The sequence below is a fragment of the Actinocrispum sp. NPDC049592 genome, assembly GCF_040675465.1.
In the GTDB taxonomy this organism is placed as follows: domain Bacteria; phylum Actinomycetota; class Actinomycetes; order Mycobacteriales; family Pseudonocardiaceae; genus Kibdelosporangium.
This window is the reverse complement of sequence record NZ_JBFAPA010000014.1, coordinates 115344-230686: the sequence shown is the minus strand read 5'-3', so window position 1 is coordinate 230686 and position 115343 is coordinate 115344. Positions and strand designations below refer to the sequence as shown.

At 67.0% G+C, this 115343-nt stretch carries 79 protein-coding genes and 5 pseudogenes (2 of these 84 cut by a window edge); 39 read left to right on the top strand and 45 right to left on the bottom strand.

All coding sequences use genetic code 11. The features are described 5' to 3' along the window. The 4 genes from AB0J95_RS31735 to AB0J95_RS31720 all read right to left on the bottom strand — a co-directional run. Positions 1–312: the beginning of an SPFH domain-containing protein gene (locus AB0J95_RS31735; protein ID WP_364765990.1), read on the bottom strand. 798 nt of this gene lie to the left of the window's left edge; the window shows 312 of its 1110 coding nt (coding positions 1–312); its start codon is at positions 310–312; the stop codon falls past the left edge of the window. A gap of 10 nt (positions 313–322) precedes the next feature. Then, positions 323–550 (bottom strand): hypothetical protein, encoded by a 228-nt coding sequence (locus AB0J95_RS31730; RefSeq protein ID WP_364765987.1) that lies wholly within the window; start codon positions 548–550, stop codon positions 323–325. Positions 551–635: 85 nt separating this feature from the next. Beyond that, on the bottom strand, positions 636–1940 hold the full coding sequence (locus tag AB0J95_RS31725) for a cytochrome P450 (RefSeq protein ID WP_364765984.1): 1305 nt from the start codon (positions 1938–1940) through the stop codon (positions 636–638). Beyond that, a complete protein-coding gene (locus AB0J95_RS31720; protein WP_364765981.1) occupies positions 1937–2755 on the bottom strand; it encodes an SAM-dependent methyltransferase in 819 nt (272 codons plus the stop codon). Before AB0J95_RS31720 ends, AB0J95_RS31725 begins: the two co-directional genes overlap by 4 nt. 183 nt (positions 2756–2938) lie before the next feature. On the opposite strand from AB0J95_RS31720, the gene AB0J95_RS31715 reads away from it, so the two are divergent. The 3 genes from AB0J95_RS31715 to AB0J95_RS31705 all read left to right on the top strand — a co-directional run bounded on the left by AB0J95_RS31715 (position 2939) and on the right by AB0J95_RS31705 (position 6787). Next, positions 2939–3946 carry an alpha/beta fold hydrolase gene (locus AB0J95_RS31715; protein WP_364765978.1) on the top strand — a complete coding sequence of 336 codons (1008 nt, stop codon included), beginning with the start codon at positions 2939–2941 and terminating at the stop codon, positions 3944–3946. 8 nt (positions 3947–3954) lie between these two features. Next, positions 3955–5790, top strand: coding sequence for a diguanylate cyclase (locus tag AB0J95_RS31710; RefSeq protein ID WP_364765975.1), 1836 nt, complete (start codon positions 3955–3957; stop codon positions 5788–5790). 166 nt (positions 5791–5956) lie between these two features. After that, on the top strand, positions 5957–6787 hold the full coding sequence (locus AB0J95_RS31705; RefSeq protein WP_364765972.1) for a cyclase family protein: 831 nt from the start codon (positions 5957–5959) through the stop codon (positions 6785–6787). On the opposite strand, the gene AB0J95_RS31700 is transcribed toward AB0J95_RS31705, so the two are convergent. After that, complete coding sequence (locus AB0J95_RS31700; protein ID WP_364765969.1) at positions 6759–9074, bottom strand: EAL domain-containing protein; 2316 nt, start codon at positions 9072–9074, stop codon at positions 6759–6761. The genes AB0J95_RS31705 and AB0J95_RS31700 overlap by 29 nt on opposite strands. A 474-nt stretch (positions 9075–9548) precedes the next feature. On the opposite strand from AB0J95_RS31700, the gene fxsA reads away from it, so the two are divergent. From fxsA to AB0J95_RS31685, 3 genes are read left to right on the top strand one after another with little or no spacing between them, the layout of a single operon-like run. Next, complete coding sequence (gene fxsA, locus AB0J95_RS31695) at positions 9549–9902, top strand: FxSxx-COOH cyclophane-containing RiPP peptide (protein ID WP_364765966.1); 354 nt, start codon at positions 9549–9551, stop codon at positions 9900–9902. Between the two features lie 36 nt (positions 9903–9938). Beyond that, positions 9939–11144, top strand: coding sequence for an FxsB family cyclophane-forming radical SAM/SPASM peptide maturase (locus tag AB0J95_RS31690; protein WP_364765963.1), 1206 nt, complete (start codon positions 9939–9941; stop codon positions 11142–11144). A gap of 14 nt (positions 11145–11158) precedes the next feature. After that, positions 11159–12814 (top strand): HEXXH motif domain-containing protein, encoded by a 1656-nt coding sequence (locus AB0J95_RS31685; RefSeq protein WP_364765960.1) that lies wholly within the window; start codon positions 11159–11161, stop codon positions 12812–12814. Here the strand turns inward: AB0J95_RS31685 and fxsT are convergent. The 3 genes from fxsT to AB0J95_RS31670 are packed head-to-tail and all read right to left on the bottom strand — an operon-like array spanning position 12803 to position 19507. Next, entirely contained in the window at positions 12803–17026 is a 4224-nt protein-coding gene (fxsT, locus tag AB0J95_RS31680) for an FxSxx-COOH system tetratricopeptide repeat protein (protein WP_364765957.1), read from the bottom strand. The genes AB0J95_RS31685 and fxsT overlap by 12 nt on opposite strands. Then, on the bottom strand, positions 17023–18036 hold the full coding sequence (locus AB0J95_RS31675) for a MoxR family ATPase (RefSeq protein WP_364765954.1): 1014 nt from the start codon (positions 18034–18036) through the stop codon (positions 17023–17025). The genes fxsT and AB0J95_RS31675 overlap by 4 nt, the downstream gene beginning before the upstream one ends. 10 nt (positions 18037–18046) lie before the next feature. After that, a complete protein-coding gene (locus AB0J95_RS31670; RefSeq protein WP_364765951.1) occupies positions 18047–19507 on the bottom strand; it encodes a hypothetical protein in 1461 nt (486 codons plus the stop codon). A 135-nt stretch (positions 19508–19642) separates the two neighbouring features. Here AB0J95_RS31670 and AB0J95_RS31665 point away from each other — a divergent pair, with 135 nt between their 5' ends. The 3 genes from AB0J95_RS31665 to AB0J95_RS31655 all read left to right on the top strand — a co-directional run bounded on the left by AB0J95_RS31665 (position 19643) and on the right by AB0J95_RS31655 (position 22452). Further along, the gene (locus tag AB0J95_RS31665) at positions 19643–20707 is read left to right on the top strand and encodes a hypothetical protein (protein WP_364765948.1); all 1065 of its coding nucleotides are present in this window, start codon (positions 19643–19645) and stop codon (positions 20705–20707) included. Between the two features lie 56 nt (positions 20708–20763). Continuing rightward, complete coding sequence (locus tag AB0J95_RS31660; RefSeq protein WP_364765945.1) at positions 20764–21720, top strand: endonuclease/exonuclease/phosphatase family protein; 957 nt, start codon at positions 20764–20766, stop codon at positions 21718–21720. A gap of 117 nt (positions 21721–21837) precedes the next feature. After that, complete coding sequence (locus AB0J95_RS31655; RefSeq protein ID WP_364765942.1) at positions 21838–22452, top strand: dihydrofolate reductase family protein; 615 nt, start codon at positions 21838–21840, stop codon at positions 22450–22452. Here AB0J95_RS31655 and AB0J95_RS31650 read toward each other — a convergent pair. After that, positions 22449–23087 carry an enoyl-CoA hydratase/isomerase family protein gene (locus tag AB0J95_RS31650; RefSeq protein ID WP_364766259.1) on the bottom strand — a complete coding sequence of 213 codons (639 nt, stop codon included), beginning with the start codon at positions 23085–23087 and terminating at the stop codon, positions 22449–22451. The two genes, AB0J95_RS31655 and AB0J95_RS31650, sit on opposite strands and share 4 nt — an antisense overlap. A gap of 18 nt (positions 23088–23105) precedes the next feature. Next, positions 23106–23699: pseudogene (locus AB0J95_RS31645) on the bottom strand (helix-turn-helix domain-containing protein); the annotation flags it as partial. Between the two features lie 106 nt (positions 23700–23805). Between AB0J95_RS31645 and AB0J95_RS31640 the strand changes: the two are divergent. Then, positions 23806–24591 carry a DUF1684 domain-containing protein gene (locus AB0J95_RS31640; protein ID WP_364765939.1) on the top strand — a complete coding sequence of 262 codons (786 nt, stop codon included), beginning with the start codon at positions 23806–23808 and terminating at the stop codon, positions 24589–24591. Positions 24592–24608: 17 nt separating this feature from the next. Next, positions 24609–27278 carry a BTAD domain-containing putative transcriptional regulator gene (locus AB0J95_RS31635; RefSeq protein ID WP_364765936.1) on the top strand — a complete coding sequence of 890 codons (2670 nt, stop codon included), beginning with the start codon at positions 24609–24611 and terminating at the stop codon, positions 27276–27278. Here the strand turns inward: AB0J95_RS31635 and AB0J95_RS31630 are convergent. From AB0J95_RS31630 to AB0J95_RS31620, 3 genes are all read right to left on the bottom strand, one after another. Beyond that, positions 27245–28342: a family 2 encapsulin nanocompartment cargo protein terpene cyclase gene (locus tag AB0J95_RS31630; RefSeq protein ID WP_364765933.1), complete on the bottom strand. Its 1098-nt coding sequence runs from the start codon at positions 28340–28342 to the stop codon at positions 27245–27247. The genes AB0J95_RS31635 and AB0J95_RS31630 overlap by 34 nt on opposite strands. Positions 28343–28347: 5 nt before the next feature. After that, a complete protein-coding gene (locus AB0J95_RS31625; protein WP_364765930.1) occupies positions 28348–29184 on the bottom strand; it encodes a geranyl diphosphate 2-C-methyltransferase in 837 nt (278 codons plus the stop codon). 281 nt (positions 29185–29465) lie between these two features. Then, entirely contained in the window at positions 29466–29636 is a 171-nt protein-coding gene (locus AB0J95_RS31620; protein ID WP_364765927.1) for a hypothetical protein, read from the bottom strand. 151 nt (positions 29637–29787) lie between these two features. On the opposite strand from AB0J95_RS31620, the gene AB0J95_RS31615 reads away from it, so the two are divergent. Then, complete coding sequence (locus AB0J95_RS31615; RefSeq protein ID WP_364765924.1) at positions 29788–30762, top strand: small ribosomal subunit Rsm22 family protein; 975 nt, start codon at positions 29788–29790, stop codon at positions 30760–30762. 33 nt (positions 30763–30795) lie between these two features. Here the strand turns inward: AB0J95_RS31615 and AB0J95_RS31610 are convergent, their stop codons facing one another. After that, complete coding sequence (locus AB0J95_RS31610) at positions 30796–32082, bottom strand: MFS transporter (RefSeq protein WP_364765921.1); 1287 nt, start codon at positions 32080–32082, stop codon at positions 30796–30798. A gap of 182 nt (positions 32083–32264) precedes the next feature. On the opposite strand from AB0J95_RS31610, the gene AB0J95_RS31605 reads away from it, so the two are divergent. Then, positions 32265–32678, top strand: coding sequence for a RidA family protein (locus AB0J95_RS31605; RefSeq protein ID WP_364765918.1), 414 nt, complete (start codon positions 32265–32267; stop codon positions 32676–32678). Continuing rightward, on the top strand, positions 32675–33673 hold the full coding sequence (locus AB0J95_RS31600) for an amidohydrolase family protein (protein ID WP_364765915.1): 999 nt from the start codon (positions 32675–32677) through the stop codon (positions 33671–33673). The genes AB0J95_RS31605 and AB0J95_RS31600 overlap by 4 nt, the downstream gene beginning before the upstream one ends. 8 nt (positions 33674–33681) lie before the next feature. Here the strand turns inward: AB0J95_RS31600 and AB0J95_RS31595 are convergent, their stop codons facing one another. Further along, positions 33682–34605, bottom strand: a complete 924-nt coding sequence (locus AB0J95_RS31595; RefSeq protein WP_364765912.1) for a LysR substrate-binding domain-containing protein — start codon at positions 34603–34605, stop codon at positions 33682–33684. A 35-nt stretch (positions 34606–34640) separates the two neighbouring features. On the opposite strand from AB0J95_RS31595, the gene AB0J95_RS31590 reads away from it, so the two are divergent. Further along, the gene (locus tag AB0J95_RS31590; RefSeq protein WP_364765909.1) at positions 34641–35777 is read left to right on the top strand and encodes a carboxylesterase family protein; all 1137 of its coding nucleotides are present in this window, start codon (positions 34641–34643) and stop codon (positions 35775–35777) included. 9 nt (positions 35778–35786) lie between these two features. On the opposite strand, the gene AB0J95_RS31585 is transcribed toward AB0J95_RS31590, so the two are convergent. Continuing rightward, the gene (locus tag AB0J95_RS31585) at positions 35787–36275 is read right to left on the bottom strand and encodes a GNAT family N-acetyltransferase (protein ID WP_364765906.1); all 489 of its coding nucleotides are present in this window, start codon (positions 36273–36275) and stop codon (positions 35787–35789) included. Between the two features lie 198 nt (positions 36276–36473). Here AB0J95_RS31585 and cmk point away from each other — a divergent pair, with 198 nt between their 5' ends. From cmk to der, 3 genes are read left to right on the top strand one after another with little or no spacing between them, the layout of a single operon-like run. After that, positions 36474–37178: a (d)CMP kinase gene (gene cmk / locus AB0J95_RS31580; RefSeq protein ID WP_364766256.1), complete on the top strand. Its 705-nt coding sequence runs from the start codon at positions 36474–36476 to the stop codon at positions 37176–37178. After that, entirely contained in the window at positions 37175–37813 is a 639-nt protein-coding gene (locus tag AB0J95_RS31575; RefSeq protein WP_364765903.1) for a lysophospholipid acyltransferase family protein, read from the top strand. Before cmk ends, AB0J95_RS31575 begins: the two co-directional genes overlap by 4 nt. Continuing rightward, positions 37810–39210, top strand: a complete 1401-nt coding sequence (gene der / locus AB0J95_RS31570; protein WP_364765900.1) for a ribosome biogenesis GTPase Der — start codon at positions 37810–37812, stop codon at positions 39208–39210. Before AB0J95_RS31575 ends, der begins: the two co-directional genes overlap by 4 nt. 17 nt (positions 39211–39227) lie before the next feature. On the opposite strand, the gene AB0J95_RS31565 is transcribed toward der, so the two are convergent. Both AB0J95_RS31565 and AB0J95_RS31560 read right to left on the bottom strand, forming a co-directional pair. Continuing rightward, positions 39228–39533, bottom strand: coding sequence for a hypothetical protein (locus AB0J95_RS31565; RefSeq protein WP_364766272.1), 306 nt, complete (start codon positions 39531–39533; stop codon positions 39228–39230). A 29-nt stretch (positions 39534–39562) separates the two neighbouring features. Further along, positions 39563–39986 (bottom strand): annotated as a pseudogene (locus AB0J95_RS31560) (ATP-binding cassette domain-containing protein); the annotation flags it as partial. A 160-nt stretch (positions 39987–40146) separates the two neighbouring features. Between AB0J95_RS31560 and AB0J95_RS31555 the strand changes: the two are divergent. Next, on the top strand, positions 40147–40884 hold the full coding sequence (locus AB0J95_RS31555; protein ID WP_364766253.1) for a TioE family transcriptional regulator: 738 nt from the start codon (positions 40147–40149) through the stop codon (positions 40882–40884). A gap of 218 nt (positions 40885–41102) precedes the next feature. Here the strand turns inward: AB0J95_RS31555 and AB0J95_RS31550 are convergent, their stop codons facing one another. Beyond that, positions 41103–42137, bottom strand: a complete 1035-nt coding sequence (locus tag AB0J95_RS31550) for a hypothetical protein (RefSeq protein WP_364765897.1) — start codon at positions 42135–42137, stop codon at positions 41103–41105. Between the two features lie 456 nt (positions 42138–42593). Between AB0J95_RS31550 and AB0J95_RS31545 the strand changes: the two genes are divergently transcribed. Together AB0J95_RS31545 and AB0J95_RS31540 are read left to right on the top strand one after the other, a co-directional pair. Then, positions 42594–46115: a LamG domain-containing protein gene (locus AB0J95_RS31545; protein WP_364765894.1), complete on the top strand. Its 3522-nt coding sequence runs from the start codon at positions 42594–42596 to the stop codon at positions 46113–46115. Between the two features lie 10 nt (positions 46116–46125). After that, positions 46126–51927: an RHS repeat-associated core domain-containing protein gene (locus AB0J95_RS31540; protein ID WP_364765891.1), complete on the top strand. Its 5802-nt coding sequence runs from the start codon at positions 46126–46128 to the stop codon at positions 51925–51927. Positions 51928–51978: 51 nt separating this feature from the next. Here AB0J95_RS31540 and AB0J95_RS31535 read toward each other — a convergent pair whose 3' ends face one another. Then, positions 51979–52977: a winged helix-turn-helix domain-containing protein gene (locus AB0J95_RS31535; protein WP_364765888.1), complete on the bottom strand. Its 999-nt coding sequence runs from the start codon at positions 52975–52977 to the stop codon at positions 51979–51981. Between the two features lie 167 nt (positions 52978–53144). On the opposite strand from AB0J95_RS31535, the gene AB0J95_RS31530 reads away from it, so the two are divergent. The 3 genes from AB0J95_RS31530 to AB0J95_RS31520 all read left to right on the top strand — a co-directional run bounded on the left by AB0J95_RS31530 (position 53145) and on the right by AB0J95_RS31520 (position 59162). Continuing rightward, complete coding sequence (locus tag AB0J95_RS31530; RefSeq protein WP_364765885.1) at positions 53145–56798, top strand: helix-turn-helix domain-containing protein; 3654 nt, start codon at positions 53145–53147, stop codon at positions 56796–56798. A 428-nt stretch (positions 56799–57226) separates the two neighbouring features. Further along, entirely contained in the window at positions 57227–57916 is a 690-nt protein-coding gene (locus tag AB0J95_RS31525; RefSeq protein ID WP_364765882.1) for a hypothetical protein, read from the top strand. Positions 57917–58283: 367 nt separating this feature from the next. Next, positions 58284–59162: a serine hydrolase gene (locus AB0J95_RS31520; RefSeq protein ID WP_364765879.1), complete on the top strand. Its 879-nt coding sequence runs from the start codon at positions 58284–58286 to the stop codon at positions 59160–59162. Here the strand turns inward: AB0J95_RS31520 and AB0J95_RS31515 are convergent. The 5 genes from AB0J95_RS31515 to AB0J95_RS31495 all read right to left on the bottom strand — a co-directional run bounded on the left by AB0J95_RS31515 (position 59148) and on the right by AB0J95_RS31495 (position 64364). After that, complete coding sequence (locus AB0J95_RS31515) at positions 59148–60131, bottom strand: LysR substrate-binding domain-containing protein (protein ID WP_364765876.1); 984 nt, start codon at positions 60129–60131, stop codon at positions 59148–59150. The two genes, AB0J95_RS31520 and AB0J95_RS31515, sit on opposite strands and share 15 nt — an antisense overlap. 18 nt (positions 60132–60149) lie before the next feature. Further along, positions 60150–61256: an MFS transporter gene (locus AB0J95_RS31510; protein ID WP_364765873.1), complete on the bottom strand. Its 1107-nt coding sequence runs from the start codon at positions 61254–61256 to the stop codon at positions 60150–60152. A 58-nt stretch (positions 61257–61314) separates the two neighbouring features. Continuing rightward, positions 61315–62136, bottom strand: coding sequence for an MBL fold metallo-hydrolase (locus AB0J95_RS31505; protein WP_364765870.1), 822 nt, complete (start codon positions 62134–62136; stop codon positions 61315–61317). A 624-nt stretch (positions 62137–62760) separates the two neighbouring features. After that, positions 62761–63555, bottom strand: coding sequence for an SDR family oxidoreductase (locus tag AB0J95_RS31500; RefSeq protein ID WP_364765867.1), 795 nt, complete (start codon positions 63553–63555; stop codon positions 62761–62763). 8 nt (positions 63556–63563) lie between these two features. After that, a complete protein-coding gene (locus tag AB0J95_RS31495) occupies positions 63564–64364 on the bottom strand; it encodes an alpha/beta fold hydrolase (RefSeq protein ID WP_364765864.1) in 801 nt (266 codons plus the stop codon). 141 nt (positions 64365–64505) lie between these two features. Between AB0J95_RS31495 and AB0J95_RS31490 the strand changes: the two genes are divergently transcribed. Together AB0J95_RS31490 and AB0J95_RS31485 are read left to right on the top strand one after the other, a co-directional pair. After that, positions 64506–65480 carry a LysR family transcriptional regulator gene (locus tag AB0J95_RS31490; RefSeq protein WP_364765861.1) on the top strand — a complete coding sequence of 325 codons (975 nt, stop codon included), beginning with the start codon at positions 64506–64508 and terminating at the stop codon, positions 65478–65480. A 147-nt stretch (positions 65481–65627) separates the two neighbouring features. Next, positions 65628–66356 carry an ATP-binding cassette domain-containing protein gene (locus AB0J95_RS31485; RefSeq protein ID WP_364765858.1) on the top strand — a complete coding sequence of 243 codons (729 nt, stop codon included), beginning with the start codon at positions 65628–65630 and terminating at the stop codon, positions 66354–66356. A gap of 154 nt (positions 66357–66510) precedes the next feature. Here the strand turns inward: AB0J95_RS31485 and AB0J95_RS31480 are convergent, their stop codons facing one another. Both AB0J95_RS31480 and AB0J95_RS31475 read right to left on the bottom strand, forming a co-directional pair. Further along, positions 66511–66894 (bottom strand): integrase core domain-containing protein, encoded by a 384-nt coding sequence (locus tag AB0J95_RS31480; protein WP_364765855.1) that lies wholly within the window; start codon positions 66892–66894, stop codon positions 66511–66513. Between the two features lie 574 nt (positions 66895–67468). Further along, positions 67469–68626 (bottom strand): AI-2E family transporter, encoded by a 1158-nt coding sequence (locus AB0J95_RS31475; protein ID WP_364765852.1) that lies wholly within the window; start codon positions 68624–68626, stop codon positions 67469–67471. A 1310-nt stretch (positions 68627–69936) separates the two neighbouring features. Between AB0J95_RS31475 and AB0J95_RS31470 the strand changes: the two genes are divergently transcribed. Then, on the top strand, positions 69937–70299 hold the full coding sequence (locus tag AB0J95_RS31470) for a VOC family protein (protein ID WP_364765849.1): 363 nt from the start codon (positions 69937–69939) through the stop codon (positions 70297–70299). 43 nt (positions 70300–70342) lie between these two features. Here the strand turns inward: AB0J95_RS31470 and AB0J95_RS31465 are convergent, their stop codons facing one another. The 4 genes from AB0J95_RS31465 to AB0J95_RS31450 all read right to left on the bottom strand — a co-directional run bounded on the left by AB0J95_RS31465 (position 70343) and on the right by AB0J95_RS31450 (position 72160). Beyond that, positions 70343–70531 carry a UTRA domain-containing protein gene (locus tag AB0J95_RS31465; RefSeq protein ID WP_364766251.1) on the bottom strand — a complete coding sequence of 63 codons (189 nt, stop codon included), beginning with the start codon at positions 70529–70531 and terminating at the stop codon, positions 70343–70345. Then, entirely contained in the window at positions 70465–70965 is a 501-nt protein-coding gene (locus tag AB0J95_RS31460; protein WP_364765846.1) for a winged helix-turn-helix domain-containing protein, read from the bottom strand. The genes AB0J95_RS31465 and AB0J95_RS31460 overlap by 67 nt, the downstream gene beginning before the upstream one ends. A gap of 92 nt (positions 70966–71057) precedes the next feature. After that, a complete protein-coding gene (locus AB0J95_RS31455; protein ID WP_364765843.1) occupies positions 71058–71315 on the bottom strand; it encodes a hypothetical protein in 258 nt (85 codons plus the stop codon). 563 nt (positions 71316–71878) lie between these two features. After that, positions 71879–72160, bottom strand: a complete 282-nt coding sequence (locus tag AB0J95_RS31450; RefSeq protein ID WP_364765840.1) for a DUF6191 domain-containing protein — start codon at positions 72158–72160, stop codon at positions 71879–71881. A gap of 161 nt (positions 72161–72321) precedes the next feature. Here AB0J95_RS31450 and AB0J95_RS31445 point away from each other — a divergent pair, with 161 nt between their 5' ends. Further along, positions 72322–72573, top strand: a complete 252-nt coding sequence (locus AB0J95_RS31445; RefSeq protein WP_364765837.1) for an RNA-binding S4 domain-containing protein — start codon at positions 72322–72324, stop codon at positions 72571–72573. A 387-nt stretch (positions 72574–72960) separates the two neighbouring features. Then, the gene (locus tag AB0J95_RS31440) at positions 72961–75612 is read left to right on the top strand and encodes a LuxR C-terminal-related transcriptional regulator (RefSeq protein WP_364765834.1); all 2652 of its coding nucleotides are present in this window, start codon (positions 72961–72963) and stop codon (positions 75610–75612) included. A gap of 56 nt (positions 75613–75668) precedes the next feature. Here the strand turns inward: AB0J95_RS31440 and AB0J95_RS31435 are convergent, their stop codons facing one another. Beyond that, positions 75669–77039, bottom strand: coding sequence for a trypsin-like serine protease (locus AB0J95_RS31435; RefSeq protein ID WP_364765831.1), 1371 nt, complete (start codon positions 77037–77039; stop codon positions 75669–75671). Between the two features lie 146 nt (positions 77040–77185). Next, a complete protein-coding gene (locus tag AB0J95_RS31430) occupies positions 77186–77443 on the bottom strand; it encodes a hypothetical protein (protein ID WP_364765828.1) in 258 nt (85 codons plus the stop codon). A gap of 29 nt (positions 77444–77472) precedes the next feature. Between AB0J95_RS31430 and AB0J95_RS31425 the strand changes: the two are divergent. The 3 genes and pseudogenes from AB0J95_RS31425 to AB0J95_RS31415 form a co-directional block, all read left to right on the top strand. Continuing rightward, positions 77473–77670: pseudogene (locus tag AB0J95_RS31425) on the top strand (hypothetical protein); the annotation flags it as partial. A 723-nt stretch (positions 77671–78393) separates the two neighbouring features. Next, positions 78394–78891 (top strand): hypothetical protein, encoded by a 498-nt coding sequence (locus tag AB0J95_RS31420; RefSeq protein WP_364765825.1) that lies wholly within the window; start codon positions 78394–78396, stop codon positions 78889–78891. A 190-nt stretch (positions 78892–79081) separates the two neighbouring features. Further along, positions 79082–79300 (top strand): hypothetical protein, encoded by a 219-nt coding sequence (locus AB0J95_RS31415; protein WP_364765823.1) that lies wholly within the window; start codon positions 79082–79084, stop codon positions 79298–79300. Positions 79301–79609: 309 nt separating this feature from the next. Here AB0J95_RS31415 and AB0J95_RS31410 read toward each other — a convergent pair whose 3' ends face one another. Beyond that, positions 79610–79918: a hypothetical protein gene (locus tag AB0J95_RS31410; RefSeq protein ID WP_364765820.1), complete on the bottom strand. Its 309-nt coding sequence runs from the start codon at positions 79916–79918 to the stop codon at positions 79610–79612. Between the two features lie 361 nt (positions 79919–80279). On the opposite strand from AB0J95_RS31410, the gene AB0J95_RS31405 reads away from it, so the two are divergent. Continuing rightward, positions 80280–80903: a TetR/AcrR family transcriptional regulator gene (locus AB0J95_RS31405; RefSeq protein WP_364765818.1), complete on the top strand. Its 624-nt coding sequence runs from the start codon at positions 80280–80282 to the stop codon at positions 80901–80903. Positions 80904–81692: 789 nt separating this feature from the next. On the opposite strand, the gene AB0J95_RS31400 is transcribed toward AB0J95_RS31405, so the two are convergent. The 5 genes from AB0J95_RS31400 to AB0J95_RS31380 form a co-directional block, all read right to left on the bottom strand. Further along, complete coding sequence (locus tag AB0J95_RS31400; protein WP_364765815.1) at positions 81693–82247, bottom strand: response regulator; 555 nt, start codon at positions 82245–82247, stop codon at positions 81693–81695. A gap of 8 nt (positions 82248–82255) precedes the next feature. Beyond that, positions 82256–82819, bottom strand: a complete 564-nt coding sequence (locus AB0J95_RS31395) for a hypothetical protein (protein ID WP_364765812.1) — start codon at positions 82817–82819, stop codon at positions 82256–82258. 35 nt (positions 82820–82854) lie between these two features. Next, the gene (locus tag AB0J95_RS31390; protein WP_364765809.1) at positions 82855–83916 is read right to left on the bottom strand and encodes an adenylate/guanylate cyclase domain-containing protein; all 1062 of its coding nucleotides are present in this window, start codon (positions 83914–83916) and stop codon (positions 82855–82857) included. A gap of 157 nt (positions 83917–84073) precedes the next feature. Then, positions 84074–86296: an ATP-binding protein gene (locus tag AB0J95_RS31385; RefSeq protein ID WP_364765807.1), complete on the bottom strand. Its 2223-nt coding sequence runs from the start codon at positions 86294–86296 to the stop codon at positions 84074–84076. Continuing rightward, positions 86293–86946, bottom strand: a complete 654-nt coding sequence (locus AB0J95_RS31380) for a response regulator transcription factor (protein ID WP_364765805.1) — start codon at positions 86944–86946, stop codon at positions 86293–86295. The genes AB0J95_RS31385 and AB0J95_RS31380 overlap by 4 nt, the downstream gene beginning before the upstream one ends. A 459-nt stretch (positions 86947–87405) precedes the next feature. Between AB0J95_RS31380 and AB0J95_RS31375 the strand changes: the two genes are divergently transcribed. After that, on the top strand, positions 87406–88809 hold the full coding sequence (locus tag AB0J95_RS31375) for an ISNCY family transposase (RefSeq protein ID WP_364765803.1): 1404 nt from the start codon (positions 87406–87408) through the stop codon (positions 88807–88809). A gap of 651 nt (positions 88810–89460) precedes the next feature. Then, positions 89461–90239: pseudogene (locus AB0J95_RS31370) on the top strand (DEAD/DEAH box helicase). On the opposite strand, the gene AB0J95_RS31365 reads toward AB0J95_RS31370, so the two are convergent. Continuing rightward, positions 90192–91529: an IS3 family transposase gene (locus AB0J95_RS31365; protein WP_364765801.1), complete on the bottom strand. Its 1338-nt coding sequence runs from the start codon at positions 91527–91529 to the stop codon at positions 90192–90194. The pseudogene AB0J95_RS31370 and the gene AB0J95_RS31365 overlap by 48 nt on opposite strands. Beyond that, positions 91526–91837: a transposase gene (locus tag AB0J95_RS31360; RefSeq protein ID WP_090053759.1), complete on the bottom strand. Its 312-nt coding sequence runs from the start codon at positions 91835–91837 to the stop codon at positions 91526–91528. Before AB0J95_RS31360 ends, AB0J95_RS31365 begins: the two co-directional genes overlap by 4 nt. A gap of 968 nt (positions 91838–92805) precedes the next feature. Between AB0J95_RS31360 and AB0J95_RS31355 the strand changes: the two genes are divergently transcribed. The 4 genes and pseudogenes from AB0J95_RS31355 to AB0J95_RS31340 form a co-directional block, all read left to right on the top strand. Further along, the gene (locus AB0J95_RS31355; RefSeq protein ID WP_364765799.1) at positions 92806–101889 is read left to right on the top strand and encodes a LamG-like jellyroll fold domain-containing protein; all 9084 of its coding nucleotides are present in this window, start codon (positions 92806–92808) and stop codon (positions 101887–101889) included. Positions 101890–101900: 11 nt separating this feature from the next. Continuing rightward, positions 101901–102329, top strand: a complete 429-nt coding sequence (locus tag AB0J95_RS31350) for a hypothetical protein (protein WP_364765797.1) — start codon at positions 101901–101903, stop codon at positions 102327–102329. Between the two features lie 180 nt (positions 102330–102509). Continuing rightward, positions 102510–106772, top strand: coding sequence for a S8 family serine peptidase (locus AB0J95_RS31345; RefSeq protein ID WP_364765795.1), 4263 nt, complete (start codon positions 102510–102512; stop codon positions 106770–106772). A gap of 130 nt (positions 106773–106902) precedes the next feature. Next, positions 106903–107121, top strand: a pseudogene (locus tag AB0J95_RS31340) (IS3 family transposase); the annotation flags it as partial. Between the two features lie 473 nt (positions 107122–107594). On the opposite strand, the gene AB0J95_RS31335 reads toward AB0J95_RS31340, so the two are convergent. From AB0J95_RS31335 to AB0J95_RS31320, 4 genes are all read right to left on the bottom strand, one after another. Then, a complete protein-coding gene (locus AB0J95_RS31335) occupies positions 107595–108107 on the bottom strand; it encodes a hypothetical protein (RefSeq protein ID WP_364765793.1) in 513 nt (170 codons plus the stop codon). Then, positions 108104–108280: a sigma factor-like helix-turn-helix DNA-binding protein gene (locus AB0J95_RS31330; protein ID WP_364765791.1), complete on the bottom strand. Its 177-nt coding sequence runs from the start codon at positions 108278–108280 to the stop codon at positions 108104–108106. The genes AB0J95_RS31335 and AB0J95_RS31330 overlap by 4 nt, the downstream gene beginning before the upstream one ends. 736 nt (positions 108281–109016) lie before the next feature. Beyond that, positions 109017–112871 carry a helix-turn-helix domain-containing protein gene (locus AB0J95_RS31325; protein ID WP_364765789.1) on the bottom strand — a complete coding sequence of 1285 codons (3855 nt, stop codon included), beginning with the start codon at positions 112869–112871 and terminating at the stop codon, positions 109017–109019. A gap of 33 nt (positions 112872–112904) precedes the next feature. Then, on the bottom strand, positions 112905–115343 hold the 3' portion of the coding sequence (locus tag AB0J95_RS31320) for an NACHT domain-containing protein (RefSeq protein WP_364765787.1). The gene runs 111 nt beyond the window's last position; 2439 of the gene's 2550 nt are visible here — the last part of the coding sequence; the start codon falls outside the window, past its right edge; it ends in the stop codon at positions 112905–112907.

Sequence of the window (115343 nt, the reverse complement as noted above, 5' to 3'; positions counted from 1 at the left end):
GGTCAGCACCGACATCTGGTCCTGGTCGGAGAGGAACCGCTGACCCGCGTTGATGATGCTCTCGGTGTCGTTGCCGACCTTGAACGCGATCACCGCGCGCACGTTGAGCGCGATGGCCTGCTTGGTCACACAGGTCTCGCTGATCTCGGCCTCCACCATGCTCAGCGAGAGGAACCGGACCTTCCGGAAGAACGGCATGATGAACGCGCCGTGCCCGGTGACCACCCGGAACGGCGCCTCGCGGTCGCCCCGCATCTTGCCCCCGGAGATCAGCATCGCCTGATCCGGCGCGGGGACGCGGTATCCGAACATCGTTTTGCTCCTATGTGGACTCGAAGGGATCGGACCAGGCGGTGACCTCGACCGACCGGGACCCGCGAGTGTGCACCACCAACACCGTCGCCCCTTTCGGCAGCGGGTCGTCCGAGTAGGCGAGGTAGGTCTCGGACCCGCCGCGGATCCGCACCAGCACCTCGCCGGGGCCGTCGGCACCCCGGGTGGCGATCAGCAACACGCCGATCCGCCCCAAAGGCGACAAATCAGCCGACATCGCCACCGACCTCGTACCCCGCTACACCGTCACTTCCCACGCTAGACCACCGGCGACCATGCGCGTGGCAGGACAGGCCAATTGATCAGCGGGCGACCGGGATCATGGGCAGTGAGCTGGGTCGCAGGAACGCACGTGCGACCTCGCGGACCGGCCGGCCTGGCCGCGGCCGCAGGTGCCAGCGGGTGCAGATACCGGCGACGACGACGGCCATCTCGGCCCACGCGAACCGGTCGCCGACGCACTTGTGCGCGCCCGCGCCGAACGGGATGAAGCTGTCCCGCGCGGCCGGCTCGAGCCAGCGGTCCGGGTCGAACCGCATCGGGCCGGGGAACAGCGCGGGATCGCGGTGCAGGGTGGGCATGCTGACCATCACCTCGCTGCCCGGCGCGAGCGTCACATCGCCGAGCCGGACCTCGGCGGTGGTCTTGCGGGTGACGAGCCAGATCGGGGTGTGCAGCCGGACGGTCTCGGTGAGCACGCGGTTGATGTAAGTGAGCTCGCTCAACCGGTCCGCGTCCACCGGCTGTCCATTCAGGACGGTTTGCAGCTCGGCGACGACCTGCCCGAGAACCACCGGGTTGCGGCCGAGCTCGTGGAAGACCCACGCGAGCGTGGTCGCCGTGGTCTCGGTCCCGGCCATCAACAGGTTCAGCACCTGGGTGCGGATCTCGCCGTCGCTCAGGCCCTCGGTGGCGATCAGCATGGACAACAGATCACCGTGGTCAACACCGTCGGCCCGGTACGCGGTGATCACATCGTCGACAACAGTCGTGAGCCGATGCAGAGCCGTGTCGAATTTGCGGTTTCCGGGGGTCGGCAGCCGTTCCAGCAATTCGACCGGGATCATTGTTCGTTTCGCCAGGCCGTTGAGCACCGGACCGAGTGACCGGCATACTTCGTCCACCGCCGAACGGCCCAGTTCAGCGCTGAAAAGCGCTTTCGCGGTGACCAGCAAGGTCAACCGGGTCAGCTCGTGATCGAGCCTGATCGGGGTGCCGGAGACCCATGATCCGGTGATTTCACCGACCTGCTCGCGCATCACCGCGACATACGACTTGATCCGCTGGGCGTGAAACGCGGGCTGGATCATCCGGCGTTGCCGCATGTGTTCGGGTTCGTCGGCGGTGGCCAGACCGTCGCCGAACAGCTGGCGCGCCTTTGTGAATATCTCGCCGCGCTGAAAGTGGTGCGCCTCGGTGACCAGGACTTTCCGGATCAGGTCCGGCGAGTTGACCAGGTGCACGGGCCGGGTGGCGAGATAGAAGGTGACTATCTCACCGTGGGCCCGCAATTGCTGGAGAAATGCGATCGGGTCACGCGCCAGCGAGAGCACGTGACCCAGCAGCGGGACCCGCCGAGGTGCGACGGGAAGGGCCTGCACCGTCACGGTTTGCGGGCGACCGCGGCCAGCAGGGAGGCGTGCGAGGGCAGCTCGGTGACCAGCCGCAGCCCGCCCTCCGGCCGCCACTGCGAGGTGTAGACCACGCCCGGCTCGATCAGCTCGAGGGTCTCGAACAGGCTGGAGATCCACTCGCGGGAGCGGGCCACGCCCGCCGCCGAGGTCGTCTTCGACAGCTCTACCAGGCCTTTCACCTCGTCCGAGCCCTCGCCCTGGTTGTCGCTGATGTGCGAGAGGACGAGGTAGCTGCCGGACGGCACGGCGTCCAGATAGGACTCGACGGTCCGCCGGGCCTCGCGCGCGTCGAGGATGTAGTGCAGCGACGACGCCATGATCACGGCGACCGGCTCACCGAAGTCGATCATGCTCTTGGTGACGGGGTGGTCGAGCACCGCGTTGACGTCACGCATGTCCGCGGCGACGATTCCGGCGCCGGGCACGGGGCCGAGGATCAGCTCGCTGTGCGCGACCGCGACCGGTTCCTGTTCGACGTACACAACGCGGCTCGCGGGATCGATTTCGCAGGCCATCTCGTGCACGCTCTTGAACGTCGGCATGCCCGAACCGAGATCGAGAAACTGCCGCACCCCCGCTGACGCGCAGAAACGCACCGCGCGGCCGAGAAACTGCCGGTTGTGCCGGGCGAGATCACGAACCCACGGCATCCGGTCGATCGCCTGCTGGGCCATCATCCGGTCGACGTCGAAATTCCAGCTGCCGCCGAGAAGGTAGTCGTAGACCCGGGCCGGGCTGGCCCGGCCGAGATCGATGTCCGAGGGTATCCAGCTGACTTGCCCGCTCATCGCACACGCCTCACCATGGTCGCCAGATCACATCCCGCGAATGCGCGGAAAACGCTACCCGCGACTGCCCGGAAACGGTAGTTGTGTTAGCCCGATCGGATGATTGGCGCCTACTCCAGCCTGCCTCCGCAGTAGCATGCAGCGGCTCGATATCACTTCCCCGATCTGGGAGATGACACACTGGTGCGCCCGCTGAGAACGCTCGCCGGAATCGTGATCACGTTTCTGTTCTTCACCAGTACCCCCGCTTTGTCCGCGACACCGGCTGCCCGGTGCACGCAGATGGATGTGCCGGTCACGTATGGCCTGCTGCTGCCCGGCAGCGTGCACGGCCAGCTCTGCCTGCCCGGCAGCGGCACTCCGCGCACCGTGCAGCTGCTGGTCCACGGCGGCACGTACAACCGTTTCTACTGGGACATCCCGGTGGACGGCTATTCCTACCAACGTGACATGGCCGCGAACGGAATCGCGACCTTCGCAATGGACGCGCTCGGTTCGGGCGGCAGCACCCAGCCGCCCAGCGCGCTGATCACCGGCACCCTCGAGGCTTCCGCGGTGCACCAGGTGATCCAGAAGCTGCGCGGCGGTGGCGTCGGGGGCGCCCGGTTCGACCGGGTGATGCTGGTCGGGCACTCGATGGGCTCGGGCATCACCATCCTGGAAGCCACTTCGTACCACGACATCGACGGGCTGGTCCTGACCGGGATGACGCACTCGATGGACCTGGTCGCGCTGGGCCTGGTGTTCGTCGACGGGGTGCGGCCCGCGGTGCTGGACCCGGTGTTGTCCAGGCGGCTCAGCGATCCCGGCTACGTCACGACGATGCCGGCGACCCGCCATCTGTTCCACGATCCCGGTGTCGTCGACGCCGCCGTGCTCGCCGCGGACGAGGCCACGAAGGACCAGGTCGCCGCCACCGTCGTGCCGGACCTGCTCACCTTGGCGTTCCTGAGTCCGTTGTCCCGCGGCGTGAACGTGCCGGTGCTGATCGCGAACGGCGCCCAGGACTCGTTGTTCTGCACGTACAACTGCGCCAGTGAGGCCTCCCTGCGGGCCGCGGAGGCGCCGTACTTCACCGCGCCGCTGGAGGTCCACCTGACCCCGCAGGCGGGCCATTCCGTCGCGCTGTCGGTGAACGCGGCCGACCACCGGGCGGCGATCCGGGACTGGATGGGCCGGCACACCGGATGATCGTGCCCGTGCCCAGCGAGCCCTTCCCCGCCGGCGCGCCGCGCCGGCGGGACCGGCTTGTCCGCAAGTGGGCCAATGAAGTCACGTCCAGCACGCACGTCGCCATGCAGCCGGCGGACTTCGAGGCGGTGCTGACCGAGCTGGTGGACCTGTTGGTGGACGGCCTGCTGGCCGAGCCGTTCGACGCGGACTTCGCGCTGGAGTGCGGCGCACAGCTGGTCGAGGCGGGCTGCACCGACCCGCGAGCACTACGGTCCACAATGGACGTTCTTGGCTCCGGGCTGCTCGCCCTGCCGGATCTCGTCGGCGTGCCGCGGGTACCGCAGAAGGTCGTGCAGCTGCTCGGCACGATGTCGACCGGATACGCGGAAGCTTTGCGGGAGAGCACGTTCGCCCACCAGGAGACGCTGAGCCGGACGCTGCGGCAGGCGCTCGACGACGTGCGCCGGGACCTGCGGATGATCACCGCCCAGTTCGAGCTGGTGGTGAAGGCGACCTCGAACGGGGTCGCGATCTGCGACCGGGACGGCGCTTTCGTCTACGCCAACAACATCTTCCTCAACGTGCTCTACTACACGGCGGCCGAGCTGCGCGAGCTGACCCTGTTCGACGTCATGCCCGACCTGAGGCTGACGCCGGACGGCGTATCCGTCCAAAAGCGACAGAAGCTGCTCGGCAAGGACGAGGAGGTCACCTGGGCGTCGGTCACCGTGTCCTCGACCGAGGAGCACCTGATCGCCGTCGTGGCGGACCGCACCGAGCTGGACCTGCTGCAGGGGCAGCTGAACCACCAGGCCCTGCACGACATGGTCACCAGGTTGCCCAACCGCCAGTTTTTCACCACCAGGCTGGAACGCGCGCTGCGGCATGGCGCGGTCACCGTGTACCACCTCGATCTGGACGCGTTCTCGCACGTCACGCACGGTCTCGGCCGGGCGGCGGGCGACCTCGTGCTCACCACCGCCGGGCAGCGGCTGGAAGCCGTTGTTGCGCAGGAGAAGGCGATGGTCGCCCGGGTGGGCGCGGACGAGTTCGCCGTCCTGGTCGAGAACCCATCAACGGATGTCAGCACGACCATGGCCCGGTTCCAGGCCGCGCTGGCCGAGCCCGGCGGTCACGTGACGTCGGCGTGCGCCGGGGTGGTCGACCGTCCACAAGGGATGACCGCGGCCGAGGTGCTGGACGCCACCGAGCTCGCGCTGTTCCGGGCCAAGCGCTCGGGCACCGGGCAGTGGTCGTCCTACCATCCCGCGCAGGACGTGCGCGACCGGGAAGCCTTCCGCCGCACCATGTCCCCGCCCAGCCAGGTGCTGCTCACGCACACTCCCGTGGTCCGCCTGCACGACCGCAAGACCATCGGCCTTGACGCCGTGCTGAACGTGCCCGGCATGCCCGCGCGCCTGCTCAAGCTGGCCGCCGAACGCGCCTGGCAGCACCCGGGCCTGCGGATCCACATCGGACTCGAAGCGCACGCCACCGGCGAGGTGCTGGCCGCGCTGGACGAGACACACCTTGCCCCGCAACGACTGTGGCTCGGTCTGCCGGCGGCCGCATTGAGCACGGAGACCGTGCAGCCGCTGACCGACGCCGGAGTGCGAGTCGAGGCTCGTGATTTCACCGCCGAGCACCTGCCGCAGCTGGCCGACATGCCCATCGACGCGGTCCGGATCGGTCACCGCCCGGCCCGCAACTTCCTTGTCACCCAAGCGATGCGCTCACTCACCGCGATGGTCCACATGACCGAGGCCGAGGTGATCGTGGAGGGTGTGCCGGACGAGCAGCAGGCGCTGTGGTGGCAGGAAGTGGGCGCCGACGCGGCCACCGGAGCCTTTCACCGTCCGTGATCCCTTGCGTCCCACCGGTTACCGCGCGGAGCCGAACATGCGCGCCCCGTGATCTGTGAATGTGCCGGGGTTTGGCGCGAGTGGATGCGGGTGATATTACCGTGCCGACGAATGCGGCCGCGGGGTTTCGTTGAGCCGGCGTCGAACGCGAGTGGAAGGCGAACGGATGGCAGTGAAGAGAAGGGCTTTGGCCGCGGGCATCGCCGGGCTGTTCGGAAGCCTGACCGCGGGCCGGGTGGCGGCCGCGGAGACGGCGGCCACGCCGCCGATGCGACTGGACCAGCTGACCCTGGTGAACCTGTCGCACGTGAACGACCCGGCGACCACCAACGTGTTCCCCGGCGACCCGGCGTTCACGTTGGAGACCATCGCGACCATCCCCAATGACGGGTACTACCTGCAGTTCGTCCGCGAAGGCGAGCACACCGGCACGCACTGGGGCGCACCCGGTCACTTCAACACCGGCGAGCCGCTGGCCGACCAGATGGAGCCGGGCGACCTGTTCCTGCCCGCGGTGAAGATCGACGTGCGGGACAAGTGCCGCAACAACCCCGACTACGCCGTCACGATCGACGACATCAAGGCGTGGGAGCGCTGCTACGGCCGGATCCCGAACCAGTCGATGGTGATCATCTGGACCGGCTGGGAGTCCAAATGGGGCACTCCGGCGTTCCCGAACCAGGACGCCGACGGGGTGCTGCACCAGCCAGGGTTCGCGATCCCGACGGTGCGCTGGCTGATCGACACCGGCCGGATCGGGCGGCGCGGCGGTACCGGGACCGACACGTTCAGCCCGGACGTGGGCACGGATGAGACCTACACAGTGTCCAAACTGGTCTATCAGCGGCACCGGATCAGCCTGGAAATCCTGGCCAACCTGAAGGCTTTGCCGGCCACCGGGGCATGGATCCTCGCCGGTGGCCCGATCAACCGCAACGGCGCGGGCTCGACCGCGACGATCTTCGGGGTCATCCCTCCGGGTGTACAAGCGGGTTGACGTGCCGGCGTGACGCGGACAGCGGCCCGGGGCGGCCGAAGCGGTAGCCCTGGGCCAGCGCGCAGCCGGCCGCGATGATCCGTTCGGCCTGCTCGGCGGTCTCGATCCCCTCGGCGACCACGGCCAGGCCGAGCGAGGCGCACAGGCCGACGAGCGAGCGGCACAGCGCCGCGTCCCGTTCCGGCTGGCCGCCGATGGTCAGCGAGCGGTCCAGCTTGATCAGGTCGACCGGCAGGGCGTGCAGGTAGGTCAGCGAGCTGTAGCCCGCGCCGAAGTCGTCCAGCGCCACCCGAACGCCCAGCGCCTGCAGCCGCCGGATCGCCTTGGCGCCCTCGTTGAGGTCCAGCACCGGCACGGTCTCGGTGATCTCCACGACGAGCTGGCCCGGTGCCAGCCGGTAGCGCTGCACGGCCAGCCGGATACTGTCCTCGAGGGCGGTCGTGCCCAGGCGGCTCGCGCCGACGTTGACGTGCACGGCGAGGCCCAGTTCGGCCTTGGTGATCTCGCGGCAGGCCAGGTCCAGCACGAGCATGTCGAGTTCCGCGCCCAGTCCCGCGCCTTCCACCGCGCCGACGAACGCCTCCGGGGAGACCTGGGTGCCGTCCGGGGCGGTCCACCTGGCCAGAGCCTCGACCGCGACCGGCACTTCGTCGTTCAGCCGGACAATGGGCTGGTAGGCCAGGCTGAACCCGACCGGGATACCGCCCTGGGCCTGGCGCAGCGCGGTCGGGAAGTCCGGCGGCCCGTCGTGGGACGGCCGGTAGACCACCGCGGTGTCCTTGCCGAGGCGCTTGCCCGCGTACATCGAGGTGTCCGCGCGGCCGAGCAGCACGTCCGGGGTGATCAGCGGTTCGGTGAGGTCCGGGACCACCAGGCCGAGGCTGGCACGGACGGTGACCAGCGTGCCGTGCACCGCGAACGGGCGGCGCAGGGCCTCCCGGATCCGGTCCCCAATCGCCTGTGGCGCTTCCTCCTCGCCCTCCAGCAGGATCGCGAACTCGTCGCCGCCGAGCCGGGCCACCATGTCGCCGGAGCGCACGCAGCCGAGCAGCCGCTGGCCGACCGCATGCAGCAGGACGTCCCCGCCCGCGTGCCCGAACCGGTCGTTGACCTCCTTGAAGTCGTCCAGGTCGACGAAGATCAGCACCATCGGCTGGCGGGTCGGTTCGGCAATGGCGTGGTTGAGCCGTTCCGCGAACAATGCCCGGTTCGCCAAGCCAGTGAGAGGGTCGTGGTAGGCCTGGTAGGCCAGTTGCTGCTGACCCTCGTACACGCGGCGCAGGAGCAACCTGTTGTCCAGCAACGAGAGCAGCTGGCGGGCCAGGACCAGGAAGATCACCAGCACGCTGAGCATGACCTCGACCCAGTCCGGACCATCGCCGAACAGCAGCTGGCCCGTGATCAGCAGGACCACTGCCGTCACGGGAATGTAGGGCAGGACGAGTTGGAGCCAGTCGACGCCGCCGGTGCGGGTGTCCTCGCGGCGCTTCTCGCGGGGCATCACCAGCAGCGCGTACGTGATCAGCAGCGGACCGATGACGAAACCGGCGTCGGACCACGGTTTCATGCTCTCCGCGCCGATGCTGACCAGGTACGCGAAGATGCTGTCCGAGCAGGCCAGCGCCACGATGCCGGCCGCCAGCAGGAGCAGGTTGGCGCGGTATGGGCGGTCGACCCGGTCGAACACCACCATCAGCACGGCCACGACCACGATGACCAGGTCGGACAACGGGTACGCGATGGCCACCGACCAGGCGAGCGCGTCCGGCGCGGTGGCCTGCACGAGCGCGGCCAGCGCCGAGGTCCAGACCAGGATGAACAGCGACCCGATGACCACCAGGCCGTCCAGTACCACGGCGACACCGAAGTGCGCCGTCCACTGCATGGGCCGCCAGCGTTGCCGGTCCTCCGGCCGGTGGCGCGCTTTGGCCAGGACGAACAACGCGGGCAGGGCGAACACCGGGAACGACAGGTAGCCCACATCGGCCAGCGACGGCGACGGCAGCCCCTCGTTCTCCACCAGCTGGTGCCAGGACCAGACGAACTGCCCGCACGACCACCCGAACATCCCCACGGCGATCAGCAGCCGCCACCACCGCTGCGGCCCGGTCACCCGCCTGGCCACGACCCATCCGCACACAGCGGCGGACAAACCGGTGCTGAGCTGCAGCGCGTCATCGACCCACTGCGCGAGCGTGTCCCCCCACAAGGCCATGCCGTTGACAACGACGACCACGGCCATGACCACGACCAGCGACACCGCCAACTGGTAGCGCCGAGTTGTCATGGCACCTCACGGAGAAGTCAGTGCGCCGGTCAGACTGATGCACATTACCTCAAACCCATCCCCCGCCACCGAGCCACATGTCCCCCGAATTCCCATTCCCACCCCTTTCCCACACCCCCACCACCAACAGCCGGTGTGTTTCGAGTTTCGGCCCGGTGAATTCCGCCGGCCCCCGGCGAACAGTCGCCACTCCGGCATTTCCACCCCGGTTGGATTCTCACCAACAGTGACGGCGCCGGTCTCCCTCCGCAGCCACCCCACACCTCACCCACACCGGCGACCCCGCCCAGCCCGACGCCCCCGCCCCGCTGCACCCCACCCTGACAACCGTTACCGTTTTGAGTCCCTCGATGGACTCACAGCACCACCCAGCCGTGCCGGTCACTTGAGCTTGACTTAATAGCAGACCACGTGCTTCGCGGGCATAATAGGCATTGGTCATGGGGGACCACATGGCTCGATCACTGTTTGCTGATGCCGCCGTACCTGTTCGTGTCTACTCGGCATCTCAGCTGGTCAGGCTATGCGACACTCGATGAGACGCCGGTCAGGACTGTGCTATATCGTTTGCGCGTCCGAGCCATCCTGGTGCGGCTCAACACCACCCGATGCCGCACCTCGATGGACGGCATGTTAGGAGATTGGGGATACGGCGTGACCGTTCAGCCGCCGTCGGACCGCGACACGCATTTTGTCGACGTGAGCGGAATACCGATGGACCAATTGCTGCGGCTGGGCGACTCGGCGCTGGGACTCGCGATAGACAGGTTGGCGCGGGAGGTCGAGAGCCCGCAGGACGCGGTGGCAGGTTACAGCTCGGCTGTGTGAGGGTCCGGCGGTCTGGTTACGGAGTAGGGTGCGCGGGTGGCCGACGAGTGGCCGATCGGCGGGCTGGATGTCGCCGCACTGACTGTCGGTGGGTGGCGGCCGCACCCGTTCACGCAGTTCGTCCTCAAGGTCCACAGTAGATGCGACCTGGCCTGCGACTATTGTTATATCTACACTCTGGGTGACAGCACGTGGGCGTCACGTCCCAAGGTGATTACCCCGGCGGTGATGCGAGCAGCCGCCGGGCGGATCGCCGATCACTGCTCGAAGCATGAACTCGCTGAGGTCATGGTCGTTCTGCATGGTGGCGAACCGTTGCTGGCAGGGCCATCGGTGATCCGCGAGGTCGCGGCCGTACTGCGATCGGCGCTGCCTGGCCACACCACACTGAACCTGCAGATCCAGACCAACGGCGTGACACTCGATCGGTCGATGCTCGATCTGTTGCTGGGGTTGAACATCAAGGTCGGCGTCAGCCTTGACGGAGCGCAACCACAACACGACAAACATCGTCGCACGGCCCGCGGCACCGGCAGTTATGAACACACGGCGCGGGCATTGAAGTTGCTGAGTTCGCCCGAATATCGGGCGATTTTCGCGGGTTTGCTGTGCGTGATCGATGTCGACGGCGATCCGGTCGAAACGTACGAAACTCTACTGTCTTTCTCCCCTCCCGCGGTGGATTTTTTGCTCCCGCACGGGAATTGGACGACCCCGCCGCCGAATCGGGCCGTTGGGGATCCTCGGACGCCGTACGCGGACTGGCTCGGCGAGGTGTTCGATCGCTGGTACTCGGCGCCACGGCAGGAAACCCGCGTCCGCCTGTTCGAGGAGATCATCAACCTGACGCTCGGCGGCGCCAGCGTCAGCGAGCAGGTCGGCCTGAGTCCGGTGGCCTGCCTCGTGGTCGACACCGACGGTTCACTCGAACAGGTGGATGCGCTGCGCTCAGTCGGCCACGGCGCTGCCGACACCGGGCTTACCGTGTTCGGCAACGACTTCGACGATGTCCTGCGGCATCCGGCGATTGTGGCCCGGCAGATCGGGATGGCCGCACTACCCGAGACATGCATGGACTGCCCGATCAGGCACATTTGCGGTGGCGGTCACTACGCGCATCGGTACCGGCGCGGCAGCGGCTACCGCAACCCATCCGTGTACTGCCCCGACCTGACAAAGTTGATCGGCTACGTGACTGGCAGACTTCGAGCGGACATCTCGGAGCTGCTGGAGACGACTTGATCAACACCTTCCGCGTGACAAACGACTCGCTCGACGCCTTCGCCGCCGGATCGAGTGATGCCGTAGGCCGCAAGCTGTTGCGTTCCATCCAGCTGAGCAAGCATCTGCTTCTGTTCCGCGAGCTGATCACGCAAGTGGACGACAACGACGCCCGTCTCAAGGCCGGTCTCGACCTGTTCCTCAAGGCTGACAACAAGAATCGGGATGCGGCACTGACCGTCATCGGGTATCCGCACACCGGAGCCTGGCTGATGCGATGCCTGCGCACCCACGATGATCCTCAGTGGACAGACTTGGCCCACTTGAACAACGTGGCCGTCGCAGCCGCGATCCGCGCGGGCTTGGACTTCGCGATCCCAGTTCCGGTGCGGGACGGGAAGGTTCATCTGCCCACGATGGGCGCCGCGGACGTGAACCCGCACAGCCAGAACGTCACCGCCAGCGGCAAGGACGGCCGCTACTGGATCGACAGCGTCGAGCTGCCGACAGACCCTCGTCAGGACGGCCCGGGCTGGCACGCGGTGCACGCCTTGGGCCCGGTCCTGCTGGACGATCAGGATCCCTACCGGCCGATCGCGAAACTCGGCTTCGCCCAACGACTTTCCCCGGCGGATGCGGCGAAGTGGCGCGAGACCTTCGATGCGGCCATGGCCGTGATGGCCGACCGGGTGTGGATCGACGAGGTCAACGAGCTGATCATGTCAATCGTTCCGTTGCGGCGCACCGAGACCGGGCACGGTATCAGCGAGACCTCCCGGGATGCGCTGGGCAGCTTCTCGATGACGCTGCCGACCACCGCGGACTCGTTCGCGGCGACCCTGATCCACGAAGCCCAGCACAACAAGCTCTCGGCGCTGCTCACGGCTCTGCCGTTGCTCGACGAGGCACCGGTCCAGCGGTACTACTCGCCGTGGCGTGGCGATCCCCGGCCGCCGTACGGTCTGCTGCACGGCTGCTACGCATTCATGGCTGTCACTGACTTCTGGGGGTCTCGCCGCACGGTCAGCGAGGTGGCCGCGTTCGAGTATCTCCGTGGGGTGCGGCAGGTTCGTACCGGACTGCGCACCCTGATCGACATCCCGAACCTCACCGCGGCGGGCAAGGACTTCGTGTCCGCGATGCTCGAGAAGGCGGAAACCTGGGACACCACCGGGATTTCCGATGAGGTCGTCGCCATCGTGGACGACGCCATCGACGAACACTGGATCACCTGGTGCCTGGCCAACAGGTTGGTCACGCCAGAAGACGTCACCACACTGAAAACCGCCTGGCTCAACGGTTCCGCGCCCGGCCCGTTGCCGCCCGCACGGGTCACGGGACCGGCTCCGGTCGTACTCACCGAGAATCCCCGCCTGCGCCTGGCCAGCCTTCGGCTGGCGTCGGTGGAGCAGTTCGAAACCCTGCGCGACAAGGCACACCAAGCCGAGTACCCCGGCCTGACACCAGGGAACACCGCCTTGGTGGAACGCGACTATCGCACCGCCTGGAACTCCTTCGCCGCAGAGGCAAGCGAGAACGCGACGGCCACCTGGATCGGGCTTGCCCTCGCCGGATACCGCACCGGACAGTCCCCGCTGTGGGCCGAGCGCCCGGAGCTGGTCCGCGCGCTGTGCGAACAGCTCGACGACCCGGCGCCGGACGCGGTCGCGGACTGGTTGTCAGGTCGGTGACACCTCGTAGTCACAGTCCGCGCGGGCACCTTCGGAGATCTTCCTGACCACCGGGTGACTCTCGCCGAGCTGCCTGGACAGCTCGGCGAGCGCGGCCTCGAACGCGGCTCGCCCAGCCTCGGCTTCACCGGTCGCCTGTAGATCAAGCGCCGCGTTTATCGCACACGCCAACGTGTACGGGGCCGTGTCACCGCGGACCATCCGCGACCGCGCCAATGTGTCCATGGACATGGCACGCGCCTGATCGTGCTTGTGCAGCATCGCGAGATCGCTGGCGAGATTGATGGAACAGCACAGGACGATCGGATGGTCCGCGCCGAGCACTGCGATCAGCTCGGGCCGCGTGCGTTGGTTCATCGCCAACGCCGATCGGTACTCGCCGATGTGCCGCAGGACGATCGCGAGGTTCGCGGCGCAGGCCAGCGTGAACGGGTGCGAGGGGCCGAACGTCTGGCCGTACCGCTCGAAGGCATCCGTCAGCGTCTTCCTGGCGAGCGTGAGGTTACCGTTGTCCCGCAAGGCGTTGCCGTAGCTGGTCGTCGCCGCCAAGGTGTGCTCGTGGTTCGGGCCGAGGCGTTGCCTGCAGCGCGTCAGGTGATCCAATGCCGCGGCCTCAGCCCTGGCATACTGTCCGGTCTTGCGCAGCCCGATGACGATGTTCCTTGCTGCCAACAACACGTCGTTGTGGTCGGGCCCGAGCATCTCCACATGCCTTGGCAGCACTTCTTCCTGCATCCGCAGGGCACGTGCGTAGTCGCCCATCTTCATCATGTCGCGAACGTTGTTGCTGAGCGACAGAAGCGTCCGTGGGTGGTAGTCGCCGAAGATGTCGCGGAACCGGCGCAGCGAGTCTCGGTCCAGGTCGGCGGCTCGCTGCCCGTAGCCCAAGAGCCGGAAGTTCACCGCCAGGTTGCTGGCCACTCGTACAGTGGCTTTGTCGTTCTCCCCGAACACCCGGATGTGCCGAGCGTAATTGTCCTCATCGGACTCAAGGGCCTGCCGGAACAGCCCGCGCTTACGCAGATCCGCGGCGAACATGTCGGCCGCCGCGAGGGTGTGCTCGTGGTCGGGGCCGAGGGTCTCGCGCATCCGGGCCAGCGTCTCCTCGTTCAGCTCGAAGGCCCGTTCCGAGTCGCCCAGTGCGCGCAGCGCGTTCGCCAGGTGCCGCCGGGCGATCAGGGTCCACAGTTCGTCCCGGCCCCAAGTGTCCTGCCACACCTGGACGACGACCTCGCCGAGATCCCGGCTGCCTTCGTAGTCGCCGCGCACGAAGCGGTAACGGACCTGGTCGAGGGCGACCTTCCTGGTCTCCTCGTCGCGCGAGTCGATCACCCCGGCCGGCACGATGTGTGGGGAAAGCTGTTCGTGCACGGCCCAGTTCGCCGCGTTGTCCGGCTCGCTGGGGTTGGCCGCCGCCAGGATCCGGCGAGCCGCCCGCCACATCGTCTCCTTCGTCTCCGGCGTCATGTTCGCGCGCAGCACCGCCTGCACGAGGCGGTGCACGACGAACTGATCGGCAACCGGATCCATCCCAGCGAGTGCGTAGCGGCTGATCTCCCGCAGCGCGCGGCGCAGCCGGATGTTGTCGCGGACTATCGCGGCCAGCGCATCCGGCAGGTCGGCGTGCCGGCCCGCCCAGAACAGGTCCACCGGGATGGGTTCCGCGCCAAGGAAAGCGCAGACCTCCAGCAGCTGGACCGCGTCCGGGGACTGCGCACGCAGGCCGTCGAAGGAGAGCTGCCAGGTGGCGCCGAGCGTCGCCGGATAGCCGGCCGGTGGGTTGTCGGTGAGCAGTTGCAGCTTGTCGTCGAACAGCTCCAGATACTCGCGTACCGGCATGCCGGTCTCCGCCTGCCAGGCGGCCGCCTGCCCGAGCGCGAGCGGCAGGTCGCCGAGCCGTTCGGCGAGCTCGTCGGCCTCTTCACGGGTGATCCGCGGCGCGCGGCGCAGCAGCAGCTCGATGCTCTCCTCCCGGTGCAGCACCGGGACCTCCGCGATGCGCGCCACCTCGGTCCAGGCCGCGTTGCGCGAGGTGATCAGCACATGTCCGGTCGGCACGGGAAGGTAGGGCAGCAGAGCGTCCGGCCGGTCGGCGTTGTCGAAGACCAGCAACCATTTCCGGAACGGCTTCTGCACCCGCAGCGCGTCCAGTACGAAGTCGATGGTCTGGGCGATGCCCGCGCTCTCCGGCAGGCGCATGATCTGCCCCAGCCTGGCCAGCGCCGTGCGGACCTGGTCCGGGTTCTCCGCGGAGATCCAGTAGATCAGTTCATAGTCGTTGGCGTAGCGGTACACGTACTCGACCGCGAGCTGTGTTTTGCCCACGCCGCCGAGTCCCTGCAACGTGTGCGGGAGCAGCGCCACGCGTTCGGTGCTCTCCCGTAACATCTGGCGCAACCTCTCGAGCATTTCGGCGCGGCCGGTGAAGTGCGGGTTACGCGGAGGCGCGCCGCGGACGATCGGGGTCTCCATCACGACGGACTCGTTCTCACGCTGGTCGTCGGCCGGCCAGAACGGCCGCACCGCGGCGAACCGGTTCTCGTCGGCAGGGCTGTCGAGGAAATCGTGCGCTCCGAAACTTGGTCTGCTGGTGACTTCGCGCCGCATGCGGCCATCGCTCAGCTGGCTCAGCCGCCGGGCCGCGTCGGCATACCGGCCACCCAATGATCGCAGCACATCGTAGGCGACCCGGGCGAACGGCCGGGACAGGCCCAGTGGCTGCGGCGGGTTCTCCATCGTCAGCAACGCCGGGAAGTCGTTGGGAGAGCCCAGTCGCTGCGACACGAAGGTGGAGACCTTGGACAGCACCTGCAAGGCGTCGCTGCGGGAGAGCTGGCTGAGCAGCTCAGCCCGTACGCCTGGCCGGAAGTCGTACTCGATCTCGTCCTCGTGCGGCCGCCGCGTCCGGCTGGGTGAGCTCAGGCCGTGCAACAGGTCGCTGAGGAACACCTCGGCGAGGTGCGAGGACTTGGACTCCGGCACCATCGCCTGTTGCACCAGCCGCATCACCGGAAGGGTCAGCGGGGCACCGGAAAGGTAGACGGCGAGCTTGTAGGCCTCCGGCGAGGAGCGGGCCCGGAACCGCTTCACCCGGTCCATGGCGCCGAGAGGCGCCACCGGGTCCGCCGGCAGCATGTCCACTTCGGACATCATGCCGGTGAAGATTGCCGTGGCGTCGACCCAGCCGGGTGTCGCGCCCGCGACGAGCGCGGCCCACCGGCCCAGCCAGCGAGGTTCCAGCCGGACAACGGGAATCGGCACACCCGCGGAGGTCAGGTCGGGTTCGAACGGGTCCGCCTCGGCATTGGCACGCACCAGCCATCGCGCGTTCGGCGCGCCGGGATTCTGGTTGTGCATCCGCACCGGCAGGAACTCCGGCACACAGTCGAGCCACAACCGTTGCGGCAGCAGCTGAACGATCGCGACCGGGCCGCTGCTCCCCCACCGGGCCAGAACCGGTGCCAGCGTGCCATTTCCCCATGCCCGGCCGACGCAGTCGGTCACCACCAGGATCATCCGGCGACCGGACGGGTCGACCAGCTCGGCGGGATCCCGCCCGGCCCGGTCAAGGCCCATCTCGCTGTGCAGCAACGCATGCCCGTCGCCCTCGGAGTCGCCGTCGACGAACCAGAGCCGCACGTCCCGGAACATGCCCGCGCGTTCCAGCATCTCGCGGAACTCGGCAACGGTCTGGTCCCACACGACCATCGACGCGCTGCTGTCCACCACCAGCGCGATGTCCAACCAGCGTTCGAGTTCGGGGCGGATGGACGGGATCCACAGGTTGGTGTCCGCGATCCGTTCGGCGGTCCGGTCCTCGTCCGGCACGGTGCGCCTGCGGGACTGGAACTTCCGGCTCAACGGCCGCAGCGACCGGCCGAGCTTCAGCTTGTCGGGTACCGCCGGGATGGCCGGGCTGCCGACCGGGACGCCCTGACGTGAGTTCACATCGGACGGCAGCCGGAAGGACGCGTTCCCGGTCTGCCGTCGGGGATCGGCGGGCGGCCGCACCGGCGGCAGGTCCGGTGGTGGCGCGACCGGTGAACCACCTCGCGCCGGATCGTCCAGCGGCGGCAAGGCATCCGGTTCACCGTCGGCCCCGTCCGCCGCGGTCGAGGGCAGGAACTCCGCGAGCCACAGCACGTCGGCGATGTCCGTGCTGGTGACCTCGGGATCTTGCGCACGGATCGCGGCGACGAGACGTTCGATCACTCCTGCCTCGCCGATGAGTCCAGTGGCTGGAACAGCGCGGTGTACAGGCGTTGCCGGATGTCGTCGGCCGGGCGAGTGCCGGCGCCGGCCAGGTAGAAGGCGTTCAGCAGCTGGTCGGTGGCCAGGTCGCCACGGTCGCGTGTGGACAGGAACCGCTCGATCAGCCGTTCGCTGTCGGTGCTGGCCGCGGGACCGAGGTGGCCGGCCACGATCTTGGCCAGTTTCCCGGCATCCGGCGGCTGGATGGACAACCGCACACACCGGCGAAGGAACGGCGGCGGGAACTCGCGTTCGCCGTTGGAGGTGATGACCACGAACGGGAACGCCGCACACTGGACCCGGCCGCCCACGACCGTCTGCGACACGTCGGCATCCTCGGTCATCACGCTGATCCTGGCCTGGTCGTCGGGCAGCCGGGTCAGCTCGGGGATGTCGAACCTGCCTTCCTCGAAGATGTTCAGCAGATCGTTGGGCAGGTCGATGTCGCTCTTGTCGAGCTCGTCGATCAGCAACACCCGCGGCCGCGGCCACGGCAGCAGCGCGGTTCCCAACGGCCCCAAGCGAATGTACTTGCCGACGTCCGGCGGCTCGGCGGACCGGTGCAGGCTGGCCTCCTGCAGCCGCCCGATGGCGTCGTACTGGTACAGCGCCTCCTTGAGGTTGGAACTGCTGGTGATCGGCCAGTACAGCACCGGGCCCAGCTTCAGCTCCCGGGCGACGTCGTGCGCCAGCGTCGACTTGCCGGTGCCCGGCTTGCCGGTCACCAGCAGCGGACGACGCAGGTACAGAGCCGCGTTCACCAGTTCCACCACATCGCGGTCGGGCAGGTACACCACCGGATGGTTGGCGGGGCCGTGCCCGTCGATGGCCGTGGTATCCGCCCAGACCCGCTCACCCGGTCCGGCGGGCCGGGAGAACGTGCGCCACGGCGGCGGATCCGGCAAAGCGGCGATGCCGTCGTGCGGCTCGGAGTCGCCCCGATAGATGTACCACTGGTCCTGGTCAGTCATATCGTCGTCCTCACTGCGTCTGGGGTGCCTGCAGCCGGGTTGAACGAGTGAAAGACTCCGGAATACGGCTGTAGTCGTCGTAAACCAGGGTGATGTGACTCCCCAAAGTCTGTTCCTCGTCGGATTGCCGCCGCAACCGCAACAGCGCGGTGGGCAGTTCGCCCAGCCCGTGCGCGGCCAGCAGTTTGCGGAGCACCTTCTCGAACACCGAGCCGAACGTCTCGTCGCGGACCCACACGATCACCGGAATCCCGGCGTACAGCGCGGCGGTCAGTTCGTCGGGCCGCAGGTCGGCACTCGACTCGGGCGGGAAGTTCATCGCCAGGGTCACCGTCGAGTCCTCGCTCAACAGGGCGCTGTACAGCGCTTTCGGCGCACGGGCGCCGGGAGTGCTCAGCCACATCACCGATTCCGGCGGCGTGCCCAGATGCCGGATGCCGGCCAGCCAGCGCGACTTCACCTGCCAGGCGCGGTGGGACTTGCGGCGGCGCATCCGGTCGAGGCTGCGGATCACCACCACGTAGTCGACGCCCAGGGCGTGCGGCAGGACCTCGTCGATGACCCATTGGTCGATCGGCAGATCGATCAGCCGCCTGGGCAGAATGAACTCCAGCATCAGCTCGGCATTGTCGCCCGCACCGGCGTGCGCCGCGCCGAGCAGATGCGGCAGCAGGTCCCTGACCTCCTCCAGCCGGAGTGCGTCGTCGTTGCGGTACAACGGTTCCTCGATCGAACCATGCCGCTGCAGCCAGGCCGAGGTGAGATACCGGTCCGGGTCGACACCGTCCGGCACCAATTGCAGCACCAGGTAATACTGGTGAACGGTTTCGAGCTGGGGCCGCGCCGAACAGAGCGCCCGCAGCTGACCCACCGGGACATTCTTGCGGCCGCCGATTTTGTCGATCCACCGATGGTGTTCCGCCTCGCGGTGCGGATCCAGCTGGTGCGCCAGGTAATCGACGAACATCAGCAACGGCGGCGGCCGGTCGAGGCCGCCGATGCAGCCCTCCAGCCTGCGGATCAGGTCGGCCGGATCGGCCACGTCCACCACCATCGTCTGCCAGGACCACGGCCCGGCCCACCGGAACGCCTCCAGCAATTGCCTGCGGTCGATCCCGGCCAGCAGCGCGACCAGTTCCTCGCGTTCGGCCTGGCGCAGGAAATCCTCCGGGAAAAGCGCCTCGACGAGCGCGTCCAGCTCGTACATCGCGCGGCTGCCCTGATGGAACTGGCGGACGATCTCGGTCAGCTTGCGGATGACGCCGTTGAGCATGCAGGTGGTCAGGATCGACCAGATGTCGTGCCGCAGATCGGGATAGCGGGCGAACGACAACCGAGGGCCCGCTTCCGCGTCGAGCACCTCCAGGTAGAGCTCGCGGGCGTGCGGGTCGCGAATCCCCGGGAGGGCCATGAACGCGGTACAGAGCATCTCGAGCTCTCGCACCGATAACGGACGGTCGCCGGACGACACGCCACCTCCCTAATGCCGCGCAGCCGCGGAAATCGCGCCGGTATGTTTTTGTCCCGATCCTCCTTCGGACAGCCTGAGCAACTGTAGCGGGGTCCATGATCCGTTACCACGTAACGTTTTCCCGTTGTGCGTCGGATGACACACAAGCCGCCGACCGGATGGCGCATCCTGGTGGCCGTGGGCAACGCCATGGGAGACGGGGCGCACGGGAATGGGGCGCCGGGGTCGCTTGAGGGGCAGCACGCGTCGATGGTGCTGCTCGACGTGGAGTCGTTCGGGGATCCGGGGCGGACGGCGGCGGACCAGTTGCAGGTCAGGGCGGGGATGTATGGGGCGCTTGGGAAAGCGTTCGGGGCGGTGGGCATTGTGCTGGGGGACTGTGATGTGGAGGACCGCGGGGATGGGGTGATGGTGCTGGTGCCCGCGGTGGTGTCCAAGAACCGGCTGGTGGCGGGGTTTCCGGACGCATTGCGGGAGGCGGTGGCCGAGCACAATGCGGGGCATTCCGCGAATGCGCGGTTCCGGCTTCGGGTCGCGTTGCACGCCGGGGAGGTGCACCGCGATGCGCAGGGGTCGACGAGTGACTCGCTGAACTTCGCATTCCGGTTGCTGGACGCCGCCGTGGCCAAGCAGGTGCTCGGCTCGTCGGCGGCCGAGCTGGTGGTGATCGCCTCGGAGTGGTTCTACAACAACGTGATCAGGCACGATCCGGCCGCACATGCCGGTTCGTACGCCGAAGTCGCGTTCCAGACCAAGGAAACCTCGGCGCCGGCGTGGATCCGGTTGCCGGGTGCGCACCGGGCGGTGACCATCGCGGTCGAACCGGTGAATACCGCTGTGGCGGTTCCGCTGGCGCGTGAGGAGGACCAGTTGGCGAGGGTGCTGCTCACGGCCGAGACGCAGACCCGGTCACAGCAGGCAGGCCTGACCACATTCGTGGACGCGTTGCTGGCCATTCCGACGGTGCGCCAGGAATCGGGGCGGCGGCTGTTGCTGGATCACCTGCGCCCGGAAATGGCCAACGCCGTCCCGTATTTCCCGCAGACCCGGCACCACGTTTTCAGCCTGGTCCGCACGTGCATGAACTATCCGGGTGGACTGGACGAGCTGCTGGCCGCCATCCGGGAACTGGAAGGAGCCTCCATACCGGTCCGAAGGCTGGACGAGACCGTCACCCGATTGCTCGCTGAACAGGCGTAACGGTCGCCCGCGGGGACGCGACCTATGAGGACAATCCGCCGAGCGGGGAGGACCTCATGGGTATCCGGATTGGTACTTTCAACCTCAACAACCTCTTTTCCCGGTTCAATTTCACCGCGGAGATCCCGGACGGTACCGGTATCGAAGCTGTCACCGAGTTCCGTTTCGACGACCCGACGAAGTTCCGGCTGCGCAAGTACCAGGGCCGCCTGGTGAGCGGCAAACCCCAGGCCGGGCGGGACAAACTCGCCGCCCGGATCAAGGCCATGAATCTTGACGTGCTCGCCGTGCAGGAGGTCGAGGACGTCGACACGCTGACCGCGTTCGCCCGCACCGAATTAGCCGACCTCGGCTACAAACACGTCGTACTCGTCGAGGGAAACGACCCGCGCCTGATCGATGTCGGTGTCATGTCACGGTTACCTATCGGCGCGGTCACATCTTGGCGCCATGCGGTGCACGCCCCGGCCGACACCGACCCGGTATTCTCCCGGGATTTATTAGAGGTCGAGATCTACAACGCGAGCCGCACCAAGCACTTGCTCACCTTGTACAACAACCATCTCAAGAGTCACTTCGTGCCGTTCGGCGAGGACCAGGTCGCCGGAGCCAAGGCGGCCAACGAACGACGCAAGCAACAGGCCGAGGTCGTGGCACGGATCGTCGCCGAACGGACCCGCCCGGACGGCAGCTTCGCGATCGTCGGCGACATGAACGACCCGCCCACCTCGGACTGCCTGACCCCGATGATCGCCGGGCTGTCCTTAGTGGACGGTTTGGCCGCGGCCGTGGAGAACCCGCCCGCCCCCAGCGACAACCCGCCCGCGCCGGCCCGGCCGTGGACCCACCGGTTCAAGGAGTCCGGCAAACCCGCGGACTACGAGTTGTTCGACCACATCTGGCTCAGCACCAAGCTGTCGAAACGCCTCGTGCAAGCCGGGATCAACCGCCGCGTACACCTCGGCGGCGACGGCAGCGACCACGACCCCGCCTGGGTCGAACTCGACCTGTGACCGCCCTCCACACCCGGGGAGGCACGGAGCACGCTGATCGACAAGCGGATCGGTTCGCCGTTCCGGCCGGGGACACCACCCGCGATGAGTTTTCCGCGAGCGGCTGGTCTACCCGGCATGAGCAAAGTGATCAGCAACATCGCGATCTCCCTCGACGGCTACGTCGCCGGCCCGGACCAGAGCCTGGAGGCGCCGATCGGCGTGGGCGGTTCCCGCGTGCACGAATGGATGTTCGCGACCTCGACGTGGAGCGGCGAGGGTGAGCGGACCGTCGACGACGACGCCGTCGAGGCGATCGGGCAGGGCGGCGCGTTCATCATGGGCCGCAACATGTTCGGTCCCGGCCGGGGTGAGTGGGACCTGGACTGGAAGGGCTGGTGGGGCGATGAGCCGCCCTACCACGCCCCGGTCTTCGTGCTGACCAACCACCCGCGTGAGCCGTTGGTGATGGAGGGCACGACCTTCACGTTCGTCACCGACGGCATCGACTCGGCGTTGAAGCAGGCGCGGGAGGCCGCTGGCGACCAGAACGTCTCGGTCGCGGGCGGGGCCAGCACGATCCGGCAGTTCCTCCAGGCCGGTCTGCTGGACGAGCTGACCCTGCACATCACCCCGGTGATCATGGGTCGCGGCGAGCGCCTGCTCGACGACATCGGCGACACCACGTTCGAGCAGGTCGCGGTCGTGCCGTCGAAGACGGTCATCCACGCCACCTACCGAGTGGTCCGCTAGCCGCGGAGGGCGGCCGCGGCCTGGGCGAACATCGTCGACTTGATGGCGCCCAGCGTGCCGCGGTCCTTGCCCGCCAACGGACGGACGACGTCCGCGCCCTGCGTCACCAGCTCGGTCTCCGGGGCGGTGGCGTCGACGAGACCGATGGCCTGGGCGTCCGGGCCGCCGAAGCGCCGGCCAGTGGTCATCGACGCGATCGCCGCGGCCGGGGTGAGCTTGCCCTGGATCAGGGCCGCCATGCCTGGGGTGAACGGGATGTTGATGTCCGCCTCCGGGAAGCAGAAGTAGCCCCGGTCGGCGCGCATGACGCGGAAGTCGTGGGCCATCGCGAGCATCGCGCCCGCGCCGAACGCGTGCCCGTTCACCGCCGCGATGGTCGGCACCGGGAAGGTCAGCACGCGGGCGAGCAGCTCCTGAACGTCGGCCACGTACTGCTCGGCCTGGTCGCCGTGGGCCATCAGCCAGTCCAGGTCCAGACCGTTGGAGTAGAACTTGCCGCCGCCGGTGGTCAGCACCGCCACCGGGGCGGGATCGGCCAGGACGGCGTCCAGTTCGGCGTGCACCTTCTTGAGCCAGTCCGGCGAGAACCGGTTCTCATCGTCGCCGAGCGACAGCACGTACACGGAGTCCGGCATCTTCAGTCCTTTGTGGTCGGGGGGGGGGAGGGCGAGCACCGCGCGGACCGCGGCGGCGAGCCTTGTACGGGAGTCCTGGCTGATCGGCGCGCCTTCGGCCAGGGCACGGCGGAAGAACGCGACCGGCAGGTCGACGACGCAGGTGGTGAGCACCTCGACGGCTCGCGCGTCCCGCCGGTCCCACAGTTTCCGGGACAGCAGGACCAGCACGCGCACCACGCGTTTGTCCAGGGCGATCAGGGCGTCGGCCAGTTCGTCCGGCAGCTGCGGGCCGAGCAGGTGGTCCCTCTTCACGGTCAGCAGCATCCGGGCCGCTTCGGGCCTGCGCTCGGCGAACAACGCCGTCGCGTCCGCCACGGCGACGACCGCGTTCACCGGATCGGGTGTTTCGGCGAGCTCCGCCTGCAGGTCGAGGAAGTCGGTCGCTGCCCGCAGCCACACTCGGGCGAGCAGTGCATTGATGGACCCGAAAGCGTGATAGATCGACCCGTTCGACACGCCCGTGGCCGCGGCGAGACCCCGCACCGTGACGCCGGAGGCACCCACATCGGCGACCAGCTGCTCGGCCACATCGAGCAGCCGGTCCAGGTCGTGGACGCGAGGCCGGGGCATTACCGGACAGTAACAGAGCGGCTGCTCCAAAACCACGCCTCCCGCGGAGTGGGATCGGGAATAGCCGGGTGGCACACCCGTTGCCCTGATGCGGAAGGGAGTGGCGATGAGCGCATTCGAAGACGACTGGCAGGCCTGGCACGACCAGCGGGAACGGGACCTGGCCGACCCGTACGGCTGGCTGGCCCTGGTGTCCCTGGACTGGCTGGACGACACGCCGCGCAAGTACGGCGACCTGCCGGGGCTGTGGTGGCAGGACGCGGACGCCGCCTACGTCGACCCGCAAGGCGCCGAGCTGACCCACGACGGCGAGACGCTGACCGGGGTGCGGCGGTTCGAGCTGGTCAACAGCGGCAAGGGCACCCGCGTGGTGGCCGGGGACCTCGAGATCCAGGTGGCGCGGCGGTCCGGGTACCTGATCCGCGTGCACGACCCGAAAGCCAAGACGCTGGCGGACTTCCGTGGCGTGCCCGCGTACGCACCCGGCGAGCAGTGGGTCGTGCAGGGCCGGTACGAGCCGTTCGACTCGCCGCGTGCCACGACGGTCGGCGCGGTCGTCGAAGGCCTGAGCCATGTGTATATCGCGCCTGGGGTGGTGCGGTTCTCGCATGACGGCGCCGAGCACACGCTGACCGCGTTCAACGGGAAGGACGGCGTGGGCCTGGACATCCTGTTCACCGACGGCACCAGCGGAGTCACGACATATGCCGCGAACCGGTCGCTGGCGGTGGCCCAACCGGACGAGGACGGGACGGTGACGCTCGACTTCAACCGGGCGGTGAACCTGCCCTGCGCGTTCACCGACTTCGCCACCTGCCCGCTGCCCCCGGCCGGCAACCGGCTGCCGTTCGCGGTCGAGGCGGGTGAGCTGACGCCGTACGAACGAGCCTGACGCCCTAATATCGCCTGGTGTCCGTTCAGTTCCGGCTCCTGGGGGAGTTCCAGGTCCTCATCGGCGGCGAGCCGGCCGAGATCCGGCGCGGTCAGCACCGCAGTGTGCTGACCGCGCTCCTGGTGGACCTGAACAAACCTGTGCCCCTGGACGTGCTGGCGGACCGCGTCTGGGGCGACGGCCTGCCGAAACGTCCCCGCCCCGCGCTGCACACCTACATCTCGCTGATCCGCACCGCGCTGCCGGGCGTGAGCATCACCCAGCGGTCCGGCGGTTACCTGCTCAGCGCCGACCCGCATTCCGTTGACCTGCACCGGTTCCAGGATCTGATCGCGGGCGCGCAGATCGTGTCCGATGACGTCGAGACGGCCGCACTGCTCGAGCAGGCGCTTGCGTTGTGGACCGGCGAGCCGTTGTCCGGAATGGACACACCGTGGCTGGCGAACCTGCGTGAAACGCTGACGACGCAACGGTATGTTGCTCAGCTCGATCTCGCCGACGCATGGCTGAGCCTGGGCGAGCACGCCAAGGTGATCTCCAGGCTGGATGAACTGGTGGCCCCGCTGGACGAACGCCGAGCCCGCCAGCTGATGCTCGCACACTACCGGGCCGGCCATCGGCAGGAGGCTTTGCTGCAGTACGAACGGATCCGTGACTCCCTGGCCGCGGAGCTGGGCGTCGATCCGGGACCACAGCTGCAGGAACTGCACCAGCAGATCCTGGGTGGGGACAAGACGCCGCTGCCGCGCCAGTTGCTCGGCGGACCAAGGCACTTCGTCGGCCGGACCACCGAGCTGAGCCGGCTGACCAAGGCGGTGGACCAGGACAACTCGGCCGTGGTGATCTCGGCGATCGGCGGCGCGGGCGGGGTCGGCAAGACCTGGCTGGCGTTGCAATGGGCGTATGACCACAGCGACCGGTTCCCCGACGGCCAGCTTTTCGTGAACCTGCGCGGGTTCGATCCGTCCGGCAAGCCGATGCCGACCCACGAAGCCGTCCGCGGGTTCCTGCACGCGCTTGGCGTGGCGGCCAACGACATTCCCGCGGACGTGGACGAGCAGGCCGCGCTGTACCGGAGCCTGGTGGCGGGCAAGCGAATGCTCGTCGTGCTGGACAACGCCGTGGACGCGGCTCAGGTCGGGCCGCTGCTGCCGGGCGGCCGGACCTGTACGGTGCTGATCACCAGCCGCGACCGGCTCGCCGGCCTGGTCACCACGCACAGTGCGCTTCCGTTGCCGCTCGACGTTCTGGACGATGTGGACGCTCGCGCGCTGTTGGCGGCACGGCTGGGTTCGGAGCGGCTTGCCGCCGAGCCTGAGGCGGTGGATGAACTCCTGGCGGTGTGTGCGGGTTTGCCGTTGGCACTGAGCATTGTGGCCGGGCGGGCGCAGACTTATCCCGACTTCCCGTTGTCGTCGTTGGTCGATGGGCTGCGACCTTTGCTGGACAACGAACCGAGCCTTCGCGCGGTGCTGTCCTGGTCGGCCTCGGCGCTGACCGAGGAACAGTCCACCGTGTTCGGTCTGCTCGGGCACGCTCCCGGCCCGGACATCAGCCTCGCCGCGGCCACCGCCCTCACTGGCCTGTCACGACAGCGGACCGCGGCGGTGTTGCGGGCGCTCGAACGCGTTTCCCTGGTGACACAGCACGTTCCCGGCCGCTACCGGATGCACGACCTCACTCGTGTGCACGCGGCGGAACAAGCCAAGGACGTCGAGCCCGCGCTGCGCCGGATCGTGGACTTCTACCTGCACACCGCTTATGCGGGCGAACGTTCGCTGAACCCGCATCGGGCCCGGCTCGAGCTCGAGCCGCCCAGCGTCGAGCCGCTCGCCTTGGCCGATCCGTTGCCCTGGTTCGACAGGGAACATGCTTGCCTGCTGGCAACTCAGCGACTCGCCGCGGCCCAAGGCTGGCACTGGACGGTGATACACCTGGCGTCGACGCTCGTCGCCTACCACACCCGCAGAGGCCACAATGGACACGACGTGGAGACGACCCAGGCAGCGTTGACCGCTTCGGAGCGGCTTGGCGAACCGTTGGCGCGCATGCAGGCGCTTCGGATGGCCGGGCACGCGCTCGGCCGTGCGGGTGACCCCGAACGAGGACGGGAGCTGCTGTACCAGGCGTTGGCGTTGAGCCACCGCGACGAGGACGCTGCGTACATCCACCACACGATTTCGCAGGCGTGGGCACGGGACGGCAACAGCAGGGAGGCCCGGGAGCACGCGCGCCAAGCGCTGAAGCTGTTCGAGAAGCTGAACCTGTGGGTGTGGGGCGCTCGCGCCTACAACATGATCGGCTGGCTGTCCGCGCAGCTGGGTGAGTTCGAGGAGGCGCAGATCGCGTGTGAGGCCGCGCTTGCCTTGCACAGCAACGCCAGGGACCTTGACGGTCAAGCGGCCACAATAGACAGCCTGGGGTTCATCGCGCACCAGATGGGCCGGTACGACGAGGCGCTGCAGCGCTACGAGCAGGCGTTGGCCATTGCCCGCGAGCTGGGTCACGTCGACTACGAGGCGGACTTCCTGACCCGGTTGGCGGAGACCCGCCTCGCGCTCGGCGACCGGGCGGAGGCGGTCTCACTCTGGCGGCATTCCCTGGCGATGCTGGAGGACCAGCAACGAACCAGGGAAGCCGCCCATGTCCGGGATCAATTATCCACTGTGGAGGGTGAACTGCGGTAACGCGGGTTGGTCTCGTGCCATTCGAACCCGCCGCCCATCCAGGACCGGATGCCCCGCATGAACCGTTGCAGCTCCAGCGAGGGGAACGACGCCAGTTCCTGGTGCCGCGCCTCGAAGTCACGGACCAGCTTGTTGTGCAGGTCGACGGTGACCTGGGTCGCCTCCTCGATCGAGCAGTCCCGGTCGGCGGCGATCTGCAGGACCATGTTGCAGACCGGTTTCTCGTCCGCCGCGTCCTTCGCCACCGAGAACAGATCGTTCACCATCACCGACGCGGTTCCGGCCTGCATCAACGCTTCCCGCACCCGCGGCTCGTAGTAGATCTCCGCGGGCAGGTCGTAGCCGCCGACCGCGTCGATCAGCGTCATCGACGTGTAGAAGCTGTCGTGCTGGCGCGCGGCCAGGTACTCCCACGCCGGCGGGTACGACTCGGTGAACCGCCATGCGGCGTAAGCGTTCCACGACACGAACATCGCGAAGGTGGCGTAGCAGACCCGTTGCACCACCGCTGGTGAGCCATGCCGGGCGAGGTGGTTGATGCCCGAGTTGAGCGCGACCAGGATCGGCTCGCCGCGCAGCTTCTCGGTGAGCTGCTCGGTGAACTCGCCCGCGGTCGCGACCGGGTCCATCGCCGCCATCACCAGCGCCAGTCTCGGCGGCAGTTCCGTCGGCGTGGCACCGAGTTCGCTGTCGTCGGCGTACAAGTCGTCCGCCGCCCACCAGGCCGCGTTGAGCTGGGCCGCGATCAGCAGCCGGTCCGGGTCGTCGGTGTCCGGGTGGGCGAGCATCGCCAGCCGCCCGAACCCCCCCTTGCCCATCAGCTCGACCTGGTCGTCCGGGAACCCGCAGTCCGCGGCCCACCCCATCAGCCGCTGGTTGACCTCCTCGGCCAGCGCGTCGTTGATCCGTTCGACAACCGGGACATAAAGGGGCGGACCGGTTCCGTCGCCCCACGACCGTTCGGCGTAGCCCGGGCCGGGCAGCAGCACCCGGGCCGCGGACGTGCCAAGCCCGGACGGCCCCCGCACGCGGGGGGCCGTGCACCGAGTGTCCACTGTGGTCATCGGGATCAGATCCGGTCGGCAGCGATGAGCAGGTAGTGGAAGCTGCCTTCCTTGTACGCGGTCAGGAACGGGTCCTCGATCCCGGTGGCCACCGACGACTGCGCGCGCAGCTCCCAGTACGGGATCGTCGCGGCGGTCAGGTCGACCACGTTGATCGGCACGAACCCGTTGTCCGCCAACGCCTTGAAGTACGCACTGCGCGGGTGGATGTTGCAGATGTAGTGCTGGTCGATCTGGCTGACCGCGCGCGACCGCCCACCCGTCACGTCGTTGTAGCACCCGGTGATGCACACATACCGGCCGCCGATCGGGATCAGCCGCGCGAACTCGGCGTACAGCTGCTGCAGATCCACGTACATCGTGGTCTCGTTGGTCCAGATCGCCCGCTTCGCCCCGGTCTCGAACCCCGTGTCGAGCATGTTGCGGAAGTGGAACCGCACCTTGTCGCTCACACCCCGTTGGCGCGCCTGCTCGTTCGCGAACCCGACCTGCTGCTCGGAGATGCTCACCCCATCCACCTCGCAGCCGAACCGCAGGTTCGCCATGAAGCTGGTGCCGCCCCGGCCCGACCCCGCGTCCATCAGGCTGTTCCCCGGCCGGATGTCACCGAGATGGTCCAGCAGCACCTCCGCCTGCGCGGTCTCCAGGCGGTGCATCTCCGCGATCATCGCCTGGTCGTCACCGAGAACCGAAGCGTCGTAGCCACCGATCCCATAGTGGTGGTGATAAAGCCCGTCGACCTCCCCCAGCCTGATGTTCACCGGGTCCCGCTCGGCGTTCCAGTACGCCGCGATCGAACGCTGATAGTCGTTGCGCAGCACCGGTTCGGCGATCTTGGCCATTCAGCAGACTCCTCACACTCACGCTAGGACCACCACCGAGCCTCCCAGCCATCCGGACCAACGGGGAATCCGCTATCCGGGGGCCCGCACCACCCCAAAAGGGTGGTTCGAACCACCCCCCGTGCTGCCCTCAGTAAAACCCCATTGTTGACAGCCACGGGCCGCACATGCCGACCAGCGCCACATTCCCGTGGCTCCACACGAAAGTCCCCTCCCAGTCAACAGTGGTGACACCATCGACCGGGAGGGGACAGGTGCGTCCTCCCCACGCCGGAGAGCCGTCAGGGCACGGGCACCGGGCGGTCCGGGCCGGGGTCTGGGGGCAGCGGGTCCGGCGGGAACGGGCCCGGGTCCGGCGGGATCGGCTCGGGGTCGGTCGGAATCGGCCGGCCGGGCTCGCCCGGGATCGGATCCGGGGGCGGCGGCGGCACCGGATGGACCAACGTCAGCATGACACCTCCCTGCATCCCCACCCGGCTACCACTCGCCCACCCCTGCGAAACACCCCGCCGGTCACAGCCGGATTCGCGGCCGGCGGGCGCAGGTGCTCGTTCTGGCAGCCTGTGTCCGCCGCGATGGGCCCGGCTGACAGAATGGCCGCTCATGGTGGCCATCCCAGACGACCTTCAGTCCGCCTTGGACGGTGCGTTGCGCCGGTTCGGCCAGGCGGACCTGTCGCGGGCGGTGACCCGGCTGATCGCCCGCTACCGGGAGGGCGGCGCCGCCACCGAGCCGATCATGAAGTCCGACCTCGACGTGGCCGCGTACGCGGGCTACCGGATGCCGGCGACGTTCGCGGCGGTCAGCGCGGTGCTGGCCGAGACGGCCCGGCTGGCCCCCGGTTTCGAGCCGAAGACCATGGCGGACCTCGGCGGCGGCACCGGAACCGCCCTCTGGTCCGCGTGCGAGACCTGGCCGTCGCTCAGCACGGTCACCGTCGTCGAACAGGTCGAGCCGGTGCTGTCCCTGGGCAAGCGGCTGGCCTCGGCTGCCGGGTCGCCCGTGGTCCGCCGAGCGGCGTGGCGGCGTGGCTTGATCGATCCGGCAACACCCGCCCCCGAGGCCGACCTGGTCACCCTTTCCTACGTGCTAGGCGAACTACCGGACCACACCCGGGCCGACGCGGTGCGGTGGCTCGCCAGCTCGGCAGGCATGGTCGTGCTGATCGAGCCGGGCACCCCGGCGGGCTACGAGCGGATCGTGGCCGCCCGGGACGTGCTGCTGGACCTGGGCATGTCGCTGGTCGGCCCGTGCCCGCACACCGAGACGTGCCCGATCCCCCGCGGCCGCGACTGGTGCCATTTCGCGGCCCGGCTCCCCCGCCTCGGCCACCACCAGGTGATCAAGGAAGGCGTGCTCAACTTCGAGGACGAGAAGTTCTCCTACATCGCCGCGTCCGCCGTCCCATACGACCGCGCGGCCAACCGGATCCTGCGGCACCCACAGAAACGCAAAGGCCTGGTCTCGCTGCGGCTGTGCACCGGCGACGGGAAGCTCGAGGACACCCTCGTGACCAAACGCAACCCAGAGCCCTACCGCGCGGCCCGGGACGTCAAGTGGGGTGACGAATGGCCGTGACCCGGACGGTGGACGCTCGGGCCGCCAAGTCCATCAGGCCGGAGCGACCGCTGGTTCGGCAGCAACACCCGACCGCAGCCTAAACAGCCCGACAGCGCTCACCAAACTGACCGCGCACACTAGCGCGATGTACGTGGTGATCCCGCTCGACGTGCCGATCGCCGTCGAGATCAGTGGCGCCAGCCCACCACCCAGCAGCGAACCCAGCTGCAGCAACAACGACGACCCCGAGTACCGGACGTTCGCCGGGAACGTGTCCGCCACAATCGCGCCCTGAACGCTGTGGGTCACCGGCACAATCAGACCCATACCCACCATCGCCAACACCACGACCGCGGTGTTCTTGGTGTCCAGCAACGGAAAGAACACCGCCGCCCACACCAACAGCGCCACCGATCCGACCAGGAACATGGTCCGGCGGCCACTTCGGTCGGCCAGACGCGTCCACAGTGGAATGCCGAAGAACCACAACACCGCCGACCCGGTCACGGTCAACACCAGGAACTGCCGGTCCAGCCCCAGTTTCGTGGTCCCGTAGGACAGGCTGAACACCATGAACAGGTAAGCCACCGCGGAGTTCGCGATCACCGCCAGCAACGTCAGGAGCAACCGGGAAGGCCCCACCTTCAACGCGTCCTTCAACGGGAACCGCACCTTCGTTGCGTGCGCGAACGACGGGGTCTCGGTCACCCGCATCCGGATCACCAGACCGACCACCACGAGGGCGGCGCTGAGCAGGAACGGGATCCGCCAACCCCACACGGTGAAGGCCGCCGCGGGCATGATCGTGCTGGTCGACAGGAACACGGCGTTGGCCAGAACAAGGCCCGCTGGGGTACCCATCTGCGGGAAGCCTGCGTACCGGTTGCGCTGATCATCGGGGGCGTGCTCCATCGCGAGGAGGTTCGCGCCCGCGTTCTCACCGCCAAGACCGACGCCCTGGATGACCCGCAAAAGGACCAGCAGCACGGGCGCCCATACCCCGATCGTGGCATACCCCGGCAACGCACCGATGAGAGTCGAGCCGATGCCCATCAGCAGCAGGGACACGACCAGGGTCATCTTTCGCCCGATCCGGTCACCGAAATGCCCAAATACCAGACCACCCAGCGGCCGCGCGATGAAGCCCACCGCGAACGTGCTGAACGCCGCCAGGGTGCCCGCGGTGGGTGAGAGCGACGGGAAGAACTGTTTGTTGAAGATCAACGCGGAGGCGGTGCCGTACAGGAAGAAGTCGTACCATTCCAGCGTCGCGCCGGTGAGCGTCGCGATGGCGATCTTCCTCGGCGGCACCGGGCCGCGGGCGGTTGGCTCGTCCATGTCTCCTACCCGGGTCGGTGGTCCGATGCCGTAGAACTGTGAAGGCCGGCTCAGCACCCGCACAAATGCCGAACCGCCGCCCAGCCATACCCATTCGGGCATAGGGCGACATAGCCGGGTGGGTATGGCTCGGTGCCGGATTGGTATTTGCCCGGCATGGCGTGCCGGGTGAGAGTGGGACGATGACAGCACGCACGATCGCCGGGCTCGCGCGGCCGCGGGGGCGGTTTCCGCACGTGAAGCTCGCCGGCGACCTGATCTTCGTGTCCGGCACCAGCTCGCGCCGCCCGGACAACACGTTCGCCGGGGTCGACGTCGACGAGCTGGGGACGACCTGGCTGGACATCCGCGAGCAGACCCGCGCCGTCATCGAGAACCTCCGGGCGATCCTCGCGGAGGTCGGCGCCGGGCTGGCCGACGTCGTGCAGATCACGACCTTCCTGGTGTCCATGAACGACTTCGGCGGGTACAACGAGACCTACGCCGAGTACTTCGACGAGGACGGGCCCGCCCGGACCACCGTCGCGGTGCACCAGCTGCCCCACCCGCACCTGCTGATCGAGATCCAGGCCATCGCGCGGAAGGTGACCCCATGACCGAGGGCATCATCGACGTCCACACCCACTACGTGCCGTCCGGCTGGCCGGACCTGACCGACACGGTCGGCCCGGACGCGCCGTGGCTGCGGGTGGAGTCCGAGTCGGACGCCATGATCATGCTCGGTTCCCGGGAGTTCCGCCGGATCCAGGCCAACTGCTGGGACGCGGGCCTGCGGCTGGCCGACATGGACGCCGACGGCGTGGACATCCAGGTCGTCTCCCCCACACCCGCGTTCTTCCACTATGGACTGCCAGGTCCGGAAGCCACTGCCGTGTCCCGGATCTTCAACGACCTCGCGCTGGAGATCGCCGCGCCCGCGGCCGGCCGGCTGCTCCCGTTCTGCCAGGTTCCGCTGCAGGAAACCGATGCCGCCTGCCGCGAGGTGGAACGCTCGGTCGCCAATGGACACAGAGGCGTGGAGATCGGCAACCACGTCGGCGATCTGGACCTCGACAGCGCCGGAGTGGTGACTTTCCTGCAGCACTGCGCTTCCCTGGACGTGCCGGTGTTCGTGCACCCGTGGGACATGCCGAGCTCGCCTCGGGTGAACCGGTGGATGGCCCAGTGGCTGACCGGAATGCCCGCCGAGACGCACCTTTCGATCCTCGCGCTGGTGCTGGGCGGGGTGTTCGACAACATCGACGACCGGCTCAGGATCTGCTTCGCGCACGGCGGCGGCTCGTTCGCGTTCTGGCTGGGCCGGATGGAGAACGCCTGGCACCAACGGCATGACGTGATCGGCACATCGGAGTACCCGCCATCGCACTACATGGGACGGTTCCATGTGGACAGTGTGGTGTTCGACGAGCGCGCGCTGCGGCTGCTGGTCGACACCGTCGGGGTCAACCGCGTGATGGTGGGCAGCGACTACCCGTACCCGCTGGGCGAGCGCCCGGTCGGCGAGGTCGTGCGCAAGAGCGAGTTCCTCTCCCCCGCCGACAGCGCGAAGATCACCCGGGGCAACGCCGAACGCTTCCTCGGATTGTCCTAAGTGGAGCTTCAGTGACCGGTCATCCGGGCGGCGACCGCGGTCAGGCACTCGATGAGCGCCGCCGCGGCGGGGCTTGGCGTGCGTGCGGGCAGGGTCACGCCGACGCTGTGGCTGATCGGGTCGAGCGAGATCGCCAGCCGGGTCAGCCGGGGGTCGTCGCGGGCGATCAGGCTGGGCAGGGCCGCGATGACGTCGTTGCCCAGCACCAGCTCGCGCACGGTGAGGTACGACGTGGTCTCGACCCGGTTGGCGGGCAACGGGATCGCGTTGCGCGCGAAGAACTCCTCCAGCTCCCGCCGCAACACGGTCTCCGCGCCGGGCAGGATCCACGGGTAGCGGCCGAGATCCGCGATGGTGGCCGTCTGCGCCCCGGCGAGCGGATGGGACGGCCGCACCACGAGTTCGACGTGCTCGTCGTAGAGCTTGCGGCGTTCGACCTGCTCGTCCGAGGGCGCGGTGAGCCGGCCGACGATCATGTCCAGCCGGCCCGCGATCAGCTCTACCAGCAACGGTTGCGGCGCGGCCTCGCGCACGATCACCGTGACATAGGGGCGATCTCGCTTGATCGCCGTGATCGCCTTGGGCAGCAGCACATTCGACCCGGCCAGGTGAGTGCCGACGACGACCGTGCCGCGTTCGGCGCCGGCGAGTTCGACCACATGCCGCCCGGCCTCGTTGAGCTGCGCCAGCACCGCGCGGGCGTGTTCGGCGAACGCGGCGCCGAACACGGTCGGCGTGATCCCGCGCGGGCCGCGGTCGAACAGCGGCACGCCGAGGATCTCCTCCAGCTCGTGCAGCCCGCGTGTGGCCACCGGCTGGGTGACGTGCAGCTCCGCCGCGGCGCCGACCACGCTGCCCTGCCGCAGCAACGCGTCCAGCAGCACCAGGTGCCGCAGTTTCAGCCGCCCGTCGAGCAGTCGCGGAGTCCTCATCACCCGACTGTAACCGTCCTCAATGGAGAAATGTGATGCGCACGGCACCGATCAGGTACGCGACCGCGGCCCGGTTCGCCCGCCCGCAACCGGCCGGCGACTCGCCGTCCAGCGGCGAGATCTGCCCGCAGCCACCGTCCCGGCTTGCGGCCCTGTACGGCAAACCCCAGGACACGCGGCCACAGGGCGAGGACTGCCTGAACTTGTCCATCACCACGCCGTCCGCGTCGGGCTCGCGGCCGGTGATGGTGTTCTTGCACGGCGGCGCTTTCCTCAGCGGCGGCGGGATTTTCGACTGGTACGACGGCAGTGCGCTGTCCGGCGAAGGCGATGTCGTCGTGGTGAGCGTGAACTACCGGCTCAACGCGTTCGGGTACCTGTGCCTCGACGGGGTCAGCGAGGGCAATCTGGGGCTGTACGACCAGGTTGAGGCGTTGCGGTGGGTCCAGCGCAACATCGCCCGGTTCGGCGGCGATCCGGCGCGGGTCACGGTGTTCGGGCAGTCCGCGGGGGCGATGTCGATCCGGATGCTGATGGACCTGGCCGAGGCGCGCGGCCTGTTCCACCGGGCCATCCTGCAGAGCCCCGTGCTGGCGGCGATCCCACAGAGCCGCGCGGCCGCCGCCGAGATCGGGTCGAGCTTCGCCGCCAAGGTCGACCCGTTGACCGCACCGGCGCCCGCGATGATCAAGGCCGTGCAGGAGGTGATGGCCGAGAGCGGCCGCTGGCTGGCGCCGCCGTTCCTGCCGGTCGAGGTGGAGTCGGCGTTCGCGGAGAACGTCCACGGGCTGGACGTGCTGCTGGGCTGGAACGCCCAGGAGGACACCGCGTTCCCGGGAACCGACACCGAGGAGCACTTCGCCCAGCCGGTGCGGGACCTCGTGCCCAAGCTGGAGTCCGCCGGCGCGACCGCGTTCACCTACCGGCTGAACTGGGCGCCGACGGGGTCACCGTATGGCGCGACGCACTGCGTTGACCTGCCGTTGCTGCTGGGGTCCTCGTCCGCGTGGTCGACGGCGGAGCTGCTCGGTTCCGAGCCGTGGTCCGTGGTCGAGGGGTATGGCCGGGCCATGCGCCGAGCGTGGGCGACGTTCGCCCACACGGGTACACCTGGCACCGAGACCGGCGATCTGCCGATCGACTGGCTTACTGCCCGTACCGGCGGCCGATGATCTCGCCACTCAGGCGAGTTCTTTGGCCAGCAAACTCACGCGATGGCCGCTGTTGCGGCTGACCTGCTCGCCGACCTCCACGAAGCCGAGCCGCTTGTGGAAACGCAGACTGCCGGGGTTGGGCGGGTCGAGGTTGACCTCGCAGGTCACCCGCGGGATTCCATGTTCTTCGGCGTGCGCGAAGACGATCTTGTACAGCTCGGCGCCGATGCCCCGGTTGCGTGCGGTCTCGGCGACGACGATCCGGTCGACGTAGACGAACTCGTCGTAGTGCTCGCTGAACCACCGGTAGTTGTCGCTGCCGTAGCCGACCCCAGGCGGCAGGGTCAGCACGAAGCCGAGCACCTCGTCGCCCTCGGTCAGGGCGGCGGTCAGGCCGGACATGCCGACCAGCTCGACGAGCTCCTCGGGCGTGGCGTGGTTCACGTTGGGCACGGCCGCGTTGTTCATGTCGAGAACCAGGCCGGCGTCGGCGGGGCTGAGCACCTTCGTCTGCATGACACCGATCTTCACATGGGGCTCACGTCACATTTTGCGGCTGCCGGTGGTTACCCCCGGTAGGTAACCTGGTGGGTGGTGGCTGGCCTGGGGAGTTGCCCTGTTCGGGGCCCGCGCCGACCGTGTGCTGGGCGGGCGCGGCGGACCAGGCAGAATAGACAGTTGGTGGTCACCGAGACACGTACGGAGGGCAAGCAGGTGGAGCAAGGTGATTTGCGTGGGGTGGTCGCGCTCGATGGCCCCTCCGGCACCGGCAAGTCCACCGTGGCGCGCCGGCTGGCCAGTGCCCTGAAGTCCGGTTACCTGGACACCGGGGCGATGTACCGCGCCGTCACGCTTGCCGTGCTGCGGTCCGGCGGCGACCCGGCCGCGGTGGCCGCGAGCACCCGGCTCGAGCTCAGCACCGACCCCGCTGACCAGGTGATTCTCCTGGACGGCCGGGATGTGTCCGCCGAGATCCGCGGCCCGGAGGTCACGCTGGCGGTGTCGGCCGTGTCCGCGGTGCCCGAGGTCCGGCGCATCCTCGTGCAGCAGCAGCGCTCCATCATCGCGTCGGTGATCGCGTCGGTCGGCGGCATCGTCGTCGAGGGCCGGGACATCGGCACCGTCGTGTCCCCGGACGCCGAGCTGAAGATCTACCTGACCGCGTCGGCCGACGCCCGCGCGCAGCGCCGGTCCCGGCAGGACCTGGCCGCCGGGCGGACCGCGACGGTCGAGGCCACCCTGGCGGACGTCGAGCGGCGGGACCGGCTGGACTCGACGCGGGCGACGTCGCCGTTGCGCAAGGCGGACGACGCCGTCGAGGTCGACACGACCGAGCTGGACCTGCCGGGCGTGGTCGCCGAGCTGCTGGCGATCGTGGACAACCGCGGGCTGCGGCCCGGCCGGGCGGTGACCAGGTGAGCGACCTCCCCGACGAGGCGATCCCCTGGCTGCACGAGGTCGGCCGGGTGATCGGCCGTTACCTGTACCGGCCCGCTTTCCGGTTCCGTGTGCAGCACATGGACCGCGTGCCGATGACCGGGCCGGTCGTGGTGGTGGCCAACCACAGCTCGATGATCGAGCCGCAGGTGCTGTTCGGAATACTGCCCCGGCGGGCCGTGTTCCTGGTCAAGGAAGAGATGTTCAAGGGCATCGCCGGGTGGCCGCTGCGGGCCATCGGGCAGATCGCCATCCGCCGCGGGACGGCGGACCGCAAACCTTTGCTCGCCGCCGTTCAGGTGCTCAAGGGCGGCGGGCTGATCGGCGTGTTCCCGGAGGGCACCCGTGGATCGGGTGACGTGCTGAACGCCGAGCAGGGCGCGGCCTGGCTGGTGCGGCAGTCCGGAGCCGTCGTGCAGCCCGTCGCCGTGCGCGGCACCAAACGGCCCGAGGGGTCCGGGCGCCGGTTCCGGCCGGTGCTGGATGTGCTGGTGGGCAAGCCCTTCGAGCTTCAGGTGGGACCGGGACGGTCCGGCCTGGCCGAGGGGACCGAACAGATCAGGTCCGCGCTGGCGGACCTGGTCGGTGAACTGGATCGAATGCGAGACCTGCGATGACCGAGCTGGACGGGACCTGGATCGACGAGTCCGAGTGGACTTCGGTCGAGACGTCGGCCGAGGACGACTTCGGCGCGCCCGCGCCCCAGCCGGTGCTGGCCGTGGTCGGTCGGCCCAACGTGGGCAAGTCGACGCTGGTCAACCGCATCCTGGGCCGCCGCGAGGCGGTCGTGCAGGACGTGCCCGGCGTGACCCGCGACCGCGTGGCCTACGACGCGCTGTGGAACGGCCGGAAGTTCACCGTGCTGGACACCGGCGGCTGGGACCCCGGCGCCACCGGCCTGCAGAAATCCGTTGCCGCGCAAGCGGAGTACGCGATGGCCACGGCCGACGCGATCCTGCTCGTGGTGGACACGACCGTCGGCGCGACCTCCGTCGAGGAGGCCGCGGCCCGCATCCTGCGCCGTTCGAAGCGCCCGGTTCTGGTGGTGGCCAACAAGGTCGACGACGAACGGCTGTACGCGGACGCGACGGCGTTGTGGTCACTGGGTTTGGGCGAGCCGTTCCCGGTGTCGGCGTTGCACGGCCGCAACTCCGGTGACCTGCTGGACAAGATCCTCGAGGTGCTGCCCGAGACCCCGCACGACGACTTCGGCCGCAGCGGCGGACCGCGGCGGGTGGCGTTGGTGGGCAAGCCGAACGTGGGCAAGTCGTCGCTGCTGAACAAGCTCACCGGCCAGGAGCGGTCCGTTGTGGACTCCGTCGCGGGGACCACTGTGGACCCCGTTGACTCCCTTGTGGAGCTGGACGGCGAGGTGTGGCGGTTCGTCGACACCGCGGGCCTGCGCAAACGCGTGAACACCGCCAGCGGCGCCGAGTACTACGCGTCGCTGCGCACCAAGGCCGCGATCGACGCGGCCGAGGTCGCGATCGTCCTGCTCGACGCCAGCACGCCGATCAGCGAGCAGGACCTGCGGGTGCTCACGATGGTCGTCGAGTCCGGGCGCGCCTGCGTGATCGCGATGAACAAGTGGGACCTCGTCGACGAGGACCGCCGGCACGAACTGGTCCGCGAGCTGGAACGCGGCCTGGTCCGCATCCCCTGGGCCGAGCGCATCAACATCTCGGCGCTCACCGGCCGGTCGGTCCACAAACTCGCGGGTCACCTCCGCACCGCCCTCAAGAGCTGGGACACCCGCGTCCCCACCGGCCAGCTCAACAGCTGGCTCACCGACCTCATCGCCGCCACCCCGCCCCCCGTCCGCAGCGGCCGCCAGCCCAAAATCCTGTTCGCCACCCAGGCCCAGGCCCGCCCGCCCACACTCGTGCTGTTCACCACGGGCTTCCTCGAGGCCGGCTACCGCCGTTTCATCGAGCGCAAGTTCCGTGAGGAGTTCGGGTTCGTCGGCAGCCCGGTGCGGGTGTCGGTGCGGGTCCGCGAAAAGCGCAAGAAGTAGCCCGGCACCCGCCGGCGTCAACCGATGAGGTCATGATCGGTCGTACCGTCTTGCGGTTCGACAGGTGTCAACGGGACTGCGACGCGTGCCCGGCCACCACCGATCGCGGGCAGCAGCCCGCCCAGGAACCGGAACCCGATGATCGTGCCGACCACGACCATCACGACCAGCGACACGACAGTGCGCAGGATCTCCGGCACGGTCCGTCCGACGAGCACCGAGGACCGGCTGATCGGCATCGACCGGAACCGGTCCATGATCCGGTCCTGCATGTCCATCGCCACGCCCATGGTGGCGCTGGCGACCGAGCCGGACAGCACCATCTGCAGAGCGTCACGTCCGCCCAGTCCGGTCCGACGTCCGCTTTCAGCTCGTTGGGGGTGCCGTACTTGATGACCTTGCCGTGCTCGATCATCGACAGCGAGTCCGCGAGCTGGTCCACCTCCTCCAGGTACTGCGTGGTGAGCAGCACGGTGGTGCCGTCCTTGTGCAGCTCCCGCACCAGGTCCCAGACCTGGATGCGGCTGCGCGGGTCGAGCCCGGTGGTGGGTTCGTCGAGGAACAGCAGCTTGGGCCGCGCCATCAGGCTCGCGGCCAGATCGAGCCTGCGCCGCATGCCGCCCGAGTACGTCCGCACCTGACGGCCGGCCGGTGAGACCGATCGCCGCCCGGACCCGCCAGGCGTCGGTGACAACATCGCGGCCGTACACCTCGGCCTTGCCCTCGTCGAGGGTGAGCAACGTGCTGAGGATGCGGACAACGGTCACCGTGCCGGCGCGCTTGGACTCGAACCGTTTGGACACACTGGCCATCCGGATGGCAGCGGGCATGGGGGACCTCCTCCCAATCGCTGGATATCTCCACCGTATACCTGAAAAGTCGAGGTAAACTTACGCGCACTTTTCCAGGCAGAAGCGCGGTAAAGTTTCAAACGTGGTGAACAAGCTGCGGCCAGTCGACCTCGCCCGGGAGCACGGCATCTCGCCTCAGGCGGTGCGCAACTACGAGCAGGACGGCCTGATCCCGCCCGCGGAGCGCACCCCGTCCGGCTACCGGGTTTACACCGAGCTGCATGTGGTGGCGCTGAGTGCTTTTCTCGCGCTCGTCCCCGCTCACGGCTACTCGATCGCGCGGGAGATCATGCGCGCGCTCGGCACCGGCCTGCTCGATGCGGCGCTGACGGCGATCGATCGCAGCCACGCCCAGCTCCTCCGCGATCGCGAGACCCTGGACTCGGTCGCGCAGGCTGTCGTGCACCTGACCTCAACACCGGACGCCGAGTCCACCGCACAGCGGCGCCGCGTGCCGTTCAGCATCGGGAACCTGGCGCGCCGCCTGGGCGTGACCGCCGCGACCCTGCGCAACTGGGAGGAGGCCGGAATCCTGGTGCCCCAACGCATTTCCGGCCAGCGAAGCTACAACGCGGATGACATCCGCGACGCCGAACTAGCACACCTGCTGCGCCGCGGCGGTTACCCGCTCGACCAGATCGCGACCGTGGTCGAGCAGGTCCGCACCGCAGGCGGCACGCCGGCCCTCTCAGCGGCGCTGGAAAACTGGCAGCGACGACTGACCGCCAGAGCAGTCGCGATGCTCAGCGCTGCCAACAAACTCTCGGACTACGTGGCGATCCTCGGGATCACTGGGCAGCAAGTGGCCACAGAGGAGGCGTGATCGGAGCGAGTGTCCACGGGGCTCCGGCTCGACATCCGTGACGGGGTGGTCCACGCCGAAGGCCGAGGAGGTGGCGACACTCCATCGGCTGACCGAGCGGTATTGCGTGGTGCTGCAAACACTTCGCACTCAACCCGAAATAGCAGTCCGCGTGGCGATCTGACCCCGCCGCTGTGGTTCCCGCACGAATCGCGGGAACCACAGCGTAGTGGCTGCTGTTACTGGCAGCGCCAGTAAGCGGGTTTGATTACGTTGTCGGGCGCGAACCGGCTCCAGCCCGCCACCGAGCCGTCGTCGGCCGACACGTAGAGACCGCGCTGGCCGGAGATCGTGCCGACCTTGGCCGCCCCCTGCCACACCCAGTAGGTGATGCTTATGCTGGGGCCGACCTTCCAGCCGACCGTCTGGCCGGTGCGGTTGATGGACAACATCAGGTCGGCCCCGACGGGGTTGGTGATGGCCCCGTTCTGGTCCCACACCGTCCCGATGAGGCCGCCAGGGCTCGACGCCCCGGCCACCCGGCCGTTCGAGATCGCCCGGCCGTCGACCTGCGTGTTGCCCACGGGCGTGGGCAACTGCCGTGCCGTCCCTGCCTTCCACAGGTAGAGCGCGGTGGCGTTGAGCGAACTCGTCAGGGTCGGGTAGTACTGGATGAGGACCGTGCCGTCCTGGTCGATGCCCTTGCCGAGTGTCTGACCGGTACTGGGCAGCCCTGCTGTCAACTGGACCACCGTGCCGGGCGCGCTCGCAGGCCACAGCACGGCCTTGCGCACGAAGTACTGCGAACCACCGATCGTGACGTAGTTACCGACCTCGCCGACGATGTCACCGGCGTCGTTGATCCCGTTGGCATACGAGTCCTCCGCACCAGCGGGAATGGGGAGGACCTCAAGTTTCGTGCCGACGGATCGGAACGCCCGCTGCGTGTTGCCGGTCGCCGCGTTGGTGTGCCCGACAACCGTGCCGAACTTGTTCACACCAGAGACAAACGCGTGCGGGCCGTATCCAGGCACGGTGCCGTAGTCGACAACCTGCCCGTTGACCCACCGAACCACATGCGTGGTCTCACCGTTACGGCTCGCGGAACCCGCATACCCACTCTGGCTGTCAGCCGCGTCGACAGTGCCAGAAGTGAAGGTGGCTGGCAGGGGCAATTGGGTAGGCGTCCACGTACAAGTGGCGGCAGCGGACGCCGCGGGAACGGAGATGGCCGTCAACACCAACGCGACGGCCACCGGGTATCTGAACCGCATGATTCTCCTTCATGAGTGAGAAAAACCAACGATCCAGCGTTGCGCGATGGACTGACCCACCCCTGACATCCCACTGACCGTAAGCGTGCACTTAAACGCCTTTGTTCCGGCAGAAGAAGAACGGGAACGCCCCCGGCCCGCCATTCACTGTCCACTATGGATGACCACTGCCCGCCGAAGTCCACAAAGGACGAATACCTGCAGGTGACCCCAGTGTCCGCCTGCCGAGGCCGGCCAGGGCTTTAGAGCACCGTCGAAATGCTTGGGGCGTGACGGCTCCCGATGGGATGGTTCGCTCGTTTCAATTCGTTCGGGTGGCGACTGGGGGTTCAGGTGGGGCGTTTTTGGCGTGGGCTCTTGGTTGTGGGGGTGGCGGCGGGGGTTGTGGTACCGGCGCATCTGGTGGGAGATCGGCAGGCTGTCGCGGCTGCGATGAGTCCCGCCGAGCAGGCGAGGGTGACCGGGCATCGGGTGGTGGCGGACACGTCGCCGACGACTCAGGTGTTCGCCGAACCCAACGGGACCATGACGATGGAGTCCCATATCGAGCCGGTGCGGGCGCGGCGTGGTGACCAGTGGGTACCGATCGACACCACGCTCCGGGCCGTGCCAGGTGGTGTCGCGCCCGGCGCGACGGCCATCCCGTTGACGTTCTCCGGCGGCGGGGACGGCCCGTTCGCCACGTTCGGCGGGCCGGGCCGGCAGATCGCGCTGACGTGGCCCGCGCGGTTGCCCAAGCCGGTCCTCAACGGGGACACGGCCACTTATCCGGAGGTGGCTCCCGGTGCCGACCTGCGGGTGCGGGCCACCGCGAGCGGCTTCACGCACTCGCTGATCGTCAAGCGCCGCACCACGATCGGCCCGGTCCGGATCGGCCTGCGGGCCGGCGGCCTCACCGTCAAGGTCGACAAGGGCGGCCTGGTCGCGGTGGATGGCGGGAACAAGGTGGTCTTCGAGACCCCGGTGCCCACCATGACCGACGCAAAGGGCGCCCGCACCACGATTCCGGTCGCGCTGGACAAGGACACCCTTGTGCTGTCGCCAGACCAGAAGGTGCTCGACGACCCGGCGACGGCCTACCCGGTGGACATCGACCCGCCGTGGGGCGACCACGGGCACGACTGGGCAATGGTGTACTCGTACCCGCCGGCTCTGGTGAACAACTCCTACTGGGGTGGCGACGGCGACAACATCGCGAAGGCCGGGTTCACCAACCAGGGCGACAGGCAGTTCTCGACGGTGACGGCCCGGTCGTTCTTCCAGTTCGACCTCGGCGGCCTGGCCGGCAAGCGGATCATCTCGGCCGAGTTCGACATCCTCGGCAAGTTCTCGGCATCCTGCGGCGGGCTGTTCGCCGCCGACCAGACGTTCCCGATCAGCCGGTCGACGACCGGCAACAACCAGCCGGCGGTGATCCGGACGCTGAACACCCACCCGATGACCGTGGGCTTCGGCCGGGCCGACTGCAACCCGGGTGGCCTGTGGGTCGGCTGGGGTGACGCGCCCATGCGGGACGCTGTCGTGACCGCGCTGGACAACAACCTCCCGCTCACCGTCCGGCTGATGGGCGACGAGGGCGACTGGAAGGCGTGGCGCAAGTACGACCCGGGCTCGGCGAAGGTGTCGATCACCTACAACTCGGTGCCGAACGTACCCGCGAACCTGTCCACCCAGCCGCGTGGCTGCGCGGGAGAGCAGTACGTCAACACGCTCACACCGACCCTCACCGCCGTCCCGCACGACGACGACGCGGGTGACAACGACTCGGTGGAGTACGAGTGGTTCGACCGCGCGAACGGTGCCCGGGTCAGCGGCACCACGGTGGACAATCAACGGTCCGATGTGGAGTCCCGGATCGTGATACCCGGTGGTCAGCTGGCGGACGGCGGGAAGGTCCGCTGGCACACCCGGGCCCGCGACGGCTGGGACACCAGCGACTGGTCACCCGACTGCCTGTTCACAGTGGACATGAAACCACCGGACAAGGCGCCCATCGTGACGTCGACGTTCTACCCCGAGCACGGGGAGGGCGGGTCGCCGGGCGAGACCGGGCCGGTCACGTTCAACGCCAACGGGGTCGCGGACGCGGCCGAGTTCGTCTACCGCCTCAGCGGCGGCGAGGAACACCGGATCGCGGCGGTGAACGGTGTCGCGACGGCAGGTATCACCCCGGCCACCCCGGACCCCTACACCCTGACGGTGTCCACTGTAGACCGCGCGGGTAACCGAGGGCCGGCCAAGAACTACGACTTCCGGGTCGGCGTCGCGAAGTCGCCGGTCGGGTACTGGCCATTGGACGGCTCCTGGCCGGACACCGGGTTCGCGGACAAGGCGGGCAACCACCCGGGCACAATCCCGGCGGACAAGGTCAGCTGGACCGACGGCCGCGTAAGGGATGCGCTCCAGCTCACCGGCCAGCCAGGCAGTTCCGCGGTCATGTCCAACGGCCCGGTGGTCGACACGTCCAGCAGCTTCACTGTCAGCGCGTGGGTCCGCCTCGACTCGACCCCGACCGGCGGCCGCAACGCCGCCGCGGTCAGCCAGGACGCGACCAATGTGTACGGGTTCGACCTCGGCTACCTCGTAGGGCCCAACCAGTGGACGTTCACCATGGCCGGTGTCGACGACGTGCACACCGACCAGTGGGCGCACGCTGTCTCATCGGTCGCGCCGGTAGTGGGCCGGTGGACACATCTCGTCGGGACCTACAACGTCAGTGACAGCAAACTCCTGCTGTACGTCGACGGTGTCCTTTCGGGACAGGCCACCGGGGTCACCCCGATGAAGTCGAACGGCCCGCTGCGGATCGGCCAGGCCAACATCGGTGGTCCCGCCGAGCTCTGGCCGGGCGCGGTGGACGAGGTGACGGTCTTCGACCGTGCGCTGCCCGACGTGCGCACCGACCAGCCGTCCGAAGTGGACAAACTCGCCACCCGGCCGGCGATGGACGAGGCCGTCTTCACCATGGACGAGGGCAGCGGCACGCAGACCGTGGACGTCTCCGGCGGCTACGCCGTCGGCAAGATCAGCGGCAACCCCACCTGGCAGCCCGGCGTGGTCGGCTCGGGAGCGCTGCAGTTCGACGGCAAGGACGACTACATCACCACGAGCAAACCTTTGGTGCGCAACGACAACAGCTACACGGTCAGCGCGTGGGTGATTCCCGACCGGCTCGACGCGGCCGCGCGGACGGTCATCAGTGAGGAAACGGCTGGGGCGTCGGCGTTCTACCTGTCGTACCGTGGCGACGAGAACAAATGGGTGTTCTCCGTGACCACATCGGACGCCCCGGGCCCGGTGTCGATCAGTGTCGCCGCGCCGAACACCGTGCAGACGGGCGAATGGACGCACCTCACGGGCGTGTACGACGCGTCCGTCCCGGAGATCCGGATGTACGTCAACGGTGCCCAGGCCGGGCCGAACATGCCCGTGCCGGGCGGGATTCATTACGCCGCGACGGGTCCGCTCACCATCGGCCGGGCCAAGTGGGACAACACCCAGACCGGGTACTGGCAGGGCTGGATCGACGAGGTGCATGTCTCGTCCGGAGTCCGTACGCCGGACCAGATCCGGGAGGAGTTCTTCGACCCGCCTGCCCATCCCGCACCGGGAACACAGGTCAAGCGCTACTACGGGCACAACTCGGACCACTTCACCACTGCCGGGGTGGCGCCGCGCAACAGCCGGATGGAGTTCGCGATGGGTTACCTGGCGCCGCCCGGCACACCCGGCACGACCCTGCTGTACGAGTGCCGGCTGTCCGGGTGGGACGAGTTCACCTCCCGGGACCCGAACTGCGAGGGACAGCCGAGGCTGGGCACGCTCGGTGCCGTCTACGACTCGCCTCCACAGGGCCGGACGACAGCGACGCTCTACCGCTGCCTGATTCCCAACAACGGTGAGCACTTCGACGACACCGACAGCAAGTGCGCCGGTTACACCACCGAAGGTCCACTGGGGTTCCTGACCACCTCCTGAAGGAGAGAGTGTGCATCGAAGAAGAGCGACCCTGCTGACGGCGGTGATCGTGGCGACGCTCACGATCACGTCGCCCGCCGGGGCGACACCGACGCGGCAACCGGGTGACCCGGACCCGTTGAGCAAATCGACGTTCCTGACACCGAAATCGGTACCGCCGAAGGCCATCCCGTCCAGCGTGTCGGCCGACCGAGCGCTCAAGCCGCCGACCGCCAAGGCCCCCGGAGGCGCGCCGGTCCAGTCCGCCAGCGCGGACAGGTCCACTGTGGACTTCGACTACGCGGCGACCGACCTGCCCGAGTCCCGGCTACAGGTCTTCGCGCTGCCCGCTTGCGCCACGACCACACCCGACAGGGCCGAGTGCCGCACGCGGACGCCGTTGCCCACCCGCAACGACCCCAAGGCGCGCAAGGCGTCGGCCGAGACCGCCACCGCGCCGGCGAACAGCGTCTTCGCGCTGGCCGCCGCGCCGAACGGGCCGGCCGGCGACTACCGCGCCACCCCGTTGTCGGACAGCGCGACCTGGAACGTCGGCATCCAGGCCGGGACGTTCACCTGGTCGTACCCGATCGCGCAGCCGCCGGTTCCCGGTGGCCTCGTCCCGGACGTGTCCCTGGACTACTCGTCCGCCTCGGTCGACGGCCGGACCGCGTCCGCGAACGCCCAGCCGTCCTGGGTCGGCGAGGGGTTCGACCTCGCCGGTGGCGGCCAGATCACCTGGCGGTTCAAGGGCTGCGCCAACGACGGGGTCAAACCGGTCACCGGCGACCTGTGCTGGGCGGGCGACTACGCGGCCATGACCCTCGGCAGCAAGGCCATGGACCTGGTGCTCGACGGCGGCGTCTGGCACGCCAAGAACGACGACACCATGCGGATCGAGCAGTTGCACAACAGCGGCAACGGAGACACCGGCGGCGACGCCTGGAAGGTCACCACGAACGACGGCACCCAGTACTTCTTCGGCACCCGCGCGGCGGCGAAGTCGACCTGGACCGTCCCGGTGTTCGGCAACAACGACGGGGAACCATGCCACGCCGGCACGTTCGCGGCGTCGGCGTGCCCGCAGGCGTGGACGTGGAACCTCGACTACGTCGTCGACCGGCACAGCGACAGCATGTCGTACTTCTACGACACCGAGAGCAACTCCTACGGCCAGAACCTCGCCGCCACCAAGGCCGACTACATCCGCAGCGGCTGGCTGAAGCGGATCGAGTTCGGCACCCGGGACGGTGTCGCGGACACCGCGCCGGCGAAGGTCGAGTTCACCGCGGCTGACCGGTGCGTGCCGGGCGCGGACTGCAGCCAGCACACCAAGGACGTCTGGCCGGACGTGCCGTGGGACCAGGTGTGCACGGACAACAAGTGCGCGGACAAGTTGTCGCCCACGTTCTTCTCCACCAAGCGGCTGGCGTCGGTGTCGACGAGCGTGCTCGTCAACGGCGCCTACCAGACCGTGGACACCTGGGACCTCAAGCACCAACTGCCGGACCCTGGCGACAAGTCGTCGGCGGCGCTGTGGCTCGCCCAGATCGTCCACACCGGCAAGGCCGGGGATGCGACAGGCATCGCGGAACCGCCGGTGTACTTCGGCGGCACGCCGTTGCCCAACCGGGTCAACAGCGGGTCGGACGGCCTGCTGACGATGAACAAGTACCGGCTCACGTCGATCACCACCCCCAGTGGCGGCGTCGTGCAGGTCACGTACAAACCGTCGGACTGCCTGCCGGACCCGGACCGCAAGGCGGAGACCAACCACGGCCGGTGTTTCCCGGTGTACTGGTCGTACGACGGTGCGGCACCGCAGAACGACTGGTTCAACAAGTACGTGGTGTCGACGGTCCAGAAGATCGACCTCGTGGGCGGCGCGTTCACCGAAGTGACGAACTACGACTACCCGGACGGCGCGGCGGCCTGGCACTTCAACGACGACCCGCTGATCCCGGCCGAGCGCCGCAACTGGACCACGTGGCGCGGCTACGACCTGGTGACCGTCCGGCACGGTGACCCGAAGACCGACAGCACCAAGGAGTCCCGCACCGAGTACCGCTACTTCCGTGGCATGAACGGTGACAAGAACGGCGGCATGCAGCCGGTTCAGGTGACCGACTCCCAGGGCACGGCGATGGACGACAACGACGGCCTGGAAGGTGTCGAACGGGAACGCCGCTTGTTCGACGGCACCGCCGAGGTGTCCGGCACGATCACCGACCCGAAGCTGGTGAAGACCGCCACCCAGGGCACCAAGTCGGCCTACCGCGAACGTGCCGACAAGGTGTTCACACGCACGGCGTTGGCGGCCGGCGGGTTCCGCCGGACCGAGGTGGACAACACCTACGACGACTACGGTTTCCTCAGCCAGGTCAACGACCTTGGTGACACGGCTGTGTCTTCCGACGACCGGTGCACGACGAACACGTACGCGCGGAACACCGACGCGTGGGTGCTCGGCCTGACGAGTCGCGTGCGGACCCTCGGCGTCAAGTGCGGTGCCCCGGCGAGGTTCCCGGACGACAACATCTCCGACGTCCAGACCTACTACGACACCAAGGCGTACGGCGTTCTCGACGGTCCCGGTGACGTCACCAAGTCCGAGAAGGTCGCGTCATTCGCCGGTGCCGCACCGGTGTATGTGACCGACAGCACGGCCAAGCACGACCCCTACGGCCGGACCATCGAGGCGACGGACGCGATCAACCGCACGACGACGACCGCGTACAACGGGTTGACCACAGTGGACAAGGATCCGGCGGGCAACCCCACCACGACCACCTACGACCCGTACCGCCACCAGAAGTTGTCCATTGTGGACGTCAACCAGCGGCGCACCGACCTCGCCTACGACCCGCTGGGCCGGTTGACCGGGGTGTGGCAGCCGGGCCGGTCCAAGGCCGCCAGGCAGGGCCCGAACACGCGGTACACCTACAGCGTGACCGGGACCGCCCCCAGTTCGGTGCTGACCGAGACGTTGCAGCCCAAGCTCAACTACCAGCCGAGTTACGCGATCTACGACGGGTTCCTGCGGCCCCGTCAGACCCAGTCGCCGGCGTGGATGTTGCCGGGCAACATCGCCCGGGTGGTCACCGACACCTTCTACGACACCCGCGGTCTCGCGGTGAAGCAGAACCAGCCGTACCTGTTCTCCGGCGCGGCCGCCGGTGGGCTGATCTGGTCGCCCAACGGTGACGGCGACGTGCCCGGCCAGACCCTGACCACATACGACGGCGCGGAACGTCCGGTCAAGGCGGAGTTCCGCAGCGCCAACGTGCCCAAGTGGTCCACGCTGACCGAGTACCGCGGTGACCGCACAGTGGTCACGCCACCCGACGGGGGTATCAAGACCACGACTGTGACCGACGCCCGTGGTAACACCACGGAGCTGGACCAGGCGGCGGACGCGACCAAGTACGGCTACACCAAGGCCGGGCAGCAGAACTCGCTGACCGACCCGGCCGGCAACACGTGGACCAGCACGTTCGACGTCCGCGGCCGGCAGATCACGGTCGACGACCCGGACAAGGGCCACACCGGCAAGACGTATGACGACGCCGGGCAGTTGACGTCCACAACGGACGCCCGCGGCCAGAAGTTGTTCTACGACTATGACAACCTCGGCCGCAAGAAGGCTGTGCACGCCGACCGCCCGGACGGTCCGGTGCTGGACCGGTGGGACTACGACCCGGCGAACGCCATCGGCCAGCTGGCGTCGAACACCCACTACGCCAACGGAACCGCGTACGTCACCAAGATCACCGGGTACGACGCGGGCTACCACCCGACCGGCACGGAGACCACGATCCCGGCGTCGACCGACCCGGCCGAGAACAAGCTGGCCGGCAAATACACCACGTCGACGTCGTACAGCCCACAGGGCGCGATCATCAGCGAGACCCTGCCGGCGATCGGTGGTCTGCCCGCGGAGACCGTCCAGTACGGGTACGACGACTACGGCAAGCCGAGCACACTCGTCGGCGCGGACACGTACGTCGGGTTGACCCGGTACACGCCGTTCGGTGAGCCGGAAATGGTCCGGATGGGCGTTGAGGGCAAGGAAACGTGGGAACGGCGGGCGTACGACGACGCGACCCGGCGCCCGAAGCAGTCCGTGGTCGAGACCCGGATCTCCACGGACTACCAGTCGGATGTCAGCTACGGCTACGACCCGGCCGGCAACGTGAAGTCGCAGCTGACCAAGATCATCGGCACCGCCGACGACCAGCAGTGCTTCGGCTACGACTACCTGCGCCGGCTGACCGAGGTGTGGACGTCGGGCAACCAGTGCCAGGGTGCGGCGGGCTCCTCGGTGAGCGGTCCGGCCCCGTACTGGACCACCTACGGCTACGACCTCGTGGGCAACCGCAAGTCCGAGACGAACCACGGACTCGGCGCGGCCGACACCGTCCGCACCACGACCTACCCGGACGCCAAGCAGCCCAGGCCGCACGCGCCGGTGAAGTCGGAGAGCAAGGGTCCACAAGGGACGAAGACGGACAACTTCGACTACAACGCGGTTGGCTCCACCACGAGCCGTCCGGGAACATCGACCATGGTGTGGGACCAGCAGAACCGGCTGGTGTCCACTTCGGCCCAGACCGCGTACGTGCAGGACACCGACGGCACCAAGCTGGTCAACCGGGACGCCTCCGGCGCGACCCTGTTCCTGGGCGGCACGGAACTGCGCACCGACAAGGGAACCGGCGCGGTCGTCGGCACGCGGTACTACCGCAGCAACGGCGAGGTCGTCGGCGCCCGCAACGGCGCCGGCCTGAACTGGCTGATCCACGACGGCCACAACAGCGACACGGTCGCGGTCAACGCGAGTTCACTGCAGGTGTTGACCCGCAGGCTGGACCAGTTCGGTGAGCTGCGGCAGGCGCAACCGGCGAACTGGCCGGTGGGCCGTGGCTTCGTGGGTGGCCAGCAGGACCCTGCCACCGGCCTGACCACGCTCGGCGTCCGCGACTACGACCCGGACACCGGCAAGTTCCTGTCGGTCGACCCCGTGCTCAACACGTCGAACCCGCAGCAGTTCAACGGGTTTTCGTACGCCAACAACAACCCGACGACCATGAGCGACCCCGACGGCCGCTACCTGCGAGCCTGCGTCGTGGACACCAACGTCTGCGCGCCGCCGCCCCCACCTGCGCCTCCACAGAACGCACCGGTGGCGCCGGGCGGGACGACCTGGCCCGGGTTCGGTCCGCCCGGACCGAGGGCGAACTGCATGGGTCCGCTCTACCCGCAGTCGTGCGTCATCAAGACGAACGCCAAGGCGCAGGCCGAGTACGAGAAGGAGCGGGCCCGCGAGGCGGCGATGAAGCTGGCCATGCTGCAGAAGCCCCCGAGTGGCGCCACGCTCGACTGTTTCAACTGGTCCGCAACCGTGGTCATCTTCTCCTTCGGCGGCTCGAAGTGCGAGATCACATCGGGCCCGGACAAGGGCAAGCACATCGACGGCAACAGTTACGGGCTGGGCATAGGTCTCGGCTTCGAGGCCGGCCACTCCAACAAGTGGAGCAGCAACGAGACGGCGGCTGACATCGCGGGCTACGACCTCACCCTCGCCGGCGGTGTCGGCATTGGTGTCATCGGCCTCAGCGGCGGAGCCGGGGTGAGCACCACCCACCCCGTGTTCCACGACGACGTGAACGAATTCGACGAAATGCTCAAACCCCCGTGGGAGCGGCGAGCCACGATCCTCGAACCCATCGGGCCGTATACCGGCGTGGAGTTCGACGGCGGGTGGTCGCTCGGCGCCGGCGCCGACGTGACCCTCACCGAAGGCAATACCTGGGTGCGTGAGGACAACCCGTAGTCACCGGAAATGAGGTGGGCGCCCACTGCCAGTGGGCACCCACCTCGTCGGCTATGCCCCCACAAGGGACTTGGTTTGCCGCTGTGCCAACAGGTTTGTGCCGAGGCAGGTCAGTGTGTGGCGGACGGCGATGCCGTCGCGGCGGGTCTCGATCAGGCCCGCGTCCCGGAGGATCGACACGTGGTAGCTCGCGGACGCCACCGATATCCCGGCCTGCCGGCCCAGTTCGGTGGTCGTGCGGCCTTGGCTCGCGGCGAGCAGTAGCTGGGCGCGGGTTTTTCCCAGCAACGCGGCGAGTGCGGCGGCCTGGTTGTCGGGGGTGGGCATTCCGGGTCTCAGGCGGTGCAGGTCGATCGCGATCGGATAGACCAGGACGGGGCGCAGCGTGGGGTCGGCCAGGACGGTGGGCACCCCGTGGCAGAAGAACGAAGGCACCAGGCGCAGGCCACGGCCGGCAAGGAACAGCTCCCCCGTCACGTGCCCGCCGTGCAGTTCAAGCGCGTTGCCACGCCAGGTGAGCAGCGGATGCAGACCCGACAGCAGGCCGCCGAGACCGGCGTCCAGCATGGTGTCCGCCCGGGCCCGGCGGTCGTCGTGCACGCTCTCGGCCACGCTCGGCCAGTACGGGGCCAACGCCGTCCGGTGGAACGTCCTGAGCGCGTCGACGAGCTCGCGCAGCACCGTCCGGTTGCCGGTGGCCACCTCCTTGGCCCAGCCGGGGACGCTGCGCTCGGCGGCGAGGCGCTGGACATCGGTCCGCAGTCGGGGCGTGGGCGTGCCGAGGACGGCCTCCAGGCCCGCGTCGAGCCCGAAGGCGCCCTGCTCCGGTGTGAGGAAGTCCGGCGAGTAACCGCGCGCGGGCGCGATCCGGAACAGGCCGCGAGTCGCCGTGGTGCGCTCGACGCTCGCCCGCCAGTGCCCGATGACCGCGCCGGCGTCAGTGGTCTGCAACGCATGCAGGCCCAGCAGGATCTCCCACATCGGGTCCGGCGCGTCGGCGACGGTGATCCTGCTCAGATCGGGTTCGGAAAAGTGGATCAACAGTGACATCGGCCCCCCATGTCAGCTCGCCCGGTCGGCGGATCAGTCCGACCCCCAGTTGTCGAACCGAGCAGGCCGCTAGCCTTTGCCGGCGAAACCTTCATGATCGTCGCAGCGCGGCAGCGGCCGATCGAGGGCATACCGGTTGCCTCTTCGGGGGAGAGAGCGGGGAAACCGTGACTGAGCAGGACATTCATCAACCACCGCGGGTGCCGTTCGGCCGTGAGCTGCGTCGCGTCCGGCTCGAGCGCGGGCTCTCGCTGGCCCAGTTGGCGGGCCTCACGCACTACAGCAAGGGCTACCTGAGCAAGATCGAGACGGGTGCGAAACCGGCGTCCGCCGACATCGCGCGGCGGCTCGACGAGGTCCTCGACGCCCGTGGGCACCTGGTGCGCCTGATGGTCGCCGCGGACCGTTCGCCGGTGCGTGGTGAGATCTGTCCCTACCGCGGACTGGCCGCCTTCGAAAGCACCGACGCGAGGTGGTTCTTCGGCCGAGAGCAGGCCACCACGGAGGCGCTGGAGGTGGTCGCCGGCGCAGTGCGCAACGGGAAACCGGCGGTGCTGGTCGGGCCGTCCGGGGTGGGCAAGTCGTCACTGCTGCACGCGGCACTGCTGCGCGCGCTTGCCGCCGAAGCGATCGAAGGCTCGGCAGGCTGGCCAGTGCTCGCGATGACCCCGACCACGGACCCGGGCGGCGAGCTGGCCCGCCGGACAGAGCTCCTGCCCAGCACACCCGCGGGCCGATTCGTCGTGGTGGTCGATCAGTTCGAGGAACTGTTCACGCTGTGCGGCAACGAACCCGATCGGGTGGCCTTCGTCGGCTCGCTGGCCGAGCTCGCGGCGAACGGGCGGGCCCTCGTCGTCCTCGCGCTGCGAGCCGACTTCTACGACCGGTGCCTGAACTATCCGCAGCTGCTGGATGCCTTGCGCAGCAACCAGATCACCGTCGGCCCGATGACCGAGCCGCAGCTGCGGTCGGCCATCACCGAGCCGGCCGCGCTGGCCGGTCTCACGCTGGAACCGGGTCTGGTGGAGCTGCTGCTCGCGGACGTGGAACCGACGGCCTTGCCGCTGCTCTCACACGCCCTGCTCGCGACCTGGCAGGAACGGGAGGCGAACACCCTCACGGTGGCCGGGTACCGCCGGACCGGCGGGATCGGCAACGCCGTGGCGGAGACCGCGGAACGCGTGTACGCCGCGTTGCCGGAGAAGTCCCAGGAAGCGGCGCGGGCCTTGTTGGTGCACCTGGTCCGCGTCGGTGAGAACGAGCAGGACTCCCGGCGCCGGGCCGACCGTGCCGCGCTGCGCCGCCAGCTGCCGGATCCGGGTGCGACCGAGCTGGTCATCGAAGCACTGGCCACCGCCCGGCTGCTCACCGTCGACACCGAGACCGTGACCATCGCCCACGAGGCCCTCCTGCACGCGTGGCCGCGGCTGCACGACTGGATCGAGACCGACCGGTCCGGCCTGCGGCTGCACCAGCAACTGCGGGAGGCCGCCGACAGCTGGGAACGGGACCAGCGCGATCCGAGCCTGCTGTACCGGGGTCCACGCCTGGAGCTGGTCGCGAACTGGGCGGCCGGTCACCAGAACCGGCTCGGCGCCGTGGAACGCGACTTCCTCGCGGAGGCACGAGCCCACGAGGACGCCGCCCGGGCCGCGGCCCGCCGGGGAACGCGTCGTCTTCGACGGCTCGTCGCCGGGCTCTCGGTCATGACCGTGCTGGCCGTGATCGCCACCTTCATCGCCGTCAAGCAGGGGGACGCCGCGACCCTGCAACGGGACAACGCGATCTCGCGCGCACTGGCGAGCGAGTCGAACGAGTTGCGGCCCACCGATCCGGCGCTGGCCGCCCGGCTGAGCCTGGCGGCCTTCCGCGTGGCCGACACGCCGGAAGCCCGCGGCAGCCTCCTCGACTCCTCCGGGGACACGCAGGTCAGGCAGGTGAGGGGCCATCAGCAGTCGGTGATGCGGATCTCCACCGCCCCGGACGGGCACACGGTCGTGACCTCGGGCGGCGAAGGCGACACCAAGATCTGGCGGGTGAACCCGGACGACACGCTGTCCCTGCTCGACACGATCACCCCCGGTCCCGAGCAGATAGCGACCTCCGCGGTCAGCGGGAACCTGCTGGCCACCACCGGCGAGCTCGGACGCACTCAGCTGTGGCGGCTCGGTTCGCCACCCGCGCAGGTGAGCACGCTGCCGGAGCAGAGTCAGATCAACGTCGCCGCGTTCAGCGACGACCAGACGGTCCTCGCGCTTGGCCGGGCGGACGGCGTGATCACGGTGTGGAACACCACCGACCCGGCCAAACCGCTCGCGCTCGGCACGCTCACCGGCCACACCGGTCCGATCCTGAGTTTGTCGTTCGAACCGGGAACCCATCTGCTCGCCAGCGGCAGCGAGGACAAGACCGCCCGTTTGTGGGACCTCAGCGGCCCGGCTCCGTCCGGGACGGTCCTGACCGCCCACACCGAACGGGTCAAGTCGGTCGCGTTCAGCCCGGTCGCGGGCACGATCCTCACCGGCGGTGACGATGACATCGTCGACCTCTGGTCGGTGGCCGACCCCGCCCGGCCGGTGCGGCTGGCCGTCATCGACGCGAAGACCAGCTCCACCCACGGGTTGGCGTTCAGCACCGACGGCCAGACGATCGTGGGAGTCGGCGACGACCAGACCGTGCGCCTGTGGGACGCGTCCTCGGGTACGGCGATCACCACCCAGCACGTGCCGGCTCCGGCCCGTGGCGCGGCGTTCGCCGATGACAACCGGTTGCTCGTCACCGGCGACGACACCGGCTTCCTCTGGCTGTGGCACGTGCCGCCGCCGATTCTCGCGCGCGCCGACGCCGTCAACTCCGTCGCGTACCAGCCCCACCACGACGGCGTGGCGATCGGCCTGGCCAACGGCACGGTCGAACTGCGCACCGGCGGCACGTCCGTGCCGATGGCCAGCGGCAACGAATCGGCGATCCGCTCCGTGGCGTTCACCCCGGACGGGAACCTGCTCGCCGCGGCCGGTGAGGACGGGACCGTGCGCCTCTGGGACGTCACCCACACCCCGGCCCGGCTGAGCAGTTTCACCACCGGCGACACCAAGATCCTGACGATCGCCTTCGACCCGGCCGGCCGCACGCTGGCCGTGGGCGGCGACACCAGCGTGATCACCCTGTGGTCGGTCGAGAACCCGAAAGCACCCCAGCCGCTCGCGCGACTGGCCGGGCACGAGAACCGGATCCGCGGCGTCGCGTTCAGTCCCGACGGCCGTTCACTCGCCAGCGCCAGCGACGACTACATGGTCCGGCTGTGGGACCTGCGCGACCCGGCGCACCCATCCATCAAACCGTCATGGCTCGCCAACTCCATGACGGCGGTCGCCTTCTCCCCCGACGGCAGGATCCTCGCCGCGGCGGGCGAGGACCACGCCGTGCAACTGTGGGATCTCACGGCCGCGGACCCGTTCAAGACCAAGCTGGCCGCGTTCACCGCCCACGCCGGCGTGGTGGAGGCGCTCGCCTTCAGCCCCGACGGCCGGCTGCTCGCGACCACCGGTGACGACAACACCGCGCGGCTCTGGGACATGGCCGACCCCCACTCCCCGATCCAGCTGGCCAACCTCACCGGACACACCGACCTCGTCACAACGGCCGCCTTCAGCCCCGACGGCCGGCACCTCGCCACCGGCGGCCCCGACCGCCTAGTCCGCCTCTGGCTCACCGACCCCACCGAAGCCGCCCACCTGATCTGCACAACATCCGCACCGACCCTGTCACCCGACCAGTGGGCCCACTACGCGAACGGCACGCCCTTCCGCCAACTCTGCTGATGTGGGCCAAGTGAGTTCGCCGCTCCAGTTCCGCTCCTGCTGCAGCGTTTGTCATGCCTGTCCACAGTGGTCATAATTCGCCGCACACGCTGCGGAGCGGGACTCCGCCGTCGGCTTGCAGGGTGGCTTCGACGGGGACTACGGACAGGTGATTGTGCGAGGTAACCGGTGAACCGCCGCTCGGTCGTCTTGGCCGAGAGGATCGTGCCGCACACCGGATCGAATCGCCACTCCACCCAGGCACAGGGTGGATAGGGTGAGTCACCAGATCGTCCGTTGATCCACCAGGGGTTCGCGTGTCGCGGAGGAGTCGAGCGATGGCATGGTGGCGGGCCAGGAACAAGCGTCGTGCCGCCGCAGGACGAGCGACAAGACAGCGATGGGACCTCCACAGCACTGCGTGGCAGCCCTGGCTGCGACGTTCGCCCGTGGGCGTCGAGTTGTTCACTTGGTGGTACGAGGCGGACGGGTATGTGGGGCTCGTGGGCGAGGAAGCTTTCAGGGACCACGTGGTCGACCTGCTGTGCCGGGCGTCGCGACGAGACTGCGCGGCCGCGGGGCTGGGCTGCGCGAGGCGCGTCGACCGGGCATGCCCGCAACCCGCGGTCTGCGGTCAGGATCCGCGCGCGGACATGCGTGGCGCGGATCGGGAACGTGGCCCGGTCCCGGGCGCGTGCGGCACATTCCACGGCTACTGGCGCGACGTAGGTCTCCGGGTCTTCTTCAGCGACGATGACCGGCACCGTGCGGTGTTCTGGCGTACCGGGAACAACCCGCCAGGACTGTGGGTCAACGGGAACCAGGTCCACGCCGATGTCACGATCGAGTCGTGGGGCTACTGGGTGGGCGACCGGTTCTTCGTGGTGTCCGCCGAAGGTCCGGCCGGCCACCCGGAACAGGTCTACGGCCCGGGCGAACTGGTCACCAAGATCGTCTCACTGCTGATCTTCGACGCCCACCACGCGTCCTCGCAACTGCTGGTGCCCCGGTCCACCGAGAACTGGGAGACGCCTCGGGTCGTGCTGCACGAAACAGCCCTGTCTGTGTACGCGAACCGGGACGCCTGCACAGCCGGGAAAGCCGACCGGGTACTGCCGGTCGAACCAATCGGCACCTGAGCCCGCGCGCCGACTAACGATGACAGCCGGAGTCCCGGCGATGCCTGGCCAAGTGTCCTCTGTGACCTGGACGTGATTGCCCGCGTCTGCCGGGAACGCTGCAACGCGACCTCATTGACTCCTGGCACAAGCCAGATATCGCTCAAGTCCACAATGGATCGTTGCGACCATCTTCAGCACTCCCAGGAGTTCGCGGGCTCGTCGAGGCTGATGACGCCTTGGGCCCTGGGTGCCCTCCACCGGCAGGAGCTCACGAGCAGGTATTGTTTTGCCCTGATGTGAAGCATCTGTGCTTCCTGGATCTGGGTCGGCGCGGCATGAACTCGTGGCGCCATGTCTTGTGCGATAGCTCGGGGGGTGGGCTGGGATGGATTGCACTGATGCGATCGTCGCGGACTTCTCGGCGGTTGGCGTGCGCGGATGTGTGCATGTCCGCGAGGTCGACGGCGAGGCACAGGTGATGGTCGGTGCCGATGAGCCAGTCGTTCTGGCGTCGGTGGTCAAAGTGTTGCTGGTGACAGAGTTTGCCCGGCAGGTAGCGGCAGGTCAGTGCGATCCGGCCGAGCGGGTGCGGGTGCGGGCTGTGGACCGGCTGGGTGGTGCCGGTACCGCGGGGTGTCTGGACGATGTGGACATCAGTTGGCGGGACCTCGCCGCGTTCGCCATGTCGCTGAGTGACAACACCGCGGCCGATATGTTGCTGCATCGGATCGGCGTGGACACGGTGCGGGACCTTGCTGTCCAGTTAGGTCTGACGGCCACCCGGATCGTCGGTGGACCGCGGCAGTTGATCGAGTCGATGTACGCCGATGTCGGTGCTGTCGATGCGGCCCGGTTCGCCGAGGTGTTCCCGGCGTTGGGGCCCGAGCGCCTGGCTCGTCTGGCCGTGCTGGATCCCATGCGCACGAACGCGAGCACGCCGCGGGACATGACTCGGCTGTTGTCGCTGATCTGGCGCGACGAGGCCGGTCCAGCCGCGGCCTGCCGGCGGGTGCGTGAGCTGATGGCGCGCCAGGCGTGTGGTCACCGTTTGGCGGCTGCGTTCGACGCGGACGTTGTCGTTGCCGCCAAATCAGGTTCGGTGATCGATGTGCGCAACGAGGTTGGCGTGGCCGTGTGTCCTGATGGCCGCCGTTATGCCATCGCGGTGTTCACTTGTGGCGGCTGGGGCATGCGACGACCGGACGTCGATGCGGCGATCGGACGCGTCGCGCGACGGGCGGTGGACTTCCTATATTCCGGGTAGTGGTGTTTCCGGCGGCCGTTGAGCGAACACGACCGTCCACGGCCGCGGTGTACCGGTCTGCTCCGCCTCGGTGGGTACGGGCTCAGCGGTGGTGAGAACGCGGGCCACCACGTCGGCGAACCGTTGAGCGGCTTGGTGCGGGGTGCGGCGTGGCCACGCTGTGGAGACCTGCCAGACCAGCGGCCGGCCGGACAACGGCCGCCAGATCACCCGGGGTTCCTTCTGCGCGACCGCGCCTTGGTCGAAGGCGACGGTCTGTCCACTTGCGACCAGTCCCAGCATCAGCTCCATGCTGGCCGCGTGTCGAACTTCGGTGGGGCGGAACCCATGCAGCCGGCAGGTGGCAAGGGTGTGATCGTACAGTCCTGGTGCCGCGTCCCGCGGGAACAGCACCAGCTCGTGACCGGCCAGGTCGGCCAGCATCACCTCGCCCCGGTCGGCGAGCGGCGATCGACGCGGCAGCACGACTCCCTGCGGCAGCGACAGCACTGGCCCCCAGATCAGGCCGTCGGCATCTACGGGGTGCTGCAGGACGCCGACATCGAGATCACCGTGCTGCAGGAGCGACAGTTGCTCCGCGGTGGTGGCCGCGCGCAGATCGAGTCGGACGTGGGGAGCGTGCTCCGCGAAACTTGCGATCAGAGCCGCCAGCACTCGGCTGGGGGTTTCAGGCGGGATCCCGGCGTGCAGCTCGCCGGTGTGCCCCGTGCCGACACCTCGCACCAGCACGGCGGCCGTGTCAACTCGGGCGACGATGTCACGTGCTTCACCGGCCAGTACCTCACCGGCTGCCGTCAGGCGCACGCGACCGGCGGACCGGTCGAACAGCTGCACGCCGTATTGCTGTTCCAGCCGGCGAATGCGTTGACTCAGCGACGGCTGAGCCATGTGCAGTCTGGTCGCGGCGCGACCGAAATGCAGCTCGTCGACCAGAACCAGAAAGCACCGCAGGTGCCAGACCAGATCCACAGGGCGAGGGTATCCGCGCTACGCCCGCCGCACGGCCAATGCGGCACACACGGCCAATCCAAGTACGGCGCCAGTCCGCCCTGCCGGACCAGCGTCGAGCGCGATCCCGATGGCCAGTCCGGCGAGGAACGCGATCGCGCCGGTGAGGGTATGGAGCACTCCCGCATACGCCCCGACGGCTCCGGACGGGGCGAGGCGGATCAGCCTGGCGAACACCGCCGGCAGCAGCATTCCTTGTGCCCAGCCGGACAATGCGCCCGCGAGCACGATCTGCGCCGGCCCCGGTGTCGCCCACGCGACGAGCAGGTAGGCGGCGGCGAACGCCGCGAACCCGGCCACCAGACCGTGCTCGTCGGCCAGTGCCCGCAACCGTGGCAACTGAGCGACCATCGCCACCGCCGCGCCAGTGACCGCGAAGGCAGCGACCAGCCACTGCTCAACCACGACCTGTGGGACGACGATCGTTGCCTGTGTGATCAGCAGGGTGATCGGCCAGACCGCGCCTACCAGGCGGAGCAGTTCCTTGTCTCGCAGGACGATTGCCATCTTGTACGAGTGCGTGGGCCGGCTGGTGAGCACGAAGCCGGGCGACAGCACCAAGAACACCAGTCCACCGCCGAACCACAGGACCGCTGCGAGCGCGGCGATGCTCGTGAATCCGGTGCGCGGCACGCTGTCGGCGAGCAGGGCCAATCCCATCAGCGGTCCTGCCGCGGCAGCGGCCTGCCCGGCCGCGATGTACCAGGCGTACCCACGCCGTGGCCACTCGCCCGGTAACGCCGCCAGCAGCGTCTGCCCCGCAGGTGTGTACAGCGAACCGCCGACACCGACCAGGACCGCGGCCGTGACCAATGCCGGCACCTGGTCGGTGGCCGCGAGCAGTGCGAACCCCATTCCTCGCGTGATACACGCCAACGCAGCGGCCCGTACTCCGCCCAGCCGGTCTGTCAGCCGGCCAGCGGGCGCGTAACAGACGAGCTGCACGAAGGTCCGCAGCCCCACCACCACACTCACCATGAATGCGGTCAACCCAAGACCGCCGCGCAAGTACAACGCGAAATAGGCGAGTACGGCGGAGAACCCGACACCGACCGCGAGTTGCGTCACGGTCGCCGCGGCGACCACCCAGCCAGGCCACGACCTGACGATGACACGACCCCGGCCAGGCGCCTGGTCCGTCCGGTCAGAACTCAACGTCGGTCAGGTGTGCGGGAGCGATCACCTCGGTCCGCAGCCCCAGCGAGCGCACAGCCTCCTTCAGTTCGCTGATCGCGGACGCGTGAACGGTGCCGGGCAGGCGAGGATCGTCGAATCCGGTCACCATGTCGTCGTGATGGCTGGGCAGCACATAGGCGGGGCCACCCAAAACGGTGAGCAGCCGCTCGAGGTAACGGTCGACGGCATTGTGAAACGTCATGCAGACCGCCACCACGTCCGGGCGCAGACCGGCCAGCTCGCGTTCCACGAAGTTGGTGCCGCCGAACAAAAGCACGGACAGCCGATCCCGAATCGTCACCAGGTAGGCCAACGTACCGCCCTCCGGCAGATCCCGGATCGTGGCCGGCGGATCCGGCTGCGCGGTCAACGTACCCGGAAACGAGTAGCCGTAGTCCTTTCCTTGACTGTGCAAACTCGGGATCACCCGAATCGTGTACGCGCCACCAGCAAAACTGAGCTGCTCGCCACCCCGAACCTCGACGACCGGGCCGCGATACCCCATCGCGCCCAGCAGGTGCCGGTGTGTCTCCGTGCCCATAGGCAACATCGTCCTAACCGCCCAGCCCTGACGGCCGAGCAGATACGGCACATCGTTGAGATGGTCGAAGTGCCCATGACTGATCATGATCACCTCGGGCGGGCCCAGGATCCGTTGGGAGGCAATCAGGTCCTCGATCACATCCGGCCGCACCCGCAACGCGCCGCCATCGGCCGTGGAGTCGAACCGGCTCAGATACGGATCGAACCACAACACATGCTCATCGAACGCCAACTGCCACCCGGCCACCCCCAACCACCGCAATCGAACCCCCGCCGAGCCGCGCGGCCTCCGCCGAACCTCCCCAGGGCTTGAGCGTGCCCAAGCCGACGCACCTCCCACACCAGTCGCTACAGCAGTGCCGCCCACCAGCGCGCTGCGCAGCACGCCCCGACGACCAAGGATCAACGATTTGTCCACACTGGACCCAGAAGGCGGTTGCAATCCAACTCCCCGAGAACGACAAGATTTGGACCATCTGACCACCACCGCGACAGAACGGTCCAATACCAATACACATCACAGTCCATAGCCACATGGCTATCACGGCTTGTCAACGTCACCGGTAAGTCCCGCCACCCACAGAACAACACCTGCACTTGCCCATCCGTGTCATGTTCGCGCCACACTCGCCGAGATCGCCGCCGTCCCTTGCCACGGTCACCGGCGAACCCACGTCGGGCGGCGACCCCTGCCCGCTCCCCGCGCGCGTTCTGGTCCTCCGCGACCGCTGTCTCCGCGTCCACATGCGGATGCACAACACCACTCCCCGAAAGACGGAACCGGATTCCCAGTCCAACTTCCGGGGAGCCGTTCACGGCCGGTACCCCCTCTCGATATCGCCGGACACCATCGCGGGAGGTTGGCTGTCGTTCAGTGGGTTTCCGTGGTGTAGCCGCCGTCGATGGTGAGGTTCGCGCCGATGATGTTGGCGGCTGTGCGGTCGCTCGCGAGAAACAGGGCGAGGTCCGCGACTTCGCCGGGTTTCGTGAAGCGGCCGGTGACGGCGTGCGAGGCGGCGGCGTCGGCGACAGATGCGGCGTTGGCGCCGGAGGCGGCGGCGATCGTGGCGGCGACTCCGTCGGTGCCGAGCCACAAGTCCGTCGCGACCGGGCCCGCGCTGACCGAGTTGACGCGGATGCCGTGTGCCCCGAACTCCTTGGACAGCGCCTTGGTCACGTTGACCAGAGCGGCCTTGGCCGCGCCGTAGTCGATGACCATCGGATCAGGCAGGTTCGCGTTGATGGAGGCGATGTTCACGATGCTGCCACCACCGGCGGTCAGCATCGCGGGCAGGACGGCTCGCGTGGTTCGCACCGCCGCCATCAGGTTGAGGTTGATCGAGTGAGCCCACTGTTCGTCGGTGACCAGCAGGAAACCGCCCGGTCTCGTCGACACGGCACCGACGTTGTTGATCAGGATGTCGACCCGTCCGTGCTCGGTGAGGGCCGCGTTGACAAGCTGGCCCGGGCCTTCGGCGGTGGCCAGGTCGACGAACAGCGCCTGCGCCTTCCCATCCTGAGTGAGCGCGTCCAGCTGCGGGCTGGTGCCGCGCGCGCCGGCCACCACGTAAGCGCCCTCGGCGACGAGCGCGCTGGCGATGGCCAGCCCGATTCCCTTGCTGGCACCGGTGACGATGGCGACCTTCCCGCCCAGTCCGAGGTCCATGGGATTCCTTAGATGCCGTGGGTCTGCAGCCAGTCGAGCACGGCGTCGGCGATGTCGCGCCAGCCGCTGTCGACGGTGAGGGAGTGACCGCGGCCTTCGAACTGTTTGAGCTCCGTGACGGCGGCGGAGTCCCGGTACTGCTTGAGCGTCGAGCGGGTGACCACGTCGGGGACCGTGTGGTCGGCGGTGCCGGAGATCAGCAGCAGTGGCCCGCGGTCTTCTCGGTGCGTGTCGACCTTCGCCTGGGAGTGCAGCACGAAGTTCGCGGCCGCGGCCTGAAACAGCGGCCGTGCCGGTGAGGGAATGGTCCACCGGTGGTAGATGTCCGCCGATTCCTGTTCGGTCAGCGCGTTGCCGAAACCGAAGCGGAACTCCTTCTCGGTCAACGAGACCGCGCGGTGCAGGTTGGCCGGATTGCCCAGTGCGGGCAGCCCCGCCCGCAACTGCGCCAGCGGAAGCGGGAGCACACCTTTGATCTGCGCGGGATCGATCGCCACACCCGCCGCGCCGATGCCCTGGCCGAGCAGCTTCTCGGTGATCAGGCCGCCGAACGAATGGCCGATGATGACCGGGCTGCGGTCGAGCCCGGCGATGATCGAGGCGAAGTGTCCCGTGGCGTCGTCGATGCTGGTGTCCGCCACGGCCTCCGGATTCTGTCTTGCCAGCTCGACGGTCTCGGGCTCGTTCGGCCAGCCGGGCGCGATGGGCGCGTAACCCGCCGCCCGGAAATGATCGATCCAAGGCTGCCAGCTGGACGCGTGCAACCACAGACCGTGGATGAACACGACCGGTGTTGGTCCGTCTGCCATCAGATCCTCCCGTTGGGCCGCCGGCTCGTGAGATCAGCCAACACGGATCACAGCCGGGCGTCCAAGACCGATCCCGGCGGATCGATAACCGAACTGGCATCGCCGGCCCGGCCGGCACTATCGTCGCGCCCGGGAGGCCACATGGATCTGGACCTCAGGCTGGTGCGGTACTTCGTCGCCGTGGCCGACGAACTGCACTTCGGGCGCGCCGCGGCCCGGCTGTTCATCAGCCAGCCGGCGTTGTCCAGGCAGATCCGCAAGCTGGAGGACGACATCGGGGTCCAGTTGCTGGTTCGCGACAGCCGCCATGTCGCGCTCACTCCACGCGGTGAACGCTTCCTGCGCCAGGCCCGCCACCTGCTGGCCACCGCGGAGCAGATGCTGCGCGAACCCATGACCGACCGGGTCCGCATCGCGCACGTCTTCGAGCTGGACACCAGCCGCGTCGTCGCCGACGCGTACCTGACGAAGTTCCCCGAGGTGCACCTGGTCGAGAGCTCCATGGACAGCACCCGGCAACTCGCGGCCCTGCTCGGCGACCAGCTGGACGTCGCGATCATCCGCGTCACCGCCAGGATGAAGGCCGACCACCCGGCAGGCTGGCAGCATGCCCTGCTCCGGCTCGAACCGTTCTGGCTGGTCGGCCGCCCAGACGACCCGGACCGCCGCTCAGTGTCGTTGCACGAACGGCAAATCGAGGTCTTCGGCGACCCGCCCGGCTCCGCGCTCTACAACGCGCACGGCCAATACCTCAGTTCCCTGGAACTGCACACCGGCCTGTCGTTGCGGTGGCTGGGAAATCCCGGCACGTTCAACAACTGCCACGCTGGAATCGCCCGCGCACGCGACCAGGCGTACCTGCTCGAGTTCGACAGCTACGCACAGAGATACGCCGACAAAGGCATCCCCATCCACCACCCCGAGGAATTGCAGCCCGTCTACCCGTGGTCGCTGGCCTGGCGCGAAGGCCACCAGCCCGACACGGTGCTGGAATTCCTCCGGACCGCACACGAAGTGGCCCGCCTGCGTCGCTGGCTGCATCCCGAACGACACGACTCGGCTCCACTGTGGGTACCGCCCGAAGACGTCTCCGACACCATCGCGCTGACCCCATGACCGGGCGCCATCCAACCTGACTGCGGAGTCCGTGGGCTGGTAAGCCATCTTCAGGTAGCCGGGTTTGCTCGCCGGCACCAGCGGGTACCTGCCGGCCGACGGGGACTCGCGGGGTGAGATGGGGTTGCGTTCACCCGGAGGTACACGGTGCTCGAAGCCGTGGCAGTGACGAAGTGTTTCAACGACGTGACCGCCTTGCGCGGTGCGAACTTCTTCCTTGAACGCGGTCAAGTGCACGGCATCGCCGGTAGCAAGGGCGCCGGGAAGTCGACGTTGATCAAGGTACTTGCGGGCCTGCACCGACCCGACTGCGGCATGATCTTCCATCGGGGTGTGCCCGCCCATTTCGAATGTCCCAGCGACGCGCAGGCCGCCGGGATCACCACCGTGTACCAGGAAGACAACCTGGTCGACTCCATGTCCGTAGCGGCCAATCTGTACCTCGGCCGCGAGTGGCGGACAGGACTGGGATTCATCGATTCCCATCGAATGCAGAACGAGGCATCTCGATTGCTGATGTCGCTGGGAATCTCAATCGACCCCGACCGCCGGTTGCGTTCCCTGGACCCAGGCCTCAGACAGATGATCGCACTCGCACGCGCGGCCGATGTCGACGCACCTATCGTCATGCTGGATGAGCCGGCCGCCGCGCTGGATTCAGCCCAGTTCGAGACCCTCCTGGCCCTTATCGCGTGGTGGCGCTATAGCGGCACGTCCGTGGTGTACGCCAGCAGGCGAGCCGACGAACTACACCAGATCTGTGACACCGTCACCGTTCTCTGCGAAGGGATGACCGTTCATACCGGGCCGACCGCCACCTTGAGCAAGATGCAACTCGCCCTCGCAATGGCCAAGGCTCCTCCACCCGAAGAGTGAGTCGTCCTCGCGCAGGATCGGCGTCACAGGATCGAAACAGTCGTCACCGAGCGAAGCGCGACGCGGGAGTCGTCGGCTCAAGGCTGTGGGGTTCCAGAAGTCGGCTTTGTGCCGTGACCTGCGCGTTAAGCTGCTGTGGGTTCGTACTCGTTGATCAAGCCGCCGAGGATTGGTCGGCGGCGGACTTGCGTGTGACATACCGCGCCAGCACGGTGCGCAGGTGACATTCATTGATGATCAGTAGCCGGTCGGTGACCTCACGCCGCACTGTTCCGATGAACCTCTCGGCATAGCAGTTTGCTCTCGGACAGCCCGGCGGAATCTTCACGATCTCGATGCCGACACTGGCGACGACGGCATCGAACGAGGCGGTGAACCGGCCGGCCCGATCACGGATCAGGAACCGAAAGCGGTCAACCTGATCATCCAGGTCCATCAGGAGGTTGCGGGCTTGTTGAGTGGTCCATGGGCCGTCCGGGTGCGTGGTGGTGCCGAGGATGTGGACGTAGCGAGTGGCGACCTCGAGCACGAAGAACACATAGACGCGCTTGAGCGTGACCGCACAGTCGACATGGAGGAATCGCAGGCCAACAGTGTCGTAGCCTGGGCGCGCAGGAACTGCCGCGAGGAGGTGTCCGAGTCCCGGTGCGGTGCTGGCAGGATCCGCAAACGTGTGAGTACGCGCCGGATGGTCGAGGCGGCTACTCGATGACCGAGCTTGAGCAGCTGGCCCTGGATCCTGCGATATCCCCAACTGGTGTTCTCTCGTGCCATCCGTTCGATCAACGCGACGATGGTGTCCTCGACAGGAGGACGTCCCGTTCGTCGCGGATAGGTCCACTTCCTGGGTCGATGCGCGATCAGCTACCAGTCGCAACCCTGAGCAGCCAAAATCGAAATCGGAATCCGGACGGCGCATCCCCCATCGGCGCGATACGCGACGCCAAGCGCCGACTGTTTGACACGACGAGGGAGATACCCCTCCGCGGGCGAGAAAACACCTGACACCAAATGGACACGTCACTCCGTATCGAGCACCAACTCTTCAGTCGTCCCTCCCCTGTGACGTCTGTCCACTCTGGCCACACCGTCGAGCTTTTCGCGGCCCCTGCTCACATGGCGTCGAGACGAGGAAAGAGAAGTTCCTGGGTCAGCAACAAAGCGGCGGCGGCGACGGGGATCGCGACGAGCGCGCCGACGACTCCGAGCAACGCGCCGCCCAGCAGGACAGCCACCACCGTCACGATCGCGGGTACCTTCACCGCCCTCCCGATGATCTTCGGCACGAGCACGTAGTCCTCGGCGAACCGGTACAGGATGACGAACCCCACCGTCGCGAGACACACCGGCAGTGACACCGTCAACGCCACCAGGCTGACCAGGATCCCGCCGACCACCGAGCCGACGACCGGGATCAGGTCGAGCACCGCCACCGTGATGGCCAACAGCACCGCGTACGGCACCCCGAAGATCAGCAGCCAGGTCAGGAACAGCGCACCGGCGATCGCCGACACCAGCAGGTTGCCCAGCACGTAGCCGCCGACCTTGACGAAGATCTCGTCACCGATCAGGATCGCCCGCGGCCGCCGCGAGTTCGGCACCAGCCGGTAGGCGGCGGCCCGGATGCGCGGCAGGTCGGCCACGAAGTAGATGGACAGCACGACGAGCACCACGAAATTGGTGAGCACACCGAACACGGCCAGCCCGGCCTGCACCAGGCTGCTGCCGCCGCTGATGGACTGCTCGATCGCCTGCTGGAGGTGCAGGCGCGCGTTGAGCTGGCCCAACCACGAACTGCGGTCCTGAGCCTGTTGCACATACGTGGGCACCTTCTGGACGAGCTGAGTCGCCTGCTCCACGATCACCGGGATCGCCGCCGCGAGAAACCCCGCCAGCAACCCGAAAGCGGCCAGGAACACCGTCGTGACCGCCAGCCAGCGCGGCCAGCGCCGCACCACCAGCCAGGACACCAGCGGTTCCAGCCCAATCGCGATGAACAGGGCAAGCCCGATGACGATCAGCACGTCCCGCAGACCCACCACCATCAGCACCAGGCCGTAGGTCACCGCGACCCCGGCGGCGGCGGTCAGGCCGATCAGGAACGGAGACCGCCGGTTGAACGGCTTGCCCATCGTGCCCCGCGGCCGTTCCGGTGAGCTGATCCGCGCCGCCTCCGCCTCCGCCTCGGCCACCGGGCCTTCCTCGGCCTCGTGCGGCTGGCCGACCAGGTCACGGTGACCGTCGGGGCGTGGTTCCTGGACCTTGGACATGCACACCATCCCGGCTCTGTGAACCGGCAGCACCTCGCCGGCACCGCCCCTGACTCCGTATTGCCAATCCGGCAGCATCGAAACCGGCCACCGACATCGCATAAGCGGCGTATGCGTGGATCGTGGCACTGTGGGCCACCAGTGTGGGCAAGATGAGTTCGTGCCAGCGGTGCCAGAACCCGGCGAATGTGGCAATTACCGCTGCGCGTACCGCGTCGGGGACCACGGTGGCCTTCGACCTGTCGAACCGGTGGTCGAGCCTGCGCAGGGACGACGGGCCGGTGGTCCGTACCCATTCGGTTTCGGCGCACGAGAGGGAGAGGAAGGTGATCACTGAGTGACCTCGGTGGTCCAAGGAGGTCAAAGGTTCCTTGAACCACTGTCTATGACCAAAGTAGACACAATCAAACGCGATCACCAACGACTCCTCGACCGGTACCCGGTCACCCCCAGCTGACGTTCCAGCGTGCCGTCGTGAGTGTCCGGGCGGCTGGCCGCCAACACCTCTCTGTCCACTGTGGAGGTGGGAATCAACCTGCTGGGCTGGGACAGCAGCCAGTGGTCATACGTCTACTAAGGACCGTTCTGTTAGACATGAGGTTCCGTACCAGCGACAGAAACGACGATCAGCTTTGCGCGCATCTGGGCACTCACGTCCTGCTGCTGAGCACCGTCCTCGCAGTTCTCCCGGCCTGGTTCGCTGTGCTCCAACATCACGTCGAACTCCGCCGGCGCCGGATTGAGGTGGACGACGTTGCCCGCCAACACAAGACGCGCTGAACAAGGTGCCCGGGAACCCATCGCGCGGTTGTATAAGCACAACATTGATGCGGCGTGCGACAGGGCCGCAGGTCCACAGTGGAATCACCCATCTCAGCTACACGCACCAAGTCCGCGGCCGAAACCTTTGCCTTTCACGCCGCATGCGTAGCTCGTGGCCGAGTTCACGAGAGAACGGTGTACTGAAACCCCTTGGCATGACCGAATATTAAGCGCGTCCACAGAGTGGACCTGTTGTCGGAACAAGAGTCGACCCGAACGTGCGACGCCATGCCCGCAGGACATCAACGTACCCAACGAAGTCTGACATAAGCAGACTGGTCGATACTGATCGCCTATGCGCTTTTAGCGCAGTTCGATTCCGACCTAAGGCGTGTACCGAAAGCGCCGGTCGCAGCCACCCGTTGCTCTGAGGCAGGGGTAAATCGCTACTTCAGCAGCGGTGCGGCGAGTACGGTGTGGCTGTGGGCCGATGATCGTGTGCAGCGGCGCCCTACGGAGACAGACGCGCGGACACGAAGGAGCGAATAGTGCCAGAGGCTGAACTGCGAGGGGTGACTCTGGACTGTGCCGACCCGCAGACGCTGGCGGACTTCTACCGTGCACTGACTGGGATGCGCGAACTCTTCAGTACGGACGAGTACGTCGCTCTGACGGACGGCTCCGGCTGTGATCTGGGATTCCAGAGGGTTGACGGATACCGGGCTCCGCAGTGGCCGGGTCAGGACGTGCCACAACAGTTCCACCTCGATTTCCGCGCTGACGACCTCGATGCGGTGGAAGAGCTGGCCCTGGAACTCGGCGCGGCCAAACCGGACTATCAGCCCGGCGACGGACGCTGGCGGGTACTCCTGGACCCGGCTGGCCATCCCTTCTGCCTGACGTCTTCCTGACATCACCCGGGTGACACGTATCCTCCGTCAGACGCCGTAGCGCTCAGCCCGAGTTGGTTTCTATGGTCTGGCGGTACTGCAGCTCGTACAGATGCGCACCCTTGATGAGGACCGACGCTTCAATGGGGCGTTCGTTGTCGCTGTGGACGATACGTAGCTGCCGGATCACCGGTGTCCCATCGGGAAGGTCCAGCGTCTCAGCTTCCTCAACGGTAGGCGGGCGCGCCGAGATCCGGTCAACGAAGGTCCGTTGGGGATATCCAAGGTCGGCGAGAGCTTGGGGTGCGCCTCCACGGACCTTTTGCTGTCTTGGCGAGGCTGCTGCCGACGGCGATCTCTGCGGGATAGTAGGAGGGTGATGTTGTCGACGGCGAGCAGCCGGTAGCGGAACCGCCCTGGCTCGGGGGTGATGTAGGCGGCGGCGATGACGAACGGCTGCCGGTCGCGGACGTAGACGCCCTTGCCGACGCGGCTGTCAAGGAAGCCTTCGTCTTTCAACGCTTTCAGCGCGTGCTGGATGGTCGCGTTCGCCACCCCGTATTGCGCAACGAGCTGCGCGGTGGACGGTAGTTGGGTGCCTGGGGACAGGTCGCCGCGCATGATCGAGTCGCGCAGTTCGGCGGCTATCTGCTGGTGCCGGGGCCGATTGTCACGTGCGCGGGGCAAATCCGGCTCCTGGCGATGTCGTCGTGTCGGTCATGGTGTCAGCTCGTAACGCAGTCGCCGTCCGTCGGCGACCACTGGCCTCGACGGGCAGATCATTTTCGGTAAGGAGCGCGCGGGAGAGGACGAGAACGCAGGACGGGTCGCTCAGCTGCGGGCGTGGTCCGTTCCTGCGGCGTGGCCAGGCGCGCGCTGATGTCCTCACGGACGCGGCGGGCAGGGTGGCCGAGGTCGGTCAGGTAGGCGACGGCACCGCCAGGGATTTTGCGGGATTCGGCCAGCCAGGTGCCTCGTGCGATGGCCACGGGGTAGTACGAGTCAGTGAGTTCGACCGGCTGTTCGTTGAACAGCATGAGTCGACGTCGTACCACCTGTGACGCTCAAATACTCATCGCTGTTGGTCAACGGGCCTGCTAGTCAAGTCGAGACAATCCCTGCGTGATCGTCTCGCTGCTCTACCACGTGACCCGGCACCTGCTCTCGATTCCCGGAGCACTGCTGCGCAGCGAGACCAGCAGGGACGCCGAGCTCCTGGTTCTGAGACACGAGAACACGATCCTCCGCCGCCAACTCGGGCAGCGCCTGCGCTATCAGCCCGCGGACCGGCTCTGGCTCAGCGCCCTGTCCAGGCTCATCCCCCGTCACCGGTGGCGTCGGTCTTTTCCGTCACACCGGAGACCCTGTTGTCCTGGCATCGCCGACTCATCGCGCGGAAATGGGCCTACACAGGCGGACGCACGCCACCGGACCGACCCGCGACACCTGCCGCGCTCCGTCAGCTCGTGCTGCGGCTCGCGAATGAGAACAGTCGATGGGGGCACCGCAGGATTCACGGCGAACTCGCTCGCCTCGGCCCATTCCATCGAGCCAGGCTGGGCAACCACACGCACTCACCGGCACGACTGCGTTCGTCGGTTTACCGCCGGTTCTTGAGCCGGTGTGGATCGAGGATGGCGATGCCCTCATTCAGATCGACGTGGTGCGGTGGCGCGCCGCTGTTCTCCTCCTGGCGCACCAGCGACTGTGTCGATCGTTGAGCAAGCTCGACACGTTTGGTGCCATGCAGAAACGACACGAACTCCTCGAAGGTGACCTGGGACATCGGCGTCCCAGCATCACGTGCGCGCCGCGCCCGTCGCCAACCTCGTTCCAGCACCGCCAGCAGGGCAAGCCACACAGCAAGAGCGGGAATCGTCATGACCCACACCTTGTCCATGCGAAGGGAACGCCCGGATGCGGACCCTGGTTCCAACGCACCACACCAGCACGCCCAATCCACACACGGTCAGCGGCATGAGCGGACGTTCGATGTCCGACAGATCGCACCGGCGGCCTTGGACCGCCCCGGATAATCACCCTATGCGCAACATCGACGTGACCATCTCCGGCGAGGTGATCGGACTCGGTCAATTCCTTGGACTGGCCGGCCTGGCCGTGGGCGCGCTCGACGCCAAGGTCATGATCGAGGAGGGATGGGTCACCGTGAACGGCCGGGTGGAAACCCAGTCCGGCAGGCAACTGCGGCCGGGCGACCTGGTTGCGACCACCGGCCGCTCCGCCCGCGTGGTGACCGCAGACCCGGGGCCGACGAGGCCCAACGAATACGGATAGGCCATCACCAGCACCGTGGTTTCCGACGCCCGCAGTGATGGTCTCGAAGGGGCGCACACAGTCGGCTCGAAGCCAACGCTTCAACGCTCGCTCCTCGGCATGAGCGCGCGGTCACGGGAGCCGGGCTATCGATGCGAGCACACCCGATCCGAGGCACCAGCCCCGGGCAGGCGTCCCACTCGGCTGTCCGGGCCACGTCCAGGAGGTCGCGGCCCTCGTCGCGTTCCTGACCACACCGGCCGCCGGTTACCTGGCCGGGGCGTCCTACGCGGTCGACGGGGGATGCTGGCCGACGACGGCTGGCGTACCTTACAGCGTCCGGCTCCGGCTGTTCCGCGATCCAGGAAATGGTTGGTACGTACGGGTTGTGTGCCGTACGGTCGCGATATGCCTGAGGGGCTTCCGGTCACCTCCCGGTTCGCTCGGTGGCCGCTGGTGGACCGGTCGGATGAGCTCACTGATCTGCTTGCAGCACTGGACGACCGGGCCCGCAGTGGGGTACTGCTGTGCGGGCCGGCCGGGGTGGGCAAGACCAGGCTGGCCGACGAGTTCCTCGCTGTCGCCGAAGGCTCGGGCCGAGCCTGCGGGCGGGCCACGGCGAGCGACACCGCCGCACAGGTCCCGCTGGGCGCGCTGGCGCACTTGTTGCCGAGCGAGGTCGGGCGCAACCGGTGCGATGCGGTGGCGTTGTGCAACGGTGTGCTCGGCACGTTCCGGTTGGCGGACCAGCGGCCGTTCGTCCTGCTGGTGGACGACCTGCACCTGCTGGACCGCACCTCGTTGACGCTGCTCACCCAGCTCGTCGACGCGCGGGCGGTGTTCCTGATCGGCACGGTGCGCACCGGCGAGCCGATCCCGGACGCCGTTTCCGCGTTGTGGCGCGGAGACCGGATGGTCCGCATCGATCTCACCGAGCTGTCCTTCGCCGGTGTCGAGCAGTTGCTGTGCGTGGTTCTCGGCGGGCCGCTCGAGGCAGGGGCGAAGGCCGACCTGTACGCGATCACTCGCGGCAACCCGCTGTTCTTGCGCGAGCTGGTGCTCGGCGCCCTCACCGCCGGGCGGCTGGTCGCCGAGCGCGGCGTGTGGCGGCTGACCGGACCGCTGGTCAGCACGACCCCGCTCACCGAACTGGTCGAAGCGCACATCGGCACGGTCGAGCCGGCCGAGCGATCCGTGCTCGACCTGTTGGCTGCGGTCGGCCACGTCGGCCTGTCCGAGCTCACCGGCATGGTGCCGATGGACCGGCTGGAACGGTTGGAGCACAACGGACTGGTGACCGTGCTGACCGACGGGCGGCGAACCGAGGTGCGCCTCGCGCACCCGTTGTACGCCGAAGTCCTGCGCAGCCAACTGCCCGTCCTGACCCGCCGCCGGCTGCTGCTGGCGCACGCCGACCGGGTGCAGCGCGCCGGGGCCCGGAGGCCGGGCGATCCGCTGCGGATCGCCACCTGGCGGCTGGACGCCGACGGCGTGGCCGATCCGGAGCTCCTGCTGGCCGCCACCCGGATGGCCCGCTACGGCCACGATTTCGCTGCCGTGCAACGGCTGGCGACCGCCGCCCTGGCCCAGCGCGACACCGCGGAAGGCCGGTTGCTGCTCGGTGAGGCCCTTTACGAACTCGGCCGCTTCGCCGAGGCCGAGACCGCTCTGGCCGGTGCCGAGCCGTTCGCGGTCGACGAACAGGATCTGGTTCCGGTCATCGCCACGCGGATGCGCAATCTCACCTGGGGCTTGCTCGACGCGAACGAGGCACTGCGGGTGAGCGCGGCCGCCCGCGAGAGGATCGGCGACCGGACCGGAACGCAGGAGCTGCTGGCGATCGAGGCGCGCGTACAGGTCTACATCGGACTCCCAGGCACGGCGCTGCGCACCCTGAGCTTGCTCGGCGACGAGCCCGAGCCGCGCACCGCGGTCCTCGCGGCCGTGCCGCGCGCCATGGCCCTCGTCCTCCTGGGCCGCAACGAAAGCGGCCTCGCTGTGGCCCGCCGGGGACTCGCCGACCACACCCGGCTCGGGGACCAGTTGGCCATGGTGCATCCGAGCACGCACCTGGTCATCGAGGTCCAGGCGCTGACCGAGGCCGGACGGCTGGTCGAGGCCGGTGAGCGGGCCACCCACGGCCACGCGCTCGCGGTGCGGGACCGTTCAGCGATCGCCCGGATCTGGTTCGCCTACCACCTCGGCCGGTGCGCGCTGCTGGCAGGCCGCCCGGCCACCGCGCACCGCTGGTACGCCGAGGCAGTGGCACTGTGCCGGGACAACAACTACCCGTGGCCACAACGGTTGATGCTGTCGGCCCTGGCCACCGCAGCGGCGGTCGAGGGAGACGCGGCAGGCGCCCAACGGGCCTTGGCCGAAGCCGCCGACCTGCCGGACATCGGCTACCTGCGTGCCGAACAGGAACTCGGCCCCGCCTGGACCGCGGCGGCCACCGGGGACCTCGTCGAAGCCCGGCGGATACTGCGGGCCGCGGCCGACGAGGCGGCGGCCAGTGACCAGCTCAGCTCCGAAGCCTGGCTGCGGCACGATCTGGTCCGCCTCGGGGACGCGGGCAACGTGCACAACCGGCTCGCCGACCTGGCACGGCAGAGTGAAGGGACCCTGGTCAGGGCGTACGCGGCGCACGCCAAGGCCGCGGCCGACGACGACCCCGGCCGGCTGACCGCCGCCAGCACCCGCTTCGAGCAGCTCGGGGTCTTGCTCTACGCCGCTGAGGCGGCGCTGGCAGCGGGCCGGGCGTATCGCCGCAACGGCCAAGCCCGGCAGGCTACTCGTTCGGACAACCGCGCCGCAGCACTGATCGAGACCTGCCAAGACGCGCAAACCCCGGGCTTGCTCAAGCCGGCCGCGGCCGTCCCGCTCACCCGCCGGGAGTCCGAGATAGCCGTGCTCGCCGCCAACGGCGCGACCAGCAAGGAAATCGCGGTCACCTTGCACCTGTCCACCCGCACCGTGGACAACCACCTGTACAGCGTCTACGCCAAACTCGGCGTCACCAGACGGGCCGAACTCGCCACCGCCCTTGGCACACCGCACTAGAGACCCCTGTGCCGCACCCGGCGATGCGAATGCGGCACAGCGTGATCAGGCGCCGGTCAGTGACCCGGCATGTGGGCGAAGGCGAACCCGGAAGAGCAGCGCTTCTTGGGCGGCCCTCCTGGCGCGGGACACAACAGGGTGTCCGGAAGGAACGCCGGGAACTTCGCCGCGGCGGTGTCGGTCAGCACGCTGGAGACCAGGCCCATGGCCGTGACGCCGGTCCCCGTGCTGTTGCGCAGGTAGACCGGACCGCCGCTGTCACCGTGTCCCGCCGCGAACGCTCCGGAACCGGCGGTGTTGATCACGTCGGCCAGCGGGCCCCGCCAGTCGAGACAGCCGATGAACCACAGGTCACAGTTGATCACGCCGGTGTCAACGACCCTCAGGCCGCAGACTTCACCGGTGAACGAGCCGGACTGGCACAGCCGCTGGCCCACCACCGGAGTGGCCCAACCGCCGGTGATCGGCAGCTGGGTAGGCGCCTCGGCCGAGCCGACATTGATCTTGTTCTCGGTCGAGGTGACCGAGATCGCGGCCACGTCCCGGTCGACATCGCTGAGAACGACCGTTCCCAGGGGCTTGAAGTTGCCGAAACTACCGGGACCGTTGGAGAAGGCGGCACCCACGTCACCGCAGTGCGCGGCGGTGAGCATTACCGGCTTGTTGTCCGAGGTTACCGCGGGGAACCCCGTGGTACACGAGATCCTGGTGTCGCCCTCGACTCGCGAGATCCGGTCGCCGCCCCACCAACCGGGCAAGTCGTTGAAGCGGATCCCCTGGAAGAAGTCACCTTGGTACGTCTCAGGGCGGACAACGCCGCGAACCTCGCCGATCGCCGTGCCGTACCTGCGGTGCAGCACCTGGGAAGCGTGCTCCAGTTCCGCACTGTCGGCACCCGGCTGCCGCACTGCCACAGCCACCGTCACGCCCGAGCCGTCGACGGCCGGACCGGTGCTTTGCACGAGAACGCCGTCATCGGCGAGGCCTTGCGCGTCCTGTGTGATCCGCGTCGCGACCCGGGTCATCGTGGGCCGGTCCACGGAGGCCTGGTGCACCTCGACTCGCACGCCCTCGGGCGGCGGCTGGGGCAGCCGCAGCGGCTGCCCCGGATCGGTCCGGTACACGTGGACGATGCTGCCCGGCACGTCGATCTCCACCCCAGCGATGTCCGTCCCGTCGGCGCGGGACTGCTCAGCGAGTGACTGCGCCGCCGGGAGCATGGCGTCCTGCCGTCGCAGCAGCGCAGTCTCCTCGGCGGACAGCGGCGGTGCGGGCTCACTGGTCCTGACCGGACCGGTGTCCCCCGGTGGCGGGCCAAGCGGCCCGTCGGCGGCGTGCGCCGGACCCGCGCTCACCACCGCGGTGACGAGTGTGCCCAGCACGGCCCCGAAGATCAGCCGCCGAGGCCCGGATTTCCTGGTGTCCATGGATTCGTTCTCCCCAAAACGGATTGCCGGGCACCGGCGAGTCCCGCCGGTGCCAGCGGTCGGACCAACCGCTGGCACAACCTTCCCCGGACAACCACTCGAAGCCATGAGTAACGACTACTCAGGTCCTTGCTCATTCCCGGTTGTCAGTCCCAGTCCTTGTCCCGGGCGGCCAGGCCGAGCTGGAAGCGGGTGACGACGTTGAACTCGCGCATGAGGTCGTGCACCCGGTGCTGCACGCCCGCAAGCCGACCTCCAGGGCACGGGGCGATGCTCTCGTCGGTCAGGTTGGCCGCGAGCAGCCCCAGCAGCGTCCTGGCGGCCTGGTGGGTGCTGATGCCGCCGTCCCCGCTCCACGAGCCGTGGCGCCGGGCGCCGGTGCGGTCTGCCCACAGGTGCCGCAACGCAGGTACACCACATTGGGACGGCTGTGGTCGAGTCGGTCAACCAGACTCTCAAAGGCCAGCTCGGCCTCGAACAGCACGGCGGGCGCACCCCGGCAGGAGTGTTCATCCGGGTCATCCAGCGTCTGCTGGCTATGGCCGCGGGCATCTGGCACAACTGGACGTGCGCCACGAGGCATTGCTGTTTCGGATGGGGTGAGAGACCGCCCATTTGTTCGCCGTCGTAGCGGCGAACGGAAGCTGGAGACAGCCTGAGCCAAGGGTCGTTGGTGAGGGTGGGAGCAGCCTCGGCCCGGAACGGCTCCAGCGGGTTGTGGTGCGCGTTCGGCCGACTGCCTCCGCGGCCTCGATCTCGGGGGATCGAGTTGACCAGCGGTCCTTCGCCGAGCTGCTCGATCCAGAACTCGTAGAACGCCCCGATCACCGAATTGTTCTACCGGACGGTCCGCTTCGCGTTCTGGTCATCGAGGTAGCGCTTGCGAGTGATCGGGTGATCGTGCCCGCCGTGCTCACCGAGTGGGTCCGCTGTGAGTTCCGCTGCTTCTGCACCAGCTGCATCCAGAGCGCCAGATCGCGGCCTTCAGCCGGAGTTGCCCTGTCCCACGGGACATCCACGGCGCGCAGCCACCGCAACCAGCGCACCAGAACCAGGGCGCCGACCAGCACGACGGTGTGCTGCTGGACCACGTCCGGCACGCGTTCATGTCCGGCTTCCACGCCACGGCGCTGACCGGAGCGGTGCTGACCTCCTCACCGCCGGTGCCCTGACATCGACGAAGCGGCGTGTGCCGTAGGAGGTCCGGTCGGAGATGGGCGGCGCCAGGCAGGTCCTGGACCGCGGTGTCCAGCGTCGGTTCTTTCGTGTCCGTACCCAGCCGAAATGACGGCAACCCGGAAGCGCTTCGAGTCGTGTCCTGAAGGCAAGGGGGCAACCCTGACGAGGAGGGACGATGAGAATTGCGACTGTGGTCGTCGTCTTGGCCGGTGCGATCATGCTGCCCGCGAGCGGCTCTTCGGCGTCGGCCGCGGCGTGCCCGACCTGGGTGGGACACAAGTGTTTCGACTTCGGCCTGAAGCTGACACCCAACCCCGTGGCGCAGGGCGGGCGGGTGAGCATGGAGTTCCGCAGCATGTGCTACCCGCCGGACTCAGCCCGGGTGACATCCAGTGTCTTCACGGCTCCGGTGACGCTTTCGCGGGTCCGGCCCGAGGACGGGGGCTGGGTGTTCTCGGGAACGGCGAAGGTGTCGGCGACAGCGAAGATCGGTCCGGCGGCCGTGACCGCCAAGTGCAGTATGACCTCGTCGGTTGTGCAGTTGCAGGTCGTGTCCCCGCCTGCTGGCGCGCGGCCTGGGCGGACCGTCACCGGGCACGGTCCCGCGCAGGTTCAGCAGAAGCCGAAGGGCCCGGTGGAGACCGGTGGTGGTGGCACGTTCGGTTCCGCATGAAAACGGGTGGCGGTTGCGTACCGGGTTCTCGTGGAGTGACGAAGACGTCGCATCGATGCGCTGGGAGGCTTCGATTCTGTCGGCGTGAACGTGATCGGCGACAAGGAGAAACGTGATCGGAACAGACTCAGACGCCTCAGCGCATCGGTCGGTGTGACCGCTGTCATCGCGGCCTCGATCGTGGCCGGAAGTGCGGCTGCCGCTGCGCAACCGGTGGCTCGCCGGCCGTCGCGGTCCAGCAGTGGGCGTCACCAGCCTGCACCGCACGTGGGCATACACGGTCCCGTCCGGCTTCACCTGGGCCTGCGCGATCCCGGCCGACTACTCGTACACCGCTTCGCGCCAGGGCAGCAACTGCGCGGCTTCGCCTGGCTCCTCGCCCTACGAATACCGGCTCGCGCAGGCCTGATAACAGGAAGCCCTTCACCGGGTCCGGCCGGTGAAGGGCTTCCCCACGCGGGGCACCAGGTTCTCGCCGAATACCAACGGCACTACAACCCAGCACCGGCCTCACCAAGCCCGGCAACAACGACCACCCGAGACCCACCAACAGCCAAGGTCAGTACCCACGGCCAACGCCCGCATGCTGCTACGCACCTGCGTCCTCAATGGACTCATCAACGAATACCGATACACCGCTTGACGTGCAACGATGACTTTTCGAGCGGTACAGGATGGCTAAGCCCGGATCATCCCAGGCGAGACAACAAAAGCCCCTTCACGAGATCGCCACCACACACTGGCAGGTACCCGCTGCGTGGCTGACCCGGACCGGATCGGCCGGGGAGAACTCCCCGCGATCCTCGCCGCCGAAATCTATCCTGATGGTGTCAGGCGAAGAAGGGACGAGCACCGTTCCACGCCGGACTCGACGGCTGCCGTTCGTCGGGTCGGGCTCACCGAACACCAGCACCCGGTCGCCCTGGGCGAAGTGGTCCCAGTAACCGCCTTTGAGAGTGCTCCAGGCGGCCACGAACGCCCGCTGGACCGCCAGGAAGTCCGCACCCAGCACCACCGCCAACCGCATCAGAACGGTCCTCGATGGGGGTGCGATCGGATGACCACTCTCCTCCGGCGTGACCCACGACTGTAAGTACAGCGCGGGCATGCCCGCACTGTCGGAAATCGCCTGCACCGACCACCCCGGCCGATAGCACTCCAAAAGCTCGACAATGCGTGACCCGGACTCCACGACACCACCGTCCGGACAGAACCGCAGGAGGCCGATCCTCACGACCGGGCCACCCAGGTCCCCGGTGAGCAGGGTGTCGAGTTCGCCTCGTCGACTTCGATCATCAGAAACCTCCTGGAGTCGATACGTGCTACGCCACCCACCCTACACATACTTGTTGGCTAACACGCAAGCTTAACTTGCTAAACTCCAGCACATGGCCACCACCCGCCGCACCCAACAGGAACGCCGCGACCAGGCCGAAGCCGCGATCCTGGCCGCTGCCGCCGAAGTGGTCGTCGAGCAAGGCGTTCGCTCGCTGACATTGGCGCGGGTCGGCGAACGCGCCGGTTACAGCCGCGGCATCGTCACCCACCACTTCGGCACCAAGCAGGCGCTGGTCGAGCGGCTTGCCCGAGCCACGCAGGCCGGGTTCGTTCCGGGCCTCGACGAACTACCGCCCGGCCTGGACCGTCTCCTGCGACTGATCGACGGCTACCTCGGCCAACTCGCCCGCCTCAGCGTGTTCAACCAAGCCTTCCTGCTGCTGTGGGCCGAGGCCGCCACACAACCCGACCTGGCCCCGATCTTCCGCGAACGGGACGACGCCTTCCGCGCCGACCTGCGCGACGACATCGAGGCCAGCATCGCGCACGGCGTCGTCGACCCCAGCCTCAAGCCCGACGACGTCGCGATCGCCGTCGTCGGACAACTACGCGGGATCGCCCTGCAGCGGTTGCTGGAACCTCGCGGTGTCGACGTCGAACAGGTGCGCCACAGCGTTGTCGGCTACTGGCGCCGAGCCCTCAGCGCGGCATCGGCCACGACATCGCCGGTGTGACAGACGCCGGCGAGGCCACACCAATCGCAACGCCGCCAGCCACCATAGATGGCGTAGCTCGTTCGCGAGGGTCGCGGCGAACAAGAGAGTTGATCTTCACCACGGTCTCGGAGACGAGGGCGAAGCCCGATCAGTGCCCAGAACCTGTACCGCTCGAAAAGTCGCTACGCCTGGTCAGAGGGGCACCGGGGAACCCGTTGGACCACGGCAAGGTGGCTCCGACGTCAGTGGGCTAACACGTCAGTTGAACGCTGCTCGAACCCGCACTCTGTTCTGTATCAACCGATACCGCTACACCGCTTGACGTGCAGCAACAACTTTTTGGAGCGATACAGGTCCAACCCAGCCGCAAGCGTTGACCTGGCAGAAACGATCCAAAAAGCATCAGCCCTACCCGCCGATCACCACGCACCCGGAAGTCTCCACACTCAACAGCTCACTCGGCTAAACTCATACACAGCAGCGAGATGAGTCCGCCACTCCTCCAGAGGACGCGACCCCTTAACCTTGTGGCAAGAAGCTGACTTCTCCCCCAGTGCGGTCCACAAAAGACACTGACCTGCGGATTCGGAAAATCCACTGCTCAATGCATGTCCGTTGAGGACGATTGAGGGCAGTTGCCGACAGGTCAAGTGGGTTCGCTGCTCCAGTTTCGCTCCTGCTCCGGGAGTTGCTGCATTTCGTCAGATACGGACTCACCGCCGCTGGCTGCTTTCCTGACATGTCGACGGCATCGTCGCAGTGAAGCGATCCTGCCGGTCCGGCATCCAACCCTGCTGGCATGTGTGTTCATCCCCCGGCATAGCCGCAGATGATCTGCCGCAGGTAAGGGAGGACCGTGTCTGCGGCAACGTCCAGCCTCCTGGCGACAAGGATGTGCGGCAAGCCTTGCGCGACCAACTTCAACGCTTCCTGTTCACCTACTGACAACCGGGTCGCTATGTCCGGGTCTGTCACAATCGCGTGCGCCAACCGGCTGGAGACCGAGAACTCACCGGCTTGTGCCGCAAGGATTGCCTCCACCAACCGTGACTCGGGATCTCCCTTGAGCACCAGCCCTAGTGCGCCGGCATCGATCGCGGCTCGAACCTCCGCGGGCCGCGAGTCGGAGGTGAAGATCACGACCCGTGGGCCGGTCACCCGGATCCGGGCGACATTGGCCGCCACATCAGGTTCACCGGGCAACAACAGGTCGAGCAGCACCACATCCGCGTACCGACCCGGCCCGGCCAGCAGCGCCGCGACGCTGCCGGCCAACGCAACCAGTTCGATGCCGTGCGGTGAGTCGTCCAGCATCTGCCTCAAGTCGTGCAGCACCACCGGATGGTCGTCGACAACAGCCACGACGCATCTCATTTGTCGGCCAACCCGAGCGCCTTGCTGATGTCATTGTTCCGCTCAATGTCCAGATCCGTGACCAGACGAAGGCCGGGTGTCCGGCGTGCCAGCGCCCATGCGAGGTCGGTCGGTTCCGTCAGACTGACCACGACCAGCTTGGGGATTTCGCGCCGCTTGGCCTCGGTGTGCAGTCGCGAGACTGTGGCTGAGTCCAGCGGGAAGGAGGTATGCCGCACCGCTACCGCGACCCGTTCGCCATGTCCCTCAGCGACGAAGTCGAACGGCCCGTTGATCGCGCGCACCAGGTTCCAGTCTCCTTCGAGCCGCCTGACCAATAAGTCCCGGACCGGCTGGGCGTTGTCGCCGTCCGGACCGGTCGTTGTTGTCCCGTTCAGCGCTTCCGCGACACCGTCCTGAACACCTTGTCCAATCCGGACACTCAGCAGCCGCTCAATCATGAACAATGGGGCGAGCAAGAGAACCGCGGCCCCCAGTTCCAGGGCCACCGATTGCAGGTAACCGTCCAGGACAGCACCGAAGCCGACGACAGCGGCGCCGCTCGCGATGGTCGAGACCATCGCGAGACGGCCACCGCCGACTGTCGATCCGACGCTCATGCCGAGAGAGCGTCGATCTCGTCGGCTAGAACCACACCGACTGGGCCCTTGGCGTTGTGCGACAACCTGATCCGCACATGCTGACCGATGTGGTACCGGTCCTGGGCACCGTAACCGAGGTCAAGGAACAGGTCCTGCACGACGCCCTTGCCATCGGATACCCTGCTGAATCCGAAGGCCGGGAATACCTTGTCCACTCGGACGGTCAGCTCCGCGCCGGACGCCAGCGCACACGTGGCACGCGCGCTGCGGCCGTCCTGGTGCGACGGTTCGGCAACGAAGAAGACGGTGTCACCGGTACGGATCGGCAACGTGCCCACACAGGTGCTGTCGCGGTGCAGGTAGTAGCTCTCACCGTCGCCGTCCCGGACGAACCCGAAGTCACGGTCGTCGTTCCAACGAGAAAGAACCCCCTGCTGCCAGGGCGTTTGTGAGGAGCGACGCTTCTCCGCGGACGGCGCGGGGGAGTTGTTCTGAACGCTGATCTCGGTCACAGTGCTGGTTCGGACACCGAACGACTGCGCCGCCCATAGGATCTCGTAGTAGCGGATCCGTTCGGCGTCCCAGCCAGTTGGCAGCTCCTCCACCTGCGCCAGGTACTGCCCGCCCTCGCGGCTCACGGCGTTTCCGTAGTGAGAGAACACGTTCATCATGTTCGACGCGTTCCGGGTGGACTCGTCGACGAAGATGGCGCCCGCGTTTGCCCCGTCAGACAAGCGTTCCGAAGTGTCCACGCTGCCACCGATGTAGTCGGTGTAGATGCCGTTGGTGAACTCCACGACGCGGCCGGTCGCGATCCCGATGGCGCAGTTGCAGCGGTAGGTGTTGTCACGGTGAGCCTCGCTGATCCGCTCTTGGATCAAGATCGCTGAATTGATCGCCTCAGCTGCCTTGTCCATGGGGAACGTCGCCACCACACCGTCGTTGAGGTACTTGTTCACCGTCCCACCATGCTCCCGCACCGCGTCGCCGACCTGGTCGAAGAACCACCCCATAGTCGGCAGCCAGTTCACCTCCCCACCGGACTTCTTGATCGACCGCGCATCGGTGAGGGTCACGTACATCACCACTCGAGGCGCACGGAGGGGGTTGTTGAATGTTTCACGTAGCGAGTTCATTGTCTGCCACCTTCGTTCATCGTGGCCAGGCTCCCTGCCCGACACGTCAATGGTGGCAAGCGAGAGGCCGATCGCGCTGTCCGCGAAAATCAGGACATCACTCGACGGGCACGGAAAGCTCGACGCACGTGGCGTCCGCGTCGTCGCCGTCCACCTTTGCGGACGCGGGCAATGCCGCGCGGAGTGCTGAGCAGCGGTCGGGGTCACCCGGCAGGCACACCAGGCTGATCAGCACCTCCTCGCCGGCCGGGTGCAGGCTCAGAATGACCTCCTGTGGCGGAGACTTGGTCGACAGCGCCGAGTCCAACAACGTCCGCACCGCCTGCGGTGGGTTGAACGTGTCCGTATCGGCCTGGATCGTCACCACGCAGCCAGCGCGACGCGCGTTCTCCAACCGCTTGCGCACCGGCACATCCAGCACGCCAGGGATGTGCAGTTCGTCGCGGGCCGTCCATTCCAGCAGCCTGGCGCGCTCTCGCACGGCACTGTCGATCGGACCGCCGGTCGCGATGTCTCGCAGGAACGGCAGGATCTCCTGCCCGATATCGGCGATCCTCTTGGCGTGCAGTGTCATTCTTCCGTCCCGAGCGGCGACCGTTACCGCGATTTCGGTCCGCTCCGCGTTCGCGTAGAGTACGACGTCACCGAGTCGTGCGATAGTGCTGATGATGACAAAGCCCATCGCCAGGCACAGCACGGAAGACATCGCCGCTGGCAGGGCATCCAAAAAGGACTTAACAACGAACGCCCTGTCGACCACCATGGTGATCAGCACGATCTCCTGGACCAGCAGCGTGGCGCCTGCAATCCACGACGGCTGCACTGCGACCAAGACAACCAGTATCGGCCCGATCGCGCCGATCGGCCAAGATGCGTAGTTCGTCAAACTATCCGCCGGAATCACCTGCAGCGCCAACACTGCACCGGCGGCCGTCCACACCGCCGCGAGCGGCGCCGCCCATCTGATCACCGGCCGGTGGGCCGCGACGATCAGCAGTGCAGTTCCCACGATCAACGAGCCATACCAGCCAACCACCCATGGCATCAGCGGTGCGGCATGTAAGTGCCGGGCGACCGGGATGATCATGCTGAGCAGGTACGGCAGACATACCGCGGCCAACGGTGGCCGGACGTCATCGAGTGCCGCGCGCAGACCGCGTCGAAGGTGACGATCGTCATCAACTGGCGACAAGTCAACTGCGGTCGGCGCCCACTTGAGCGCGATCGTGGTTCCCTTGCCTGGTGCGGTATGGATCTCGGCCGTGCCGCCGACATCGGTCAGCCGCTGGTTCACCGAGTCGCGCAGACCCACCGAGGTCTGCTTGACGTCCTCTGCACGGAAACCGATGCCGTCGTCGCGGACCCGCACGACGAACCCCTTCTCGTCGCCTTGGATGCTGATCGTTACGGTCCTCGCCCGTGCGTGCCGCTCGATGTTCGCCAACGCTTGTCGGGCTGCTGCAATGACAGCATTCGCGACGTCGGTCGGGATCTTGATCGCGTCGCGATGCGCCATGACCCGCTGGGTACCGGCTGGGATCGGCAGGTCCGCCAGGCCTGACCACAGCTCCGAGGTCCCGTCCGCCGGTTCAGCCGGGGATTCTGTCGCCCTGGTGACCGCCACCGAGCAGGCCTGTCGCACCTCGGCAATGTCCAGACCGATCGTGGCCACCGCACGCAGGGCTGACGCTACATCGTCATGCAGAGTTCGCTGGAAGTGCCGGTGAGCGGCTCGTCTGGCGGCCGCGCCGGCCGCCCGGACTCTGGCAGCTTGCAGTGCAAGCTCGGACTGGTCGGCGCGCAGCGAAGCACTGCGGAGTACTCGGGTGACCACCGCCGCAGCCAGCGGCGCTGCGATGAGGGGCCACAGGCTTTCTACGGCGCCCATCGGCCCGTCGATGCTCAGCGAGACCGCGAAATGCACACCTGCGAGGCCTGAACAGATGAGCCAGGCATTCCGTCGCTGGTGAAAGCCGGCCACCAGCAGCGTCGCGACCACGAGCGAGTTGGACCTCGTGGCCATCGGGAGTGCCCCCTCGCTCGGCACAAGGTAGGCCAGCGTGTTCGCCGTCGCCACGATCGACGCAACCGTGGCGTCGTGGGCGGTGAGCCGGGCCTGCCAGCTGCGAGCCGCCAGTATCAGCAGGAATCCCGCGAAGACGATGGACATCGCCACCACCGGCACAGGCACGCCAGCGGCCGGAGACAGGACCGACCCTGTTCCGGAAACGAGCAGAAGCAGCGTGAGAACCGCGAAAGAACGCTGGAGCCCACGTTCGACGCTCTGCTGATAGCTACCGGTTGCGGGCAGTGTGGTCACGGCATCGCGCGGCGCTCGGGCGACAGTTCGATATAGCCGTCCTCCAACGCGAACGCGGCCAGCTCGCCAGGGCTGGAGGCTGGATGGTGAGCGTCGGCGTATCGCTGGCTGGCACGGGTCAAGTACGTGGGTAGGGTCTTCTCACTGATCCCAAGCTGTTTGGCGATCAACCTGCGCGGCAGCCCTTTCGCGACAAGTGTGAGCACTTCCCGCTCACGCGCACTCAACCGTACGTCAGCACGCGGATCAGTGACCATGGAATATGCGAGCTGGCTCGAGACGAAATGCTCTCCTGCAGCGGCGGCACGGACCGCCTCGATGATGCGTTCCTCGGGGTCGACCTTCAATACCAGGCCCAGGGCGCCGCAGTCGATGGCTTCTCGCAGTATGCCCGGGCGTGACTCGGACGTGAAGAGCACGACATGGGCGCCCGACTCACGGACTCGGCGAATGTTGTCCGCGACATCGCGTTCTTGAGGCAGCAGGATGTCGAGTAGCACGACACAGGCACGGATTTGCGACTCTAGCAGCGCTGAGACCGAAGGGTAGACCGCGGTCAATTCAAGGTCATCGATGTCGTTGATGCAGGCTTGCAGGCCTTTGAGGAGCATCGGGTGATCATCCACCGCTGCTATCGTGATCACCAGCACTTCTCCCTTCAACGCTGCCCATATGACAATCATCGGCAGGTCCGACGAACGGGTTACCAAGACAGTCGGTCGTTACGGTTTCGATGCGGTCCACGGCATGCTGTGCCTACACAGGCATTCATGCGGACAAACGGATTGTGGTCGGTCCATCGACGGACCGGTGGTTGTCCGCCGAGGAGTTGACCATTGACGAATCAGTCAGCTGGGCCCACCTCCGGTGAGCCAAACAGCGCCTGTGTGATCTTGCGGACCCGCTGGCGGCGGACGCCTCGAGGATGGGCGAGGCCTGCTTGTTTCCAAGAAGCACGAGCCTCTCAATCGTCGGTTAGATACCACCGCCCAACGTGTCTAATTACTTGCCCCTGAAAAGTGATCGGCCTGGTCGGCGTGTCAGCGCTGGTCGGACCGATCCGCATAGGAGCATGAGGGAAAGTCGTTGTGCTTCAAGGGAACCTGCTGATGTTACGGACACGGAGCGAGCAGCCGTCGCTGTGGGAGTCGGTGTTGCCGGAGGTGTGTTTACGGCTCCCGGCGGAGCTGGAGCGGGTGGACGCGTGGCTGGACGATGAGCGGTTCTTCGCCCCGTTCGTGCCGTACTTCAGTGCGCGGATGGGGCGGCCGAGTGTGCCGATGGAGACCTACCTGCGGTTGATGTTCCTCAAGCACCGCTACCAGTTGGGCTATGAGTCGTCGTGCGCCGAGGTGTCCGACTCGATCTCCTGGCGGCGGTTCTGCCAGCTGAACATCGACGACCCGCTGCCGCACCCGACCACTCTGATGAAGATCACAACCCGGTGCGGCGAGGCCGCGGTCGAGGCGCTCAACGAGGCGGCGCTGACCAAAGCGAACGCCGTGAAGCTGGTGAAGACGGGAAAAGTCCGCGCCGACACCACCGTGGTGTCGGCCAACGTTAACTACCCCACCGACACCGGGCTGCTGGCCCGCGCGGTGAACAAGATCGCCGGTGCAGTGCGGCGGATCAAGGCCGCTGGTGGCGCTACCCGGACACCGTTTCGGGACCGGTCACGCGCCGCGGGGCGACGGGTGCGGACCATCGCCTCGAAACTCCGGCTTCGCGGCGCGCAGGCCCGCGAGCAGGCTCAGGCCACCGTCCGGCGGATCACCGGCGAGTTGGCCGACCTGGCCACACGGACCGCCCGCGACGCGGCAGCGGTACTGCGCAACGCCCGCCGGACAACACGCGCGGCCACCGGCCGCGCCGGGGGGCGGCTGCGTCGCGCGATCGACGAGCTGGCCACCACGATCGAACGCACCGGGCGCATCGTGGCCCAGACGCGGGTTCGACCGGCCGGGGACACGCCTGACTCGGCCACCCGACTGGTCAGCCTGCACGACCCCGATGCCCGCCCGATCGCCAAGGGACGCCTGGGCAAGCCGGTGGAGTTCGGCTACAAGGCCCAAGTCCTGGACAACCAGGACGGCGTGGTGCTCGACTACACCCTCGAACAAGGCAACCCGGCCGACGCACCCCAACTCGTGTCGGCCGTACGGCGCGTGCGGCGCCGCACCGGCAACACACCCCGCGCCGTGACCGCTGATCGCGGCTACGGCGAAGCGTCGGTGGAGAACCAACTGCTCGACCTCGGTGTGAAAACCGTTGCCATCCCTCGCAAAGGCAAGACCGCACCCGCCCGGCAACACCACGAACGCCGTCCGTCGTTCCGCAAGCTGGTCAAGTGGCGCACCGGCTGCGAAGGACGCATCAGTCACCTCAAACACCGCTACGGATGGGACCGCACCCGCCTGGACGGCCGCGACCGCACCACCATCTGGTGCGGACACGGCATCCTCGCCCACAACCTCGTCAAGATCACCGCCCTGGCAGCAGCCCGAACCACCTAATCACAGTCCCACAAGGATGATCTGGTTCTGGGCCAGGCTTGACTCGATGTTGACGTCCCAAACCAAACTCACTTTTTCAGAGGCAAGTAATTAGTCGTTCCGTAACTCACGCGTACTGCCCGTCTCGACAGTCTCACAAGAACATCGAGCACTCTCGCACCAAGCAGCCCGCCAGACTCCCAGACATCCGGGTTGATCGCAATCGAACCCGTGCAGCATCACCCGAAAGAATCAGGACACTCTGGACAGCACGGTGGTCGTTGAAGAACTTGAAACAGTCCACACGAGACCGACGATACAGTGTTCGCATTTTCATGATCACAGATCGACGAGAACGGTTCACCGGACACCCACCGCTTCTGCACCTTTTCAAAGAGATAACGGACTGCTTTCCATTCGCCCTCCGTCGTACACATCGCTCTCCCCCCAACGGCTACGTAGCGTCATCTGGCTTTGCGTGCTGGTCAGACCAAGGGGAACATGTGGACGCGTTTGGCGTGTTAAGCGATGTACTGGACGACTACAAGTCGTTTGTCCAGGGCTTTCTCAACATTCGCGACCCAGATGTCCTACAGAAGGTCCAGCACGAGATCACCAATGGGCTGATGTGGCCCGAACCTTGGCTCGCACTCAACCCAGCGTTCGAACCCGGTGGGTCGGTGTCCGACCTCGTTGACGAAGGCCTCCTACATCCAGGATGCCGCGAGATTCTTTCGACATAGGCCGGTCGAAGATCCATTTGGTCGTGAACTTTCCTTCCGCCAGCACCAACGTGACGCCATCGAGATAGCGGCGCGCCGGGAGTCGTATGTGCTCACCACCGGTACCGGATCAGGCAAGTCGATGGCTTACATCGTGCCCATAGTCGACAGGATCCTGCGAGAAGGCACCGGTCGAGGGGTACGGGCAATCGTCGTCTATCCGATGAACGCCTTGGCCAACAGTCAGCTTGGTGAGCTGGAGAAGTCCTCGGCAAGGACAAGCCCAAAGTCACGTTCCAGCGGTACACCGGTCAGGAAACCCATGCGGAGCGAGACGCGATCCTGGCAAGCCCGCCGGACATCCTGCTGACCAACTACGTCATGTCGGACCTGATGCTTACGCGCCCTCGTGAGGGTCGCAGCCTCATCACGAGCGCTGCGAACCTGTCGTTCCTCGTGTTCGACGAGCTGCACACCCACCGCGGCAGACAAGGCGCAGACGTCGCCATGCTCATCCGCCGTCTACGCGGAGCCGTTGGTACACAACAGCTTCAGTGCGTTGGCACAAGTGCGACGCTAGCTGGCCCAGGTAGTCGGGCTGCACAACGTGCTGAGGTGGCCAAGTTGGCCAGCCAGCTGTTCGGGACTTCAATTCCAGCTACCAACGTCGTGGGCGAGTCACTACGGCGGGCCACGGTCGGGTCTGCTGCATGGATTGGTGACATCTGAGTTGGCTTGCCGTGATGGTGAGCTGGGAGGATGTTGCCGTGCCCAAGCCCTACCCTCAGGAGTTCCGCGACGATGTCGTGCGAGTCGCCCGTGACCGTGAGCCCGGCGTGACCGTCGAGCAGATCGCAAGGACTTCGGGGTCCAACCGATGACGTTGTTCAAGTGGCTGCGCCAGGCCGAGATCGACGAGGGCGCCAAGCCTGGTGTGAGCCGCGGTGACTCGGCTGAGCTGCGTGAGGCGCGCAAGCGGATCAAGCTGCTCGAGCAGGAGAACGAGGTCCTGCGCCGCGCGACCGCGTATCTGTCCCAGGCGAACCTGCCGGGAAAAGGCTCTACCCGCTCGTGAGGTTCCTCCGAAAACTCGGAGGATTGGTTACCTGGCTCCGGTTGGGATGCAGGGATGATAGATGGCTCGGGTTGACCGGCGTGCCGGGCGGCCTCGTACTCGTCGGGGCTGAGCCAGCCGAGCTGTTGCTGGATGCGTTGGGTGTTGTACCAGCCGTCGATGTAGCTGAAGATCGCGTTCTCGGCCTCGTCGCGGGTGCGCCACGAGTTGCGGTACACCAGCTCGATCTTCAGTGTGGAGAAGAAGTTCTCCATCAGCGCGTTGTCGTAGGAGTCGCCGACCGAGCCCATCGACGGCAGGATTCCGTTGTCCGCCAAGCGTTGCGCGAAGCGGATGGAGGTGTAGGTCGAGCCGCGGTCGCTGTGGTGGATCAGCTGCCCGTCACGGACGTCGCGTGACCAGATGCCGTATTCCAGGGCACCGAGCACGAGACTGGTGTCGCAGCGGTCGCTGGTCTTCCAGCCCACGATCCGGTTGGAATAGGCGTCGCGGACCGCGGCCAGCCAGAACACACCTTCGCCGGTGGGGATGCGAGTGGCGTCGGCGACCCACAGCCGGTCCGGGGCCGGGGCGGTGAAGTCCCGGTTGACCAGGTCCGGCGCCGGCACCGCTCGTGGATCGCAGCGGGTCGAGGGTGTTCGCCACTTCTTGCGCAGGAACGCGCCCCGCAGCTCGTGGCTGCGCATCAGCCGCTCGACCCGCTTGCGCGACACCCGGATCCCGCGGCGGCGCAGTGTGGCGTGCACCCGCGGGCTGCCGTAGGTGCCACCGGAGGTGGTGTGGATGTCCACGATCTCGGCGACCAGCTCCTCGTCGTCACGTCGGCGCTGTGACGGGCTGGCCTGCCGCTGGACCCAGCCGTAGTAGGTGGAGGAGGCGATACCGAGGACCCAGAGGATGGGCTCGACCCCGAAGCGGCCGCGAAGCTGCTGCACGAGCGTCACGACCGTCGCCGGGTCGGGTCGAGTTCCGAGGCGAAAAAAGCACTCGCCGCCTTGAGGATCTCGTTGGCGCGCTTAAGTTCCGCGTTCTCCCGCCGAAGCCTACGCAGCTCCTCCGACTCGCTGGTCGTGGGCCTGTCGTCGCGCTCACCGCGGTCGGCCTCATCCTGCCGGATCCAGTTGCGCAGTGCTTCGTGATGCACCCCGAGCTGCTCGGCCAGCCGGCGGATCACCGGCTTGGGATCCGACTCCCGATACAACCGGACCGCTCGAGCCCTCAGCTCGTCAGGGTACTTCTTCGGTGCTGCCACAGATGACTCCCTTCAAGCCCTATCGGACCATGCTTGAAAGTCTCCGAGCTACCGAGGGAACCTCAGGACCGCCCGAGGTCCTGTCGCGTGGTGTCGCAATAGCAGAAGTGCTTGCCCACGAAGCCTTTGCCTGTCGCCAGGGTCTACCCGGCACAACTGAGCTCACAGGACGCTTCGGCACACATTGGGCATGCTTCCCTTGGCGAATGGCGCAGACCGCAGATGGTGGTCGCCTGCGCGTCTTGCCGGAACCTGATGATGTGCTCACCGATCGTGTCGAGCCAACTTCGCCACCGACACTTGCGAGCCCCTGTGTTCAGCTCTGTTGCTGACAAGTGTCCTGCCTTGCCGCAACTGAACATTGGCGGTGAGGATGTGCGCGACGGTGCCGCGATACCTGATCGCATTCGTTCTTCCCTGGAGCGAGTGGATCGTTGACAGCGGAGATTTCGCGTAGATCTTCCGGACCTGTGATGCATACATCCGTGGCCCAGTTGGGGGACAAGGCGCAAACCCCGTCGCCCTCCGGCGGTCATTGTCGGTGGTCCGCCGGAAGTGCCATCGCCGATGATGCCGCTGCTTCTGCGGTTGATCCGTTTGGTGGAGTGACTTTTTTCCCGGCAGGGAGGCATTGTGTGAGCTGTTTTCACAGTCGGTGACTTCGTCAGACAGCCAGGCCCGCGGGGGTTGGTTGGAGGTCGCCGGTTGCCAGCCGTGTGGTTGTAGCCCGGGGAGGGGCGGCAGTGACTGCTGCGCGTCGGATGTTGGCCGTGGTGATGGCGCTGGTGGTTGTCGGACCGATGGTGGAGGTTCCGGCATTGGCGCAGGCGGGTCCTCCTGGGTTGCTGGGAGGCTCGGCAACGGCGCCGAGGCAGGAAACAGGATCCGCGGAGGGGCTTGGTCCTGCCCCGGACACGAGGACTCGGCTGGGCAGCCCGCCGCGATCGGCCGCCCGGCCAGCAGGTGCGGTGTCGGATCGGGTGAACACACCGGCGATAGACGGGCACGAGCCGGCGAAGCCTGGTGTGCTCAAGGACGTCCCCCTGCGGCCGGAAGGGATGGCGAAGCCTGGGTTCGACGCCAAGGCCAGCGTGGAGGATCCCGCTCAGCGGGACGCAAACGCGCAGGTCTTCCGTAACCCGGACGGAACGTTCACTCGACGCCTGTTCGACCGGCCGGTGAACGCTCGGCGTCCAGATGGCAGTTGGACACCTGTCGACCTTGGACTGTCCACCGGCGCAGACGGCCGCTCGGCCCCAAAGTCAGGTCCTTACCCGGTCAGTTTCGGCGCGCAGGCCGATCACGAGGTGCAGAGCGTCAACGTGGACGCCGCACATGGATTGTCGCTCGGGTTGCGTGGCGCGTCGCGGATAACGGCACGCCGGTCGGATAACCAGATCACGTATCCGCAGGTGTTGCCTGACACTGATCTCACGCTGAGGGCGACGGCCACTGGGACCAAAGAGGACATCGTGCTCCATTCGGCGGGCGCGCCGACGGTGTTCGACTTCGACCTGAGCACCAACGGGCTGGTGCCGAGTGTCGATACCGCGACCGGGGATGTGCGGTTCGCCGGGTCTGATGGCGTTGTGCGAGCGGCGATGCCCGCGGGGTGGATGCAGGACGCTCACGGCGCGGAATCCCGGGATGTCAGCTATCAAGTCACGCAAGCCAAAGACCAGTGGACATTGCGCGTGAGCGTCGACCCGGCATGGTTGCGCGCCAAAGATCGCGCGTTCCCGGTCGTCGTGGATCCGTCGATCCAGATCAACACCGACCTCGATGACACCTATGTGACCAGCGGTTCGGCCGCGAACCGCTCGGGTGACATCCAGCTCAAGATCGGCAAGGAGGGCAGCGCCGGGATCTCCGCAGCGTACTTGCATTTCCCTGGGCTGGCCAGCCAGTTACGCAACCAGTACATCAACGGCGCCGCACTGGTTATGTACAATGTGGATAGTGCTTCGTGCACACCTGCCCCCGTGGATGTGTTCGCGGTCGGCGCGCAGTGGACTGGTTCGACGTTGACGACGTGGCCAGGAGCGCCACTGGGCCAGCATCTGACACAGAAGTCGTTCGCCCACGGCAAACCAGGTTGCGCGGCGGCGTATGAGGCCTTCGGCCTGCCCGCGGATGTGGTCACCGACTGGACGCACGGATCGCCGTTCTACGGATTGTCCGTGCGGGCCGCTGACGAAGGCAACAGCAACGGGTTCAAGCGATTCGCCTCAGCCGACGCGGGTGGAAACTCCGTTCCGTACCTGGACGTCACGTACACCCCACAGGGCGCCTCGTACTACGTGAACGAGGTGACTCTGCCGACCAACACCGCGAACGGTCGGATCCAGGCGACGGTGACCAACCGCGGGTCGGCTACGTGGACGCCAGGAGGCCCGCACCGGTTCGGTTTCATTGTCAAACAGGGCAATACGGTCCGGCAGGTTTCACCGAAGTTCGACGTGCCCCGCAATGTCGAGCCGAACGGCTCCGTGGTGATGGATGTACCGATGGGGCCGCTGACGCCAGGTGACTATCAGGTCTTCCTGACCATGTACGACGGCAACTCCGACTATCAGCCGACGTACGGCGTTCCGTACGGCGCGTTCGCCATGAAGGTCGAGAACGTACCGCCCAGCGTCAACGTCGAGCAGCCCGGCAGTGGCGCGTCCGTGGACTCGCTCACCCCGACGCTGTACGCGGAGGGCGTTGACACGGACAACTGGCCTAACCAGGGCCTGCGATACAACTTCCGGCTCTGCGACGGACCATCGGACGCGCCGGTCAACTGTGTTGAGTCAGGATGGACGAACGCCACCTGGACGCCGCCGGTGGGACGCTTGCGATGGAGCACGACCTACTACTGGTGGGTGCGAGCCCATGACACGGTGAATGCCGGACCATTCGCCGGACCGTTGGCGTTGACTACCCAAGTGCCGCAGCCGGAGATCACCTCGCATCTGGGCGGGACGCCGCAGGGGGCCGCGGCGCCAGGGCTGGATCCGCAGGTGGGCAACTTCGGCATTGCCGACACCGATGCCGATGTGCCAACGGTAGGCCCGGATCTGACGATCACCCGCGGCTACAACAGTTTGGATCCGCGAACCAGCAACGCGTTCGGGCAAGGCTGGGTGTCGCGTTTGGACACAGAACTGCGGGAGGACGCCGACGGGTCGGGCAATGTGGTGGTCACGCTGCCGTCAGGCCGGCAGATGCGGTTCGGCCGCAACAGCGACGGCGGCTACGCGCCACCCGCAGGGCAGAACCTCACTCTGGTTCTGGACACCAGCACCGGCTACTACACGCTGCGTGATGTGACCGGTGGAAGCTGGCAGTTCAACCCATGGGGCCGGCTGCGCACGATCACGGACCCGAGCGGCTTGGTGGAGGAGCTCGAGTACGACGTCGCCGGCCCCGGCGGCACACCACGCAGTCTGCTCAACCGGACCAGCGGACGGCGCCTGTTCCTGACCTGGACCGGCGGCCACATCACGAGCGTGCAGACCGATCCGCCCATGGCCGGGGCTCCAGCGCTGCGATGGGACTACAGCTACGACGGGCACAAGCTGGCCAGCGTCTGCGATCCTGGCCCTGCGCCGAACTGCACGCGGTACAACTACCAAGCTGGATCCCACTATCGCTCGGTCGTACTCGACGACAATCCGCGCGTCTACTACCGGTTTGGTGAGTCGAACGGCGGCTTGGGAGCGAACAGCGCCACCGCGCGCACGCCGGACGCCGACCGCGGCACCTATACCGGCGTCGCATTGGGTGGTCAGGGCGCATTGACCGGCACCGTCGACGGATCCGCAGCGTTCGACGGCCAGGCAAGCCGAATAGACCTGCCAGCGAAACTGACCAGCCCGACCATGTCGCTGTCAATGGAGCTGTGGTTCCGCACCACCGCAGGCGGTGTACTGGCCAGCTACGCCGACAAACCGTTCGGCACCGCGAGCAACCAGTGGAACCCCGTGTTGTACGTCGGTCAGGACGGATATCTGCGCGGCGGTTTCTCGGTGCCCCAACCCAGTGGGCCGCGGCAGATCTCCTCACAGAACCGGGTCAACGACGGACAGTGGCATCACGTCGTACTTTCCGCGGCGATCAACACCCAGACGCTGTACCTGGACGGAACGGCCCAGCCGGACAAGATCACCGGCGTCATCGACCACGATGAGATGACGAACCTTGTCGTCGGTACTGGCAAGACCGTCGGCTGGGCGTCCGGCAACAACGGCGACTACTACTTCGCCGGCAGCATCGACGAACTCGCCATCTACCGGCATCCGCTCGGCGCACCGGCGGTCGTAGCGCACTACACGGCACGCCAGCAGGTCGACGTACTCACAAAGGTCACGCTGCCACAGAACGACCGGGTCGCCGCGACCCTGACCTACGACAACATCAACGACCGGGTGGCCACGTACACCGACCACGACGGCCGAGAGTGGCGGCTGGAGAACCCCGTCCGTAACGAGGCAACGCGAAAGGTCACCCTGCACGGGCCGTATCCGGATTGGTCCTACGAGTACGACGCGGATCACGGTGGGCGGCTCACCGCGTCGACACACGACGAGAAGACCCGCCGCTACGGCTACAACACGGCAGGATTCTTGTCCGACGAGACCGACGAGATCGGTCACAAGTCCACCTTCACCACAGATGCTCGCGGCAATGTGTTGTCCCGCAGCACATGCCGGGCACCGGGTTCCTGCCACACCGCGTACTCGTCCTACTTCCTCAACGCAGCGAATCCGCTGGATCCACGCAATGACCGCAAACTGAGCGATTCTGACGCGCGTTCCATAGCACAGGACGATCCCACGTACCGCACCACGTACACCTATGACACGTTGGGCCGGCTCACAGCGACCACCTACCCACGGCCCACCGGCGCCGCGGCCAACCCGACCGAGACCTGGCGCTATTCAACAGGAACAGAGTCCGCGGATGGTGGTGGGACGGTCCCGGCCGGACTCCTGACCGAGCACACCGGTAAGAGGGCCGGCCAGACCACCCGGAACATGTATCGCGCCAACGGCGACCTGGCCGAGACGACCGCACCGACCGGGCTGCGGACCCGTTGGGACTACGACGGGATCGGCCGGAGGACCGCCGAGAAGGTGATGTCGGCCACTGGTGCGGTGTTCAACACCACGACCACCACATACACCGCTCGATCCCAAGTGGACACCGAGACCGGCTCGACGGTCACCAACTCGCTGTCTGGGTCCGCCCACCGGTTGACGACTAAGTACGGCTACGACGCCAACGGCAACACCACCCAGACCACCCTGACCGACACCGCGGGCGCCGACCCGCCTCGCACCACCACGCTCGAGTACAACGAACACGACCAGCTCGTCACGACCATCCGGCCGGATGGCGGCCGGGAGACCCGCGAGTACCGGAACGCCGGGCAGGAAACGCGCGTCACCGATCCCAAGGGCACCACATGGACGGACATCACGGATTCGCGGGGCCGGTTGCTCCGCCGGGTCGCGAACGGCCCAGGGGTGGATCCTCAGGACCCCTCCTCCACCGTGCTGGTCCTGGAGATCAGGAACTACGACGCGGCCGGGAGGCTCGCCGCGACCCGCGACGCGATGGGCCGGGAAACCCAGTACACCTACTACGACGACGATCTGCTCGCCACCGTCACCCGTTCCGGGGTGCTGACCGAGCAACGTGAGTACGACCCTGCCGGCAACGTGGTGAAGCTGACCGGCGCGGGCGGCCGGGTCGTCGCTTCCACTGTGGACGCCGCCGGCTATCCGGGTGCGGTGACCGTCGACCCAGCCGGTCTCAAGCGCACCACCAGTTACCAGCGTGACCCCGACGGCCTTGTCCGCACCGAGAACCACACCGGTGCCGCTGACCCCAACCGCACTGAGAGCATCAGCTACGGCTACGACGCGAATGGGGCGTTGCTACGGGCAGATATCGCGCTCACGCCAGGCGACCTGCTCAGCGACACTTATATCCGCGACGAGCGCGGCTTGGTCATCGAACAGGCCAACCGCCGGCGTATGACCACCAACTACACCTACGACGGCTACGGTCACCTGCTCACCGAGACCGGACCCGAGCAGGAGACGTGGGTAGGTGGACAGCGCCAGACCAATGTCCGGCCCGTCAGCTCGTTCGGTTACAACACCTTCGGCGAGCGGACCCACTTCCGTGACCCCAACGGAGCGTTGGCGACCACTGGCTACGACGCGGCCGGCCGGGCCACCTCAAGCCAATTGCCTGACTACACGCCGCCGGGCGGTGCGGTCATTCGCGCGACGGCTCACGTCGAGTACGACACCCTTGGCAACCCCACCGCCATCACGGACCCCCTCGGCCGGATCACCCGACGCGACTACGACCCGTACGGGCGCGTTCGCTCTGAGACCCTGCCCAAGGTCGGCGCCAGTCCATCCACCACGACGATCGGGTACGACCGGGCCGGCGAGGTTCTTTCAGTCACCGACCCGACCGGCGCCACCCGACTGTCCACATACGATGACCTTGGCCGCAAGATCACCGACAGCGCGGTGGAACGCCAGCCACAGACCACGTACTTCATCACCAAGTACGGCTACGACGACGCGGACAATCTCACGTCGGTGACCACACCGGGCGGAGCCGAGACCCGGGCCACCTACAACGCCGCGGGCCAGCCGCTGACCAGCACCGACCCGACCGGCCGCACCACCTCGTACGACTACGACATCGTCGGCCGCCAGGCCAGCGTCACCGACCCGGCCGGGCTCACCACCCGCACCGGCTACGACCTCCTCGGACGACCAGTCACCACTACCCAATCGACCGGCAACCCACCGGTCGAGCAACGCCGCTGGCAACGGACCTACGACCCGGCCGACAACCTGCTCGACGCCACCTCCCCCGAGGGACGAGTCGCCGCCTTCCGTTACGACCCAGCCAACCGCGTCGTGCGCCAAGACGAGACGGTCGACACCAGTACCACCATCCACACCACCTTCGGCTACGACGCCGCAGGCAACCGCACTCAGTTCATCGACGGCAACAACCACCCAACCGTCTACACCTACACCCCTTGGGGTCTGCCCGAATCCACTATCGAACCCGGCGGTGCCACGTGGACCGCGGCGTACGACGCGGCAGGCCAATCGATCCGGACAACCGCTCCAGGCGGAGTCATTGTCACCGCCGACTATGACGACCAAGGCCGGATGACCGCGCAACACGGCAGCGGAGCTGAAGCACCCACCGCGGACAAAACCTTTGGCTACGACCCGGCTGGTCACGTGACCAGCTTTGGCACACCGACCGGTCCCACGGCGTTGACCCACGACGACCGAGGCAATCTACTCACCATTCGCGGTCCTTCGGGTGACGCCACCTTCACCTATTCCGCGGACAGCCGCGTCGCGACCCGCGCCGACACCTCCGGCACAGCCACCTTCACCTACGACCTTGCGGGCCGTCCACTGTCCATTGCGGACGGCTTGTCCGGGCGGACCGTCGACTACACCTACAACACAGCGGGGCAACTCACCTACACCGCCGAACACGGCGCCGAGAGGTACGTTAAACGGCTCTACACATACGACCCGCTGGGCCGGTTGACCTCGGACAAGGTCACCGAGTTCGATCCCACCGGTCCGTGGACCCGAACCGCTCTCGGTACCGAGTACGGCTACGACCGCGACGACAACGTCACAAGCAAGACCACCATCGCCGACAACCGGCCAACGGCCAACACCTACAGCTACGACGGCGCGAACCGGCTCACCAGCTGGACCGCCCCAACCGGCACTACCGGTTACCAGTGGGACAACGCCGGCAACCGCACCCGTGCCGGTTCCCAGACCTTCACCTACAACGACCGCAACCAGCTCGTCACCGACGGTGCCACCCAGTACACCTACACACCTCGCGGAACGCTGGCCACCGCAGGTACTCGTGTGCCGAGCTTCGACGCCTTCGACCAAATGGTCAAAGACGGCAACACCTACACCTATGACAGCCTCGGCCGCGTGGCCCAGCGCGGCGCCACGTCGTTCAACTATGGCTCTCTCGACAACGACGTCGTTTCGGATGGCAGTCGCCTGATCAGCCGTGGTCTTGCTGGAGACCCCTTGTCTGACAAGGCGATCGGCTCGACCGGTACGGCCAAGCTGCTCTACGCAGACCAACACGGCGACGTGGTCGGTACCTTCCGCGGCTCCAGCACCTACGCGCAACGCACCTACGATCCCTTCGGTGCGGTCACTTCCTCGTCGGGCGACCAGCCCAGCGTCGGCTACCAAGGAGAGTGGACCGAACCGAGTACGGGCGCGGTCAACATGCACGCTCGCTGGTACACCCCAGCGACCGGCAACTTCACCAGCCGCGACACCTGGACCCTTGCCCCGACCCCTTCCACCGCCGCCAACCGCTACACCTACGGCGGCGCGAACCCCCTGGGCAACACCGACCCCACCGGTCACCTCAACTGCGGGGCACCAAAGGGTTCGAGATCGCTCGTGCTCGAGGTCACGTGTACCACAGGCAGGATCGCCACCAAGCTCGGAGTACGCGGCACGATCATCGGCTCGGCCATCATGTTCCTCAACGGCGACGACACCCTGGCCCGCGGTTGCGCAGACCAGATGCAGCTTCCTGACGGCACCCTCTGTCCTATGGCGATCCAATACGATCTGCGGCAACAGGCCAAAAAGGATCGAGTTTTCGCCGCTCTCCTGGTCAGTTCGGAACTCGACCTCAAGCGCAACCCACACAGATCGTCTGACAATGGGGGATCGCCAGGTGGCGGCGGACTACCCGGTGGCGATGGATCACCGAACGGCGATGGCTGTCCACGATGCGGCCAGCCACCTCACGGCGTCACACCTCCGCCCCCGCCACCACCGCTGTGGCTGCTCAACATCGAGCGAGCAACACCCCGCCCAGACCCCGGCGTCAACACCACCCCGCGCCCAGACACCGTTGTGTCCACGGACACCGGCACAACCATCGATGACCCAACGTCGCACTATGCCGACAACGCGACCCAAACCACGGACAGCGACCCGCTCTTCGACAACACCACAACACAACTACCCGGATCGGACACGAGTTGGTTGCCGACCGGCAATACCTCATTGGACGACTCGTGCCACTCCGGCGGTCAACTACGCCCCGACGGCACTCGGCAGTTGAGCATCTGGACCTGTGGCGGCGGAGCAGACCTCCCAACGTCCTGCACCAACAGCTTCATCGCAGGCACACCGGTCCTCATGGCCGACGGCACCACCAAACCAATCGACCAGCTCAAGGTCGGCGATGAGGTTACAGCCTCTGACCTGACGGCCGGCAAGACCGAAGGCCGCGACGTCACCAACGTCCGATCTCACGAGAGCAAGCGCACTCTCGTAGAGATCACAGTGCAGTCCGACACCGGGACGGGCACCGTCGTCGCCACCGACGAGCATCCCTTCTGGGACGCCACCGACAAACGCTGGTCGAAAGCCATCGACCTCAAACCCGGCCACAAACTCCAAACCGCCGACCACCGCGACGCCACCGTCACCGCCACGCGGTCCTGGAGCGAAGTCCGCCGCGTCTACAACCTCACCGTCGACACCGACCATACCTACTATGTAGTGGCCGGGACGGTTCCCGTTCTGACGCACAACTACCCCGTCACAGGTGTTGGTTGTAACGACGAGCCAGATTTTGGTTCGCTTATCCCGATCCGCCAGCTTGCGACGGTTGGAAATGCAGCCGGAAACACGGACTACCGTCAGACGTTTTACAATGCGAACCCGGGCACGCAAGGAAACGTCTGGGTGCATCATGCTATTGAGCAGCAAGTCCTCAGGCGGTACCCGGGCCTCTTTTCGCCAGACGAGATTCATTCGCTCGAAAATTTGCGAGGGATCCCGAAGGGGGCAGTGAACAGTCGCGTACACCTCAGCGCCATTCGGAATTTGTGGAACACCTTCTATGCGTCAAATCCCGCGCCATCGAGGCAAGATGTGTTAGATTACGCCACAGACGTCGATGATCAACTTGGGCAGTGGTTTATGCCTCGAATACGCTGAACGGAGCCGTTGTGAGCACGTACTATCTCGTCAATCCGGAGGTTGCTGGGGGACTTGGCCCCGAGACGGTCATGGATACAACTGTCCATCCACCACGGGTTTCACGGCTGGAGTATGAGGTAGTCGACTGGCTAGGAGATTGCATCGTACAGTCCTTTCCTTGCTATCTGACCCTTCGCGGTGTTGCAAAGAAGCTTGAGGCTTTGAAATTCACCGGATTTCATTCGGATGAGGCGGCAATTTCCGAAGCTGATGAATACCGGGACATCAATCCCGACGGAGAGCTTCCCGATCTCGTGTGGTTGGTTGTTGATGGCCAGCCCGGTCGTGACGACCTTGGGCTTACAGACAAAGCGGAGCTCATAGTCAGCGAGCCGGTCCTGGAGGTGTTCAGATCGGAAGCCTTTAATGTCGGCACAACCGCACGCTGGGAGGGTTGAGCTTTTGACAAATGCGAGGGGTTCAAAGGGTCCTTGACGACACGCATTCGCTCATAGTTGAAACTTCCGGTCGAAGATTCATTTCCTGAGTGGGACGTCGTTCGGGATTTCTTTCGCTGCGGTCGATCGATGTGAATTAGCGCGGAATCCGTGGATTCAAGTGACCAGAGGGAGGGGCTGGTGGGCATTCGCCGGTTGGCTGCCGCGATGGTGGCTGGTGTGGTGGCTGTTTCGTTGGTGGGGCCGGTGAGTGTGTCGGCGGCTCCGGGGGATGGGCGGATGGACGCCGCAGTGCGGGAGGCGGCGGGGCTCGGCGCGGGACTGTCGGCCAAGAAGGCGAAGGTGGCGCCGTTGCGGACCGATCGCTCCGGTCGCGTGGTTGTGTATGTGGAGGGCAGGGACGCTGGGGCGTTACGACGATCAGTAGCCGCTGTTGGCGGTGAGGTGTCCGATGCGGGCACTGGGCGGGTGCGTGCAGCCATTCCGCCAAAGGCCTTGGCACGGCTGGCCAGGTCTGAAGGCGTCGTCGAGGTGCGGCGTCCGGACGTTCCGGTGGAGATGGAGGTCGTCTCCGAGGAGGTACAGCCGTCCGGGGCGTTGGCGTGGCACGGCGACGGCAAGAAGGGAGCAGGTGTCAAGGTCGGGGTGCTCGACGTCGGGTTCGCTCGTCTGGACCAGGCGAAAGCCGCTGGCGAGATCCCCAACGAAACCACTGTCTACAATGGCCAATGCGGCGAGGATCAGTTCAGCGCCCACGGCACGACCATGGCCGAGATCGTGCACGACATGGCGCCGCAGGCACAGTTGTTCCTGGCGTGCGTGACCGATGCGATGGATTTCGACGACGCCGCCCGCTGGTTGAAGGACCAGGGGGTCACGGTGGTGAACGTGTCGATCGGTTTCCCCGGTACGGGTCGCGGTAGTGGTATCGCTGATGCCACGCAGTCCGACTGGTCACCGGCGACCACAGTGGCGTGGTTGCGGGAGAACGGGATCGTCGTGGTCGCCGCGGCGGGCAACGAGGCGGACAAGCACATGACAGGGCCGACCGCCGATCCGGACGGCAACGGCTGGATCAACGTTTCCGGATCCAGTGAGGCACAAGGTTTCACCGTCGGCGCGGGCGCCACGGTGACTCTGGAACTCAAGTGGGACGCCTGGCCCCGCACGACCGACGACCTCGATCTGTACGTGATGGACATTCAGGCCAAGCCGAGCAGCCTCAACGATCCACACCTGGGTGGACGCTATTCGGTCCGTCCACAAAAGACCACCCCGGGCGGGTCACCGCCGGTCGAGACGATTGCGTTCACCAACACCGACAGCCAGTCACAGACGTACTGGGCCTATCTCAAGACCAACGGCGCGCGCCAGACGCTGCGGTATGACCTGACGGGGTACGGCGCCGTGAGTGGGCTCTCCTACCGCGTCACGGCCGGCAGTATCGCCGAGCCGGCCAGCTCACCGTATGTTCTTGCTGTCGGGGCGATCACTCCAGCCAACGCCGCCGCCGGTGCGGTGGAGAGCTACAGCGGCCGTGGTCCGACGATTGACGGCCGGATCAAGCCCGACTTGGTTGGGTTCACCGACGTGAGTACCTACACCGGTGGTGTGGTCCCCAACCAGACCGCGAGTGGTACCTCGGCCGCCGCGGCGCACGTCACCGGCGCGGCCGCGCTTTACAAGGGTGCCAATCCCGCCCTGGACCCGGCGCAGCTCGAGGCGCTGCTGCTCGACTCGTCCAGCAGGCCCGGCCGCAGCAACGACTTCGGTTACGGCGTACTGAATGTGGGCGCCGCCCGGGTGCCCCAGCCACCTGGTGGGGACGCGTACACCACGCTGCCGTCCAGTGCCCGCGTGTTGGACACCACTAGCGGCGTCGGTGGCCACAACGGGCCGCTGACCGCAGGCGAGACGTTCACATTGCGGATCCCCAACCTTCCCCCGGATGCAACGGCAGTGGCGGTGAATCTCGCAGGAGTGTCGGCGACCGAGCCGACCAACGTGGAGGTCTTCGCCGACGTGTCTACCGGTGCGACCACACTGCCGATCATCCCGGGCAGTACCCGTTCGGTGATGACCGTGGCCACATTGGACCCGAGGGACAAGGTGATCCGGCTGCGCAACGCCTCCGGCAACACCCACGTCACCGTCGATGTCGTCGGCTACTTCAGCACCACTAGCAGCGCATCGACCTACGTCCCGGCGCAGCGACCGATCCGGCTCGCCCAACCGGCTTCTCGTCTTGGCGCGGGCACATCCACTGCCTGGACGCTACCGGTGCGCGGCGTATCCGGGATCGCCGGCAACGCCACCGCGGCGATGGTCACCGTGACCACAACGGCCGCCAGCCAGGGCACGCACGTCCGCCTCTACGCCAAGGACTGGCCCGACACATGGGCATTCAGCCCGGCCGTCAGCGAGTCGCTCACCTACACTTACATGGTCCCTGTCGGCGATGACGGCGCCATCCGCATCGGCAACGATGCGGGCTCCGTCGATGTCACCATCGATGTGGCCGGATGGTTCGCCTCGGGTCCTGGCGCCCGCTACGTGCCACTGCACTACGGCACGCCGGTATTCAGCACGACCGCAGGCATCGGCACAACGATGAGCGCATTCGGCCCGGGCGAGGCGCGCCAGTTCCGGGTGACTGCGGCACCGCGGATTCCGTACAACGCCACCAGCGCGATGCTCAACGTGTCCTCGCCACATGCCGAAGCCCGCAGCCAGCTGGCCTTGTGGCCACAGGAGTACGGCTGGTCGGGCGCGCCGGCATTGAGCGCTGAGGCGGTCTCGTCGTGTTCGCCGTCGCCCGGCTGGGCGCCGGCCACCAGCACAGCGATCGCTCCACTCGGCTCCTCCGGTGCGATCAACCTGCGTAACTACGCCAACACGGTCGACGCCACCGTCACCGCCGCTGGTTACTTCGTCGGTGGCCAGACCGCCGCGCCCCCAGCCCTGGCCAACCCGATCGGTCGGTGGACCTTCGACGAAGGCACCGGAAACGCGGTCGCCGACTCTGCTGGCAGCAACCCTGCCGGAATGCGCGGGGGCGCCGGCTGGACCAACGGCGTGGCGGCGAAGGCAGGCTGGTTCGACGGCAGTACTGGAGATGCCGCGACCAGCGGGCCGGTCATTCGAACCGACCAGAGCTTCACCGTCGCCGCGTGGGCCTACCTTACTGACCGCAGACCCGGCGCGTTTCTGTTGGGACAGGACGGCAACCACGCCAGTGGGTTCTACCTCGAATATCTCAACGCCGGCAATGGCGGCGATCGGTGGAGCTTCTCCGCGCTGAGCAGCGACTCTGGCTCCGCGGACGCCATGCGGGCTACCGGATCAGCGTTCCCGCCGTTGAACACCTGGACCTTCGTGGCCGGTGTGTACGACGCCCAGGCCCACCAAATGCGGCTCTACGTCAACGGCGCACTGGCCGGTGTCCGGGACAACGCCACATTGTGGCGTGCCGACGGACCGTTCACGATTGGCTCGGCGAAATTCAATGACGCCCGTGGCTACATGCCACGCGGCGTCGACGACGTCCGGGCATACAACGTGGCGCTGTCAGCCACCGCAGTGCGTGACCTTTATTCGTCATACCAAACACCACCGGCCATTCCACTACCGCCAGCAGGAGACGCCCAACACTGGTATGGCTGGGACTCCCCCGACGGCAACCTGACCAGCGCACCCGCCGTGACATCCTGGGGCAGCAACCGGTTGGACGTGTTCGCCAAGGGCGCCAACAACGTGCTCTACCACCGGGCCTACGACGGCAGCTGGTCCGAATGGGAATCACTCGGCGACGGACTCGCATCCAGCCCGGCCGCTGTGGCCTGGGGCCCTGGCCGGTTCGATCTGTTCGCTCGCGGCTACGACAACGCCCTGTACCACAAGGCATTCGATGGCGCCTGGCACGACTGGGAATCTCTCGGCGGCGGAATGCAGTACGCCCCCGCGGTCGCCTCATGGGCTCCTGGCCGGCTCGACGTGTTCGTAACAGGCACCGACGGCGCGCTGTACCACAAGCCCTACGACGGGCAGTGGCGTGACTGGGCTCGCCTTGGCGGCACCTTGACGGCCGGCCCGTCGGCTGTGTCGTGGGGGATCGACCGCATCGACATTGTCGGACGCGGGACCGATAATGCCTTGTATCACACGGGATGGAATGCCGGCTGGTTCGGCTGGCAAAGCCTCGGCGGGGCATTGAACACCGCCCCGGCCATCGCTTCATGGGGCTTCAACCGCCTGGACATCTTCGCCGCTGACACGAACAACAACCTGCACCACAAGGCATACGACGGAATCTGGCACGATTGGGACTGGCAAGGCGGATATCTGACCTCGGATCCGTCAGCGGTTTCATGGGGACCGAACCGGATTGACATATTCAACCGCGGCATCGACAGCAGCAAAATGTGCCACATGACCTGGGGCTGACCAACGCGAGCAAGCGACCGATCCAACGTCGGCGGCGATGCAGTTTCCCTGTATCGCCGCCGACGCTCGCCATTCCCCTCGTCGTAGTCGTTTCCTCCATCCGGACCCAGATGTTGGAAGGCGCTGACCAGCCGCGGGCGACAACGCGGCCATGGAGAGCTTCTTCGCGTTGCTGCAGAACAATGTTCTCGACCGGCGTACCTGGACCACTCGCGAGAAACTGCGGACCGCGATCGTGACCTGGATCGAGCGCACCTACCACCGTCACAGGCGCCAGGCTGCCCTCGGCCGGTTGACCCCGATCGAGTACGAAGTAATCATGACCACGCCAGCCAGCCAGGCTGCGTGACTACCACTGTCACCTACTCGTGCAGCAGACCCTCATCATGGTTACGGTGCGGGCAATGGGTCGCGGATAGCGACGACTGCCGACGCGATGGTGTGGATCATCCCGGCCTGCATCAGGTTCGCACGATATGCACACCTCAGATATATCAGAACGACCGGCGCGCGGCTACCAACTCGACGCACACACCTGACCGGCTCGAACACGGAGCAAAAACATTGCCGCGCGCGTGTTGACCGCGATGCCCGGCACGCCGACCCTGGTCGCCCTGCCCAAGCTGCTCACCGTGCCAGCGTTCCGGCAACGAGCCTGCGGTCTACTACGCCACCAGCGCAGTCGCCTCATACGCAACCTCGCCATGACAGTCCGATCGACCCCGCCCAGACAACCTGTTGTCCCGCAACGACTGTTGATCACTACGGGACAGACTTTAGTCCGCCGCGCCGAAGAACTTTTCCACGAAGTCCCGGGTGCTCTCATCGGACGTGCCCTTGATCGTGAGTGTCCTTGCCCCGCTTGATGATGATCTCGCGGTCACGGTCGCGGTTCACGAAGTCCATCAGCACGCGGCTGAACTGCTTGAGAACGGGCGAACCGGCGAGGACCACGATGAAGGTCGTGACGGCCCCGGGTCGCGCCCCTTCGCCCGTCGACCTCCTTGGTGAGAAAGCGTCGCCGACGTCCAGGCCGAGCAGCTCGGTCCGCAGCTGACGGGTCAGCCGGTCGGCGATCGCGGGGTCATTATCTTGCACAGTCACCAAAATAGGTTGAGAAGCACTGGCTCGGCCGCGGCCGTCGCCAACGACCTTGCGAGCCTGTCCGCCACCAGCGGACTCACGATCGCAGTAAAGACCAGCCTCGACCGGCAGGTGCCGTGCGAACTGGGCGCGGCCTTCATTGAACAGACTGTTCATGTACAGATCGAACGCGGCCCCGGTGTCATCGAACGGGGTCGGCGCCGAGCCATCATCGAACTGGTCGTTGCTCATCGTTCGCCTCCCTTGCTGGTGATCTTCGGGGCCAGGATTCTTTTCGCGCCGTGGATGTTTCTCCGCACCGTGTCCTCGGTCTTGCCTGTGATCGTGGCGATCTCCGGGACGGAGAAGCTGTCCAGGGACAACGCGAAGGGCAGACGCAGAGTGATGGAGAGGTGTTTCAGCAACCCGACGACGTGCGCAGTGCTCTCCGTCAGCTCTACGACCAGGTCCAGCGTCAGCGCACGGTCGACACCGTCCGGACCGGCTCGTCGCTGACGAACTTCCGGTTGGGAATCTGCCGGAAGAACGCGCGGAGAGCCACCGTCCGCACGAACGCCACCGGACGGGTCACGCTTCCCCACTTCTCCAGGCCGCATTCATCGCGGTCTGTGGCGTCTCACGCCTCCGGCACCATGGCTCCCGTGCAGTCACCACGAACCACGCCAGCCGCGGTGCCTGGTCACGGTAGAACCGCTCGAACCCAGCAACCCTCGGTGCAGACGACGACCACGTTGCCGTGGCCGGCCGTTGCTGGAGCCGGGGCGCGTCCCCCGGAACTCGATCATCGGTCACCGTGGCTCTCCGACTGCTGGACGACGGGACGGCTTATCTCGATCCATGCCACAGCAGGAGTTGTCGCCCGACAGGGAGGGGTAAGAATCAGCCATGTCGTCTGGTGAGGCGCGTTACGTGATGCTGCGAATCTTGCGCGGACCTTGGCTGATAAACCAATGGCTGACTCCGAGTTGGTGCAACTCGCCGCGGTACTGGCGGATCTGGTGGTGGTGCTGGCGCGGCGGTTGGCTGGACGGTCGCCAGGTCAGGTGGATCAGGCCGGTCGGAGGCTCAGGCGGACTCGATTGGCCATGGCAGCGCTCTTCGGGCGACTTGCTCTCTGCTTCAGCACCAACTCAAGCTTGCTCATCGCTGCGGACATGGCGCGGTATAGGCGAGACCGGGGAAATATTCATCCCATTCAGACTGGGCGATCGGTGGATATGCGACCTCGCAGACTCGACGTGTGACACGTTCCACATCAGTCTCCCACAGTTGCACCGTTTTATCGCTACTGGCAGTGACCAAGGTATGATAATCAGGGCTGAAGAACGCTGAGTTGACCGAATCAGCGTGGCCGGTAAGGACACTTAACTGAACGGACCGATGAGGGTCGCTGATGTCCCACAATCGAGCCGTATAATCTGTGCTGCTAGTTGCCAATGTGCGACCGTCCAGTGCGAACTCCACGGAATTGATCGTGTTCGTGTGTCCGGTGAGGAAACTCATTTGGATGGGACGGCGAGGGTCGCTGACGTCCCACAATCGTGCGATGTGATCAGTGCCGGCGGTGGCGACGGTACGCCCGTCCGGACTGAATGCGACGGTGTAGATGACCCCCGCATTTGAGACAATGGTGGCCAGGGCATTGGGATGGTCTGCTCTACCGATGTCCCACAGTCGTGTAGTGCCATCGCTGCTTCCTGTGACCAGCGTGTGGCCATCGGGGCTGAACGCCACCGAATGGACGGTGCCCGCGTGACCGGCCAAGGTGCTGAGCAGTGCGACGTGGCGTGGATCCGTAACGTCCCAGAGCCGGACTGTGCTGTCGGCGCTACCTGTGGCGAGTATGTGTCCGTCAGGGCTGAACACCACGGAGAAAAGGTTGGAGGTATGTCCTGCGAGGACGGCGAGTTGTGCTGGTCGCCGAGGGTTGGTGACATCCCAGAGGTGCGCGAAGTAGTCCAAGCTGGCGGTCGCGAGCATATGTCCGTCTGGGCTGAAGGCGACTGACATGATGCCGTCGGTGTGACCGCCGAGGGTGGCTATTTCATGGAGCTGCCGCGGATCCGTCATGTCCCATAGCCGGACTTCGGGGTCGTTGCCGGCGGTCGCCAGCGTCCGTCCGTCCGGGCTGATCCTGGCCGAGTATGTCTCTTCGGTGTGATCGGCCCGGCCCGCGACGGGGACGTCCCAGAGGCGGACGGTTCCATCCAGACTGGATGTGCTTACAGTGTGTCCGTCCGGGTTGAACCTCACTGAGTGAACACGGTCGGCATGTCCGGTGAGGTTGTTTAGAGCCCGTGGGTTGTGTGGGTCGCTGATATTCCATAGCCGGGCCGTGCGGTCCTCGCTGGCGGTGGCCAGGATGTGCCCGTCCGGGCTGAACGCCGTGGAGTAGACGATCCCAGTGTGTCCGCTGAGAATGCCGAGTGGTTGGGGATTGTTCGCGATGGTGATATCCCAGAGCCGAGCGGTGTCGTCGAGACTTGAAGTGGCCAGGGTGTGCCCGTCCGGACTGAACGCCACGGAGAACACTCCGCTGGTGTGACCGCTCACTGTGGCGAGCGAGGCGGGATGTCGAGGGTCGGTGATTTCCCAGAGCCTGGCGACATTCTCGCCGTGGGCGGTGGCGAGCGTGTGGCCGTCCGGGGCAAACGCCACTCCGAGCACGGGTTTGGAGTAGCCGGAAAGGACCGCGAGTTCGCGGATGTGTCGGGGATCGGTGATGTCCCAAAGCCGCGCAGTCATGTCGTAGCTTGCGGTGGCCAGGACATGCGTGTCGGGGCTGAACGCCACGGAGCGGATGCCTTGAGTGTGGCCAGTGGCGGTGGCGAGTGCGCTTGGACGACGGACGTCTGCGACGTCCCACAGGCGCACGGTTTGGTCGTCGCCTGCAGTGGCAAGGGTACGTCCGTCCAGGCTGAACGCGGCAGAGGTGATGACGCCAGTGTGGCCGGGAAGGCTGGTCAGTTCATCCGGACGGTGAGGATCGGTGACGTCCCAGAGCCGAATTGTGCTGTCGGCGCCTGCAGTGGCGAGGGTGTGCCCATCTGGGCTGAAGGTCGCGGCATAAGCACCGTTGGTGTGGCCCGTCAACCGGGTGGCGTACGGTGTGCTGAATGTGCTGAGGAGGATGCTGCGGGCTTCCGTTGTGGGCCACAGCCGGTAGGCGGCGAGCGCAAGCTGTGCGGCGAGGGCAGGATTAGTGGCTCGCAGTTGTCCTGCCTCTCCGGCCACCTTTTGAGACAGCGCCTGGTTGCGTTCTTGTGTCGCGGTCTGTTGAGAACGGATCGCCAGGACGGTGCTTGTCGCCGCGAGCAGGAGCAGGACGGTCAGTAGCGTGACAAGCTGCCGCAATCGGCGGGTGCGGCGGCGAGCAGCGCGCTGCTCGTCTTGCTCGTGCATGATGGACGCGTCTAGGAACTCTCGGGCGAGTGGGGAGAGATCGGGGGTGGCGGTCTGGACCCAATCCTGGGCGGCGGCCAAACGGGTTCCGCGGTAGAGCGCAGCCGGGTCGTCGTTCTCGTGACGCCATGTGCTTGCGGCCTCGGCAAGTTGCCTGCCCACGATGAGCCCGGTGCGGTCCGCCTCCAGCCAGGCTCGCAAGCGGGGCCACGCTGTCAGCAGTGCTTCGTGGCTGATTTCAACGGTGTCCATGTCCGCGGTGATGAGTCGCTGCGCGACGAACCGGTCGAGCAGATCGTCCACTGCCTCTCCGCAGTCAATGACCAGTTCGGCCCTGCCGACCCTGCGTCTGGTGTCAGCGGCGCCGGGGGCGACATTCACGAGACTGAGGAACATGCGACGAGCCAGTTCGCGCTCGTTCCCGCTCAGCTGGTCATAAACCGCGCTGGCGCTGGCCGCGACGGCACCGTCGATCCCACCCACCTCGTGGTAGTCCGCAATGTTCATCCGCCGCCCATGCCCCTGGCGCCAGGTCGCGTACAACGCGTGCGACAGCAGCGGCAACACGCCGACGTCGTGCGCGCCCTCACCGCTTCGTGGCGCGACTTCCCGCAGCAAAAGCTCAACCAGCCCATCTTCGACCTTGATGCCCACCTTGCGGGCCGGTTCCACGATCGCCATCCGCAGCTCTGCCCCGGTCATCGGCCCGACGGCGAGTTGATTGGCTTGCGCTACTGCGACCAGCGGCGGATGGCGTAGTGCTTGTGCGTAGAAGTCGGCACGCAAGCCCAACACGACCAGCGCGTCACCTGGGTCGTCTGCCGAAGCACACAAGGCGGCGATGAACGCACTGCGCTCGTTGTCAGAGTTGAGGGTGAACACTTCCTCGAATTGATCGACGATGATCACCATGCCCCGTGTGACCTCGACACATGTTACCGGATCGGCTCTTATCGCTTCCGCTGTTTCATCAACTGAGTCGACGTGGCCGAACTCCGTCAACTGTCGAGCCAAGGAATACACTGCTTTGCTGCCAGGCGTCATCAGCAACGCTGACCGACCAGCTAGCTCAGATATGTTTCCAGAGCGCAGCGCTGGGATGATACCGGCCCGGAGAAGGGACGATTTGCCTGAACCCGACGCCCCAGTCACCAAAATTATGCCGCTGCGGCCGCGGATTTCGATCAGATTCGTAATCAATTTATTGGTCAACTCCGTGCGACCGAAGAACCATTCGGCATCCTCTGGCTGGAAGCTTGCCAGTCCTCGGTACGGCTCGGGTCCCGCAGAACGCGGACCGGGTGCCCGCCGTGCTCGCCGCCACGCCGCCAACCATTGCTCAATTGCGTCACCGTCGTGGACCCCGCACGTCTTGAGTACCCGCACCAGTAGGTCACCCGAGCTGATGGACGGCATACCCCGCCCAGCGAACCAGTCACCAATGGTGCTGTGCGCGCCCTGGACGCCAGCCTTGTCAGCTACTTGACGAACCGTAAGGCCAGCGTGTTCCCGAAGTGCGGACAACTGCTGGGCGAATTCCGTGCGCGTTCGGACTCGAAGAGGTTCAGGATCGTCCGGCGGCGAAGTGGACATAACGCCTCCTCTGACGGAAAGCTCAGTCAGAGTCTAAGCATCATGAATAAGATCAGGTCTTCGCCTTCGCGAGAGGTCCACGGAAGTGCGACTGCACCGCCGGTCGGCACTAGCCAGATGATCCTGTAAACGCGCATGTCGGAACTGGTAGACCGGTCCGGCCTGACGCAATATTCCGCGCCGGTGGGCGTCAGCAAGAAACCGCATCAGGCGCGGTGGCAGTTGTCCGCGGAGCCAGAACCAGCCTCGCACGATCACAAAAAGTCCCCATGCCGTGTCGAACCCGCCCGTGAGCAGGCCTGCGACTGCGCTGACCAATCCTGTGGCCAGTCCAGAGTCGAAGCCCAACATGGTCCCGACCATCAGTCCGATGCCAAGGGCGAGGCCCGATCCCTGGGTGACTCCCCGAACCATAGACATGATCCTGTCCCGGCTTAGGACCGACCAAGGACTTGGTGTGTGTAGTTCGTCCACAGGCGCCTTGAGCCAGTCAGCGATCGCGCCCGGGAGCATGGCGGACAACCCGGCGCCGACGCCGAATATCACACCGTTGTCCACGCTCACCAGCGGAACGGTCACCAGAGCGATCACCATGCACATCAACAGTCCGAACACGACTCGACCCCGAATGGCTGCTGCGAGCTGCCGGAGCCGGCCGCGGACCTGGACGTCCGCCAAACCTGGAGTGTGCTGGGACCGCCAGGCCCGCCCAGTTACCAGCCCAGACATGACTGCGGGCAGGAAGCCGGCGCCGAGAACGGTCAGCAGCAGGGCAGGTGAGCCCGCGATTAGGCCCGCTGAGTAGGCGCCGAGACCGATGCCTGTCCCGGTCAGCAAACCGATCGCGAGCCCGTAAACCGAGTTGGTCACCCTTGGTGGAACCTCTCGGTACAACTGCCACCAGGCCAGGTCATGGGTTCCCTGGCGGTGGAGGTGTGTGGCAAGGAATGTGAGCCATCTCCTGGCGTCCTCAGGGCGATACTTCACTGGGGTTCTTGTCGCCTTGCCGGGAAGGAGGGCTGGGGGCTGATCCTGGTACACGGCTGGGATGAGCATTTCCAGCAGATACTTCTCCACGGCCGCGCGGTTAGCGAACCGCCCGGAGTCGATGAGCTCGACCGGGTTCGTGTCGGGAGCCGCGTAAGCGGTCCTGGCTAGCCAGACCATCAGCGCGGTCGACAGCGCTGCGGCGAGCGGATGTTTGGGGTGCTCACGCAGATGCTCGCCAACCGGCTGCCACCGGCGATTCGCCGGGCATGTGTTGGAGAGGTAGGTCAGAGCGTCAGCCGTGTCGACGGGGTTGATCTCGATGACCGCGGCATTCGACAGGACTCGCCCGTTGGTCGCGATGGCTGCCTGATACTCGACACTGCGGCAAGTGACAACGAACGGGCGACCTCCGGTCATGGTTCGGTCCAGCGCTGCTATCGCGACAGGACGCAACGGCGGGGACATCTCGTCCACACCGTCCAAGATCGGTAACACGGCTCCCTCGGCGACCAGTCGATCGGCGAGCCGCAGGCCGGTGTTGTCCACTTTGGCCAGTGCTGGATAGTCCTCGATCAGCTGCTGTGTGACCCACACGTCCACATGTTCGCGGTTCGGGTGCCACGACGCCGCGGACAGCAATACCGGCACTTGCCCGCCTTGCGTTCGTCGGCGATCGAGCAGACCCAGGGTGAGGAGTATCGCCAACGCTGTCTTACCCGCGCCCGGTTCGCCGAGAACGACCAGTTGTCGGTGCGGTAGCTGGAGGAATGCGTCGACGATCTCGTCGAGGCGACCGTGCAAGCGCAGCCGTAGTGGCCGGCCGGCGACCGTTCCGCCCAACACAGCCCTCGGCTGGGCGGCAACGGCTCGTGTAGTGGTCGACCATTGCAGCGGTAGTGGTTCCGGTTGGTTCAACATTCGGGCCGCCGCTTCGTCTGTCCACTGTCGACGGATGGCCTCAGCGAACTCGCCGGCGCAGTCCGAATCTGCTTGGCGTGGCTCGGGGGCCGGTGCACCACGAGACGACGTGTACGGGTGGTCGGGCCGGGCGATCCACACAACGGCCCGGGTGTTCTTGACCCTCACGTCCACCGGGCGGTAGGTATCGGGCCTGCTCGCCGGGCTGTGGCGAACCACCTCGTCGAAGAACCAGGACGACGTAGCCACTACCAGCACCCCGGGCGAAGTGGCGAGCGCCCTCCTGACCTCCTGGGCGTCCAACAGCCGAAACGCCAGGTTGATGGCGGCCGCGGTCGTTCCGTGCTCGTCATAGTTGACCTCGCCGGCATGCAGGGCCATTCGCAGCCGGATCCGCTCCTCGGCGCAGTGCGTCCGATTGTGCTCATGCAATGCACGCACCAACTCTGCGGGCAGCGATTCGACGAACAGACTCTTGACGATGTTCGGCGTCACCAGAATGAACACGCCGTCCCCGCGATCCTCGTGTCGCCAGTCGGCTCGCCGCATGCCGACGCCGGCGAA

Coding starts and splice junctions, on each gene's coding strand:
- AB0J95_RS31520 (WP_364765879.1), top strand. CDS start 58,284: ATGGATTGCACTGATGCGATCGTCGCGGACTTCTCGGCGGTTGGCGTG.
- AB0J95_RS31610 (WP_364765921.1), bottom strand. CDS start 32,082: ATGGACGAGCCAACCGCCCGCGGCCCGGTGCCGCCGAGGAAGATCGCC.
- AB0J95_RS31455 (WP_364765843.1), bottom strand. CDS start 71,315: ATGCTGTTCAACGAACAGCCGGTCGAACTCACTGACTCGTACTACCCC.
- AB0J95_RS31500 (WP_364765867.1), bottom strand. CDS start 63,555: ATGGACCTCGGACTGGGCGGGAAGGTCGCCATCGTCACCGGTGCCAGC.
- AB0J95_RS31640 (WP_364765939.1), top strand. CDS start 23,806: ATGAGCGCATTCGAAGACGACTGGCAGGCCTGGCACGACCAGCGGGAA.
- AB0J95_RS31445 (WP_364765837.1), top strand. CDS start 72,322: ATGCGCAACATCGACGTGACCATCTCCGGCGAGGTGATCGGACTCGGT.
- AB0J95_RS31675 (WP_364765954.1), bottom strand. CDS start 18,036: ATGACTGACCAGGACCAGTGGTACATCTATCGGGGCGACTCCGAGCCG.
- AB0J95_RS31720 (WP_364765981.1), bottom strand. CDS start 2,755: ATGAGCGGGCAAGTCAGCTGGATACCCTCGGACATCGATCTCGGCCGG.
- AB0J95_RS31490 (WP_364765861.1), top strand. CDS start 64,506: ATGGATCTGGACCTCAGGCTGGTGCGGTACTTCGTCGCCGTGGCCGAC.
- AB0J95_RS31420 (WP_364765825.1), top strand. CDS start 78,394: ATGAGAATTGCGACTGTGGTCGTCGTCTTGGCCGGTGCGATCATGCTG.
- AB0J95_RS31630 (WP_364765933.1), bottom strand. CDS start 28,342: ATGACCACAGTGGACACTCGGTGCACGGCCCCCCGCGTGCGGGGGCCG.
- AB0J95_RS31440 (WP_364765834.1), top strand. CDS start 72,961: ATGCCTGAGGGGCTTCCGGTCACCTCCCGGTTCGCTCGGTGGCCGCTG.
- AB0J95_RS31375 (WP_364765803.1), top strand. CDS start 87,406: ATGTTACGGACACGGAGCGAGCAGCCGTCGCTGTGGGAGTCGGTGTTG.
- AB0J95_RS31435 (WP_364765831.1), bottom strand. CDS start 77,039: ATGGACACCAGGAAATCCGGGCCTCGGCGGCTGATCTTCGGGGCCGTG.
- AB0J95_RS31595 (WP_364765912.1), bottom strand. CDS start 34,605: ATGAGGACTCCGCGACTGCTCGACGGGCGGCTGAAACTGCGGCACCTG.
- AB0J95_RS31410 (WP_364765820.1), bottom strand. CDS start 79,918: ATGCGGTTGGCGGTGGTGCTGGGTGCGGACTTCCTGGCGGTCCAGCGG.
- AB0J95_RS31495 (WP_364765864.1), bottom strand. CDS start 64,364: ATGGCAGACGGACCAACACCGGTCGTGTTCATCCACGGTCTGTGGTTG.
- AB0J95_RS31335 (WP_364765793.1), bottom strand. CDS start 108,107: ATGAGCAACGACCAGTTCGATGATGGCTCGGCGCCGACCCCGTTCGAT.
- AB0J95_RS31705 (WP_364765972.1), top strand. CDS start 5,957: ATGGCAGTGAAGAGAAGGGCTTTGGCCGCGGGCATCGCCGGGCTGTTC.
- AB0J95_RS31325 (WP_364765789.1), bottom strand. CDS start 112,871: ATGTCCACTTCGCCGCCGGACGATCCTGAACCTCTTCGAGTCCGAACG.
- AB0J95_RS31395 (WP_364765812.1), bottom strand. CDS start 82,819: ATGGTCTCGACCATCGCGAGCGGCGCCGCTGTCGTCGGCTTCGGTGCT.
- AB0J95_RS31600 (WP_364765915.1), top strand. CDS start 32,675: ATGACCGAGGGCATCATCGACGTCCACACCCACTACGTGCCGTCCGGC.
- der (WP_364765900.1), top strand. CDS start 37,810: ATGACCGAGCTGGACGGGACCTGGATCGACGAGTCCGAGTGGACTTCG.
- AB0J95_RS31550 (WP_364765897.1), bottom strand. CDS start 42,137: ATGCGGTTCAGATACCCGGTGGCCGTCGCGTTGGTGTTGACGGCCATC.
- AB0J95_RS31620 (WP_364765927.1), bottom strand. CDS start 29,636: ATGCTGACGTTGGTCCATCCGGTGCCGCCGCCGCCCCCGGATCCGATC.
- AB0J95_RS31615 (WP_364765924.1), top strand. CDS start 29,788: ATGGTGGCCATCCCAGACGACCTTCAGTCCGCCTTGGACGGTGCGTTG.
- AB0J95_RS31625 (WP_364765930.1), bottom strand. CDS start 29,184: ATGGCCAAGATCGCCGAACCGGTGCTGCGCAACGACTATCAGCGTTCG.
- AB0J95_RS31590 (WP_364765909.1), top strand. CDS start 34,641: ATGCGCACGGCACCGATCAGGTACGCGACCGCGGCCCGGTTCGCCCGC.
- AB0J95_RS31450 (WP_364765840.1), bottom strand. CDS start 72,160: ATGACGATTCCCGCTCTTGCTGTGTGGCTTGCCCTGCTGGCGGTGCTG.
- AB0J95_RS31700 (WP_364765969.1), bottom strand. CDS start 9,074: ATGACAACTCGGCGCTACCAGTTGGCGGTGTCGCTGGTCGTGGTCATG.
- AB0J95_RS31730 (WP_364765987.1), bottom strand. CDS start 550: ATGTCGGCTGATTTGTCGCCTTTGGGGCGGATCGGCGTGTTGCTGATC.
- AB0J95_RS31585 (WP_364765906.1), bottom strand. CDS start 36,275: ATGCAGACGAAGGTGCTCAGCCCCGCCGACGCCGGCCTGGTTCTCGAC.
- AB0J95_RS31475 (WP_364765852.1), bottom strand. CDS start 68,626: ATGTCCAAGGTCCAGGAACCACGCCCCGACGGTCACCGTGACCTGGTC.
- AB0J95_RS31665 (WP_364765948.1), top strand. CDS start 19,643: ATGACACACAAGCCGCCGACCGGATGGCGCATCCTGGTGGCCGTGGGC.
- AB0J95_RS31605 (WP_364765918.1), top strand. CDS start 32,265: ATGACAGCACGCACGATCGCCGGGCTCGCGCGGCCGCGGGGGCGGTTT.
- AB0J95_RS31650 (WP_364766259.1), bottom strand. CDS start 23,087: ATGCCGGACTCCGTGTACGTGCTGTCGCTCGGCGACGATGAGAACCGG.
- AB0J95_RS31405 (WP_364765818.1), top strand. CDS start 80,280: ATGGCCACCACCCGCCGCACCCAACAGGAACGCCGCGACCAGGCCGAA.
- fxsA (WP_364765966.1), top strand. CDS start 9,549: ATGCCGCCGTACCTGTTCGTGTCTACTCGGCATCTCAGCTGGTCAGGC.
- AB0J95_RS31535 (WP_364765888.1), bottom strand. CDS start 52,977: ATGTCACTGTTGATCCACTTTTCCGAACCCGATCTGAGCAGGATCACC.
- AB0J95_RS31565 (WP_364766272.1), bottom strand. CDS start 39,533: ATGGTGCTGTCCGGCTCGGTCGCCAGCGCCACCATGGGCGTGGCGATG.
- AB0J95_RS31655 (WP_364765942.1), top strand. CDS start 21,838: ATGAGCAAAGTGATCAGCAACATCGCGATCTCCCTCGACGGCTACGTC.
- AB0J95_RS31660 (WP_364765945.1), top strand. CDS start 20,764: ATGGGTATCCGGATTGGTACTTTCAACCTCAACAACCTCTTTTCCCGG.